Annotated in this window: 120 protein-coding genes and 8 pseudogenes (2 of these 128 only partly in view); 32 read left to right on the forward strand and 96 right to left on the reverse strand. The window is 45.7% G+C overall.

Features of this window, described 5'->3' with window-relative positions:
• Both EWA64_RS01190 and EWA64_RS01195 read left to right on the forward strand, forming a co-directional pair.
• A protein-coding gene (locus EWA64_RS01190; RefSeq protein WP_082796706.1) for an MATE family efflux transporter crosses the window boundary here: on the forward strand, positions 1-1045 show its 3' portion. Its footprint begins 326 nt before the window's first position; only the last 1045 of its 1371 coding nucleotides appear in the window; the start codon falls outside the window, past its left edge; its stop codon occupies positions 1043-1045.
• Between the two features lie 88 nt (positions 1046-1133).
• Complete coding sequence (locus tag EWA64_RS01195) at positions 1134-2129, forward strand: DUF3080 family protein (protein WP_061895400.1); 996 nt, start codon at positions 1134-1136, stop codon at positions 2127-2129.
• A 7-nt stretch (positions 2130-2136) separates the two neighbouring features.
• Here the strand turns inward: EWA64_RS01195 and EWA64_RS01200 are convergent, their stop codons facing one another.
• Together EWA64_RS01200 and EWA64_RS01205 are read right to left on the reverse strand one after the other, a co-directional pair.
• Positions 2137-2982, reverse strand: coding sequence for a DNA ligase (locus EWA64_RS01200; RefSeq protein ID WP_061895401.1), 846 nt, complete (start codon positions 2980-2982; stop codon positions 2137-2139).
• A 171-nt stretch (positions 2983-3153) separates the two neighbouring features.
• On the reverse strand, positions 3154-3543 hold the full coding sequence (locus EWA64_RS01205; RefSeq protein ID WP_061895402.1) for a P-loop nucleotide/nucleoside kinase family protein: 390 nt from the start codon (positions 3541-3543) through the stop codon (positions 3154-3156).
• 236 nt (positions 3544-3779) lie between these two features.
• On the opposite strand from EWA64_RS01205, the gene EWA64_RS01210 reads away from it, so the two are divergent.
• From EWA64_RS01210 to EWA64_RS01220, 3 genes are all read left to right on the forward strand, one after another.
• Positions 3780-4013, forward strand: a complete 234-nt coding sequence (locus tag EWA64_RS01210; RefSeq protein ID WP_061895403.1) for a hypothetical protein — start codon at positions 3780-3782, stop codon at positions 4011-4013.
• A gap of 243 nt (positions 4014-4256) precedes the next feature.
• A complete protein-coding gene (locus tag EWA64_RS01215; RefSeq protein WP_061895404.1) occupies positions 4257-4745 on the forward strand; it encodes a hypothetical protein in 489 nt (162 codons plus the stop codon).
• A 308-nt stretch (positions 4746-5053) separates the two neighbouring features.
• Complete coding sequence (locus EWA64_RS01220) at positions 5054-5764, forward strand: glycerophosphoryl diester phosphodiesterase (RefSeq protein WP_061895405.1); 711 nt, start codon at positions 5054-5056, stop codon at positions 5762-5764.
• Between the two features lie 90 nt (positions 5765-5854).
• Here the strand turns inward: EWA64_RS01220 and EWA64_RS01225 are convergent, their stop codons facing one another.
• Both EWA64_RS01225 and EWA64_RS01230 read right to left on the reverse strand, forming a co-directional pair.
• Complete coding sequence (locus EWA64_RS01225) at positions 5855-6859, reverse strand: LacI family DNA-binding transcriptional regulator (protein ID WP_061895406.1); 1005 nt, start codon at positions 6857-6859, stop codon at positions 5855-5857.
• Positions 6860-6920: 61 nt separating this feature from the next.
• The gene (locus EWA64_RS01230; RefSeq protein WP_061895407.1) at positions 6921-8357 is read right to left on the reverse strand and encodes a 6-phospho-beta-glucosidase; all 1437 of its coding nucleotides are present in this window, start codon (positions 8355-8357) and stop codon (positions 6921-6923) included.
• A gap of 289 nt (positions 8358-8646) precedes the next feature.
• On the opposite strand from EWA64_RS01230, the gene katG reads away from it, so the two are divergent.
• A complete protein-coding gene (katG, locus tag EWA64_RS01235; protein ID WP_061895408.1) occupies positions 8647-10821 on the forward strand; it encodes a catalase/peroxidase HPI in 2175 nt (724 codons plus the stop codon).
• A gap of 67 nt (positions 10822-10888) precedes the next feature.
• Here katG and EWA64_RS01240 read toward each other — a convergent pair whose 3' ends face one another.
• Genes EWA64_RS01240 through EWA64_RS01250 form a run of 3 tightly spaced genes read right to left on the reverse strand, consistent with a single transcriptional unit; the run spans position 10889 to position 12091 of the window.
• The gene (locus tag EWA64_RS01240; RefSeq protein ID WP_061895409.1) at positions 10889-11083 is read right to left on the reverse strand and encodes a tautomerase family protein; all 195 of its coding nucleotides are present in this window, start codon (positions 11081-11083) and stop codon (positions 10889-10891) included.
• 16 nt (positions 11084-11099) lie between these two features.
• Complete coding sequence (locus EWA64_RS01245) at positions 11100-11471, reverse strand: nuclear transport factor 2 family protein (protein ID WP_061895410.1); 372 nt, start codon at positions 11469-11471, stop codon at positions 11100-11102.
• Between the two features lie 2 nt (positions 11472-11473).
• Positions 11474-12091 carry a glutathione S-transferase family protein gene (locus tag EWA64_RS01250; protein WP_061895411.1) on the reverse strand — a complete coding sequence of 206 codons (618 nt, stop codon included), beginning with the start codon at positions 12089-12091 and terminating at the stop codon, positions 11474-11476.
• A 163-nt stretch (positions 12092-12254) separates the two neighbouring features.
• Between EWA64_RS01250 and EWA64_RS01255 the strand changes: the two genes are divergently transcribed.
• Positions 12255-13136 carry a LysR family transcriptional regulator gene (locus EWA64_RS01255; RefSeq protein ID WP_061895412.1) on the forward strand — a complete coding sequence of 294 codons (882 nt, stop codon included), beginning with the start codon at positions 12255-12257 and terminating at the stop codon, positions 13134-13136.
• 47 nt (positions 13137-13183) lie between these two features.
• On the opposite strand, the gene EWA64_RS01260 is transcribed toward EWA64_RS01255, so the two are convergent.
• A complete protein-coding gene (locus EWA64_RS01260) occupies positions 13184-13636 on the reverse strand; it encodes a hypothetical protein (RefSeq protein ID WP_061895413.1) in 453 nt (150 codons plus the stop codon).
• A 427-nt stretch (positions 13637-14063) separates the two neighbouring features.
• Between EWA64_RS01260 and EWA64_RS01265 the strand changes: the two genes are divergently transcribed.
• Together EWA64_RS01265 and EWA64_RS01270 are read left to right on the forward strand one after the other, a co-directional pair.
• Positions 14064-14345 carry a PepSY domain-containing protein gene (locus tag EWA64_RS01265; protein WP_061895414.1) on the forward strand — a complete coding sequence of 94 codons (282 nt, stop codon included), beginning with the start codon at positions 14064-14066 and terminating at the stop codon, positions 14343-14345.
• Positions 14338-14838, forward strand: a complete 501-nt coding sequence (locus EWA64_RS01270) for a cytochrome b/b6 domain-containing protein (protein ID WP_061895415.1) — start codon at positions 14338-14340, stop codon at positions 14836-14838. Before EWA64_RS01265 ends, EWA64_RS01270 begins: the two co-directional genes overlap by 8 nt.
• 82 nt (positions 14839-14920) lie before the next feature.
• On the opposite strand, the gene EWA64_RS01275 is transcribed toward EWA64_RS01270, so the two are convergent.
• The 7 genes and pseudogenes from EWA64_RS01275 to EWA64_RS01305 all read right to left on the reverse strand — a co-directional run bounded on the left by EWA64_RS01275 (position 14921) and on the right by EWA64_RS01305 (position 22666).
• Complete coding sequence (locus tag EWA64_RS01275) at positions 14921-15679, reverse strand: SDR family oxidoreductase (protein ID WP_039427217.1); 759 nt, start codon at positions 15677-15679, stop codon at positions 14921-14923.
• 29 nt (positions 15680-15708) lie between these two features.
• Positions 15709-16614, reverse strand: coding sequence for a 3-hydroxyisobutyrate dehydrogenase (gene mmsB, locus EWA64_RS01280; protein WP_061895416.1), 906 nt, complete (start codon positions 16612-16614; stop codon positions 15709-15711).
• Between the two features lie 40 nt (positions 16615-16654).
• Positions 16655-17679, reverse strand: a pseudogene (locus EWA64_RS01285) (enoyl-CoA hydratase/isomerase family protein).
• Positions 17680-17823: 144 nt separating this feature from the next.
• The gene (locus EWA64_RS01290) at positions 17824-18648 is read right to left on the reverse strand and encodes an enoyl-CoA hydratase (RefSeq protein ID WP_061895418.1); all 825 of its coding nucleotides are present in this window, start codon (positions 18646-18648) and stop codon (positions 17824-17826) included.
• A 36-nt stretch (positions 18649-18684) separates the two neighbouring features.
• Positions 18685-19839 (reverse strand): acyl-CoA dehydrogenase family protein, encoded by a 1155-nt coding sequence (locus EWA64_RS01295; protein WP_039442549.1) that lies wholly within the window; start codon positions 19837-19839, stop codon positions 18685-18687.
• 29 nt (positions 19840-19868) lie between these two features.
• Complete coding sequence (locus EWA64_RS01300) at positions 19869-21362, reverse strand: CoA-acylating methylmalonate-semialdehyde dehydrogenase (protein ID WP_061895419.1); 1494 nt, start codon at positions 21360-21362, stop codon at positions 19869-19871.
• Between the two features lie 89 nt (positions 21363-21451).
• Positions 21452-22666, reverse strand: coding sequence for a thiolase family protein (locus EWA64_RS01305; protein WP_061895420.1), 1215 nt, complete (start codon positions 22664-22666; stop codon positions 21452-21454).
• Positions 22667-22957: 291 nt separating this feature from the next.
• Between EWA64_RS01305 and EWA64_RS01310 the strand changes: the two genes are divergently transcribed.
• The 5 genes from EWA64_RS01310 to EWA64_RS01330 all read left to right on the forward strand — a co-directional run bounded on the left by EWA64_RS01310 (position 22958) and on the right by EWA64_RS01330 (position 27978).
• Entirely contained in the window at positions 22958-23329 is a 372-nt protein-coding gene (locus EWA64_RS01310) for a MerR family transcriptional regulator (protein WP_061895421.1), read from the forward strand.
• 62 nt (positions 23330-23391) lie between these two features.
• On the forward strand, positions 23392-24561 hold the full coding sequence (locus EWA64_RS01315; protein ID WP_061895422.1) for an isovaleryl-CoA dehydrogenase: 1170 nt from the start codon (positions 23392-23394) through the stop codon (positions 24559-24561).
• 14 nt (positions 24562-24575) lie between these two features.
• Entirely contained in the window at positions 24576-26177 is a 1602-nt protein-coding gene (locus EWA64_RS01320) for a carboxyl transferase domain-containing protein (protein WP_061895423.1), read from the forward strand.
• A gap of 32 nt (positions 26178-26209) precedes the next feature.
• Positions 26210-27037, forward strand: coding sequence for an enoyl-CoA hydratase-related protein (locus EWA64_RS01325; RefSeq protein WP_061895424.1), 828 nt, complete (start codon positions 26210-26212; stop codon positions 27035-27037).
• An 8-nt stretch (positions 27038-27045) separates the two neighbouring features.
• Positions 27046-27978, forward strand: a complete 933-nt coding sequence (locus tag EWA64_RS01330) for a hydroxymethylglutaryl-CoA lyase (protein WP_061895425.1) — start codon at positions 27046-27048, stop codon at positions 27976-27978.
• A gap of 10 nt (positions 27979-27988) precedes the next feature.
• Here EWA64_RS01330 and EWA64_RS01335 read toward each other — a convergent pair whose 3' ends face one another.
• Positions 27989-28771, reverse strand: coding sequence for a hypothetical protein (locus tag EWA64_RS01335; protein ID WP_061895426.1), 783 nt, complete (start codon positions 28769-28771; stop codon positions 27989-27991).
• 237 nt (positions 28772-29008) lie between these two features.
• Between EWA64_RS01335 and ahpC the strand changes: the two genes are divergently transcribed.
• Together ahpC and ahpF are read left to right on the forward strand one after the other, a co-directional pair.
• Positions 29009-29566 carry an alkyl hydroperoxide reductase subunit C gene (gene ahpC / locus EWA64_RS01340; RefSeq protein ID WP_061895427.1) on the forward strand — a complete coding sequence of 186 codons (558 nt, stop codon included), beginning with the start codon at positions 29009-29011 and terminating at the stop codon, positions 29564-29566.
• 158 nt (positions 29567-29724) lie between these two features.
• Positions 29725-31293, forward strand: a complete 1569-nt coding sequence (ahpF, locus tag EWA64_RS01345; protein ID WP_061895428.1) for an alkyl hydroperoxide reductase subunit F — start codon at positions 29725-29727, stop codon at positions 31291-31293.
• A 92-nt stretch (positions 31294-31385) separates the two neighbouring features.
• Here the strand turns inward: ahpF and arsJ are convergent, their stop codons facing one another.
• Genes arsJ through EWA64_RS01365 form a run of 4 tightly spaced genes read right to left on the reverse strand, consistent with a single transcriptional unit; the run spans position 31386 to position 34519 of the window.
• Positions 31386-32612 (reverse strand): organoarsenical effux MFS transporter ArsJ, encoded by a 1227-nt coding sequence (gene arsJ / locus EWA64_RS01350; RefSeq protein ID WP_061895447.1) that lies wholly within the window; start codon positions 32610-32612, stop codon positions 31386-31388.
• Positions 32613-32655: 43 nt separating this feature from the next.
• Positions 32656-33150 (reverse strand): cyclin-dependent kinase inhibitor 3 family protein, encoded by a 495-nt coding sequence (locus EWA64_RS01355; RefSeq protein ID WP_061895429.1) that lies wholly within the window; start codon positions 33148-33150, stop codon positions 32656-32658.
• An 11-nt stretch (positions 33151-33161) separates the two neighbouring features.
• Positions 33162-34163 (reverse strand): ArsJ-associated glyceraldehyde-3-phosphate dehydrogenase, encoded by a 1002-nt coding sequence (locus EWA64_RS01360; protein ID WP_061895430.1) that lies wholly within the window; start codon positions 34161-34163, stop codon positions 33162-33164.
• 14 nt (positions 34164-34177) lie between these two features.
• Entirely contained in the window at positions 34178-34519 is a 342-nt protein-coding gene (locus EWA64_RS01365; RefSeq protein WP_061895431.1) for a metalloregulator ArsR/SmtB family transcription factor, read from the reverse strand.
• 238 nt (positions 34520-34757) lie between these two features.
• Between EWA64_RS01365 and EWA64_RS01370 the strand changes: the two genes are divergently transcribed.
• The gene (locus EWA64_RS01370) at positions 34758-35291 is read left to right on the forward strand and encodes a cytochrome b (protein ID WP_061895432.1); all 534 of its coding nucleotides are present in this window, start codon (positions 34758-34760) and stop codon (positions 35289-35291) included.
• A gap of 213 nt (positions 35292-35504) precedes the next feature.
• On the forward strand, positions 35505-37991 hold the full coding sequence (locus tag EWA64_RS01375) for a leucine-rich repeat domain-containing protein (protein ID WP_065860341.1): 2487 nt from the start codon (positions 35505-35507) through the stop codon (positions 37989-37991).
• Positions 37992-38107: 116 nt separating this feature from the next.
• On the opposite strand, the gene EWA64_RS01380 is transcribed toward EWA64_RS01375, so the two are convergent.
• From EWA64_RS01380 to ectA, 4 genes are all read right to left on the reverse strand, one after another.
• Entirely contained in the window at positions 38108-39535 is a 1428-nt protein-coding gene (locus tag EWA64_RS01380) for an aspartate kinase (protein ID WP_061895434.1), read from the reverse strand.
• Between the two features lie 78 nt (positions 39536-39613).
• Entirely contained in the window at positions 39614-40000 is a 387-nt protein-coding gene (locus EWA64_RS01385; RefSeq protein ID WP_061895435.1) for an ectoine synthase, read from the reverse strand.
• A 13-nt stretch (positions 40001-40013) separates the two neighbouring features.
• Positions 40014-41279, reverse strand: coding sequence for a diaminobutyrate--2-oxoglutarate transaminase (gene ectB, locus EWA64_RS01390; RefSeq protein WP_061895436.1), 1266 nt, complete (start codon positions 41277-41279; stop codon positions 40014-40016).
• 24 nt (positions 41280-41303) lie between these two features.
• Positions 41304-41846 carry a diaminobutyrate acetyltransferase gene (ectA, locus tag EWA64_RS01395; RefSeq protein WP_082796123.1) on the reverse strand — a complete coding sequence of 181 codons (543 nt, stop codon included), beginning with the start codon at positions 41844-41846 and terminating at the stop codon, positions 41304-41306.
• A 391-nt stretch (positions 41847-42237) separates the two neighbouring features.
• Here ectA and EWA64_RS01400 point away from each other — a divergent pair, with 391 nt between their 5' ends.
• The gene (locus EWA64_RS01400) at positions 42238-43110 is read left to right on the forward strand and encodes a tetratricopeptide repeat protein (RefSeq protein ID WP_061895437.1); all 873 of its coding nucleotides are present in this window, start codon (positions 42238-42240) and stop codon (positions 43108-43110) included.
• Positions 43111-43158: 48 nt separating this feature from the next.
• Here EWA64_RS01400 and cyoE read toward each other — a convergent pair whose 3' ends face one another.
• The 5 genes from cyoE to cyoA are packed head-to-tail and all read right to left on the reverse strand — an operon-like array spanning position 43159 to position 47863.
• Entirely contained in the window at positions 43159-44025 is an 867-nt protein-coding gene (cyoE, locus tag EWA64_RS01405; RefSeq protein WP_061895438.1) for a heme o synthase, read from the reverse strand.
• 1 nt (position 44026) lies between these two features.
• Complete coding sequence (cyoD, locus tag EWA64_RS01410) at positions 44027-44347, reverse strand: cytochrome o ubiquinol oxidase subunit IV (RefSeq protein WP_039436599.1); 321 nt, start codon at positions 44345-44347, stop codon at positions 44027-44029.
• Positions 44347-44937, reverse strand: a complete 591-nt coding sequence (gene cyoC, locus EWA64_RS01415; RefSeq protein WP_061895439.1) for a cytochrome o ubiquinol oxidase subunit III — start codon at positions 44935-44937, stop codon at positions 44347-44349. Before cyoC ends, cyoD begins: the two co-directional genes overlap by 1 nt.
• Entirely contained in the window at positions 44927-46960 is a 2034-nt protein-coding gene (gene cyoB, locus EWA64_RS01420; protein ID WP_061895440.1) for a cytochrome o ubiquinol oxidase subunit I, read from the reverse strand. The genes cyoC and cyoB overlap by 11 nt, the downstream gene beginning before the upstream one ends.
• 3 nt (positions 46961-46963) lie before the next feature.
• Positions 46964-47863 (reverse strand): ubiquinol oxidase subunit II, encoded by a 900-nt coding sequence (gene cyoA, locus EWA64_RS01425; protein ID WP_082796708.1) that lies wholly within the window; start codon positions 47861-47863, stop codon positions 46964-46966.
• Positions 47864-48629: 766 nt separating this feature from the next.
• On the opposite strand from cyoA, the gene EWA64_RS01430 reads away from it, so the two are divergent.
• Positions 48630-49985: a sensor domain-containing diguanylate cyclase gene (locus EWA64_RS01430; protein ID WP_061895441.1), complete on the forward strand. Its 1356-nt coding sequence runs from the start codon at positions 48630-48632 to the stop codon at positions 49983-49985.
• 96 nt (positions 49986-50081) lie between these two features.
• A complete protein-coding gene (locus EWA64_RS01435; RefSeq protein WP_061895442.1) occupies positions 50082-50816 on the forward strand; it encodes a substrate-binding periplasmic protein in 735 nt (244 codons plus the stop codon).
• Positions 50817-50906: 90 nt separating this feature from the next.
• Here EWA64_RS01435 and EWA64_RS01440 read toward each other — a convergent pair whose 3' ends face one another.
• Complete coding sequence (locus EWA64_RS01440) at positions 50907-51824, reverse strand: EamA family transporter (RefSeq protein WP_061895443.1); 918 nt, start codon at positions 51822-51824, stop codon at positions 50907-50909.
• Between the two features lie 273 nt (positions 51825-52097).
• Here EWA64_RS01440 and rnk point away from each other — a divergent pair, with 273 nt between their 5' ends.
• Positions 52098-52505, forward strand: a complete 408-nt coding sequence (gene rnk, locus EWA64_RS01445) for a nucleoside diphosphate kinase regulator (protein WP_061895444.1) — start codon at positions 52098-52100, stop codon at positions 52503-52505.
• A gap of 157 nt (positions 52506-52662) precedes the next feature.
• On the opposite strand, the pseudogene EWA64_RS01450 reads toward rnk, so the two are convergent.
• The 22 genes and pseudogenes from EWA64_RS01450 to EWA64_RS01555 all read right to left on the reverse strand — a co-directional run.
• A pseudogene (locus EWA64_RS01450) lies at positions 52663-52899 on the reverse strand (transposase); the annotation flags it as partial.
• A 22-nt stretch (positions 52900-52921) separates the two neighbouring features.
• A complete protein-coding gene (locus EWA64_RS01455; RefSeq protein WP_082796709.1) occupies positions 52922-53617 on the reverse strand; it encodes an ISAs1 family transposase in 696 nt (231 codons plus the stop codon).
• Positions 53618-53890: 273 nt separating this feature from the next.
• Positions 53891-55068, reverse strand: a protein-coding gene (locus EWA64_RS01460; RefSeq protein ID WP_139045716.1) for an IS3 family transposase whose coding sequence is annotated in 2 segments (ribosomal slippage) — positions 53891-54801 and positions 54801-55068 — 1179 coding nt in all. Because the reading frame shifts where the segments join, the coding sequence is not laid out codon by codon here.
• Between the two features lie 67 nt (positions 55069-55135).
• Positions 55136-55498: pseudogene (locus EWA64_RS01465) on the reverse strand (helix-turn-helix domain-containing protein); the annotation flags it as partial.
• A gap of 115 nt (positions 55499-55613) precedes the next feature.
• Positions 55614-55859 (reverse strand): annotated as a pseudogene (locus EWA64_RS01470) (putative signal transducing protein); the annotation flags it as partial.
• 224 nt (positions 55860-56083) lie between these two features.
• Positions 56084-56241 (reverse strand): annotated as a pseudogene (locus EWA64_RS01475) (DUF645 family protein).
• A gap of 304 nt (positions 56242-56545) precedes the next feature.
• Complete coding sequence (locus EWA64_RS01480) at positions 56546-56917, reverse strand: hypothetical protein (protein ID WP_025506710.1); 372 nt, start codon at positions 56915-56917, stop codon at positions 56546-56548.
• Positions 56918-57068: 151 nt separating this feature from the next.
• Positions 57069-57782 carry a Fic family protein gene (locus EWA64_RS01485; protein WP_000126165.1) on the reverse strand — a complete coding sequence of 238 codons (714 nt, stop codon included), beginning with the start codon at positions 57780-57782 and terminating at the stop codon, positions 57069-57071.
• 68 nt (positions 57783-57850) lie between these two features.
• A pseudogene (locus EWA64_RS01490) lies at positions 57851-58978 on the reverse strand (ISAs1 family transposase).
• 1748 nt (positions 58979-60726) lie between these two features.
• On the reverse strand, positions 60727-60966 hold the full coding sequence (locus EWA64_RS01495; RefSeq protein WP_061893442.1) for a hypothetical protein: 240 nt from the start codon (positions 60964-60966) through the stop codon (positions 60727-60729).
• A gap of 174 nt (positions 60967-61140) precedes the next feature.
• Positions 61141-61740: an outer membrane beta-barrel protein gene (locus EWA64_RS01500; protein ID WP_033933267.1), complete on the reverse strand. Its 600-nt coding sequence runs from the start codon at positions 61738-61740 to the stop codon at positions 61141-61143.
• A 540-nt stretch (positions 61741-62280) separates the two neighbouring features.
• Positions 62281-63006 carry a hypothetical protein gene (locus EWA64_RS01505; RefSeq protein ID WP_061893657.1) on the reverse strand — a complete coding sequence of 242 codons (726 nt, stop codon included), beginning with the start codon at positions 63004-63006 and terminating at the stop codon, positions 62281-62283.
• Positions 63007-63147: 141 nt separating this feature from the next.
• Complete coding sequence (locus EWA64_RS01510; protein WP_000405023.1) at positions 63148-63573, reverse strand: GNAT family N-acetyltransferase; 426 nt, start codon at positions 63571-63573, stop codon at positions 63148-63150.
• A 133-nt stretch (positions 63574-63706) separates the two neighbouring features.
• Entirely contained in the window at positions 63707-64162 is a 456-nt protein-coding gene (locus EWA64_RS01515; protein ID WP_369435831.1) for a GNAT family N-acetyltransferase, read from the reverse strand.
• 610 nt (positions 64163-64772) lie between these two features.
• Positions 64773-65144 carry a hypothetical protein gene (locus tag EWA64_RS01520; protein WP_025506710.1) on the reverse strand — a complete coding sequence of 124 codons (372 nt, stop codon included), beginning with the start codon at positions 65142-65144 and terminating at the stop codon, positions 64773-64775.
• A gap of 177 nt (positions 65145-65321) precedes the next feature.
• On the reverse strand, positions 65322-65765 hold the full coding sequence (locus EWA64_RS01525) for a hypothetical protein (protein WP_061893796.1): 444 nt from the start codon (positions 65763-65765) through the stop codon (positions 65322-65324).
• A gap of 33 nt (positions 65766-65798) precedes the next feature.
• Positions 65799-66086: pseudogene (locus tag EWA64_RS01530) on the reverse strand (GNAT family N-acetyltransferase); the annotation flags it as partial.
• A 167-nt stretch (positions 66087-66253) separates the two neighbouring features.
• A complete protein-coding gene (locus tag EWA64_RS01535; RefSeq protein ID WP_000098716.1) occupies positions 66254-66517 on the reverse strand; it encodes a Txe/YoeB family addiction module toxin in 264 nt (87 codons plus the stop codon).
• Positions 66510-66764, reverse strand: a complete 255-nt coding sequence (locus EWA64_RS01540; RefSeq protein ID WP_001223794.1) for a type II toxin-antitoxin system Phd/YefM family antitoxin — start codon at positions 66762-66764, stop codon at positions 66510-66512. Before EWA64_RS01540 ends, EWA64_RS01535 begins: the two co-directional genes overlap by 8 nt.
• A 214-nt stretch (positions 66765-66978) precedes the next feature.
• Positions 66979-67302: a DUF4144 domain-containing protein gene (locus EWA64_RS01545; RefSeq protein WP_061893033.1), complete on the reverse strand. Its 324-nt coding sequence runs from the start codon at positions 67300-67302 to the stop codon at positions 66979-66981.
• 603 nt (positions 67303-67905) lie between these two features.
• Positions 67906-68382, reverse strand: a complete 477-nt coding sequence (locus tag EWA64_RS01550) for an NUDIX hydrolase (RefSeq protein WP_061893440.1) — start codon at positions 68380-68382, stop codon at positions 67906-67908.
• Between the two features lie 136 nt (positions 68383-68518).
• Positions 68519-68905, reverse strand: a complete 387-nt coding sequence (locus EWA64_RS01555) for an MmcQ/YjbR family DNA-binding protein (RefSeq protein WP_061893794.1) — start codon at positions 68903-68905, stop codon at positions 68519-68521.
• Positions 68906-69091: 186 nt separating this feature from the next.
• Here EWA64_RS01555 and EWA64_RS01560 point away from each other — a divergent pair.
• Positions 69092-70281 (forward strand): IS3 family transposase gene (locus tag EWA64_RS01560; RefSeq protein WP_439655067.1). Its coding sequence is split into 2 segments (ribosomal slippage): positions 69092-69359 and positions 69359-70281, totalling 1191 coding nucleotides; the frame shifts between segments, so codons are not numbered across the junction.
• A 34-nt stretch (positions 70282-70315) separates the two neighbouring features.
• Here EWA64_RS01560 and EWA64_RS01565 read toward each other — a convergent pair.
• The 3 genes from EWA64_RS01565 to EWA64_RS01580 form a co-directional block, all read right to left on the reverse strand.
• Positions 70316-70768 (reverse strand): hypothetical protein, encoded by a 453-nt coding sequence (locus tag EWA64_RS01565; protein WP_139045639.1) that lies wholly within the window; start codon positions 70766-70768, stop codon positions 70316-70318.
• Positions 70769-70966: 198 nt separating this feature from the next.
• Entirely contained in the window at positions 70967-71149 is a 183-nt protein-coding gene (locus EWA64_RS01570) for a DUF645 family protein (RefSeq protein WP_061893655.1), read from the reverse strand.
• 1233 nt (positions 71150-72382) lie between these two features.
• Positions 72383-72829: a hypothetical protein gene (locus tag EWA64_RS01580; RefSeq protein WP_061893175.1), complete on the reverse strand. Its 447-nt coding sequence runs from the start codon at positions 72827-72829 to the stop codon at positions 72383-72385.
• Positions 72830-74000: 1171 nt separating this feature from the next.
• On the opposite strand from EWA64_RS01580, the gene EWA64_RS01585 reads away from it, so the two are divergent.
• Together EWA64_RS01585 and EWA64_RS01590 are read left to right on the forward strand one after the other, a co-directional pair.
• On the forward strand, positions 74001-74243 hold the full coding sequence (locus EWA64_RS01585; protein WP_000557295.1) for a type II toxin-antitoxin system Phd/YefM family antitoxin: 243 nt from the start codon (positions 74001-74003) through the stop codon (positions 74241-74243).
• 6 nt (positions 74244-74249) lie between these two features.
• Positions 74250-74546: a type II toxin-antitoxin system RelE/ParE family toxin gene (locus EWA64_RS01590; protein ID WP_061895854.1), complete on the forward strand. Its 297-nt coding sequence runs from the start codon at positions 74250-74252 to the stop codon at positions 74544-74546.
• Between the two features lie 407 nt (positions 74547-74953).
• Here EWA64_RS01590 and EWA64_RS01595 read toward each other — a convergent pair whose 3' ends face one another.
• The 8 genes from EWA64_RS01595 to EWA64_RS01635 form a co-directional block, all read right to left on the reverse strand.
• Positions 74954-75448: a GNAT family N-acetyltransferase gene (locus EWA64_RS01595; RefSeq protein WP_031778197.1), complete on the reverse strand. Its 495-nt coding sequence runs from the start codon at positions 75446-75448 to the stop codon at positions 74954-74956.
• A gap of 612 nt (positions 75449-76060) precedes the next feature.
• Positions 76061-76435: a hypothetical protein gene (locus EWA64_RS01600; RefSeq protein WP_061895855.1), complete on the reverse strand. Its 375-nt coding sequence runs from the start codon at positions 76433-76435 to the stop codon at positions 76061-76063.
• A 603-nt stretch (positions 76436-77038) separates the two neighbouring features.
• Entirely contained in the window at positions 77039-77449 is a 411-nt protein-coding gene (locus EWA64_RS01610; protein ID WP_198044051.1) for a hypothetical protein, read from the reverse strand.
• Positions 77450-77599: 150 nt separating this feature from the next.
• Complete coding sequence (locus tag EWA64_RS01615) at positions 77600-77899, reverse strand: antibiotic biosynthesis monooxygenase family protein (RefSeq protein WP_061893034.1); 300 nt, start codon at positions 77897-77899, stop codon at positions 77600-77602.
• A 175-nt stretch (positions 77900-78074) separates the two neighbouring features.
• Positions 78075-79148 carry a GIY-YIG nuclease family protein gene (locus tag EWA64_RS01620; RefSeq protein WP_061893035.1) on the reverse strand — a complete coding sequence of 358 codons (1074 nt, stop codon included), beginning with the start codon at positions 79146-79148 and terminating at the stop codon, positions 78075-78077.
• 280 nt (positions 79149-79428) lie between these two features.
• Positions 79429-80721 (reverse strand): group II intron reverse transcriptase/maturase, encoded by a 1293-nt coding sequence (gene ltrA / locus EWA64_RS01625; RefSeq protein ID WP_061893079.1) that lies wholly within the window; start codon positions 80719-80721, stop codon positions 79429-79431.
• A 624-nt stretch (positions 80722-81345) separates the two neighbouring features.
• Positions 81346-81591, reverse strand: a complete 246-nt coding sequence (gene brnA / locus EWA64_RS01630) for a type II toxin-antitoxin system BrnA family antitoxin (protein ID WP_000643598.1) — start codon at positions 81589-81591, stop codon at positions 81346-81348.
• Entirely contained in the window at positions 81578-81844 is a 267-nt protein-coding gene (locus EWA64_RS01635) for a BrnT family toxin (RefSeq protein ID WP_000589156.1), read from the reverse strand. The genes brnA and EWA64_RS01635 overlap by 14 nt, the downstream gene beginning before the upstream one ends.
• A 234-nt stretch (positions 81845-82078) precedes the next feature.
• On the opposite strand from EWA64_RS01635, the gene EWA64_RS01640 reads away from it, so the two are divergent.
• Together EWA64_RS01640 and EWA64_RS01645 are read left to right on the forward strand one after the other, a co-directional pair.
• On the forward strand, positions 82079-82357 hold the full coding sequence (locus EWA64_RS01640) for a type II toxin-antitoxin system RelB/DinJ family antitoxin (protein ID WP_001258569.1): 279 nt from the start codon (positions 82079-82081) through the stop codon (positions 82355-82357).
• On the forward strand, positions 82350-82619 hold the full coding sequence (locus EWA64_RS01645) for a type II toxin-antitoxin system YafQ family toxin (RefSeq protein WP_000277238.1): 270 nt from the start codon (positions 82350-82352) through the stop codon (positions 82617-82619). The genes EWA64_RS01640 and EWA64_RS01645 overlap by 8 nt, the downstream gene beginning before the upstream one ends.
• A gap of 606 nt (positions 82620-83225) precedes the next feature.
• On the opposite strand, the gene EWA64_RS01655 is transcribed toward EWA64_RS01645, so the two are convergent.
• The 7 genes and pseudogenes from EWA64_RS01655 to EWA64_RS01695 all read right to left on the reverse strand — a co-directional run bounded on the left by EWA64_RS01655 (position 83226) and on the right by EWA64_RS01695 (position 88845).
• Positions 83226-83543: a heavy metal-binding domain-containing protein gene (locus EWA64_RS01655; RefSeq protein WP_000640723.1), complete on the reverse strand. Its 318-nt coding sequence runs from the start codon at positions 83541-83543 to the stop codon at positions 83226-83228.
• Between the two features lie 155 nt (positions 83544-83698).
• Entirely contained in the window at positions 83699-83899 is a 201-nt protein-coding gene (locus tag EWA64_RS01660; protein WP_061893038.1) for a hypothetical protein, read from the reverse strand.
• Between the two features lie 1210 nt (positions 83900-85109).
• Positions 85110-85267, reverse strand: a pseudogene (locus EWA64_RS01665) (DUF645 family protein).
• A gap of 766 nt (positions 85268-86033) precedes the next feature.
• On the reverse strand, positions 86034-86498 hold the full coding sequence (locus EWA64_RS01670; RefSeq protein ID WP_061893793.1) for a hypothetical protein: 465 nt from the start codon (positions 86496-86498) through the stop codon (positions 86034-86036).
• A 135-nt stretch (positions 86499-86633) separates the two neighbouring features.
• The gene (locus EWA64_RS01680) at positions 86634-87188 is read right to left on the reverse strand and encodes a phosphotransferase-like protein (protein ID WP_045597926.1); all 555 of its coding nucleotides are present in this window, start codon (positions 87186-87188) and stop codon (positions 86634-86636) included.
• Positions 87189-87810: 622 nt separating this feature from the next.
• Positions 87811-88266, reverse strand: a complete 456-nt coding sequence (locus EWA64_RS01685) for a GNAT family N-acetyltransferase (RefSeq protein WP_170320345.1) — start codon at positions 88264-88266, stop codon at positions 87811-87813.
• 135 nt (positions 88267-88401) lie between these two features.
• The gene (locus tag EWA64_RS01695) at positions 88402-88845 is read right to left on the reverse strand and encodes a GNAT family N-acetyltransferase (RefSeq protein ID WP_061894911.1); all 444 of its coding nucleotides are present in this window, start codon (positions 88843-88845) and stop codon (positions 88402-88404) included.
• Positions 88846-90492: 1647 nt separating this feature from the next.
• Here EWA64_RS01695 and EWA64_RS01705 point away from each other — a divergent pair.
• Positions 90493-90855 (forward strand): VOC family protein, encoded by a 363-nt coding sequence (locus tag EWA64_RS01705; protein WP_061893659.1) that lies wholly within the window; start codon positions 90493-90495, stop codon positions 90853-90855.
• Between the two features lie 131 nt (positions 90856-90986).
• On the opposite strand, the gene EWA64_RS01715 is transcribed toward EWA64_RS01705, so the two are convergent.
• From EWA64_RS01715 to EWA64_RS01730, 4 genes are all read right to left on the reverse strand, one after another.
• The gene (locus EWA64_RS01715) at positions 90987-91535 is read right to left on the reverse strand and encodes a hypothetical protein (protein WP_061893436.1); all 549 of its coding nucleotides are present in this window, start codon (positions 91533-91535) and stop codon (positions 90987-90989) included.
• Positions 91536-91667: 132 nt separating this feature from the next.
• Positions 91668-92210 (reverse strand): hypothetical protein, encoded by a 543-nt coding sequence (locus EWA64_RS01720; protein WP_061894907.1) that lies wholly within the window; start codon positions 92208-92210, stop codon positions 91668-91670.
• Between the two features lie 617 nt (positions 92211-92827).
• The gene (locus EWA64_RS01725; RefSeq protein WP_045569238.1) at positions 92828-93310 is read right to left on the reverse strand and encodes a putative signal transducing protein; all 483 of its coding nucleotides are present in this window, start codon (positions 93308-93310) and stop codon (positions 92828-92830) included.
• Positions 93311-93475: 165 nt separating this feature from the next.
• The gene (locus EWA64_RS01730) at positions 93476-93790 is read right to left on the reverse strand and encodes a DUF4144 domain-containing protein (protein ID WP_061896162.1); all 315 of its coding nucleotides are present in this window, start codon (positions 93788-93790) and stop codon (positions 93476-93478) included.
• A gap of 388 nt (positions 93791-94178) precedes the next feature.
• Between EWA64_RS01730 and EWA64_RS01735 the strand changes: the two genes are divergently transcribed.
• Positions 94179-95368, forward strand: a protein-coding gene (locus EWA64_RS01735; RefSeq protein ID WP_439655067.1) for an IS3 family transposase whose coding sequence is annotated in 2 segments (ribosomal slippage) — positions 94179-94446 and positions 94446-95368 — 1191 coding nt in all. Because the reading frame shifts where the segments join, the coding sequence is not laid out codon by codon here.
• Positions 95369-95681: 313 nt separating this feature from the next.
• Here EWA64_RS01735 and EWA64_RS01740 read toward each other — a convergent pair.
• The 4 genes from EWA64_RS01740 to EWA64_RS01760 all read right to left on the reverse strand — a co-directional run bounded on the left by EWA64_RS01740 (position 95682) and on the right by EWA64_RS01760 (position 97518).
• On the reverse strand, positions 95682-96215 hold the full coding sequence (locus tag EWA64_RS01740; RefSeq protein WP_000118353.1) for a GNAT family N-acetyltransferase: 534 nt from the start codon (positions 96213-96215) through the stop codon (positions 95682-95684).
• A complete protein-coding gene (locus EWA64_RS01745) occupies positions 96212-96481 on the reverse strand; it encodes a type II toxin-antitoxin system TacA family antitoxin (protein ID WP_061895751.1) in 270 nt (89 codons plus the stop codon). The genes EWA64_RS01740 and EWA64_RS01745 overlap by 4 nt, the downstream gene beginning before the upstream one ends.
• A gap of 220 nt (positions 96482-96701) precedes the next feature.
• Positions 96702-97181: a hypothetical protein gene (locus tag EWA64_RS01755; RefSeq protein WP_039470316.1), complete on the reverse strand. Its 480-nt coding sequence runs from the start codon at positions 97179-97181 to the stop codon at positions 96702-96704.
• Positions 97182-97383: 202 nt separating this feature from the next.
• Positions 97384-97518 (reverse strand): DUF645 family protein, encoded by a 135-nt coding sequence (locus tag EWA64_RS01760; protein WP_439655068.1) that lies wholly within the window; start codon positions 97516-97518, stop codon positions 97384-97386.
• 31 nt (positions 97519-97549) lie between these two features.
• Between EWA64_RS01760 and EWA64_RS01765 the strand changes: the two genes are divergently transcribed.
• Positions 97550-98739 (forward strand): IS3 family transposase gene (locus EWA64_RS01765; RefSeq protein ID WP_439655067.1). Its coding sequence is split into 2 segments (ribosomal slippage): positions 97550-97817 and positions 97817-98739, totalling 1191 coding nucleotides; the frame shifts between segments, so codons are not numbered across the junction.
• An 855-nt stretch (positions 98740-99594) separates the two neighbouring features.
• Here the strand turns inward: EWA64_RS01765 and EWA64_RS01775 are convergent.
• From EWA64_RS01775 to EWA64_RS01840, 12 genes are all read right to left on the reverse strand, one after another.
• Positions 99595-100011 (reverse strand): cytidine deaminase, encoded by a 417-nt coding sequence (locus EWA64_RS01775; protein ID WP_061893608.1) that lies wholly within the window; start codon positions 100009-100011, stop codon positions 99595-99597.
• A gap of 1553 nt (positions 100012-101564) precedes the next feature.
• Positions 101565-101879 carry a hypothetical protein gene (locus EWA64_RS01785; RefSeq protein ID WP_061892973.1) on the reverse strand — a complete coding sequence of 105 codons (315 nt, stop codon included), beginning with the start codon at positions 101877-101879 and terminating at the stop codon, positions 101565-101567.
• 610 nt (positions 101880-102489) lie between these two features.
• Positions 102490-102933, reverse strand: a complete 444-nt coding sequence (locus tag EWA64_RS01790; protein WP_061892972.1) for a hypothetical protein — start codon at positions 102931-102933, stop codon at positions 102490-102492.
• A gap of 153 nt (positions 102934-103086) precedes the next feature.
• On the reverse strand, positions 103087-103620 hold the full coding sequence (locus tag EWA64_RS01795) for a cysteine hydrolase family protein (protein ID WP_061892971.1): 534 nt from the start codon (positions 103618-103620) through the stop codon (positions 103087-103089).
• Between the two features lie 138 nt (positions 103621-103758).
• A complete protein-coding gene (locus tag EWA64_RS01800; protein WP_000071008.1) occupies positions 103759-104073 on the reverse strand; it encodes a helix-turn-helix domain-containing protein in 315 nt (104 codons plus the stop codon).
• Positions 104060-104392 (reverse strand): type II toxin-antitoxin system RelE family toxin, encoded by a 333-nt coding sequence (locus EWA64_RS01805; protein ID WP_061892970.1) that lies wholly within the window; start codon positions 104390-104392, stop codon positions 104060-104062. The genes EWA64_RS01800 and EWA64_RS01805 overlap by 14 nt, the downstream gene beginning before the upstream one ends.
• Before the next feature lie 183 nt (positions 104393-104575).
• On the reverse strand, positions 104576-104905 hold the full coding sequence (locus EWA64_RS01815; RefSeq protein ID WP_061892969.1) for a DUF2314 domain-containing protein: 330 nt from the start codon (positions 104903-104905) through the stop codon (positions 104576-104578).
• A 133-nt stretch (positions 104906-105038) separates the two neighbouring features.
• The gene (locus EWA64_RS01820) at positions 105039-105503 is read right to left on the reverse strand and encodes a hypothetical protein (protein WP_061892968.1); all 465 of its coding nucleotides are present in this window, start codon (positions 105501-105503) and stop codon (positions 105039-105041) included.
• Positions 105504-105638: 135 nt separating this feature from the next.
• Positions 105639-106130 carry a DUF1993 family protein gene (locus tag EWA64_RS01825; protein WP_139045582.1) on the reverse strand — a complete coding sequence of 164 codons (492 nt, stop codon included), beginning with the start codon at positions 106128-106130 and terminating at the stop codon, positions 105639-105641.
• A 138-nt stretch (positions 106131-106268) separates the two neighbouring features.
• Complete coding sequence (locus tag EWA64_RS01830) at positions 106269-106694, reverse strand: GNAT family N-acetyltransferase (RefSeq protein ID WP_061892967.1); 426 nt, start codon at positions 106692-106694, stop codon at positions 106269-106271.
• Between the two features lie 132 nt (positions 106695-106826).
• Positions 106827-107486, reverse strand: coding sequence for a hypothetical protein (locus EWA64_RS01835; protein WP_061892966.1), 660 nt, complete (start codon positions 107484-107486; stop codon positions 106827-106829).
• 147 nt (positions 107487-107633) lie between these two features.
• Positions 107634-108173 (reverse strand): hypothetical protein, encoded by a 540-nt coding sequence (locus tag EWA64_RS01840; protein ID WP_061892965.1) that lies wholly within the window; start codon positions 108171-108173, stop codon positions 107634-107636.
• A 235-nt stretch (positions 108174-108408) separates the two neighbouring features.
• Between EWA64_RS01840 and EWA64_RS01845 the strand changes: the two genes are divergently transcribed.
• A complete protein-coding gene (locus tag EWA64_RS01845) occupies positions 108409-108807 on the forward strand; it encodes a DUF6680 family protein (RefSeq protein ID WP_061892964.1) in 399 nt (132 codons plus the stop codon).
• A 168-nt stretch (positions 108808-108975) separates the two neighbouring features.
• Here the strand turns inward: EWA64_RS01845 and EWA64_RS01850 are convergent, their stop codons facing one another.
• The 6 genes from EWA64_RS01850 to EWA64_RS01885 all read right to left on the reverse strand — a co-directional run bounded on the left by EWA64_RS01850 (position 108976) and on the right by EWA64_RS01885 (position 114396).
• A complete protein-coding gene (locus EWA64_RS01850; protein WP_001020574.1) occupies positions 108976-109554 on the reverse strand; it encodes a DJ-1/PfpI family protein in 579 nt (192 codons plus the stop codon).
• Between the two features lie 135 nt (positions 109555-109689).
• Positions 109690-110049: a VOC family protein gene (locus EWA64_RS01860; RefSeq protein WP_061892963.1), complete on the reverse strand. Its 360-nt coding sequence runs from the start codon at positions 110047-110049 to the stop codon at positions 109690-109692.
• A gap of 695 nt (positions 110050-110744) precedes the next feature.
• The gene (locus EWA64_RS01865) at positions 110745-111233 is read right to left on the reverse strand and encodes an RDD family protein (RefSeq protein ID WP_231967341.1); all 489 of its coding nucleotides are present in this window, start codon (positions 111231-111233) and stop codon (positions 110745-110747) included.
• Positions 111234-111384: 151 nt separating this feature from the next.
• Positions 111385-111858, reverse strand: a complete 474-nt coding sequence (locus EWA64_RS01870) for an HAD family hydrolase (protein ID WP_061893653.1) — start codon at positions 111856-111858, stop codon at positions 111385-111387.
• 1083 nt (positions 111859-112941) lie between these two features.
• The gene (locus EWA64_RS01880; RefSeq protein WP_061893455.1) at positions 112942-113466 is read right to left on the reverse strand and encodes a hypothetical protein; all 525 of its coding nucleotides are present in this window, start codon (positions 113464-113466) and stop codon (positions 112942-112944) included.
• Positions 113467-114024: 558 nt separating this feature from the next.
• Positions 114025-114396: a hypothetical protein gene (locus EWA64_RS01885; RefSeq protein WP_369435806.1), complete on the reverse strand. Its 372-nt coding sequence runs from the start codon at positions 114394-114396 to the stop codon at positions 114025-114027.
• 762 nt (positions 114397-115158) lie between these two features.
• Here EWA64_RS01885 and EWA64_RS01895 point away from each other — a divergent pair.
• Positions 115159-115343, forward strand: the 5' portion of a protein-coding gene (locus EWA64_RS01895) for a YceK/YidQ family lipoprotein (RefSeq protein ID WP_082796279.1). The gene runs 145 nt beyond the window's last position; 185 of the gene's 330 nt are visible here — the first part of the coding sequence; its start codon is at positions 115159-115161; the stop codon falls past the right edge of the window.

Raw genomic sequence — 115343 nt, forward strand, 5'->3', positions numbered from 1 at the left:
GGAACGAATTGTAAGCCTGATGGATGTTGAAGCCGCATTAGCCACCAAAACAGTAGGCTATATCCACGCGGTCATCTTTGCTGTACCTGCTTTTCTGCTGTTTCAAACACTGCGTAGCTTAACCGATGGACTCTCTTTAACTAAGCCCGCGATGGTCATCGGCTTTTTCGGTTTGTTGCTCAATATTCCGCTCAACTGGATGTTTGTCTACGGCAAGCTTGGTGCGCCCGCACTTGGTGGTGTTGGCTGTGGTGTGGCAACGGCGATTGTCTACTGGATCATGTTCTTCATGTTGCTGCTTTATGTGACGACGTCACAAAGGCTAAAGCAGGTGAAGCTATTCCATGTTTGGTATCACCCTAATCTGAGCGCTCAAATCAAACTCTTTAAACTTGGTTTCCCTGTCGCGGCCGCACTATTTTTTGAAGTCACTCTTTTTGCCGTTGTTGCTTTGATGGTGGCACCGCTCGGCTCTGTGGTGGTTGCAGCTCACCAAGTAGCAATCAACTTTTCGTCCCTGCTGTTTATGCTTCCGATGAGTATTGGCGCAGCGACCAGCATTCGAGTTGGTCATAAACTTGGCGAAGCCAGCACTGAAGGCGCAAGAGTGGCTTCCCATGTAGGACTGATGGTTGGACTGTTGACCGCGGTACTCACTGCGACAGCAACCGTGCTACTGCGTGAGCCGATTGCGTTGCTCTATACCGATAACCAAGCGGTGATCCATCTCGCGATGCAACTACTGCTCTTTTCGGCCATCTATCAATGCACAGATGCGATTCAAGTTATTGCAGCAGGAGCGCTTCGTGGTTACAAAGATATGAAGGCCATCTTTAATCGTACGTTTGTTGCGTATTGGCTGCTGGGTTTACCAACGGGTTATGTGCTTGGCATCACCGATTGGATTGTTGAACCAATGGGGGCTCAGGGTTTTTGGATTGGTTTCATCGTCGGCCTCTCAGCGGCCGCGTTAATGTTAGGATTACGTCTGCATTGGTTGCACAAGCAAAGTGACGACATACAGTTGCAACTGGTAGGAAAATAGCTATCTGCTTGGCTATTAACTCCACAATTCAAGCCGGTGAACGCCGGCTTTATACTATCCTAAACATGGGATGTTATTGAGGATGACTATGTTGCGGCGTGCTTGCTTACTCTTATTTCCCCTCTTTTCGCTGACTGCCTGCATCGACAATGGAGGTATTGAAGATCGCTTTGTCACCTATGCAGGACGTCTTGCCAACGTTTTAGAGGCAGATGCGCCAACACCTCCCACCTCCTTTGCCATCACACTCGAGGATAAAAGACAGCTATATAGTGAACTGCCTCGCTTATCTCTCGGTTTACTGGATAGCTATGAATTACGTGATTGTGGCCTTTTTCAGATCGTTGCTGAAAAGAACTCCTCTCTTGGAAAAGTTTGGGATCAGTTCCAAGATTTCGACTATCAACTACGTTTAAGTGATACCCTAAGTCGATGCCTAATGTCTGACTCGCTCTCGGCTCGCTTGAGGGCACAATTGGACGATCTTGCCAAGATCAAACAGGATCACTTGTCCGTCCATTTGCGAAACTTAATTTTGACCAGTGATGCAATGAGAAAACAACTGAGTGGCCATCAGTGGTTGGTAGAGGGACAACAAAGTCAGTGGAGTGAGATTAATAGCGCCTTGTCTATTTTTGCGCAAATAGGCACCGCAATTACGGCGGATGAACCGGTTACTCTGTTGGTCTACCCATACCAAGAAGCATTAGAGAGATCGCCGCTGATTGGCGCTTTGTACTACTCGCTGCAACGCTCAACACGTTGGCTGAATCTCACCACTGATATGCTATCGAAGCATATTTCTTCAATTCACTGCGGTCCTAACCGGGATCAAACTCGTTTTAACTACCTGCGCAACGTTTTTCATGAATACTACATAAAGTCGATTCAAGCATATAATGCCGAACTTGACGCAGCTTACTATCAATTGAATAACCATTTGCCCATCATCATTGCGGCATTTGAAGAGCAAAACTCGGCATATCGGCTCCAAGAAGCTCATCAAGAATTTCGCCAGGCCAATCTAGAACACATTCAGTTTTGGCAGCAACTCTTTCAGCGCTGCCAAAACCCTGTTCAGTAGTCCACACTTATTGAGTAACGCGCTGGCGCAAGTAACGAGCAAACTTAGGAATGCCATTTTGAGTTAGACCGTTATAACGAAATGTAATCGTACTGCCGATCGCTGGTGGCGTTTCGCGTTGCACATCGGTAAACCCACTACCAATATAAAATTCCGTCCCATCCCCCAGTCGAACCAAAATAGCGCCCATTTTACCCATAAGGCGCCCACTGCCGGGTTTATAGCCAATCACCACCGCGTCATCGTCTTGATAACGCTTGAGTTTGAGTAAATCAGAGCTGCGACCTGCTTGATAGCGACTGCTAATTTTACGCAGCATTATTCCCTCACCTTGCTGGTGATCTAGTTCATCTAAGTGTACAAACAGCGCCTGTTCACTTTGTATCGGCATATGTTCAACGTATTGGATATGTTGGACACCCATTGTTCGAACCAAATCAGTAATGTGATGATAACGCTTGCGGTAATCACCTGCTGTATGCGGAGAATCAAAAAGCATAAAGCGAATTTGCTGCCATGCGTGGTCGACCGGGGTGGTATCTAACACAGTTTGCTGCACAAGATGAAAGTGACCTCGCCCAGCCCAAAGCTCACCATCTAATGGATAGTTGGGCAACGCCTGCACAAACCAGGCAGGTGCGTGGATTTTCTTGCCACTGCGAGTTTGGAGCTGTTCCCCTGTCCAATAGGCACGAATGCCATCCAGTTTTTCGCTGTACCAGTACTCATCGATGTTAATTCCGCCTTGGTAGTTTTCGGCTAGCACAATCTTTGTCTCTGGAGGTGGTGAAACACCTTCAGCATGGGTAGCGAAAGTAGCCAACAGGCAAGAAGCTAAGATGGTAAGACGCATCGCGTTAATCCTCGTGAATCATCATTTTCTATGATTCAGATTGGGGGCGAATTGCGCATCTCGGGCAAGCTGAGCACATTACTGTTGCGAGTTTAATAGGGGAATTCCGGCGCTAACAAACATCGTATTTCAGTTACAGATGCGACATAGCACATTAAATCGGAATTGAGTTTAGTCTTGCCAGTTTTTCCGCATTTTCTCTATTGTTTGCACTGACACTTGATGAACGCTAGCGTAATTACCGTTGCAAACCAGAACGTTAAGCGGAATACAGTTTTTTTTGGCGTATCGGCGGTATGGTGCCAGTTCCCAGTGGCGTACAAATGTATTGCTGACAATGACATGCTGCTGATTTTGTAGAAACTCAATGGTACGCGCTAAACACCATTGGTGTGCTTCACTTAGCCTTTGCGGATCGAAATGATACTCTCCGTTTGCATCGACGAAAAACATATCCGTTTCAATGTGTACCGCCTGCTCTTGTCTGGCCAGCTTTTGCGCCAAGGTACTTTTACCTGAACCAGGTAAGCCACGAATTAACGTCAATTTTGCCTTTGTCATTGAAGTAACCTCGCGATGATGCCGCCTTTAAAAAAATAAACCGCTAAGAATTATACACACTTACGACAAGAGTTGGCGTTTTGGTTAAAGCTAATCAATTGAACAGAGTTAAAATAACTTAGAACCATGTCACTTTGGCCTGAAAATTGCCCTAATCGTTTCAGAGGATAAATTCGGCGTACTTCGCCCTTTTTAAACAAAGTTTTGCACCAAATTGAAGCATAGGAGGCACCAGTATGGGCAGTTTTTGGGATAAAAGATGGCAGATCATTGAAGGTGCGGACAGCTTGTATCAGGTGATCCAGCGTTCACATAAACCCGCGACTAAACGAGAGTTGGCGCAGGCGCCGTCTCAGTCGCGCAGCAGTCGACAAGCGGTTCACTATACGCCGCCAGAAATACGCGAACTGGTGGATGAAATCGTCCGCTACTCCTGCGTAAAAACGGAGCGCAATGCTAGTCAAAAATAATCTTTGCTGCTGAGTTTTCACTCATTCACACCAGGAAAATGTGATTTAGGGCGACTCTTTTTACAATTTGTAGCAAGTTGGCTTGTTATTTCCGTCCAAATCCCAATGATCACAGTATGAGTTAACAGACCCTCTCTCATGAGAGGGTTATTCATATTAATTTGATGCACCGCAATGCGAGCCTGCGCCAGTGAATTTTAGTATTACGCTTCCAAACCGAAGCCATTTTCAAAGGTAATTTTTATGTCTGATGCACCAACTACCGTGGAGTATACCGTCGAAACCCTACAACCTGTGGTTGAATCTTCAGGTTCAATATGGGGTTATGTTTTAGGGGGTATTGCTGTGGTTGCCCTGCTTGGTTACGTGGTTTACAAAAAAGCCAATACGCCTTCTTTTGTGATCAAGCAAATGCGTAAGCGCAATCAGAAAGAGATGAAAAAGCAAGGCATCGAAAGTGCTGAAGCGATGATCGATCTTGATCAACTACTTAATGCCGTGGAAGACTATGCGAACGATAAAGGCATGAGCGGAACTCAAATGGTTCAGCTTCTCGCACCACTAAACGACAAAGCAAAAATCAAATCGGCCACGGATCTCTATAGCTCAATGTCTTACATTGCCAAAAGTATCGATAACATAGCGCTGGCAAAAACGTTGGGAAATAAAGCCAAACAAGTGCGTTCTAGTTCTGCGCTGATGGCTGGCCTACTCAAACGTGCTGGTGTGTAATTCGCAAACACTCTGCAACTTATACGTTCTACTTTGGGGTTTGTCTTTTTTAGGCAGACCCCTTTGCTTATTTCGCTTACCTATTCATTAAGTCTTTACTGTTTGAGCAAATTGGCTTGAACGCAAAAATATTACGCTTCGCTTGAAGACAAAAGACCACAAGGGCGATATGCTGCGTTTTATGAGAGTGAACTGTCTGAAATGCAATGGATTTTTGTGCTTTGAGTCACACTAGTGGCGTTTCTGCTGTGACAGTGTCGCCAAGTTATCCATACCCGCTTTTTGGTATGATTTTTTAAGGAAAAACAATGCCTCCAATGATTGTCGGCCACCGTGGTGTGGCAGGTTCTTATCCAGAAAATACGCGGGCAAGTGTGCAAGCCGCGATTGATCTTGGTCTCAGTTGGGTTGAAATTGACGTTCAGCCAACCAAAGATGGTGTGTTGGTGGTTTGCCACGACCACACCATCGACCGTTGTAGCAACGGCAAAGGCCGCGTCGATGAGCACACGCTGGAAGAATTACAAGATTTAGACTTTGGCGGTTGGTTTGACCCCAAGTTCAATGATGAACCGATCATGACATTGGAATCGCTGCTAAAAATGGCGGCTGAGTATGATTTGGGCTTAAACATTGAAGTGAAAGTCGATCGCCACGAATTGAGTGGTATCGTACGCAACCTTAAAGAGTTGCTTGATGATAGCCCACTTACTACCGACAAAATCTTGCTCTCTAGCTTTAGCCACGAGGTGATTTTGCAGTTACATAAACACTGCCCGGGTTACCGATTGGCCGTGCTAAGTGAACGTCTGTCGCAGCGCGACAGACAAGTGCTGAAAGAAGTCAACGCGTTCAGTTGCAACTTAAACTATCGCTGGATTACAGAAAAACACATTCTCGACTTGCGCCGTGGCGGATATCAGATCTGGTGTTTTACCCTCAACCAGCCAGATAAGTTTCGTTATTTTGACAAAGTCGATGCGATCTTCTCTGATTTCCCTGAACGCTTTACCTCTTAACGCCTTTTTGCGTTCAAGAGGTTGTTTCAAATAAGTTGTAATAAAAATACCCACCGACTTTGGTGGGTATTTTTGTTCGCTCTCATTGAATCAACCTTGTTTGCTGGTTGATTCTCGAATCACTAATTCGCTTTGGTAAACACGATGCTCGACAGGCACAGTTTCCTTGTTGGCGAGCTTGAGAGCACAAAGTGTCGCATCTTTACTTAAGGTAACGATCGGCAGGCTGACCGTTGATAAACTCGGTATCGCATAAGCGGCTGCAGGCTCATTATCGATACCTATTACCGCGATATCGCTAGGCACTTTTTTCCCGTGATCGTACAGTGCGCGTATTGCGCCTAACGCCATATCATCGTTGCTTGCAAAAACCGCGGTAAACGTTTCATCTGTTTGTAGTAACTCGTTCATCGCGTCATAACCACCAGAGAGCGTATTATTACTCTCAATCACTAAATTGGTGTTAATCTCAATGCCCTTAGCTTGCAGCGCTTTTTGATAGCCATGAAAACGAATTTTGCCCGTTTCACTCTGTAATGGCGACGCAATACAAGCGATCTGTCTGTGTCCAAGGGAGAGTAAATGATCCATCGCCAGTGACGTCACCTGCTGTTGATCGAGGCCAAAGCTGTATAAATGAGAGCTGGTCAAACGTCTATTGAGGATCAATAACGGCCGTTGTATCTGTTGCTGCAAGCTAACCAGTTCATCCTGCGATAAATGGCGACTGTAAAGTAAAACCGCATCGCAGCGCTGGGCGGCTAGGGTTTCAACTGCTTCACGTTCACCTGCTGCACTGTTTTTACTGTTGACCACCAGCAGTTTCTTACCCGCTTTTTGTGTCTCTTGCTCAGCATGGTGCAGGACGCTGCCAAAATAGCTACTTTCAAAGTGAGGAAGTACCAAACCTATCGAGTGCGAGGTATTGGTTGCGAGCGCTTGAGCCAGTGTATTAGGTTGATAGCCAAGCTGACGCATCGCCGCATGCACGGCTTCGCGCGTTTTCGGTTTCACTTGCTCGCTGCCATTGATAACCCGTGACACTGTCGCCTTAGAAACGCCTGCCAGTGCACACACATCTGTTATGGTTGCCATATTTTCCTCACTAAAAGAGGCGCTATTGCGCCTCTGTATAACATCTCGCTCAAAACGGCGATTAAATCTCATTGCCATTGGTGGCGATCACATTTTGATACCAGTAGAAGCTTTTCTTCTTCGAACGGGCAAATGTACCACTTCCATCATCATGTTTGTCAACATAGATGAAGCCATAACGCTTTTTGTATTCGCCAGTGGTAAAGGATACGCAGTCAATACAGCCCCAAGGAGTATAACCCATCACATCAACGCCATCATGATTAATCGCCTGCTTCACGGCTTCAATGTGCGCCGCTAAGTAATTGATGCGATAGTCATCTTGGACTGAGCCGTCTTCTTCAACGGTGTCGTAGGCACCTAAGCCATTTTCGACGATAAAAATCGGCTTTTGGTAACGCTCATACAGCTCAGAAAGCGCATAACGCAGGCCATCTGGATCAATCTGCCATCCCCAATCGGACGCAGGAAGATACGGATTTAAGCGGCTAGTTTCAAACAAAGAGGTGGTTTCGCCCTCTTGCTCTGGCGCGGCAGAGACTATGTTGGTCATGTAGTAGCTGATGGCAAGATAATCCGCGCAGCCTTGGCGCAGGATCTGCTCATCACCATCTTGCATCACAACTTCAATCCCCTTGCGCTGCCACTCTTTACGCAGATAACTGGGGTAATAGCCACGAACCTGTACATCACTGAACAGATATTTCTCACGCATTAACTCTTGTGCCAACAACACATCTTCCGGACGTGAGGTGGCAGGATACAGCGGCATCATGTGGATCATGCTGCCAATTTTAAAATCCGGATTGATCTCGTGCCCCAGTTTCACCACTAATGCACTGGCAATAAATTGGTGATGTAGCACTTGGTACATCGCTTGTTCTGGGTGGTCTTGCTCAGCGTAAAGCATGCCTGAGTTACAATAACCAAAGATCGGCAGCTTCCAGTTGCGTTGGTTATTGATCTCATTAAAGGTGATCCAGTATTTCACCTTATGTTGGTAACGGGTCATAACCACTTGCGCAAATTTAGTGAAGTGATCAATCAAGTCGCGGTTGAGCCAACTGCCATACTGCTTCACCAAGTGCAGCGGCATTTCAAAGTGTGACAACGTAATGACAGGTTCAATCTTATGCTTTAACAGCTCATCAAACAGATCATCATAAAACTGTAAACCTGCTTCATTGGGCTCGGCTTCATCGCCATTTGGGAAAATCCGTGTCCACGCAATAGACGTGCGGAAACACTTAAAACCCATCTCAGCAAACAGCGCGATATCTTCTTTGTAGTGGTGATAGAAATCGACCGCTTGATGGTTTGGGTAAAATTCGCCTTCCATAACCCCATCGGTAATACGACGTGGCACTTCGTGCGCACCGCGAGTCAGCACATCAACAATACTCACGCCTTTACCACCTTGATCCCAACCGCCTTCTACTTGATGCGCCGCTACCGCACCACCCCATAAAAAATCGTTAGGAAAAATAGACTTAGCCATAGATGACCTCTCTCTCAAAATTGGTAATTCATTGTTAGCCAGTTCAAACTGCTGACACTATAACTTAAACTTTCTTACAATGTAACCGGTTTCTGTAACTGGTTACATTTATAAATAACCATAACGAGATGATGGTCAATGTTACCTATCACAAGTATCGGTATTTCTAATTAGTTTTAGCTGCATTCTATGTCTAGACTCTAACCGTCAACACAGTATCTCAACTCATTCGAATACAAGCTGATTTTCTGCTTTCGAGTGATCATACAATTAGGCAAGGAGCAATATAATGCATAACGATCAAACAGGTTCTAGTGGCCAATGCCCTGTGATGCACGGCGGTGCAACGTCAACAGGCACCTCTAATATGGACTGGTGGCCTAAAGCGCTAAACTTAGACATCCTTCATCAGCATGACAGCAAAACCAATCCACTTGGTGCTGATTTCAACTATCGCGAAGAGCTGAAAAAGCTTGATGTAGAAGCGCTAAAGCGCGATCTGAAAGCGTTAATGACCAACAGCCAAGAATGGTGGCCGGCCGACTGGGGACACTACGGCGGTTTGATGATTCGTATGGCATGGCACTCTGCGGGCACTTACCGTATTGCCGATGGTCGCGGCGGAGGCGGTACCGGTAATCAACGTTTTGCCCCACTGAATTCATGGCCAGATAACGCCAACTTGGACAAAGCACGCCGTTTGCTGTGGCCTATCAAACAAAAGTACGGTAACAAAATCAGCTGGGCGGATTTGATGATCCTTGCTGGTAACATGGCTTATGAATCGATGGGCCTCAAAACCTTTGGTTTTGCCTTTGGCCGCGAAGATATCTGGCATCCAGAAAAAGACACTTACTGGGGTTCTGAAAAAGAGTGGCTGGCGCCGTCAGGTGGTGAAAATAGCCGCTACTCCGGCCAGCGCGATCTTGAAAATCCACTCGCGGCTGTCATGATGGGGCTTATTTACGTCAACCCTGAAGGTGTAGATGGAAACCCAGATCCACTCAAAACCGCGCACGACATGCGTGTCACCTTCGCTCGCATGGCGATGAATGATGAAGAGACAGTCGCATTAACAGCTGGCGGTCATACCGTGGGTAAAGCGCACGGTAATGGTAACGCTGCCAACCTTGGCCCTGATCCTGAAGGCGCTGAACTGCACGAACAAGGCTTGGGTTGGAATAATCATACCAGCCGTGGTGTTGGTCGAAACACCGTCACCAGTGGTATCGAAGGTGCATGGACCACTCACCCAACCAAATGGGATAACGGTTTCTTCTACCTACTGTTCACTTACGAGTGGCAACTAGCGAAGAGCCCAGCCGGCGCATGGCAATGGGAACCTGTCAACATCAAAGAGGAAGACAAGCCAGTTGATGTGGAAGACCCAAGTATTCGCTACAACCCAATGATGACCGATGCCGATATGGCTCTGAAAGTGGACCCTGAATATCGCAAGATTTCAGAGCGCTTCTACCAAGATCCCGCTTACTTCTCAGAAGTGTTTGCACGAGCTTGGTTTAAGCTCACTCACCGCGATATGGGACCGAAAGCGCGCTACTTTGGCCCAGATGTTCCGGCAGAAGAGTTGATCTGGCAAGACCCTGTTCCAGCAGGTCGTAAAGACTATGATGTCAATGCGGTCAAAGCAAAAATCGCGGCGAGCGGTCTAAGCATCAGTGAAATGGTCAGCACCGCTTGGGATAGCGCTCGTACTTTCCGTGGTTCCGATAAACGTGGTGGTGCCAACGGAGCGCGTATTCGCCTCGCTCCACAAAAAGATTGGCAAGGTAACGAGCCTGCGCGTCTTGGCAAAGTGCTGGCGGTATTAGAGAAAATTGCCGCTGAATTCGGCATCAGCATTGCTGATACGATTGTTCTAGCCGGTAACGTAGGTATCGAACAAGCGGCCAAATCCGCGGGCGTGAATGTGACCGTACCGTTCGCACCGGGACGCGGCGATGCGACAATCGAACAAACCGATGTTGAGTCCTTTGAAGTGCTTGAGCCTCTCGCGGATGGTTTCCGTAACTGGCAGAAAAAGCATTATGTGGTCACACCGGAAGAAATGTTGCTCGACAAAGCGCAACTGCTGCGCCTCACCGCTCCAGAAATGACGGTGCTAATTGGTGGCATGCGTGTGCTCGGCACCAACTACGGCGGCAGCCAACACGGTGTGTTTACTGACCGCGTGGGTGCGTTGACCAACGATTTCTTCGTTAACCTCACCGACATGAGTTACACCTGGAAACCTACCGGTCGCAACTCTTACGAGATTGTTGAACGTAAGAGCGGCAAAGTGAAGTGGACAGCCACTCGTGTTGATCTGGTGTTTGGCTCTAACTCCATCCTACGTGCTTATGCCGAAGTGTACGCACAGGACGACAACAAAGAGAAATTCGTCAAAGACTTTGTTGCCGCATGGACCAAAGTAATGAACGCCGATCGATTTGATCTTTGCTAAGATAGACCTTTGTGTCACAGTCCCCCTCTACGTGAGGGGGATTTTATTTTTTTAACAATACAACAATCTAGCGCCTCAACTCCGTCACCTGCTCAAAGCCAATTCCCCAGTTGTCTGTATTGACTTCATCAATAACCACGAAGGTCTTTTCCGGTTCCTTGTTTAGTATATCGACCATCAATTGGGTACACCCCTTGATGATTGCTTGCTTCTGCGCTTTGGTCACACCCTCGTTAGTGACTTTGACATTAATATAAGGCATCGCAGTTTCTCCTTATCTAAACCGACACGTCGGTGTACATTTTACTGACAATAGACCAGCGTCCTTCTTCCTTAAGAAGTCCCAAAAAATCAATATAGTTAAAGCGATAAAGCGGACAATACACCTTCACCATTGCTTGATCTTTCACAATATCGATAGACTCAATTTCAAATCGAAAGGCAAGGCCTAGCTTTTCTGGGCTTTGTCTTTCCGCTACATCGGAGAGCCACTGAGCAATACTGCGCCTGTTATTTGGAGCTTTAAGGTAAACGTCCGAATGGAAAATACGGCCAAGCAAGGCAACATCTCCCCGATGCAATCCATCAAAGTAATGTTTGATGATTGCCACTATTTGCTGGTGATCATCATTATCAACAGGTGTAGCCATCGTTAGTCCTCATTGTGCTCTGATTCGATACGTTGCGCTTCAATCGTACGCTGAAAACTCGGCATCACATGCACGGATTCAATCATTTGACGAGAACGAATCCCTATCCTGATATCAACGGGAAAATAGTCACCCCAGGTCGCATACACCGCGAGCAGAATATCCGCCGCACTGGGGGAATCTCCACCGAGATACATTTTGGTTTGCAAGTTATTTTCCACATAGTCCCACAAAGCCGATATCGCATCCGCCGCCTTATTCAGAGTCGATTGTTTAACGACCTCATCGTCGATATTTGCAGCGATAAAAAACAGGCGGCTGTATGCGGGATGCATAGTGGCATTCGCGAACATTAGGTTCTGAATCGCCTCTTGACGTTCAAAACCTTGGGTTGGCAACAAAGAATTTTGATGCTTAGCCAACAAATAAAGAATAATCGCCGCGCCTTCCGTTAGCGTGCGTTCGCCATCGACCAAAACGGGAACCGCTTTAACTGGCGTTATTTCTGAAAAATCGCTGAGGTGCGCTCGGTCGACAATTTTTACCTCTTGTCCTAACTCAAACAAAATTACCTGCGTAGCGATGGCACACGTGCCAGGGGAATAATAGAGTGTGTACATAACGTTCTCCTTAACTAGAAAGTGGTTATCACCGATGGTTAGCCATTGGCCAGTTCTGAGTGACGTGTTCATGCTAGCCTAGAGTTTTGTCTTCATATATACATACAATGTGGATAGACTGTTCTCAAAATGAAAACAATGATACTCAAAAAGGAATGCTAGGATGGATAAACTACGCGCTATCGAACTCTTTGTCCGTTTAGCCAACTTGGGCAGTTTTACCAAAGTTGCAGAGCAAACAGGCACATCCAAATCCATGATAAGCAAAGAAATTTCTCGTTTGGAAGCCGATATCGGAGCTCGATTACTTCACCGTTCTACCCGTAATGTTCAGTTAACGCCTGTTGGCGAAGGCTATTTGCAGCGTGCAAAAGAGATTTTGGAAAAGCTTGCTGACGCAGACAATTTTGCTCAGGACTTACAGCAAAACCTGCGTGGAAAGCTGAAAATAAATGCTCCAATGGCATTGGGAATCACTGATTTATCCAGTTTGTTTGCCGACTTTATGCTTGCCCATCCCGACATTGATCTCGATATTCACCTTGGTGATGAGCAGCTAGACCTGGTTGAGCACGGTTTTGATTTGGGTTTTCGAGCATCAAGCCAGCCAATTGATCTCCATTATGTTGGCAAACCACTCACCCAATTCAGCTATAAGGTGTGTGCTTCTCCAGGTTATCTTGCCAGTCATCCGAAAATTCTGATACCTAGAGATCTGACAGAGCACAACTGCTTCGTCTACAGCTACTTTCAAAGCAAAAACGTGTGGCCGATAGAAGATGGTGTAAGCATCAGCGGTCGACTGAAAGTAAACAGCACACTGTTCATGATGGAGTCAATCAAGAGAGGGTTAGGGATTGGTTTCATCCCAGATTTTGTCGCGCAAGACGCGATTACCAAAGGTGAAGTGGTCGAAATTCTCGCAGAGTCGAGCAAGCCTCAATTAACGTTGTACGCGCTCTACCCTGCGAGGCATCATGTTCCTGCTAAGCTGGTTTTATGTATCGAATTCTTACAGAAGTGGTTTACAGACAAAGCAACATAAACCGTTACTTCATCACGTTATTCCAACCATTGGCAAGTATAAGAAACTTACTGGCCGCTTAACTGATTGTTACAGACATCTGAATTCCAAGGCCCGATAGTTGAGATCTTTCTTTCATCTTTATAATGATACTTTACTCCAACTCCGCTTTCTCTTATGAAGGTTTGCCAATTATCAGTACTAGTACACAATCTTTTTAAAGCCCGACGTTCAGCTCCCGAGCGAATAAATTCCGTATCTGGGTGAGCTTTTATAGTTACATCAATCAGAGATTGGGACTCATCAAAATAGTAAGAAACCTCGTGATTACTACCCTGTGTAAAGTCATCGCTTTTTAGATACTCAGTGACATCATCTGAAAGTTTTTTGGCTACATATACATATTCTTGATCTGGTGCACCTAAACTCTGACAACCGATAATAGGTAGAGCGAAAAGCAATCCAACTTTCCTAATTTTTTTTATTTTCATTTTTTCCCTATGAAATTCCTGATAAGCCATACATTAACAACATCTAAATTACATCAATCCAGTGTAAAAAATGTCGCCACGGAACTTAACGAAATGAATAATAAAATGCATGTATAATTTTCAAAACTTTGAGGTTTGCATCAAAATAACATTAAAAATTTAATATCAATAACCAATAACGTTGTTATTCGAAATTAATTCGCACGGATGACGTTATTTTATGGAGATCGATACGATTTAAAATAGCCATATTTATTCTGATGCTTTTACATAATTCCGTCCCCCCTATCAAGGGGCGCTGCCAATCAATGTCGTGGCTGTTTTACAGCAACCACTGAGCTTTTTGTCAGCACACTTTTTATTGCTCTAGAGCTTTTTCTATACTTTAAATTTTAAGCAACTCTTAAGTTTTGCTCCGTACGATTCATCCTGTAGACACCCAAACAAGGACTGAATCATGAAAAAAACACTTCTACTGGCAACGACAGCACTTCTTTCACTCGGCAGCGCATTCAGCGCGTTGGCGGATCCACAGTGTACAAAAGAGCCGGAGTCTCAATGGATTAACTTTGAGCAAGCCAAAACTCAGGTTGAAGAAATGGGTTACAAAATCAAAGTCTTTAAGAAAACCAAGACCAGTTGCTACGAGCTTTATGGCTATAACAAAGAGAACAAACGCGTAGAGATCTACTTTAATCCAACCGACATGAGCAAAGTGAAGGAAGAGCTAGATGACTAACACGTTCAAATGGGACTGGGTTGTGCGAGCAACCCATTGGATGGTCGCACTGCTTTTCTTTGCCAATTTCTTTGCTTTAGAAGAGGGAAGCGATCTGCATAAGTGGGCGGGATATCTAATCCTGCTCAGTGTCGGTATCCGGCTACTTTGGGGGCTAGTGGCGCAATCACCAGCGCGATTGAGCCGTTTTCTCCCTTCCCCATCAGCAGCGGTGTTACACCTGAAAGAGGTGCTGAGTGAACGGCAAGATAACCACCTTGGTCACAATCCTGCGGGCGCGGTGATGATCTGGCTATTGTGGGGATTGATCATCGCAACGGCAGTGAGCGGCTGGTTAATGGGTAGTGATATGTTTTGGGGTGAAGAGTGGTTGGAAGAGACGCATGAAGTATTCGCCAATCTCACTTTCATCGCCGTTGCTGTACATCTCTCCGCGGTAATTCTAATGAGTAAATGGAACCGGAAAAATTATATTCAGTCCATGTTGCCCTAGGAGTAAAAAGTCAGTGCACTGGCGTGAAACAAGAGCAGCAAAGCCCAAACTCGGCAGGCTTTGCTGATCAACAGTGAGAGCGCTACATGCGGATGCCACCATCAACCTCCAGCACTCGGCCAGTGATGTAGTCGTTTTCTAAAATGAACTTGACCGTGTGCGCGATTTCGCTCGCTTCGCCCATGCGTCCGACAGGGATCATTTTTTCCAAACGGGCGATGGCTTCCGGCTTCATTTGATCTGCCATGGCGGTATGAATCACTCCGGGCGCAATTGCCGCTGCGCGGATGCCATAGCGCGCCAACTCTTTTGCCCAAGTGGTGGCCAGCGTCGCAACGGCGGCTTTTGACGCCGAATAGTTGCTTTGGCCGATATTTCCTGCGCGCGAAACACTGGAAATATTAATAATCACCCCTTTGCGATCGGTTTCGATCATCTTCACCGCCGCTTCTCGACCACAGAGAAAAGTGCCTGTCAAATTGACGTTGATCACCGAATTAAACTGCTCAAGCGACATTTTGCTGACTTGCCCGTCACTCACTTTGACCAGCATGCCATCACGCAAAATGCCAGCGTTGTTCACTAAGCCATCTAGCTGACCAAAATCACGCACAATATCGTCAAACGCTTGCTCAACTTCGGCTTCATCGGTCACATTCATTTTGTAGATCAAAGCCTTGGTACCCAGCATATGGCACTGCTCTTGAGTGTGGCGCAGCCCTTCTTCATTGAGATCAAGCAGCGCCAATTCCGCCCCTGCATGCGCTAGCGTCACCGCCATCATCTGCCCAAGCCCCTGCCCTGCGCCCGTTATCGCAATCACACTCTCTTTTAAGTTCATCTTTCCTCTCCTGTGTTGATTGAGGCGCATCAGCGCGTTTGTTTGGCGTAAAACTGAAACAGACTGGAGAAATCCAACTCGCTGTTACCAGCAGCATTATGAAAAGCGAATAGGTTGCGCGCCAAAGCGCCCATTGGCACGGAGGAGTGACTTTGAGAGGCGGCATCCAGTCCCAAACCAAGATCTTTCACCATCAAGCGACAGGTAAAGCCGGGTTGGTACTGCTTGCTCGCGGGCGCGTTTTCCATCACGCCGGGGCATGGATTGTAGAGCTCTAACGCCCAGTTGCGCCCGGAGCTTTGCAGCATGATGTTGGACAGCACCTTAGGATCGAGGCCGTTATCTATTCCCAAACTCAGCGCTTCACAAGTTCCAGACATCAAAATACCCAGCATCAGGTTGTTACAGATTTTTGCCATTTGCCCATCGCCTGCACCGCCAGCGTGAAAGATGTTTTTGCCCATGTGCTGAAGAATGGTTTGCGCCTTGTCAAACGCCGCTTGCGTACCACCAACGATGAAGGTGAGCGTCCCCGCCTGCGCGCCTGCCACGCCGCCAGAAACTGGCGCGTCGACAAATTCCAGCCCCTGCTTTTGCGCCTCGGCGGCCACCGTTTTTGCCGATTGGGGATCGATAGTAGAGGAGTCAATCAGCAGCGTTTTTGGCGCAAGCAAAGTGAGCAGCCCAGCATTGCCTTGATGGTCACCCAGATAAACCGCGCGAACGTGCTCGCCAGCAGGCAACATGGTGATCACCGTGTCTACACCCTGCACGGCTTGCTCAATAGACTCGCACGCGGTTGCGCCCAGTTTAGCCAGTTTTGCCATCGCCGCTTGATTGAGGTCGAACACGCGCAGCATGCAACCCGCTTTGATTAAGTTCGCCGCCATCGGCGAGCCCATATTGCCAAGACCAATAAATGCCACTTGGTTCATGTGACTCCTCCTAACTCTTTATGGTTGATTGTTCACAGGCTCAAAGGCCATGTTTGCCTAAATTGACCAACGGGTGTGCCTGCTCAGGCCACAGTGAAGTAAACAAAGCGTCAATCACGCTGCTGTCGACATCGGCGACATTGTTGAACAGCCAGTTTGGCTGACCGTCTTTATCGATTAGCCTCGCTCGCACCCCTTCCCGAAATTCACCAAGTAAGCCACATTGCACTGAGACGCCAAGCTCCAAACGGAAACAGTCGGCTAATGACAGCTCGCTGTAGCGCGTCATCTGTCGGTGACAAATGTGCGCGCTAATGGCACTGCCCTCTGCCAAGTTCTGCTTGGCGCGATCAAGCCATGGGCTGGAAGGTAACGTCATGACAGCTTGCACCACGCTTTGCAGCTGGTCTTGTAGGCAGGCCTGTTGAATTGCATCAAAATGCGGCATCAATTGTTGCACTGGTCGCTGGTCATCAGCCTGCTGAGCAAGATTTTCCAGTAGCTCGGTGACCACATCGTAATGATCTTCGGCAGTAGGCCAAGAGGCATGCTGCAACTGTTCCAGCAGGCCATCACGCTCTTTGGCCAGCAGCAGATGATCGGCAAAGTGGATAGACAACGCGTCACTGGCATTGACCATCACTCCCGTCAAACCGAGAAACAGCCCGATGCCCGGATCAAGACGGTTGAGAAACCATGTCGCACCGACATCCGGGTAAAGCCCGATGCTGATTTCCGGCATCGCCAAACGCGACTCTGGCGTCACCACTTTGTGGCTGGTGCCCATGAAAAGCCCCATGCCCCCCCCATGACAATGCCTCGTCCCCAACCGATGATCGGCTTAGTGTAGGTGTGAATCAGATAGTCGCAGCGATACTCCAAGGTGAAATAGTCTGTGAGAAAACGCGAAATGGACGCCTTCGGCTCACTTTCCATCACTTGGTACATGGCGCGCACATCGCCGCCTGCACAAAACGCTTTCTCACCCGCGCCTTCGAGAAACACGCACACGATGCTGTCGTCTTCATGCCAGCGTTCTAGCTGTTGGTTCAGTTGCTCCAACATAGGGTAAGTCAGGGCATTGAGCGATGCGGTATTGTCGAGCGTTGCGATGGCGATTTTGTAATCACCTTCACTGCAAGGTCGCTCGGTAAAAATAACTTGGCCTGTCATAGTGCCTCCTTGGGTTTACACACTCCCCAGCGCAACTCAGCGGTTTTTCCATACAGGTGGACGCTTTTGCAAAAATGCCTGCACGCCTTCGGTCTGATCTTCAGTATCGAACAGATCAAGAAAGTATTCGCGCTCTTTAATCAGCCCCTGAGCCAGCGGGGCAAAACGCGTTTGCTGGATGAGTTTTTTGCACGCGGCCACGGAAGAGGGCGACTGATTGGCGACCGATTCAGCCATGGCAATCGCACAGTTGAGCGCTTCACCTTTAGCAACCACCTCTTCGACTAAACCAATCTGTTGCGCTTTGGCAGCGCTGAGCTGTTCGCCGCACAAAATCACCCGCTTGGCCCACCCTTCGCCCACCAAAGCGGTCAGATTTTGCGTGCCGCCCGCGCAGGGCAGCAGACCCACCTTGGCTTCAGGCAGTGCCATCACCGCTTGCTCTTCAGCAATACGAATGTCACAGGCGAGCGCCGCTTCAAGGCCACCGCCCATGGCGTATCCGTTGATGGCCGCAATCGACACACCACGAAATGCCGACAAGGTTTCAAACGCCTGCCCAAACAGGCGCGCCATTTTCAGCGCGCGCGCTTTATCGCCATCGGCAAACAGCTTGAGATCCGCGCCAGCCGAGAAAAACTTCTCCCCTTTTCCCGTTAGCACTAAGGCATACACTTCATTATTGAGGTTGAGTGACTGCACAAGGGTTTTGAGCTGCTGCAAACTTTGTTCGGTCCAAGTATTGGCAGGCGGATTGTTCATCGTCACCACCGCCACATGGTGATGGAGATGAAAACCAATCGCCGCTTCTGTCGCGGTATCCGGTGCAGCCGATTGAGGTGAATATTTATCAGAAGTCATCACAATTCCTTAGCAAAATGAGTTGAGGTTAATCGCTTACAGAAGCTCCGCACCTTCATGCAAAAGCCGACGGGCAATAATTAACCGCATGATTTCATTGGTTCCTTCGAGAATTTGGTGCACCCGAACATCGCGAAAATGGCGCTCCAGCGGATACTCTTTGATGTAACCGTAGCCACCGTAGAGTTGCAGCGCTGCGTCGCACACCTGAAAACCGACATCCGTCGCAAAGCGTTTCGCCATCGCGCAGTAAGCCGTGGCCTCTGCATCGTGACGATCAAGTTTACTTGCCGCATAGCGCACCAGTTGACGCGCCGCAACCAGCTCAGTTGCCATGTCCGCGAGCTTAAATTGCAGCCCCTGAAATTGCGCCAGATTTTTGCCAAACTGCTTGCGCTCTTGCAGGTATTGCGTTGCTTGATTGAGCGCTTGCTGCGCCGTACCCAGTGAACAGGTGGCGATGTTGATGCGACCACCATCTAGCCCTTTCATCGCAAAAGTAAAACCTTGCCCTTCTTCGCCAAGCAGCGCGGTGAGCGGCACTTTGACCTGATCAAAAGTGACTGAGCGGGTCGGCTGGCTGTTCCAGCCCATTTTCGGCTCTCTGCGCCCGTAGCTGATCCCTTCTGCGTTGGCTGGAATGACAAACGCAGAGATGCCTTTGGCACCCGCTTCGCCTGTGCGCGCCATCACCACCAACACATCGGTGTCGCCAGCGCCTGAGATAAACGCTTTGCTCCCGCTCAACAGATAGTGATCGCCGTGCTTTTGCGCGCTCGTGGTGAGCGATGCCGCATCCGATCCGGCATTCGGTTCGGTGAGACAGTAAGAGCCCAGCCATTCCCCCGTGACCAACTTGGGGCAAAACTGCGTTTTGGCTTCATCACTGGCAAAACTGGCCACCATCCAAGTCACCATGTTGTGGATGGTCATAAAGGCAGTGGTCGAGGTGCACCCCATCGCCAACTGCTCGAAAATGATCGAAGCATCAAGGCGACTCAAACCGAGCCCGCCCTGTTCTTCAGGGGTATACAGTGACAAAAAGCCAAGTTCCCCTGCCTCGCGCAGCACCTCTTTAGGGAAGATGTGTTCTTCATCCCACTTAGCCGCCATCGGGGCTAAACGTGCTTTAGCAAATTCACTCGCCGTGTCGGCAAACGCGCGTTGTTCTTCATTCAGTTCAAAATCCATAGCGAACTCCCAGTTTGACAGGCTAAGGGTTATCTCAAGTTGATGGTCAGATTCGGACCAGTTGGAATGTCGTCATCGAACCAACGCGCGGTGACGGTTTTGGTTTCGGTGAAAAAGCGCACCGCCTGTTTGCCGTAAGCGTGCAGATCGCCGTAGAAACTGCCTCGCCAACCAGTAAAGGAGAAGAAGGGCAAAGGCACCGGGATTGGTACGTTGATCCCCACTTGCCCCACCTGAATCTCATGCTGAAATTTGCGCGCCGCCGCACCATTGGCGGTGAAAATCGAAGTGCCGTTGCCGTAAGGGTTGCGGTTGATAAGCTCGATCGCCTCTTCGAGCGAGTCGGCTTCAAGGCAGACCAACACGGGGCCGAAAATCTCTTCGCGATAAATGCTCATCTCGGTATTCACGCCGCTAAACAGCGTCGGGCCAACCCAGTTGCCATTTGGCAAACCGGCAACTTGGCAGTGACGCCCATCCAGCTCACACACGGCACCTTGGTCGATGCCCTCTTGGATCAGGCGATGCACCCGATCTTTCGCTTGGAGGCTGATCAGCGGTCCATAAGCGGCATTGCTGTCGTTCCACGCGCCGGGCTGAACGCGGCTCATCGCCGCTTTTAGCTCAGGAAGCCACGCTTTCGCCCCGCCCACCAGCACAGCGACCGAAATCGCCATGCAGCGCTGACCGGCCGCGCCGACCGAAGCTCCGACTAAGTTATTAATCACTTGATCTTTGTTGGCATCTGGCATCACCACCATATGGTTTTTCGCCCCAGCAAACGCTTGTACCCGTTTAAAATGCTGCGTGCCTTGCTGATAAATGTACTGCGCCACCTTCACCGAACCGACAAAAGAGATGGTTTTGATCTCTGGATGTTGCAGCAGGAAATCGACCTGCGCTTTTCGCCCGTGTACGATTTGCAAAACGCCTTTCGGTGCGCCAGCCTGCGCAAACAGCTCGGCCAAACGCATGGCGGTGAGCGGCACTTGCTCGGAGGGTTTAAGGACAAACGTGTTGCCAGCGGCAATCGCCAGCGGGAACATCCACAGCGGGATCATGGCCGGAAAGTTAAACGGGGTAATGCCGCAACACACACCGAGCGGTTGGATCATAGAGTAGGTGTCGATGTCGGTCGCAACGTTTTCTACCATTTCGCCCATCATATTGCTGGCAATATTGGCCGCCTGCTCCACCACTTCGATGCCGCGCCACACATCGCCTTTCGCGTCAGCCAGTGTTTTGCCTGTCTCTAGAGACAGGGTCTGCGCCAGCGAATCATGATGTTCTTTGAGCAGATGTTGATAACGCAGCATCAGACGAGCGCGCTCAGGCAGCGCGACGTGTTTCCAAGTTTGAAAAGCCTCTGCAGCACTGGCAACCGCTTGCTGCATCTCTTCGTCGCTGGCGCAAGGCAGCGAGGCGATCACCTCATTGGTCGCAGGATTAGTGACCTCTAACCATTCGGTGGTGGCCGACTGACGAAATTCGCCATCAATCAATAAAGGAACCGGGTTTAGCATAACGTTGTCCTTGTCAGTGTTAGGCGCTGCACGCGAGTAATGGCTTTATCGTCCAGCGCATTCAGTTTCACGATGTGGGTGATTGCTCTTTAGGGTAATGGGATCTCAATGCCGATAGCGGTCGCTTCACCGCCGCCGATGCACAGTGAAGCGACACCACGCATCACTTTGGGTTGGGTGCGGTCACCATCGACGCCGAGCGCTTGCAACTGGCGCAAACTGTGGATCAACGTGACCAGAATACGCGCCCCGCTGGCACCGATCGGATGCCCTAAAGCGCACGCTCCGCCTTTGACGTTGACTTTTTCCATCTCCAAGCCAAGTTGTTTGACGGCGATTTGCGTCACTACGGCGAACGCTTCGTTGATCTCCCACAAATCCACTTCGTCGCTCGACCAATCGAGTTTAGAGAGCAGTTGCTCGATGGCGTAAACCGGCGCCAAAGTAAATTCGGCTGGTTTTCTCGCATGGGTGCTGTGGCCGCGAAGAATGGCGAGTGGCTCTAAGCCTTGTGAGCGGGCCGACTCTTCATCCATCAAAAGCAGCGCAGCGGCGCCATCTGCAATGGCGCTGGCGTTAGCGGCCGTAACACTGCCGCCTTCGGCAAAGGCGGGTTTGAGCAATGGGATTTTTTCAAGTGTGATTGAACGTGGATGCTCGTCGTAATCCAGCAGCTCGCCATTTTTGCCAAAGGCGAGCGGCGTCATCTCCGCGACAAACAGTTGTTGCTCTTGCGCTTCCCAAGCACGCTTGGCCGAGAGCGCCGCCCATTCATCCATCTGCTGACGGGTAAATTGCAGCTTGTCCGCGATTTGCTGCGCATAAACACCCATCAGATGGCCTTCATAGGCATCTTGCAAACCATCATAAAACATGTGATCGAACGTGGTTTGATGGCCCATACGCATGCCGCTGCGCGCATTGCTCAGTAGATACGGGGCATTGGTCATGCTCTCCATTCCGCCAGCAATGACCGATCGCGCACTGCCCGCTTTGATCAGATCGTGTGCCAGCATCACCGCTTTCATGCCAGAACCGCACACTTTGTTGAGCGTAGTTGCGCCCACCGAAAGCGGTAGCCCGGCATTAAGCGCCGCTTGACGGGCAGGCGCTTGTCCGCAGCCTGCGGGCAGCACACAACCCATCAACACTTCATCGACTTTTTCAATTGCTTTGCTGGTGGCGCTCAGTGCTGCTTTGATCGCAAAGCCGCCCAGCTGAGGAGCAGAATACTCTTTGAGTGCGCCTTGGAACCGCCCTTGCGGGGTTCGTTTGGCCGACACTATCCATATGGCTTTTTCCATGTCTCGTTCTCTTTTAACGAAAGTGGTGACCACAAATTGATAGCGATGCGGGTACAACTGAATACGGCGACGGACGGGCAATGCCCTGTCTGGTCATTTCAACCCGGCGATTTTTCGCCCTGTGGTTTCTTGACGTTTACGTAAGCATAGCACTAACATTTACGTAAACGTAAAGAAACAAAATAACAACAACGATAAATTTTCACCTGAACTGTAACAGGTGATTGACAGTACCGTCGTTCCTCATCGCTGAAAGTCGGACAGCTACAACCAACCGTTGGAGGAGACCAGGTGGAAACTTTTAAGATCAGTGATCTCGCGAAAGAGTTCGAGATTACCACCAGAAGTATTCGCTTTTACGAAGATATGGGATTAATACAGCCAGAGCGCCGAGGCACTGTGCGCGTTTACTCACGCCGGGACAAGATTCGTTTGAAATTGATCCTGCGCGGCAAACGTTTGGGTTTCTCTCTGGCGGAGATTCGCGAATTGTTTGAGCTTTACGATGCTCAACAAGGCGAAACACAGTTGGTGAAAATGCTCAACATCATCGATGACAAGAAGGCGCTATTGCAGCGCCAACTTGACGACATCGGCGTGGTGATGGGTGAACTGGAGGCGGCAAAAGAGCGCTGTGAACTGGCGCTCAAAGGCGCTCGCTGACGCATTTTTACCTTTCGTTCCCCTCTCCTGCACCACTCAAAACAGGAGAACACGGAGGTGTTATGAACAGCCAGTATCAGATGCTCAACTTTGGGCTTGGTGAAACATTACAACTACTGCGTGAGCAGGTCAGCGCATTTGCCAGCGAGCATATCGCGCCGATCGCCGCGCAAATTGATAAGGAAAACCAATTTCCTAATCACCTGTGGCCATTGTTTGGCGAGATGGGTTTACTGGGCGTCACGGTGGATGAAAGCGATGGCGGCGCGCAAATGGGTTATCTCGCCCACGTGATCGCGATGGAAGAGATCAGCCGCTCCTCGGCCTCGGTTGCCTTGAGTTACGGCGCGCACTCCAATTTGTGCGTCAACCAGCTGTTTCGTAATGGCACAACCGAGCAGCGCAAAAAGTATCTGCCCAAATTGCTCGATGGCTCTTGGGTGGGCGCGCTGGCAATGAGTGAACCCAATGCCGGCTCGGATGTGGTCAGCATGCAGCTGAAAGCGGAGCACCATGGCGACCATTTTGTGCTCAACGGCAGCAAAATGTGGATCACCAATGGCCCGGACGCCAACGTTGTCATCGTCTACGCCAAAACTGACCCCAGCGCCAAATCCCGTGGCATCACCGCGTTTATTGTCGAGCGTGATTTCCCCGGTTTTCACCATGCGCAAAAGCTCGACAAACTCGGCATGCGCGGCTCCAACACCTGCGAGCTGGTGTTTGAAAACTGCCGCGTTCCGGCTGAGAACGTGCTGGGCAAAATCAACCGCGGCGTTGAAGTGCTGATGAGCGGGCTTGACTATGAACGGGTGGTGCTCGCGGCTGGGCCGCTCGGCATTATGCAAGCCTGTCTCGATCTGGTTTTGCCCTACGTGCACGATCGCAAACAGTTTGGTCAGGCGATTGGCGAGTTCCAGTTGGTCCAAGGCAAAGTCGCCGACATGTACACCCGCTGCAACGCGGCGCGCGCTTATGTCTATACCGTGGCGGCGGCGTGCGATCGCGGAGAAGTGACACGCAAAGATTCCGCAGGCGCTATTTTGTACGCCGCCGAACTCGCCACGCAGATGGCACTGGACGCGATTCAACTGCTCGGAGGCAACGGCTACATCAACGAATTCCCGGCAGGTCGTTTGCTGCGCGATGCCAAGCTCTACGAAATTGGCGCGGGAACTTCCGAGATCCGCCGTATTCTGATTGGCCGTGAGCTGTTTGCAGAATCGCGCTAAAGAGGCAAGAAACAATGGCAGTCATTACAAGCAAAACCAAACTCGAATCGGATTTGTACCAAGCGAACTTTGCCCGCATGAGCGAACTGGTGGACCAGCTGCTCACTCACCGAGAAGCATTGAAACTCGGCGCGGGAGAAAAAGCCATCGAACGCCAGAGGCAAAAAGGCAAGCTTCCGGTCCGCGAACGCGTACAACGCCTACTCGATGCAGACTCAACTTTTCTCGAAATCGGCCAGTTTGCCGCGTGGCAAGTGTACGACGAAGCCATCCCCTGCGCAGGTGTTGTCGCTGGGATTGGCAAAATTCACGGCATCGATTGCATGGTGATCGCCAACGATTCGGCGGTTAAAGGCGGTACTTATTATCCTTTAACCGTGAAAAAGCACCTGCGCGCGCAGCAAATTGCCGAGCGCTGCCAGCTTCCTTGCGTCTATCTGGTCGACTCTGGCGGGGCAAATCTGCCCCATCAGGCGGAAGTGTTTCCTGATCGCGAGCATTTTGGCCGCATTTTTTATCATCAGGCGCGCATGTCGGCAAAAGGCATCCCGCAGATAGCCGTGGTGATGGGGCTGTGTACCGCAGGCGGCGCGTACATTCCGGCGATGGCGGATGTGGCGATCATCGTCAAACAGCAAGGAACCATTTTTCTCGCTGGCCCGCCGCTGGTGAAAGCCGCGACTGGTGAAGTCGTCACTGATGAAGAGCTGGGCGGCGCGGATGTGCACTGTAAAAAGTCTGGCGTGGCCGATTACTATGCACAGGACGATGCGCACGCGCTGGCGCTGGCGCGTCAAGCAATTGCCAGCGCCAATCAGTCTCCTTCTCCGCTGAATCACGATGTCTTGCCGCCACGTTACGATGCCAAAGAGATGTACGGTATCGTTAACGCCGACCTGCGATTATCATTCGATGTGCGCGAAATCATCGCCCGCTTGGTGGACGATTCAGCGTTTGATGAGTTTAAAGCGCTGTATGGCAGCTCACTGGTGTGCGGTTTTGCCCAACTTCACGGCCATCGCATTGGCATTGTTGCCAACAACGGCATTCTGTTTTCCGAATCGGCGCAAAAGGGGGCGCACTTTATTGAGCTCTGTGCTAAACGCAAGATCCCGCTGCTGTTTTTGCAAAACGTCACTGGATTTATGGTGGGGAAAAAAGTCGAAGCGGAAGGCATTGCCAAGCACGGCGCCAAGCTGGTAATGGCAGTCGCCTGTGCCGATGTACCGAAGTTCACCGTGATCATTGGCGGCTCCTACGGCGCGGGCAACTACGGCATGTGCGGGCGAGCTTACGATCCGACCATGATGTGGATGTGGCCGAATGCGCGTATTTCCGTGATGGGCGGCGAACAGGCGGCGGGGGTACTGACGCAGGTGCGGCGTGAAGTCAAAGCACGTCAGCAGGAAACTTGGCCCGATGAGGAAGCCAAAGCGTTTCGCGATTCGATTGTCGAGTTGTACGACACCCAAGGCAGCCCCTACTACGCCAGCGCAAGATTATGGGACGACGGCATTTTGGATCCGGTCGAAACCCGCGATGTACTGGGCCATGCGCTGAGCGCTGCGCTGCGCGCGCCCATCCCTGAAAGTGAGTTTGGTATCTTTCGCATGTAAGCGAGCCATGGATCTCGACCAAGGAGGCAAAGATGAACGAGCGCCAACACGATGTGCTGTGTAACGTATCCGCTCAAGGCGTGGCAACCCTCACGCTCAACCGAGTCGAGAAACACAACGCTTTCGATGGGGTGATGATCGCCCATTTGCTTGTCGAGCTTGAACGCTTAAGCGCTGATCCGTCGGTGCGTGTATTAGTTCTGCAAGCCAACGGTCAGCATTTTTCCGCAGGTGCCGATCTGTTGTGGATGGGTTCAATGGCTGGGCAGTCGAAAGAGCACAACTATCAAGACGCGTCCGAGCTCGCGCGACTGATGCAAACGCTCGATAGCTTCCCCCATCCCACCATTGCGCTGGTGCATGGCAGCGCTTTTGGCGGCGCACTCGGGCTCATTTGCTGCTGCGATATCGCCATCGCCACCCAAGATGCACGCTTTTGCCTCAGCGAAGTCAAGCTTGGCCTGATCCCTGCCACCATTGGACCTTATGTATGCCGTGCCATCGGCCAGCGTCAAGCAAGGCGCTATATGCTGAGTGCGGAAACCCTTGACGCGGCCAACGCACTGCGTTTGGGGCTGCTGCATCAGGTCGTGGGTTCGCAGCCATATGCGCTGCACGAGGTACTGGATGAGCTGTTGCATCGCTTGCTGCACAATGGACCAAACGCGTTGACTCAGGCCAAACGCTTGTGTCAGCAGTGCGATAACCAGTCCATCACTCCTGAACTGATTGAACACACCATCGCCTTGATAGCCCAGATCCGCGTATCGCCAGAAGGCCAAGAAGGACTTAACGCCTTTTTCAGCAAGCGCGCGCCTGCTTGGGTGCCAAAAGATTGGCCAGCGAAAGACACCCCGTGAGGTAGCCTATGAACCGTTTGTTAGCAAAATCGGTCAAGATTGTCGAAGTCGGCGCACGTGATGGCTTGCAAAATGAAGCTCGCCTCAGTACCGAGAGTAAGATCGCGCTGATAGATCAACTGTCTCGCACCGGCCTTAAGCAGATCGAAGCGGGCGCGTTTGTCTCGGCCAAATGGGTACCGCAAATGGCTGACTCGGCAGAAGTATTGGCCAAAATTGAACGCCGTACAGGAGTGGTTTATTCGGCGCTGACGCCCAACCTGCAAGGCTTTGAGCAGGCACTCGCCAGCGGCGCTGATCAAGTGGCGATTTTCACTTCCGCATCACAAGGTTTTTGCCAGCGCAACATCAACTGTTCCATTGCTGAAAGCCTCAAACGCTTCGAGCCTTTGATGCAGGCAGCAAAAGCGCATCATATTCCGGTGCGAGGCTATCTCTCTTGCGTCGCTGACTGCCCTTATGACGGCGCGACCCAACCCGAACAGGTCGCCAGCGTCGCGGCGGATTTACTCGCCCTGGGCTGCTATGAGATTTCCCTTGGCGATACCATTGGCACTGGCACGCCGCTGCGCATTGCGCGCATGTTAGACGCGGTAAAAAAAGAAGTCTCTGTGGCACAACTGGCAGTGCATTTCCACGATACGTGGGGACAGGCACTGGCAAACTTGTATCAGGCGCTCACCATGGGCGTTGCCACCATCGACAGCAGTGTGGCAGGCCTTGGCGGCTGCCCGTATGCCAAAGGGGCAGCAGGCAACGTGGCGACCGAAGATGTGCTTTACCTCTGTCAAGGGCTCGGCATCGAGACTGGCGTCGATCTACCCGCGGTTGCTGAAGCCGGTTGGCAAATCTGCCAAGCACTTGGACGCCTTCCGACCTCCAAAGTCGCGTTAGCGTTAGCCAGTCAACGCATGAATCGCGCAGCCAAGCCCCAGCAATAAGTGACGCCTATCAAACCATCTTCGGCAACTTAAGATAGGCCAGCACGGCTTGGTCTCGAAACTGCAAGTCTTGAGAGCGATCTTGATACTCGATGCACATTTGCTCGCTATCTCCCGCGTCCGTAAGCAAAGGGTCAAGCTCGGCATTGGCGTGGCTCAACCATTTTTGCGCAATCGACTGAGGCAGCGTCGGCAGTTGTTGCAGTATCTGTTTGGAAGCAGAAAACTGGCTGTTCATCGCCACGGCAATCATGTCGTCGTTAGCGGCAGCGAGCCAACTGGCACCACTCTCTTTACTCACACACACTAAAGGAAAGAAGGGAGCTAACGCAGGAAAGAGAGTGTTCTTATACACATCAACCTGCCAATATTTTTCTGCTACTTCGATAAATTTCTCAAACGAGCGGATGGGATGAAAATCAGCCTCACTGAGGCGCACAATCTCGACGCGAGGCTTGTTGGGGTTGACGGTATCGTTGGAAACATCAATGTACCACTCCCCGAGCACCAAGGCATTTTGAAAGTACTCATCCCGCAGAGAGCCCCATACCGGCACTAACTTCTCGCCATTGTTCAACGCCTCACGCAGTGGCTGCAATACCTCATCGTGCTTGGTCTGCAAGTGCACTAAAAGCATCTGATAGACCAGATCGCGGATCTCTTTGCAACGCCCAAGCGGATAGGGTTTACCCGCAAAGTGGGGGTATTTCGGCAAAAGGGTTAAATCGGCTTCAATTCTGATCTTGGCTAAGGCACTGCAAATTAGGGGAATCTGTTCGGCTTGCAACTGCATATTGATTTCCTTATCTCTCAAAAGCATATCGTTAGGCTTTATCCTAAAGCATCCGAGCCTACAAAGGTCATATTGATGCCCTTTGCCTATCAAACTGTGACAACCATTGGCTTTTTCCTATAGAAAGAGCCTATCAATAGAATAGCCACAAGCGATTTTCCAAAACGGCGTTCGGATGGGAATATACATCCCGAAGACAAAACATTCCAAACCAATAACTTAAAGGAAACTCGCAACATGATTAATACTAAAATCAAACCATTTAGCGCAACCGCATTCAAACAAGGTGAGTTCGTTGAGATCACTGAACAAGACGTTCTGGGCAAATGGGCAGTATTTTTCTTCTATCCAGCGGACTTCACTTTCGTATGTCCAACGGAACTTGGCGACCTAGCGGATCACTACGCAGAACTTCAATCACGTGGCGTTGAAGTGTACTCAGTATCGACTGACACGCACTTTACTCACAAAGCATGGCACGACAGCTCTGACACTATCGGCAAAATCAACTACTACATGGTTGGCGACCAAACTGGCAACATCACCAACAACTTCGGTGTGATGCGTGAAGGCCAAGGTCTGGCAGACCGTGCAACCTTCCTGATTGACCCAGAAGGCGTTATCCAGGCAATGGAAATCACCGCAGAAGGTATCGGCCGTGACGCAGAAGACCTGATGCGTAAAGTGAAAGCCGCACAGTACGTTGCTTCTCACCCGGGCGAAGTATGTCCAGCGAAATGGAAAGAAGGCGAGCAGACTCTGGCTCCTTCACTAGACCTCGTTGGCAAAATCTAACCAAGCCTGACCAGTAATCTTTTGATTAAGACAATCTTGGATTACTAATGTGTTCGAGAGCGAACTGGGTGTTTTACTTGACGACCTAAATGCCCGGTCCGCTCTCCCCCTTTTATCCAGAGTGACCACTCTCATAATTAATAAAAAAGGTATTTCGTATGCTAGACCAAGCGATCAAGCAACAACTCTCACAGTATCTAACCAACTTAAAAGAACAAGTCCGTTTAGTGGTCAGCCTAGATGAAAGCAAAGGCTCACAAGACATTTTGGCGCTGGCCAATGAAATCGCTGAACTTAGCCCACTGATTAGCGTAGAACGTGACGATGCCGCGAGCGATCGCAAACCAGTCATGACCGTGACTAATCCAACCAAAGGCACACATCTGCGTTTTGCTGGTGTACCGATGGGCCATGAATTTACTTCTCTGGTTCTGGCGCTGCTGCACTCTGGCGGTCACCCTATCAAACTGGAGCAAGAAACGATTGAGCAAATCGCCAAACTCGGCAAAAAGCTCGACGTCGAAGTGTTCATTTCTCTCTCTTGCCAAAACTGTCCTGACGTGGTGCAAGCGTTCAACATGATGGCGGCTATTAACCCGGACATCCGCGCCACCATGATTGACGGCGCGCTGTTCCAAGATGAAGTGAAAAATCGTGACATCATGGCTGTGCCAAGTGTGTTCATTAACGGTGAACTGTTTGGTCAAGGCCGTATGACGCTGACTGAAATCCTCAACAAGCTGGATGACGGCGCGGCAGAAAAAGCAGCCGCAAGCCTGAGCGAAAAAGCCCCATACGATGTACTTGTTGTTGGTGGTGGCCCTGCAGGTGCAGCGGCAGCGATTTACGCAGCACGTAAAGGCATTCGCACCGGCATCGTGGCGCAGCGTTTGGGTGGTCAGGTGATGGACACCATGGCGATCGAAAACTTCATCTCGGTGAAACACACGGAAGGTCCAAAGCTGGCGGCGAATTTGGGTGAACACCTGAAAGAGTACGGCGTGGACATCATCACTGAGCAGCAAGCTGAGAAGCTGATGGGTGCTGAGTTCACCGCAGATGGCAAGATCCATGTGAACCTGCAAAGCGGCGCGACACTGAAAAGTAATAGTGTCATCTTAAGCCCGGGGGCTCGCTGGCGTGAAATGAACGTTCCTGGCGAACAAGAATACCGCAACAAAGGTGTGGCGTACTGCCCGCACTGTGACGGCCCACTGTTCAAAGGCAAGAAAACCGCGGTTATCGGTGGTGGTAACTCAGGTATCGAAGCGGCAATCGACCTGGCGGGTATCGTCGAACACGTGACCGTACTGGAATTTGCTGACGTACTGCGCGCAGACCAAGTACTGATTAACAAAGCGAATTCAATGCCAAACATCGACATCATCACCATGGCTCAAACCACCGAAGTGGTGGGTGATGGTACTCGTGTGACTGGCTTGAAATACAAAGACCGCCACACGGATGAAATTAAGCAGCTTGAGCTGTCTGGTATCTTTGTGCAAATCGGCTTGGTGCCTAACACCGAATGGCTGAAAGATTCCGCGGTTGAACTCTCTGCCCGTGGCGAGATTGAAATCGGCAGCCGCGGTGAAACGAGCATGGATGGTGTGTTTGCTGCGGGGGATGCAACCACAGTCCCTTACAAACAGATCATCATTGCGATGGGTGAAGGTGCGAAAGCAAGCTTAGGCGCGTTTGACTACCTCATCCGTAAACAAAGCTAAATCGTTCTTTATTGAACACAGTCCTTTATGATCAAAAGGTGTCGATCGCTCGACACCTTTTTTATTTCTTTCAATAGTTTGCCTTTTGACACTTATTGCGTCACAGCGCGCTGCTGAGATTTCGGCAAGCCAAACGAAATCACCGTGGTGAGCACTAAAGACGCCAGTGAAACCCATAAGCACGCCGCCATCCCCCAGCTTTGAAACACCCAGCCAGAGAGTATCGTACCAATCAAACGCCCCATTGCGTTGGCCATGTAGTAAAAGCCCACATCCAGCGACACACCGTCATCTTTGGCGTAGCTGACAATCAAGTAAGAGTGCAGCGCCGAGTTAATCGCAAATACCGCGCCAAACACCATCAAGCCGACGACAATCACCAATTGCGGATGCCAGCTGCTTTGCACGCCCAAAGCCACGGCGAAGGTGACCAGTGACAGCAGCGCCGCCCAGCCAATGGCAGAGTGTCCATCGGGCGCTTTGCCCGCCCCTTTTACTCCGGTAATGCGCGGCGCGATGCCTTGAATGACGCCATAGCCGATCACCCATAACGCAAGAAAGCCACCGACTGCGCTGTGATCCCAACCAAACACACTGCCAAGATAAATCGGCAAGGCAATGACAAACCACACGTCGCGAGCGCCAAACAGAAAGAGCCTTGCCGCAGAGAGAATGTTGACGCTAGAGGATTTGGAGAAAATCTCGGAAAATTTTGGCTTATTTTTCGCTTTGCCCATCTCCGCTTTGAGGCTCAGCACGCTGCCGATAAACACCAGCGTCAATACGCTTGCCATCGCTAGCACTGCGTATTGAAAGCCAATCAGCGAGAGCAAAGCGCCGCCCAAGAAAAAGCCGCCGCCCTTGAGCGCATTTTTCGAGCCTGTCAGGATCGCAATCCACTTATACAAAGCCCCTTGGGCATTCTCAGGCACAAAAGTCTTAATTGCACTTTTGGCGCTCATTTTGTTGAGATCTTTGGCGATCCCAGACAGCGCCTGCGCCGCCATAACCCAAGGAATGGTCAGCCACGCCGAAGGCACCGCGAGCATCAACAACGCGACTATTTGCAGCGCAAGTCCAATGTTCATGGTGCGATTGAGCCCGAGCCTAGCCCCTAACCAGCCGCCAACCAAGTTGGTCACTACGCCGAAAAATTCATAAAAAAGGAACAACGAGGCAATGGCCAGTGAGGAGTAACCGAGATCGTAGAAATAGAGCACCACCAGCATGCGCAGTGCACCATCGGTGACGGTGAAATTCCAGTAGTTGAATGTCACCAACATGTATTGGCGAACATGATGATTTAACTGAGAAAACATGTTTTTCACTCTGAGAAAAAGAGCGGCCAATGCCGCTCATTCATTATGCTTTGACGACGCTTGAGATGTACTCTACCTGCACCGCTTTGGTAAAGGCCCCCGGTCTGAGCGCCTGCACTTTACTGATGATCGCTTCTAAGGACCATCCTTGCTCTAGCAGCAGATGCGCGGCCAAAAGCCCGGTTCGCCCCGAACCACCCATGCAGTGCAGGGCCACTTTTTCGCCCTTTTTCAGCGCGTCATGCAGTTGCGGAGCGATACTTTGCCATTGCTGCTCAAACTCTGCTTCCGGCGCACAATCGTCCTCGATCGGCGCGTGAAACCATTGCATGCCTGCTTGCTCTGCTTCACAAGGCAAAGCCTCAACGCCTTTTTCCGCCATTTCGTGCTGGTTAATCGCCGTGACAATCGCCGTCACGCCTTGTGCTTTGAGCTGTGAAAGGGAGTCTGCCAGCGAGGTCCCTTTAGTTCCTGGGCAAGGCGTTAAAATCAGCGCCGCGCCGCCTTCGAGCGGCAGTTCCCATGTTGGATGTGTCATTTCTGCTCTCCTTACGCCAAACCGACTTTGCGCACGAGCTCCGCAGTGCGAGTGGCGTAGCCCATTTCATTGTCGTACCACGCGTAGATTTTCACCATGCGCTTACCGACAACCATGGTCGACAACGCATCAACGATGGTTGAGCGCTGGTCACCCCGATAGTCAATCGACACCAAAGGACGCTCTTCAAAGCCCAAAATGCCCTGAAGTTCGTTTTGTGACGCGGCTTTAAGTAGTGCATTGACCTCTTCGGCGGTGGTGTCACGTTTCACATCAAAAATGATGTCGGTCAGCGACGCATTCGCCAGTGGAACACGCACTGCGTGACCATTAATTTTGTCTTTTAGATCAGGGAAAATTTCCACAATCGCGGTCGCCGAACCCGTGGTCGTTGGGATCAGGCTCATGCCACAGGCGCGAGCACGGCGCAGATCTTTGTGCGGCGCATCCAAAATGGTTTGCGTGTTGGTTAAATCATGAATGGTGGTAAACGAAGACTGCTCGATGCCCAAGCTCTCGTGAATCACCTTCACCACCGGCGCGATGCAGTTGGTCGTGCACGACGCGGCGGTAACAATGCGGTGCTTGTCTGGGTCGAAAATATGGTCGTTTACACCGACCACGATATTGGCGATGCCCTCTTCTTTTACCGGAGCCGAAACCACCACACGTTTCACGCCTTGCGCGAGGTATTGGTTGAGAAATTCACTCTTACGATGTTTTCCTGTCGCTTCAATCACGACATCACAGCCAGACCAATCGACCGCTTCAATCAATTTTTGCTGCGAGGTCTTGATCACTTTGCCATTAATGACGATCTGTTCACCTTCATGACTTACCGCATGGTGCCAGCGGCCCTGTACTGAATCAAATTCCAGCAGATGCGCTAAGGTTGCGGCATCCCCCGCGACATCGTTGATCTGCACAAACTCAACTTCTGGCCAGTCGAACGCCGCGCGCAATGCCAAACGACCGATACGACCAAATCCATTAATTCCGACTTTTATAGACATGCTTTTTTCCTTAATTAAACACAGCACTGTGGGCGATCAACCATCGCCGCCAGCCGCTCAATATCTTGCTGGTATTCTTGCTTTAAGCACTTGGATTCCACCAAGCCCTGAATCTGCTTTCTCATCCAACCGGGTAGATCTTCCGCTAAACGGTAAAATACCCACTGCCCTTGACGAAGATCGGTCACAATGCCACTTGAGCGCAGCAGCGCTAAGTGACGCGATACCTTTGGCTGACTCTCACCAAGCGCTTGAGTCAACTCAGCGACACACACTCGCTGCTCACGAGCGATCATCAGCAAGCAGCGCACGCGCGTTTCATCGGCCAACAGTTTAAAGAATTGATGAGGTAACATGATTATCTCCATATGTGGATATGCGTATATATTATTTTTTATCGCCACTGGGTCAATAGCAATTGGCAATCGTCATAAATAATTCATATCCCAAGTTCGCTCGTGCGTTTAAAAACCGTCTTAACCTCAAACGCTTGCTCAAACTTTGTGCAGACGATCGCTTTTAAGACACAACAAGATTCATATACTTGTTTTATCTTTACTTTTAACTACAAACAGCAACATAGGGAAATGGATGATGAGCAATAATAAAAGCTACTCAAAACTGTCGGTTGCACTGCACTGGATAATTGCCTTAGCGTTTATCACCGTGTTTGCCGTCGGTGCGTATATGTCTGACTTACCTCGCGGGCCGGAAAAAGGCGAAATTGTGGCGTTACACAAATCCTTCGGCGTGCTGGTGCTGATGTTGGCAATCGCTCGCATCGTGTGGCGCGTCAAAGAAGGGGCGATTTCCCCTGTCGCACCGATGCCCGCATGGCAAGAGAAAGCCGCAAAAGCCGTCCATGGTTTACTACTATTAGCCACTTTAGCCATGCCTATTTCTGGTGTGGTGATGAATATTGGGGCAGGACGGGCGCTCGAGGTATTTGGTTTCACCTTAGTGACTGCCAGTGAAAAAACGCCATGGATGCAAGAAGTTGGCTCAGTGATTCACCACACCGCGCCGCCGATTATCATCGCGATACTGCTGGTGCACATACTGGCGGTATTAAAACATCAATGGGTGGATAAAGACGCGACCATGGCTCGCATGCTTGGTCGTGGCTAACATCAAACACCTTCCTCAAGCGAGCCATCGGGCTCGCTTTTTTTGCTCATTTTAACGTCAACCAATACTTTGCACTTGCGGCAGTTAATGCTCATAACTTGAACTCACTTCACACAAACCAGCCAAAGCAATCGATTACATATTAACCCCATCAATATGGTGATGGTTTTATATACGGAAATTACTTTTATAAAAACATCAAGCGAGAAAGTCATGCTGAAAAAAACCTTACTGGCGGCAACCGTCAGCGTACTGAGCGCCTGTGGTGGTGACTCGGGCGGATCTGCCGATACACCTGCTACACCACAAAACCGCCCACCGTCAGTTGAGCTGGGCCAAGATATCACCACCGAACCTTTACTACCGATCGAATTGCTGGCTCAACACAGTGATCCTGATGGCGATGTACTGACATTCCAATGGCAGCAAATTGAAGGCCCTACTCTCAACCTTCAAGGCATCGACAGTGAACAACTTACCTTTGAGACACCTCAAGTGGTGGTTGATACCCGTTATGCCTTCCGATTAACCGTCACCGATCCGAAAGGGCAACAAGCAACCGACACCGTTGCCGTCACGGTCAAATATCAACCCGATAACAGTCAAAACCAAGCGCCTGTCCTTTATCTTGAAAAACCTTTTGCGGTGCAAGAAGGAGCCCAAGAAGTACGCTTACACGCCAGTGCTACCGATAGCGATGGCAGCATAGCCAATATCTATTGGCAGCAACTGAGTGGACCAACAGTCACACTGTCAGACCCAACCTCATTTAATCCCACCTTTGCGGTTCCCGACGTCGATAAAGACGAGCTCATTCAGTTTGATGTCAAAGTCACCGACAATCTTGGCGCCAGCGCCAAATCTGGTCAGGTGATTACGGTGCACGCCAACAACGGCAACCAAAGACCCGTCGTTTCACTTGGTGACAACCAAACGGTCCAAGAAGGCACCCCATTGACAGTAACGGCCAACGCGAGTGACAGCGACGGTACAATTACAGAGTACAGCTGGGCGCAATTATCAGGACCAGAGGCAAGCCTGAGCAACGAAGATAGCGCTGAAGCTCAACTGACTGTCCCCGCGTATCAGCCCGGGGCTGCCAATAAAATCCGCATTTCAGTGCAGGTGGTTGATGATCAACACGGGCGCAGTGTGAGTTCGGTAGATCTCACCATTGTGCCCAAAGATGGCAGCTTCTCTTCGATCCGCTATCGTGACCCAGAAATGCAACGCTGTGTCGAAAACCTGCGAGATCATCATCACTGGAGCGCAGTCACCGACGTGGTGACTCTTGAGTGCCCTATCAGGTATGAAATCAGTACCACAATGGATCTCGCCGCTTTTCCGAATCTTCGTAATATGATCATCCGCTCACCGAAACTCAGCGATTTCAATGCCAACTACACCCCTGATATTGAGCAACTTACCCTGTATCTCAGTGCGTTGAGTCATGTCGACCTGAAACCGCTGGCCGACTTACAAAGCTTGAGAATAGAAAAACTCGCACAGTTGCAAAGCCTTGATCTGTCTTACAGCAGCGCACTGACTGATTTAGACATTCGTGAATCAAAACTACCTGCGCTCGACTTAACCGCCACAACCGCGTTGGAAGCGGTCGCAATTCGCTCCACGGAATTGGCCACGCTGCAATTGGCTGACATGCCTTCTTTGCAGCGTTTAATCTTGACGCAGAACCAGTTATCTGAGCTCAATTTGACTAAAATGCCAGCTCTGATTGCGTTGGCCGTCAATGGTAACCAGCTCGCTGCACTTGATATGTCCGAGCTCACCGCGCTGACGACCTTCTCCGCATCCGATAACCAACTCACTGCCCTTACTTTTGCTGAGGGGATTCCGCTGAAAATGCTCATCTTGGATAAAAACCCAATCAGCACGTTAAATCTGCGTCCTTTTGTAGAGCTGGAACAACTATGGGCCAGTGACACCAAGCTGAAAGCGCTCGATTTCAGCCACAACGAGAAACTGACAACCTTGCTAATGGAAAAGGTGCCAAGTTTGACTCAGCTTACTGGTGATGTAACGCAGTTGCACAGTTTGGATATCAGTTACAGTGGCGTGACCAGTGTGGATTTTGCCGCGCTGAACAATCTAGAAATACTGGGAGCATCCGGCATGAGTCTCAAGCAGTTTGATGCGAGTAAGCACCCTAAGTTGCAACAATTGATGTTGGCAGACAACCAATTGTCGACGCTGGATATCTCCGCTAACCCTGATCTGGTCGTGCTTGATGTACAAGGGAACCAGCTCAAAACGCTGGATCTGACTCACAACCCTCAAACCTTTGAGCTGACCGCAAACGACAACCAGTTAGGAAGCGTGACATTGCCAGAAGGCAGCCGACTCACTTACCTCTCTTTAGCTAATAATCAGTTGCAAAGTGTGGATGTGGTTAAGGCGATTAACGTGTTTGAAGTGGAACTAAACAATAACCCCTTGACCAGCCTAGATATTGGTGAGCTGCTCCAGCTAAGAGAGCTGGATATCTCCAACACGCCGATCAGCGATTTTGAGTTGGCAGTATCAAGCGGCTTCTGGTGTTTGGTGGCTGAAAACCATCAGTTCAGCATCGCGATGCAAGAGAAAGTAGCGGAGTTTGCTGCGCAATCTGGGCATCTGTTTTCCACGCTGCCCCGCGGAGATCTAAACGTAGCCAGTTTTTGCCACCAGCAGTCACAGTAAACGTGCTTTACGGCTGAAACACATTGACCATGCACCATCAAATAAGGGAGGCTTGCGATAGGCAAGCCTCCCTTATTTTACTAGCACAATCTGGATGAACCTTGTGGCTAGGCGGCTTATGCCACCTGTTCGGTTTTGATTGGCGCGGCCATTTTCGTTTCAAAAAACGTCTCATGCAGGGCACAGATCGCTTTGCGATACTCTTTGTCACTGACCACAAACTGCACATTGACGTTGCGCATGGACGAGTGCAGTGCTGCTGGCGTCACGCCGTTACTCATTAAGCAGCTCACCCCTTTGGCCAGCGTTTTATTGGTATCCATTTGCGAACCTATGGCGGAAATCAACGCCACCATACGCCCTTTTGTCGACGCTTTGGGGTAGCGCTTTTCCGCTTTGTACAGCACTTGGTTAAGATTTTCTGCACTGCCACCCAGATAATAGGTGATTGAGTTAGCGTTCATCTCTTTACCAATCAAACTCACTCGTGCCTCGGAGATGATTTCCATCAACTCATAACTGACATTATCCACCTGACCGACCATGGTTTGGTCAAAAAGATGCAGAGCAAATACCTTCTCTTTACCTGCAATGATCTCCACTTTCTCCGTTTGTGGTACGTAGTCTGCCGAGATCAGCGTGCCCGGATGTTCAGGTTCAAAAGTGTTTTTGATCTGCAGTTCAATGCCACTTTCACGCAGACCCGCCGCCGCATTAGGGTGGATCGCTTCCATCCCCAAATTCGCCAGTTGATCGGCAACATCATAGTTGGTGTGGCCAATGGGTAACACTTTGCCCGGACCTACCACACGCGGATCGGCGGAGCTCAAATGGTACTCTTTGTGAATCACCGCCAGATCAGCATTGGTGAGTGAGGCAATACGGCTAAAGGTCATCTCGCTATAACCGCGATCGTAGGTGCTCATCAACCCTTCTTTACAGTACGCGTAGCCCGTGACGATTGGCAGCTCTTGTGTCAGGTCGATGCTGGCAAACGCCGTGTTGATCGTCTCATCCAAAGATTTGGGTTCTTCGGTATTCCAGCCCGAGAGATCGACAAAACGCGCGTTGATGCCGACGCTTTTTAACTTGAGCGCAGTATTAAACGCGCTATGCGCTTCACCAATTGAGGCGAGAAACTCGCGAATTTGCGGCAAATAGTGGCGCAAAGAAAACTGCCCATACTGGCAGGTTTCTAAAATATTGGTAATGCAGTTACGCGCTTCAGCGATGCGCGAACGGATAAATTTGTCAGCACGCAGTCGATTCATCGGATCGGCAAAGATGTTTTCATTCATCAGCAGCATGCGCTGCTCCACTTCACACAGCGACTCCTGCCACTCGTCGTTGCGCTTGGCAATGTGTTGGTAAACGCCCGGTTTGGCGGTTTTTTTGCCTTCGAGGAGCGCATCAGTCATGCCGCCGTAAGCCGAAACGACAAACACACGATGGTAAGGATTGGCGGGGCGCAGGATGATGTTGTCTAACACAGCGTCAAACGCTGTCATTGAAGTACCGCCGATTTTTTCTACGGTATAAATCATGAAGATTCCTTGGTTAGTTACTAACGTGGGGAGAGGGAGAAGAAGTGGAACAGCAAGGCGCTCCACTTCAAGGTTGAATCAGTCAACCAGCGGATAGACGCCGTGCTCGTCGTGCACCTCTGCGCCAGTGATTGGCGGATTAAACACACACGCCATCACCATCTCTTTGTCTTTGTAGGCGCGCAGGAAATGTTCGTCATGCTGATCGAGGATGTACAAGGTGCCGGGTTTGATTGGATAGGTCTTGCCACCCACCACTTCGATCTCGCCTTCACCTCTGATGCAGTACACCGATTCAAGGTGGTTTTTGTAGTGGATATGGGTTTCGCTATCTTGATAAATCGTGGTGATATGGAACGAAAAACCCATATTGTCGTCTTTAAGTAGCATGCGCACACTTTCCCAGTTTTGTGCGACCACACGACGTTCGCTGTTTTGGCACTCTTCTAGCGTTCTTACAATCATTGTTCTTCCTTAGTTAACCGACGTTTTTAAAATGGCTGGCTGCGACGGATTCGACCGCCTGTTCGAAGATCTCTAGCCCTTGTTTGAGCTCGCTTTCGGTGATGGTCAGAGGTGAGAAAAACTTCACCACTTCATCATTTGGCCCGGCGGTTTCAATCACCATTCTTTTCTCAAAGCAGTCGGCAGCAATGGCTCTGGCAACTTCACCGTTTTGGCACTCAATACCACTCATCATGCCTCGCCCTTTTTGGCGTACGAACAGTTCCGGAAAACGCTGCACCGTCCGAGTGACAACGTCACTCACTTGCTGGGCACATTGCTGAATGTGACGGCTAAAGTCATCATTCGACCAGTAGATTTCCAGCGCGCTGGTCGCGGTGACGAAGGCGTGGTTATTACCGCGAAACGTGCCGTTGTGTTCACCGGGTTTCCAAACATCAAGCTCTGGTTTGAGCAGCAGCACCGCCATCGGTAAACCATAACCGCTGAGCGATTTCGACAGCGTCACCATATCGGGCACGATGCCCGCTGGTTCAAAGCTGAAAAACGTCCCTGTGCGACCACAACCGGCTTGAATGTCATCGACAATCAGCAAAATATCGTGGCGCTTACAGAGCGCACTAAGGCGTTTAAGCCAAGAGGTCGACGCGGCGTTTAAGCCCCCTTCCCCCTGCACGGTTTCTAACAGCACTGCCGCTGGTTTATCCATACCCGCAGAGTTGTCACCGAGCATGGTTTCAAACAGCGCCAGCCCGTCGACACCCGCATAGCCTTCAAACGGAATACGAGTGATGTTAGGCAAAGTCATGCCCGCGCCTTGGCGATGGTGCTGGTTACCTGTCGCCGCCAGCGCTCCTGCGCTACAGCCGTGAAAACCATTGGTGAAAGCCACCACATTGCTTCTGCCTTTCACTTTACGCGCCAGTTTTAGCGCCGCTTCCACCGCGTTGGTCCCCGTTGGACCTGTAAACTGCATTTTGTAGTTAAGCGATCTAGGTTGCAGAATTATGCGTTGGAAGGTGTCCAAAAAGGTGGCTTTGGCACTGGAGTGCATGTCTAACCCGTGGGTTAAGCCGTCCATTTCAATGTATTCGAGTAGCGCTTGTTTTAGCACAGGGTTGTTGTGGCCGTAGTTGAGAGATCCTGCACCGGCAAGGAAATCTAAGTAGCGCTCTCCATTTTCCGTTTCCAGCCAACACCCTTTAGCTTTGTGAAAGACCACCGGAAAGTGGTTTGAATATGAACGAACGTTGGATTCTTGCTGAGTAAAAATATCCATGTTGAGACCGTTTTTGATTCCTATTTATTGAGGAGTGTCTAGCGGAATACGATAGAGGTATTCCGTATCGTGTTTGCCTTTAAAATGGGCGTCTTCATCGAGAAAAGTAGTTACTTTGCCTCGTTTGCCGTGCTGCTCATCCAGCTTTTCAAACAGCGCCCAAGAGGCTTGATTTTGTTCGGTAATGGTGGTTTCGACCGCTCGAACCTGTTTAAGCTGCTGGCGATTGAGTAGCTTGTCGAGCATGCGAAATGCCAAGCCCTTACCGCGATAGCGAGGCGCCACCGCAACTTGCCAAACGAACAGTACGTCAGGCTCTTCCGGTTTCTGATAGCCGGAGATAAAACCCGCGACATCGCCTTGGTGTTCGGCAACGATGCAGGTTTGGCGAAAGTGGGTCGATTGCAGAAAATTGCAGTAGGATGAGTTCATATCCAGTGGCGGACAATCGGCGATCAAACTGTAGATCGCATCGCCATCGGTCACTTTCGGTTGTCTAAAGGTCCATTTATTGGCTGAGTGTTGTGCAATTTCAGGGTACATCACCCAGGGAGCAGAAGTAATCATATGCAGATACATTTCCATCGAGCTCTAATTAAAATTCCTATTTATTATGGCCATTATCGGCGGTTAAAAAGCAAATAAATGGCCTTTTCATCGCCAAAAACGTGATTATTATCACATAAAATAACCCATAAACGCAAACTAAATAATTAGAACACAAAACTTTAATCTAACAACAAAACGCTCATTAAGAGATGAGGGAAGATTCTCTAATTGGCTTGATTACTCAGAAAAATCCTTTATACCTTAACGTTAAACACCTCATTTCGTGACCTTGATCACACTTAACAGGATGGTTGTCCGTTTTTAAAATAATTCGTACTCTAAATTTATTATCCTAATCAGAAGGGGCCACTCTCAGAAAACAATCAAGACAAAACAATTGGATATCGATATGCGAATTTTACTCACTCTGATCGCGCTGATGAGCTTGCTCGTGCCAGCCATCGCAGAAGAGCAAAGCTATTCACAAAGCGAACTGCTCGACCGACCACTGATGGAAAGGTACATACTGGATGAACTCAAAGCGCTGCGCCAAGACCAGCAGGATTTGGAAAGACGCCTAACGGTACAGATCACCGATCGCGAGCTGTCGGTGGCGGATAAATCACTCAACTATGCCAACGTCACGGTCACCTACTTTTTCTACATTATCGCCGGGGTTGCGTCGCTGATCGCTTTTGTCGGTTGGCAATCGCTGCGTGAATTCAAGCACAACACCAAAGAGATGGCCGACAAGCGTTTGGAAACCATTGCAGAAAAATACGAAAAGAAGTTCATCGCGCTTGAACGAGATTTGAAGCGCAAAACTCGCATCATCAGCGAAAACAACCGAGAAATTGAGATCATCAACGAGATCCACAATTTATGGCTGCGCGCACAAAGCATGCCTACCGCAGAGCAAAGAATCGATGTGTACGATGAAATTCTTGCCATTCGCCCGGGCGATTTGGAAGCGTTAACTTATAAAGCCGACGCTGCGATGGAGATCAGAGAATACAACTGGGCACTGAGCCTATGTAATCGCGTGCTGGAGATGGACAACACCAACGGCCCGGCGCTCTACCAACGTGCTTGTGCCTATTCGCGATTGGGGGTAGAAGAGCAAGCGATTGAAGATCTGCAACGTGCGATTGACGCCAGCCCTTCCATCCGCGATTTGATCAACAACGAGCCCGATTTAGAAAGCTTGCAGGGCAATCCGCATTTCGACCGTCTGTTGAGTCGCAATAGTGAGAGAATGACGCAAGAAGGTAACTTGGAATAAAGCAATGGGCGCAGCGGAACACGCTGCGCCCCTGTAAAAGCAGAAAGTTTAGATCGAGAGCGGCAACAGCTCCATGCCTAACACACCGCTGATGCTCATCACTACCAGCAGCGAAATTTTAAACACCGAGCGCGCCCAGCTTTCGTAATTCTGCTGCGTCACAGGTTTAAAGGTGACAAGAAGCCAATAGCCACTAACCAACGACGCCACGGCCAGATACTCATACCCCGCACTGCCAAGAGCAAACAAGGCGAGCGCAACAACGGCAAACGCCACCACATACGCTTTCATGTGGCGCTGCGCTTTTTCAATCCCGTCAATCACAGGCAATACCGGAATGCCCGCTTGGCGATAGTCGTTTAAACGGAACATGGCGATAGCGTAGGAGTGCGGCATTTGCCACAGGCTGAACAAGACAAACAGCAGTACGGCTTCAATATCAATGTAGTTGGTCACGGCTAAATAGCCGACCAGTGGCGGTACGGCACCAGAGATGCTGCCCACCAGCGTGCCGTACACTGAGGTGCGTTTGTAGATCATGGTGTAGAAAAAGACGTAAAACACGTAGCCAAGCAGCACGATCACCGTCGAGAGTGGGTTGACCAAGGTATACAAGGTGGCGGTCCCCGCCAGCAGCATCACCAAAGCGTAGACAAACGCGTGGTCGCTGTTGACTTTACCCAACACTAAGTCGCGCTTCGCAGTACGCGCCATTTTGACATCGATATCGCGATCAAAAATATTGTTGATCACGCAGCCAGAGGCAATCACCAGCGCTACGCCAAATAAGGTTGGCCCCATCAGTCCCCAGTTTGCGCCTTCCGTTTTTGCAGCGAGGAAAAACCCCGCTGCAACGGAAATCAGATTACCGAAAATGATGCCTGGCTTAGTAATAGACAGGTAACTTTTCAGCATCTCACACCTTTAACATCATGTTTTGATGCAAGTGCCACATGATCCACAGAGAGCCTGCGACCAGAATAAGCACCACAATCGCACTGAACACTAGGGAGACCATGTTCCAGCGGCCATCTTCACTTTTCACTTCCATGTGTAGGAAGTAGGCAAAGTGAACGACGATCTGCACCACAGCACAGCCAAGGAGCACAGCGTAGGTTACCGCTTGTGGCAGGCTTTGTGACCACGCAAAGTAGAAAGGGATCACGGTTAGAACCAGTGCAAACACAAACCCTTTTACGTAATCGCGCGCACCTGTATCTGCATGTTGATTGCTCATTACATTACTCCTAACAGGTAAACGATGGTGAAGACACAGATCCAGACGATGTCGAGGAAGTGCCAGAACAAGCTCAAGCATTGGAAACGCGTTTCCATCATGGCATTGAGACCTTTAGTGCTCAGTTGGTGGTAGCACACCGCCAGCCAGATCAAACCAAAGCTCACGTGCAGACCATGTGTGCCCACCAACGTGAAGAAAGCAGAGAGGAACGCGCTGCGCTGCGGGCCAAACCCTGCTGCAATCAGGTGATGAAACTCGTAGATCTCCATGGCAATAAAGCCCAAGCCGAGCAAGAAAGTGATGGCGAGCCAACGCTTCATCGTCGTCACATCGCGACGTTTCATCGCAATCATGCCAAAACCAAAGGTGATACTGCTCAGCAGTAGTAACATGGTTTCGGTGAAAACGAACGGCAATTCAAAAATATCTTTGCCGATCGGCCCGCCCGCATTGGCAGAAACCAACACGGCGTAAGTGGCAAACAGAGTGGCAAACAGAATGCAGTCACTCATCAGGTAGATCCAGAAACCGAATAGCTTGTTGCCACCGGTATCGTGGTGATCGTGAGTGTGAGCATCAGCGTGCATAGGTCACCTCCATCTCATCTTTCTTCTCTGGCGCGTTGTGAGCCTGCTTCGCTTGTGCCCATTTTGCACGTCGCTCAGCTTCAATCGCTTTGATTTCGTCCACTTGCACGTAGTAATCCACGTCGTCGTTGTAGCTATGTCTGATACAGGTGATCACAATGCCGACCAAGCTTGCCGCCGCCAGCCACCAGATGTACCAGATCATCGCAAAGCCAAAGGCCATTGCCCACGCGGAAACATACATCCCCGTTGGGGTATTTTTCGGCATGTGGATTGGCTCATACTCGACCTCGTTCATTGGATCAAACTCACCACGCTGCTTCTGATACCAGAAAGCATCAATCTCGTCGCCTTTCGGCAAAATGGCGAAGTTATAGAATGGCGGTGGAGAAGAGGTTGACCACTCCAGCGTACGTGCATCCCACGGGTCGCCAGTCAGGTCAAGGTTCTGCTTGCGATCGCGAACGCTGACAAAAATCTGCACGAACTGGCACAAAACGCCCAGCGCGATCACCGCCGTACCTGCTGCGGCAATCGCCAGCAGAGGGAAGAACTCAGGGTTAAGATCTTGGCTGATACGACGCGTCATGCCCATAAAGCCGAGCGCATACAGCGGCAAGAAGGCCATACAGAAGCCGATAATCCAGCAGTAGAATGCACGCTTGCCCCACGCTTCGTTGAGCGTGAAACCGGTCGCTTTCGGGAACCAGTACGTTATCGCAGCGAAACAGCCAAACACCACCCCGCCGATGATCACGTTATGGAAATGCGCAATCAAAAATACCGAGTTGTGCAGCACGAAATCAGCGCCCGGTACAGACATCAATACGCCAGTCATACCACCAATGGTAAAGGTGATCAAAAAGCCCACGGTCCAAAGCATTGGCGTGGTGAATTTGATGCGGCCTTTGTACATGGTGAACAGCCAGTTAAAGATTTTCACCCCAGTCGGGATGGAAATGATCATGGTAGCGATACCAAAGAAGGCGTTTACGTTTGCGCCAGAACCCATGGTAAAGAAGTGATGCAACCAAACCACGAAAGCCAGCACAGTAATCACAATCGTTGCCCACACCAAAGAGGTGTAACCAAACAGTTTCTTACGCGCAAATGTCGCGGTCACTTCCGAGAACACGCCGAAGACTGGCAGCACAAGGATGTACACTTCTGGGTGGCCCCAAGCCCAAATCAGGTTGACATACATCATCATGTTGCCGCCCATGTCATTGGTGAAGAAGTGCATGCCGAGGTAGCGATCCAACGTCAGCAGCGCGATCGTCACGGTCAGGATCGGGAACGAAATGATGATCAAAATATTAGAGCAGAGAGAAGCCCAAGTGAACACAGGCATCTTCATCATCGGCATGGATGGCGCACGCATCCGCAAAATGGTGACAAAGAAGTTCACCCCAGAGAGCGTCGTTCCCACACCGGAAATTTGCAGCGCCCAAATCCAGTAGTCGACCCCGACGCCTGGGCTGGCATCAATACCAGACAGCGGCGGATACGCCAGCCAACCCGTACGGCCAAACTCACCGAGACCAAGCGACAAGTTGGTCAGCACCACCCCAACCATAAACAGCCAAAAGCTCAAGTTGTTTAGGTATGGGAAAGCAACGTCACGGGCACCAATCTGCAGTGGAACAATGATGTTCATCAGACCAATCACCAGCGGCATGGCAACAAAGAAAATCATAATCACACCGTGTGCGGTGAAGATCTGATCGTAGTGGTGCTGCGGTAAGTAGCCCGCCTCGCCTGCCGAGGAAAGCAGTTGTTGGCTACGCATCATTACCGCATCGGCAAAACCGCGTAGTAGCATCACCATCGCAACGGCAATGTACATAAAGCCCAGTTTTTTGTGATCTACCGAGGTAAACCATTCATTCCATAAATATTGCCATTTGCCTGCTTTGGTGACGAAAGCCACCACTGCAAGACCCGCCAGGGCAACCACGGCCAACGTAATCATGATGATAGGTTCATGATACGGAATCGATTCAAGCGTTAATCTACCAAACATGGGTTATCCTTCATCTTCGACCAGACAAGCCGCATCAAAGCTCGCGTTCATTGAGCCCGGATACTGAGTCACCACGTTGGCGAACAGTTCGGGGACGACAGTGGAGAAGTACTTCACTGGTGCATCAATAGTTGGCTGCGCCAACGCCTTGTATGCAGGCAGATCCGGCAATTGTTCAGGGCTCGATTTCACTTGGTTAACCCAAGCATCAAAGCTCGCCTGATCGGCCGTTGCGGTCGCGGTAAACTTCATGTGCGAGAACCCTTCACCGCTGTAGCTCGCGGCAACACCATCAAAATCGCCATCATGATTGGCAATCAAGTGCAGGCGCGTCACCATACCTGGCATCGCGTAAATCTGGCTGCCCAAACTTGGAATGAAGAAGGAGTTCATAATGTTGTCTGAGGTGAGCTTAAACTCGATAGGCACATCTTTAGGAAACACAACATGATTGGTCGTCGCGATATGCTGCTCTGGGTAGATAAACAGCCACTGCCAATCCAAGGAGACCACTTCGATGGTCATCGGTTTGACATCGCTGACCAGCGGTTTTGAGGGCTCCAAATCATGGGTAGAACGCCAAGTGATGGTGGCAAGCACCGCGATGATGATGATAGGGATCGTCCATACCACCACCTCAATTTTGGTCGAGTGAGACCATTCAGGTGCATACTCTTCTTCCGTATTCGCTGCACGGTATTTAAAGGAGAAGTAGATAGTCATTAGGATCACGGGGATAACCACAATGAGCATCAACAACAGAGCTGTAATGATCAACTCTTTTTCCTGTACACCAATAGCGCCTTTCGGATTGAGCAAAGCATAATCGCATCCGCAGAGCATGAGCGCGACAATAGCAAGCCCAGCCCTCGGCAAGATGCGTATATATCTTGAGGCTTTCATTTACTTTCTCGATGTCTTGATGACCTTTATTGGCCACACTTGTGCGTTACAAGCTAGGTGCAATAAGGTCGTTATAGTCATTAGAATTTTATTTTTGTTGAGCATATGCATCGCCGCATGCAATTGGGTCACAATCTGCAACACGAAAACAAAAACACTATTTTTCATGTGGTCAAATTGTTACACAACGCAATACTTTGTTACATTCGCGCAATTATGCTTGTATCAAAAATGAAGCTCACCCTCTGATTGCGAAAACTTACATTTCACAAATAGTATTTTAAACGCTAAAAACATTACTTTTTAGAAGGGAATATTTCATCACCGAACAGATTTGCTTGCAAACAAGAAATTCACCTGATGAATTTATTACTAGCGCGATATTGAAAATAAAAATCCCCTGTCGAAAATAAGATATTTCCCTCTTTTAGAAAAATAGGAAAACATTCTTCTTTCATTGCTAATAAAATAGAAACAACCAAAAAGAAATAAGTTGAAACCTCATCAATACTATTTAATAATTAATTTTCATGATTTTTAAATAGATTAATATTTTTATAATCAAATAGGATAAAGCCATTCGATTCGTTATCTTCTATGCATGGCTGATCTACCCAACTTTTACTATTAGTGATCATTGTCACTAACTTTAAATATCAATTGTTCTTTGAGCTAAGATACCTTGCTGAAAAATTTACGCATTTTAGCAAACTAAACTATACTCAACACATTTGAATCGTCGCGACGAGAGAAAGGACAAGCAAGCATGATAAGACTGGTTGATCGCAGCTTTGTTTCCACAAGATCTGTGTTATCCGTTATTTCTTGGCTATTTTTCATGCTCGCTGTCGCTATCATTGGCAGCCTCTATTACATCCTGATTTCTTTGGATGACATGTCTTCATCTGAGTTCAAACAACGCGTTTCGCTAGCATTAAACGTAGAAAAAAAGCATCATCAAGATATATTGAGCGAATATACTTATTGGGATGAAGCCTATTTTAAAATATTTCACGAAAACGACGAAGAATGGATAAGAATCAATACTGGTAGCTTTTTAATTAATAGCTATGATCTAGCTTTTAGCTTGGCATTTGAAAAAAGGCTCAATAAGTCACTGTTAGTCAATAATGAAAATAGTCAAGCATTAACCGTTGATGAGATTATGAACGATGATTTTAATCAACTCAGTGACACAAACTATCCAAATGAAGAAGAAAAAAAGCTCACCAGCGGCTACATCACGATCAATAACGATCTCTATCTGATCGTTGTTGGCCCCTTTATTGATGAATCCAATTACCAACCACGGCAAAATGGTTTTCTGGCCATTGGAATTAAGATGGATAACGACTACATCTTACATTTAGCCAAGAAATACAATTTGGGTCATCTTCATGTTGTGCCAACCACGTACGTTGTCGGCAAAAATGAAGAAAGCATGACGCTGCTTTCACCAACGGGCACGCCAGTGGCGAAGATCCTTTGGGCACCGAATTTGCCCAGCACCACCGTACTGCCAAATATTACACTGGTCATTATTCTCTTTTCACTGGTGGCAGTTGTTGTGACCCGTTTCATCCTCTTGGCAGAAGAAAAAAACCGCAGCGCCTATGAGAATAAAATTTATCTCGAAGCCACACGAGATAGCCTGACCAATGTGAGTAATCGCCGTCATTTTATGGAGCAAGCTGGCAAAGAGTTTGCCTCCGCTCGTAAGAACAATGAACGCTTTTTCGTCCTAGTTTTAGACCTCGACCATTTTAAGGCCATCAACGACACCTTTGGCCACAAAATTGGCGACAAAGCGCTGATTCATTTTGTTCGCTTGTGCGATCAATACTTATCCGAAAGAGACATTTTTTGCCGCATCGGCGGCGAAGAGTTTGCTCTCGTACTCTCTCGTTATAATCGCAGCCACGCTATGTATAAAGCTTATGCCATCCGCAAAGCAGTGATGGAAAATCCTCTATTGGAAAAACATCACACGATTCAAATGACCGTCAGTATTGGCGTGGCTGAATGCTCCTCGCAAACAACACTCGACGAACTGTTGGAAGCAGCAGATAAAGCCATGTATCAGGCCAAACACGCTGGTAGAAACCAAGTAATCCAACTTTAACAATAAGCTTTTAAGAAATCGAAAAGTGACCAGCAAGCGTTTGATTCTTGTGTCGCTTTAACTATGCTCAAAGAAACCCTGACAGAGGAAAATCGCATGACACTATTAAAACAGGCATTGATTTCACTGGCCCTTATTTTTTCTCCATTGCTCAAAGCCGATGTACTTACTCTCACCTCACTTGAGTGGCCGCCCTACTCCTCACCACAGCTAAAACAGAAAGGTGCTTCGATTGCGGTCGTTAGCGCTGCGCTTAAAGAGATGGGGCATGAACTGAAAGTCGAGTTCTATCCGTGGGAACGAGCGGTTCATTTGGCTAAAAACGACGCTCGCTACGCAGGCTACTTTCCTGAATATCTTTTTGAATCCAGCGACTTGCTTTTTTCTGATTCCATCGGCCTTGGCCCTCTAGGCTTTGCTGAAAATAAAGCGAAGCCAGTACAATGGTCTGCTTTGGCCGACCTCAAGTCGTATACCATCGGCGTGGTACGCGGTTATGTGAACACCGATGAACTCGATCAAATGATCGCCAACGGCACGTTGAAATCCGAAGCAGTAAACAGTGATAGCCAAAACCTAACTAAGTTAGGGCACAAGCGTATTCCACTGGCCGTCATCGACAGTAACGTTTTCCAATATTTGCTCGACAACACGCCTGCTTTACAACCTTTCAAAGCCGATTTGCAGATGAACCCGAAACTGCTTGTCGAGAAATCTCTCCACGTTGCGTTTACTAATAACCAAGATGGCCAACGTTGGCAGGAGATTCTAAATCAAGGGCTAAAACGCATCGACGTCGACAAAATCATGGCGGATTATTTGGCTAACTAATCCGAATAAAGACAAAAAAATCAGCTCTTCAAATTTTCGCTTGAAGAGCTGAGAGCAAAACTGGATCGGAAAACAACTTTTCTCTTTTGGCTATTTCTCCGCCGTCGCCGCTTTTTGCGTGGCTCTGGCGCAGAACCATTGTTGCCCGAACACATTAATCACCAGACCAAGCGCAATCACCACAACACCGAGTATTTGGAACACGCTGAGGTTTTCATCCAATAATACCCACGCACTAAGCAAACCAAATACCGGAACCAAGAGTGAAAGCGGAGCAACCATGGCGGTTGGATAGCGACTTAACAAGTTGCTCCAGCCACCATAACCAACGATGGTTGCGAGCAACGAAAGGTAAACAATCGACAGCACATTGTGCCACTCAATATGCACCAATGAATCGACAATCTGCGACGGCCCTTCCACCACAAAAGAAGCGATAAAAAATGCAACGGTTGGCACCAAAGCACTCCAAACGATCAGAGACATTGTCGGTACCACGTAACGTTGCATGATCACCTTGTTGGTAATGTTACCCAGCGCCCAGCACGTCGCGGCCCCCAAAATCAGCACCAAGGTAAACTGCGTGACAGAAGCACTGCCTTGCTCTTGAGCCGCCGCCAGTAAATAAATACCAATACCAGCAATGCTCACCGCAATAACATTGTGTAGGCGAACGCGCTCTTTAAGCAGCAATACACCAAAAAGCAAGGTGATAAAAGCTTGTGCTTGTAATAGCAGCGATGCTAACCCCGCCGCAAGTCCCACATTCAACGCCCAAAAAAGCAGCGCAAATTGCCCAAAGCTGATGGTCAGCCCATAAGCGCACAGCCATTTTAGCGGCAGCTTAGGGCGTGGAATAAACAAGATCGCCGGGAAAACCACCAAAGCGAATCGTAAACCTGCCAAGAGTAGCGGCGGCATGCCTTGCAACCCCACTTTGATCACCACAAAATTCACGCCCCACACCATCACAATAGTTAAGGCCAATAATCGGTCACGAAAAGACATGTTTATCCTTATGTAAAATGCGGTGTCTGAAAGTAGAACGCGAATCTCACCAGTCGGTAAAAAACCTTGCGCTCAAGCAACTAATAGGACAGATTGCCCTATTTACAATTGGATAACAAGTCATCAAGCCGTTGTACAGAGATAGAAAACAAAACACATATCGATTACAATGGTACGGCTTGTTTGTGTTACTCACATGAAGTGACAAAATTACCTGTATTTCCTATGCCGCCCTAATTTTATTGGGGCGGCATTTCATTTAGGAGCAAATCAATGACAAACAAACCTTCGATCATCGTATCCACACTCGATATGGACCGTATTAGCACATTACTGGAAAAGGCAACCCAATGGTCTGCAGAGCTAGAGAAATTGGAAGATGAGCTCGACCGAGCAACCGTAATGACTTCCAGTGACATGCCAAGCAACGTGGTTACCATGAATTCCACAGTCTGCTTTAAATTTGTTGGCAGCGATAACAGTATGGAAAAAACGCTAGTTTACCCTGATCAAGTTCGCAGTAGTGAAGACATCTCGATCTTTGCCCCTGTAGGAAGTGCCCTGCTTGGATTGTCTGTCGGCCAACAGCTAACCTGGCCAATGCCGAGTGGACAAGAAAAAACCATCGAAATCATCGATGTTGTTTATCAGCCTGAACGTGCCGGTGATTTTCACCTCTAAACGTTAGGCTGTCTGGTGCAAAGAACAGCCGCTTTGCACCAGGAGAGCATATCGCTCATCTTTCCGTCTCCACATAAAGACCGTCATTAACAAATACCAAACGAATTACCCAAATGGCCTTAGCACTTTCCGCACGGAAACCGCATGAACATCAGCGTCACGTAAGGCTTTCAAGAACCTTACTTAGGTACTTTTCGTCCATTGCGCAGTTCATCCGTTTACGTTTGATACCACCTTTAAACGTGGTTTTGCTCTTTAATAGGTTCAAACATATCTGCCTGATCCTTGCAAAAGCCTCTGCTCGATCGTCCGCTCTAATACGCGAATTGTCCTCACAAAATGCAGTATCAAGTGACCAATGCATGACCTCTACACCCCAGTGAGAACGCACGGCTTGCGCATGAGTTAAATAATTGTTAAGTCCCAAATAACACGTGCTCTCGAAACTCTGTATTTAACGCACATTTCAATTGCCGCCTTTTCAAAGTGCCTTTCATTTCTACTAACTTTATCAAGTTCATGCACATTTGACGTATGCGCAAAAGATTCTCTGCCGCATGCTGATAAGTAATGCGGCTATCATCTTCTCTCATCACACAATCCAGCCACCAATGCATACTCTCTACACCCCAATGACCACGACACAGTTCGCCAAAACTGACTGGCGTCAGTTCCTTCGATGAGATGAAATACCGTATGCCAATACTTCCTGATGATTCATCATTCAATTGCTGGTAAGTCACTGCTATACATAATGTTGTTAAACCTTTCCAATCAACAGCAAAATCACCAAATTCTTGGGTAAATGGGACCGTGATGTATGTCCTTATCACTTTACGACCACGTTTACCTACCTCTTCTTGCTCTACTGCCTGAGACGAATATTCTGCCAGTTTCTCAAAAGAAAAATGAGATTGAAAAAGAGCATGTAAACGGGGCTGATTATCCTTAACGGACATTAAGTAGTCGCCACCTCTAAGAACAATATCTTCCGCTATGGCTCTTTGACATCCCATGGCATCTAGGCTGATAACTCGGTCTTCGACTTGGATTAATTTCAATATCTGGGGAATTAGCGTGAGGTGAGTAGGCCACCGGAACCTCCCCAGCAGCCTCTCGCAGAACCGTACGTGAACCTCTCAGCTCATACGGCTCCCATCAAGTAATACTTCTTGCTGAACCAAATGTCCAGTGAGGAAACAATCTAGGACATTGAGCCGATAGCTTATCAAAGAACGCTACGGTTCGACTTTTGTGACATTTTAGCGATTTGAATTTCCTTCTCGCCCAACGTACTAAAGTCTTGTTGAAATGTCTGAATACCGAGTCTAATTCGCTTCGCCTGAACTTTCCGTAATAGTTTATCTGTATTAGTTCTGTAGTGGTCAACTAAAATTGGCCACGGTTTTAGAATTTTCCCAATACAGTCGTTCAGACTCATTGGGTGTTAGACCACCATTATATTGATGTGGCCTGAGTTGGCTGTAGTAGCCCGTGATGTATCGAGTTGTATGTTCTCTCGCTTCGCTAAAACTCCGATAACCCGACACTGGTATCCATTCTGTCTTTAAGCTTCTGAAGAACCGTTCCATCGGACTGTTGTCCCAGCAATTACCTCGCCTCGATAAGCTTTGCTTGATTTGATAACGCCACAACAGTTGCCGATAAGAACGACGGGTGTAATGACTTCCTTGGTCGCTGTGGAACATCACGCCTTTGGGCTTACCTCGTGATTCAAACGCCATAGAGAGTGCCTTTCCTGTCAACTTGCTATCAGGCGAGACTGACATCGCCCAACCAATTGGCTTTCTCGCGAACAGGTCGATGACAACAGCAAGATACATCCAGCGCAGTCCCGTCCAGACATACGTCACATCACCGACCCAGACTTGGTTGGGGGCGGTAACGGCAAATTGTCGAGACAGATGGTCGGGGATCTCTACGTGCTCTTGTGATGCCTTTCGATATCGGTGCTTCGGTGTTTGACAGCTTACCAGCCCTAATAATTTCATTATCTTAGAAGCTCGATAACGTGTCAGTTTTATACCTTGAGCTGTCACCATGTCGGCAATGCTTCTCGCACCAGCAGAGCCGTTGCTTGCCATATGAATTTCTTTAATAAGACTTTTTAGCTTCACCAACTCTGGAGAAACACGCTTCGGGCGACAACGCCAGTATTTGTAACTGCTGCGGTGGACACTGAACACATGACACAGGGTTGTTACGTTAAAGCTCTGCCTGAGTTTCTCGATTATCGAGAGTTGTTCAGTGAGTCCGACATCAAGAGAGCTGTAGCCTTTTTTAATATTTCATTGTGCTCTTCAAGGCGTGCAAGTTTCTTCTTCAGCTCTCGTATCTCAATTTGCTCTGGTGTCATTGGTGAGGCTTGAGGTGCTACTCCCATTCTTTCTTGCTTGAGCTGTCTTACCCACTTATCCATTGTCGATTTACCCACACCCATGGCTTTTGCGGCTTCAACAACGGTGTAGTTTTGGTCGAGAACAAGTTGCGCTGCTTCGAGTTTGAATTCCGCACTGAAAGTGCGTCTGGTACGCTTGGTCATAGTTTCACCTGTAATCCTATGAGGTGTATCTTAACACCTCTAATCAGGTGGCCAAATTCACTATGCCACTACAATTCACTTCTATTGCCATTAGCTCGGTACTCCAACGTGAACGCTGATATCCCAGACTTTGAGGATTCAGTGCGAGTAAAGCGGTCAATACAGCGGCAATTTGAAGAAATGGAAGCGTCGCGGCTCTGCCTCGAGTTGAGCTTTCCAAGCCATCGATGCCGCATTCCGTGTACCAGTGAATCCAGCGTCCTATAGAAGAGCGGGCTGCAACCAGAATCTTCGAGACTGTGGTAACAGAATGCCCTTGAGAAAGCAGCAATATGGCATTCAAGCGTCGGCAATGGTCTTTATCCTTAGTTTTATGCATCTTTTTAGTGATACGACGTCGTTCAGCGCGGTCAGGTAATGTTAGAATCATGGGAACTCGGTAACGGTTGCGGGTTTGTATGTTTGGCGACTGATCAGATCGCTCAAACGGTACCGAGTTCCCTTCTTTTTTACACACCGGTGATCTACATTTAGGAACAGCTATTTAGCTGAAAATACTCTAAATCCCAGCCATATTCCGAGTAGTGAGTAAGCGGTTTAGAAATATACGGGGCAACGTGAGCAAGTATTTTATTTGCATCTGAGTTATGGATATAGAGATCAATATCTGCAATTTCACGACTACCACCATGAATTGTAGCCGCTAAACCACCGACAATTTGGTATTCGATACTCTCCGATTCCAAAAGACTTTTCAGCCAGTCCAAGGCTACTTTTACTTTCTCGCTCATATACTTCCTTAGCTGATTTTTGCCCTGCGCCATAACGCCCGCCTAAGGGGCTGGCAACGCATGCCACCAAACTCAATCACAACAACCATAACCACCGCGGCTCAATGGGACTGGAAACGCCACGCGTTGACAGTCCCTCTTGAGGCGTTTGTTAGCTTCGTAGCCCATTGTTTGCTAATGACTTTTTAAACAAATTTGCTTGAAATATATTGTACGCAAATGCATCACACATACAACGCCAAAAGCTGTGAAGTTGGCTGCCAAAACTTATAACGATCTAGGCTAAGTTGGCCACGGTTAAGAGTCCGCGACAAAGGAAACTCACTTTCAGCGATGATGCAGCCTTTGTGAAACCAAACTTTCCGTGTGGAGCATCCAACAACATTGAAGCATCGAGGTTTGATGGCTTTCAGCAACTTTCAAGCTGCTGAACATTCAGCACTTTCTACCAAGTCAGCATCTGAAAGACTCGAAAGCCAAGTTGTACAATTTGAACGCTAAAAGCTGATTTTTCAGAACGATTGAGTTTGGATTTTGATGATTCCAGCCTTTGAGAAGCTAACGCCCTGTTAAGGGGTGAGCAACGCAATACCGAAGCCACCGCATAACGCCTTAAACACATAAGCAAACGCATAGTAAAAATGCCATGCGTTGCGAATCCCTCTTGAACAGTTTGTTAGGTGTTTTTATGCCGTTGATTCTCTGACATAAACATCTGAGCGCTCATTAACTTTACCTAAACGGACTAACCTAGAAGCAATAGAGCCTTTTGTCCTTTTATGAGATTTTGATAGTTCATCAATACTTAAACCTGAGTCAAACCCTTTAGACAGCATTTCATCTTCGTCTGACTTCCATGGTTTACCAGCATTCTCGGGTAAATCGGATTTGCGCTTCTCAGCAGCAATTGATGCTTCGAGATTTTGCTTTGCCACACACAAAGCTCGAATTATTTGTGGTTGGTTGAAACAACTTTCATCCGATAAATCTTCACCAGTTTCAGGGTTAACTCCGTCTGATAACGCTGAGATAATTTCTAACGCTTTAATCATTTCCATAATTTTTCCTCTAGCACTAACGCCCTGTAACACCTAACGCCCGCTTAAGGGGCAGCCAACGCTACAACCAACTTTCGGCATAACTTCGTAATCACAAAAACCAACGCATGGTAAAAATGCCGCGCGTTGGCTGTCCCTCTTGAAGCGTTTGTTAGCCGATTTTCAGATCTAGCTTGAAATTACGAATAATTTTTTCATCCAAACAGCTACGTAAAAACTTATTCATTGCTGTCATGTCATTAGAAGAATAGAAGTCGAGCATGAGCGTATTAAACTCTTGCTGACGCTTGGCTTGCACATTAATGATAGGGAAACCGTTAGCTAACAAAATACCGTTCATCATGAACCGGCCTGTACGTTTGTTAACATCCCAAAAAAATTGAGCGCGTGCCATTTGTAAAAATGCAGTAATTGCTTGATCGTAAACATCAGATTCGCTATTCACCTGACTCTCAACTTCAAGCCATTTTTCGTCCAACGCATCTGGAGCAGGAGGCTCATACTCTGAACCCGTAATAGAAACGTAACCAGAGCGAAATTTGCCCCACTCTAACGCTTCTTCTTTGCCAGCGATATTGTGGATTTTTAAGGCGGTTTCTTTATTAAATTGAAACTCACCTTGATCAACTAAGCCAAAAATGAGTTCCCATGCTCGAGCTTGGTTCATTGCCATATTTTGATCACTAATACGATGGCCGCCTACGGTGATCCCATCAAGAATGGTTTGCACCTCAGGTAAAGTCATTGCAACACCCTCGAGGTTAACAGCGTCATAAACCAAAGCTGGTACATCTCTTTTGGCAAGTTGTTTAGCCAACGGTATATTTGGCTTCATATTCCACATGTTATCTGTCAATGCTGTCATGGTGTTCTTCTTCAATGTAAGTAAAACTTGGCTAAGTATACACCACGGAAACCGCATGAACATCACCGTCACGTAAGGCTTTCAAGAACCTTACTTAGGTACTTTTCGTCCATTGCGCAGTTCATCCGTTTACGTTTGATACCACCTTTAAACGTGGTTTCGCTCTTTAATAGGTTCAAACATATCTGCCTGATCCTTGCAAAAGCCTCTGCTCGATCGTCCGCTCTAATACGCGAATTGTCCTCACAAAATGCGCTATCAAGTGACCAATGCATGACCTCTACACCCCAGTGAGAACGAGTCGCTTCAAGTAACGTTTGAGCTTCCAATTCTTTAGAGCATATGTAGTAACGAATACTCACATCTTGCTCTGTTGCTACTGCCGATTCTTGTCGAATTGAAGCCACGATGCCCATTGATTTTAGCCCAGGCCATTCATGTTCAATATCACCCAAAACCGACAAATCGCGATTCACTAAAGCCACTCTCGTTTCTATTCTTCCGTGACTTTTTTCTTGAGTACTATAAGAACTACCGTCGAAGTCTTGAAGCATGTCCATTCAAAAATAATCATCAAAGGCTTGCTCAAGCATTCCCTGATTACCTTTGACCGCCAATAAATAATCCGCTTCTTTATCAAGGATTTTCTGCACTATTTTCTTTTGGCAGCCCATTGCATCAATCGTAATCAAGCAGCCTTTGACATCTAGCAAGTCAAGTAGCTTGGGGATCGCGGTAATCTCGTTACTCTTAGAATCAACCTTCTGTTGCCCAATGCTCATTCCATTTGCTGTAGCAAAAGCGTTCACCATATGGATCGTTCCTTTGCCTTTCGAGCGGTCATAAGAGCCGCGTAATGTTTTACCGTCGATGGCAATAACTTCACCATCCGTCAGTGTATGGCAGTCCTTCATCCAGGCAATGAAGCTTCTTTGCAAAGCTACAGGATTAATCATACCCATCACACGAGACAGCGTATCCGCAGAAGGAATTCCAGCTTCAAAGTGACCATATCTTTTAAGGAAATCTAAGCGAGCATGACCAAAATCGATAATGCCATCCCAGCTATCGTGACCCGACAAAACACCACAAATTGTCAGCAAAATAATGTCTGATAATTTATGTTCTACTTTGCTTTCTTGTCGATAGTCTTTAATGATTTGGAAATGCATAAATGGGTTGATTAACTCGCTCATATTTAGGCTCCTATATTGTCTAGGAGCTATTACAAAACAACAGAAATGATCTTCAAGGTGATCTTAAATTTCATTGGGTTACATATAAAAACTGAGATTAATGAGGCATTGGTAACTCATTCTAAGCATCACCGCAGCCCTTATATATCAACGACCTTCATGCGGTTTCCCTGAGGGAACAAAGAAAAACCATAATCCACTGATTGTTGGTGATTAAACATAACGCCCGATTAAGGGGCTGGCAACGTAACAACAAGAGCCCAAGCTTACCGAAAATGCCACACGTTGACAGTCCCTCTTGAACCGTTTGTTATGTTAATTTTCAACGTTGCTTTCTGAGACAACATCAAAACAGACTCAAACTCTATCGCATAACCACTTGATAATAAATCAAATGCTCACTTCAAGACCAATAGAGTTTCTGATTTTTAACGACTAACGACCAAGAATTTTGATTCAGACTTTCCGTTCAAATCAGGTCATTGCAAACCAGTTTGTGACAACGATTGGGGCAACATCGACGATTCTGAAACGACTTGGCTGACGCAGCAGATTGAAGCGTTTGGTTGAAACTAAATCGTTCTCAGAATTGAAGCCTGCGAACACGGCCAATCAGCTTCAGTTTATACAACTTTTCAGGATTAACCTTTTGACTAATTTATAGATTTTTCAGCATTAACATAACGCCCTGCTAAGGGGTGAGCAATGCACTGCAAAAGCTACCGCACGACAACTTAATCACAAAACTCACCGCATACCAAAAATGCCACGCATTGCGAATCCCGCTTAAGCAGTTTGTTAGCTTAAATTTCAGCACTTTAGATTTACCAAACCCGAGGTTAACCTGATTTGGGAAACCGACAAACCGCATGAGTTTTAAAACCCGAATTGATTCAAACTTTGTGGCCATTTGTTTACTTTGAAACCTGTAAATTTTGATAAATCAATTTCGGAAAACTCAAAGCGAAAGCAAAACTTCCAAAGCGACTTTGCGCAAAACTGACTAACCTCACGCAATCCCAAAACTCAATTGAGGCAACAGCTCAAAACTCGCATTGACAAACAATGCCGATTTGCCGAAAAACCTGAACAAATTGCCAAGGGAAGAAAAAACAGGCTGCAAACAATTGATTTTTATTGTTTTAAGCTAACGCCCTGTTAAGTAGTGAGGCATGCACTACAAAAGCTTCTGCAACACTACGTAATCACTAAAACCGCTGTAAACCAAAAATGCCACGCATGCTGAATCTGCTTGAACAGTTTGTTAGCTTAAATTTCAGCACCTTAGATTTACCAAGCCTGAGATTACACCGATTTGGAAAACCAACAAACCACCTGAACTTTAAAACCCGAAATGAATCAAACTTTGTGACCGTTCATTTACTCTGAAAATCAGTAAATTTTGAAAGCTCGTTTTCGCAAAACTCAAAGCGAAAGAGACACTTCCAAAGCGACTTTGCGGCAAAATGGCTCACCTCGCGCAATCCCAAAACTCAATTGAGGCAACGGCTCAAAACTCGTGTTGGCAAACAATGCTGATTTGCCGAGAAACCAGAACGAATGGCCAAAGGAAGAAGGGAAAAACCACAACCAATTGATTTTACTTGTTTTAAGCTAACGCCGCATTAAGGTGTGAGCAACGCAACCACGAAACTCAACCAGACCACCGTAAACACTAAACCCAACGATGGAATGAAAAATGCCATGCGTTGGGAATCACTCTTAAATGCTTTGTTATGTGCCTGAATTTACGTTGAAAATATAGATTTTTCCATTCGTTCACGTACATCCAAAACATAAGCGGCATTACAGTCTTTGCCTTTACAGTTTGCTGGGTGATCTTCATCTGAACCCCTTTGATTATCTAAGCAAACGGCCAAGACGGGGTGCCCACATGCAAAACAACTAAAAGCTACGTTGTTTCCATGTGTATCGGCATCTAGTGCATCACCATTCTCATCAAACACATCAAAGCCTGTAATTCTCATAATATTCCTATTCGTTACTCCTGACTGGGCACATAACGCCCGCCTAAGGGGCTGACAACGCATACCGCCAAACTCAAACACAACAACCGAAACCACCGCGGCTCAATGGGACTGGAAACGCTACGCGTTGACAGTCCCTCTTGAGGCGTTTGTTATGCCACCGCCACTCCGTACTTAGAAGTAATATCTACCACCAAGATAACCACTGCCAAAACTGATAGTTACGCTGTCAACTTCGACCTGAGCTGAGCGATAGCCAATCATTATGTCCATCGACCTGTTCACTTTAAAACCAAGCTCTATGCCCAATTGATAACCTAACTCGGTTTCAGACTCTGCAATATTGTTTATGGGGGATTTGGCATCGACTTTCACTAAACCAACACCACCAAATGGAGCAAGATAAACATCACCAAATTCATAGTTCACAAATAGCTTCGGTTTAACGTTAACAAACACCCCACTACCCGAAACATCTAGAATATTTGAATAATTCACTTTACCAAGCTGACGATATTCAGCCTCTACGTCAATACTAACCTGTTTGTGAGTCGTAAATTCATATCCAGCAGAAAGCCCAAAACCAGACTTACCAAAATCACTATTTTCTTCAAGTGATATGCCACCACTTTCCAACATAATAGTGTTCGCAAATGAAAGCCCCAGACCAATATAAAACTCTCGTTCTGGCTCGTTGATACTCGGTTCCGCACTCGCGTACACATTTTGCGTAAAAACCATACAACTCAAAAACGCCAAATTTGATAATTTCATTTATTTCCTTATAGAAAAGTTAATTGAAGGTGGCATAACGCCCTGCTAAGGGGTGAGCAATGCACTGCAAAAGCTAACGCACACCGCCTTAATCACAAAACTCACAGCATGCTGAAAATGCCACGCATTGCGAATCCCGCTTAAGCAGTTTGTTAGCTTAAATTTCAACACCTTAAATTTACCAAACCTGAGATTAACCTGATTTGGGAAACCGACAAACTGCCTGAATTTTGAAACCCGTATTGGTTCAAACTTTGTAGCCTTCATGCGATTTGAAAACCCGAAATTTTTGATAAAACACTTTCAGAAAACTCAAAGCGAAAGCAAAACTACCAAAGCGACTTTGCGCCAAACTGGCTAACCTCGTGCAGCCCCAAAACCCAATTGAGGCAACAACTCAAAATTCACGTTGGCAAACAATGCTGATTTGCCGAAATAACCTGAACGAACTGCCAAGGGAAGAAAAAACCGGCTGCAAACAATTGATTTTATTGTTTTAAGCTAACGCCCTGCTAAGGGGTGAGCAATGCACGACAAGAGCTACTGCACACCACCTTCATCACGAAACTCACCGCATACTGAAAATGCCACGCATTGCGAATCCCTCTTAAGCAGTTTGTTAGGTTTTTGGGACTCAAAGTACTTAAGCAGTTTTTCTACACTGAATTTAAGCAATAGCCGGTCTATATCAGCAAATTCCCCTTGATGTATGACCATTTCATTTAACTTATAGCCAGAATCTAACTGGACAAGGTACTTTTGGAAATCGATTTGCTTCTTGGTGTCGCTGAAAATTTTCGCTAGCTCGGGTTCATTTATAGTAATTGAGTCTATCTGCCACTTAAAACCTGTTCGTTTGACCACAAATAGATCTGTTACATAGTCGAGGTCATTTGATAACTTTAAAAAACTACTTTTCTCAGTCTGTGATAGGTTTAAGCTAACCTTTATCCCTTGATTATTGGTAAAAGGAAACCAGTAATTTTCTTTTTTAAGATTGATGGAAAAGTTGCCACCGTCACGTAAATCAAATCTTTTCAGCAAGCTAACAGTGAAAACAAACATGTCTTGATCACACTGTGAATCGAAGTTTGGGGCGTTACCAACAACAACCTTAATGCATTCACTTGAGAAATCTTCGTTCTTAAGCTTGATAAATAATTCACCTATAATCTCGTCTGCACGACTGTTTTCACCTGCAACACTCACTAAAAAAAAGAATGACACAACCAATGCTAAAGAAATAACTCCAAATACCTTGTTCATTAACAATCCTTTGAACTAAACCTAACGCCCGCCTAAGGGGCTGGCAACGCATACCACTAAAACCAAACACAACAACTGCAACCACCGCGGCTCAATGGGACTGGAAACGCCACGCGTTGACAGTCCCTCTTGAGGCGTTTGTTAGGTTTGTGCTCCGAAGTTCATGTAGTAATAACCACCCAATTCATCATCCACTTGCGACACAATTTCAAAACCTTGCGACAAATAAAAGTTGAGTGCTTTTTGATTTTGAACCATGCACTTAAGGCTTAAGTTGCCATATTTCATTTTTGCGTCGTTAAGCAGCATCGAGCCTACACCTTGCCCCTGATATTCGGTTGCAACATAGAGATGATGGACAAAATTGTCAGGCTCCCAAATAGAAATGAATCCAACAACATTCCCCAAAACCTCAGACAACCAAATTCGTTCACCTTGACTATCACGATCGAAGTCTTCTAGCCGAAAGCTCTCCGTCTTGAGCCATGGGAAACTATCTCGTCTAGAGTCCAAGTAGAGCTTTCTCAAAGATTCGAGATGACTGGCACTAAACTCATTGATTTCCATGAACAACCTTAAACCTAACGCCGCGTTAAGGGGCGCAGGCACGCAATACAAAAGTGACCGCATAACACCTTAACCACTAAACACAACGCAAATTGAAAATGCCACGCGTGCCAAGTCCCTCTTAAACGCTTTGTTATGCCGTTACTTTTTGCTTTAACTGAACTTCTACCGCTTTTGAACCGTCGGAAAGTATGAAAAAGTCTGAATCAAAACGTTGAACCACATTAAAGCCTAGTGCCTTAAAAACTGCGACATTACCTGTTTGCTCAACACACCAAACCGAGACTGAGTTAATAGACTTAAACTGTGTAACAACGAAATCTACGAGCTTTCTAGCTACACCTTTTTGGCGAAAACTTGGTGCGACTGCTAACGAGCTAAGCTGTAATTCTGAGCCAACCTGTTTAGCTTCAACTACTCCAACTAAAATCTCATCAACATGGAAACCAAAGCAACTCCACTCACTTTTAGCACTGTTTTTATTGCTAACTGCGAGCTCAGTTGGCCTGTAAACTTGACGAAGTTCATCGAAGAAACGCTCTGACAGTTCAACCACCGATTTTTCATTAGCATCAAGCTGCCTTATCATCAATTTCACCTTAGGCATAACGCCCTGCTAAGGGGTGAGCAATGCACTGCAAAAGCTACCGCACACCGCCTTAATCACAAAACTCACCGCATGCTGAAAATGCCACGCATTGCGAATCCCGCTTAAGCAGTTTGTTAGCTTAAATTTCAGCACCTTAGATTTGCTAAGCCCGAGATTAACCTGATTTGGAAAACCGACAAACTACCTGAGCTTTAAAACCCGCATTGACTCAAACTTTGTGACTGTCCATTGACTTTGAAACCTGTAAAGTTTGAGAATTCATTTTCTGAGAACTCAAAGCGAAAGCAAAATTTCCAAAGCGACGTTGCGCCAAACTTACTGACCTCGCGCATTCCCAAAAACCAATTGAGGCAACTGCTCAAAACTCGCATTGATAAACAATGCTGATTTGCCGAAAAACCTGAACGAATGGCCAAAGGAAGAAAAAAAGACCACAACCCATTGATTTTTATTGTTTTAAGCTAACGCCCTGTTAAGTAGTGAGGCATGCACTACTTAAGCTTCCGCAACACTACGTAATCACTAAAACTAACGCAAACCAAAAATGCCACGCGTTGCGAATCCCTCTTGAACAGTTTGTTAGGTGTTTTTATGCCGTTGATTCTCTGACATAAACATCTGAGCGCTCATTAACTTTACCTAAACGGACTAACCTAGAAGCAATAGAGCCTTTTGTCCTTTTATGAGATTTTGATAGTTCATCAATACTTAAACCTGAGTCAAACCCTTTAGACAGCATTTCATCTTCGTCTGACTTCCATGGTTTACCAGCATTCTCGGGTAAATCGGATTTGCGCTTCTCAGCAGCAATTGATGCTTCGAGATTTTGCTTTGCCACACACAAAGCTCGAATTATTTGTGGTTGGTTGAAACAACTTTCATCCGATAAATCTTCACCAGTTTCAGGGTTAACTCCGTCTGATAACGCTGAGATAATTTCTAACGCTTTAATCATTTCCATAATTTTTCCTCTAGCACTAACGCCCTGTAACACCTAACGCCCTGTAACACCTAACGCCCTGCTAAGGGGTGAGCAATGCACTACAAAAGCTACTGTACACCACCTTAATCACGAAACTCACCGCATACTGAAAATGCCACGCATTGCGAATCCCGCTTAAGCAGTTTGTTAGGCTTATTATTTGCCGTTTATCTGCTTCGCAAAATTAGCGTGGAACCTGATTAGCTCGACACCATCTATTGCTTTTATACATGCATTATTTCCCTCTGCAGTGCAGAAAGGTGGATACGCAAATAATAGTTGACCAACCTTTAAATCCAAGTCATTTGGAATGCTCAACCTTTCAATTGGGTCCTCGTCAACCCAAGCCAAAAACTGTTCCCAAGTACAACTAAATTCATCAATATCACCAGTTTCGGCATTCAATTTAACTACCAAATTATCTCGAATAAAAAACTGGTCACCAAAGCAATCCTGAGCAATAGGAAAATCACTTGCTTTAACTTCTCGATATAAGTTGTGGAAAGCCAACTCACCATCTAAAAAAGTATTAACATTTAACAATCGCTCTTGTGCATCATTAGAGCGGATTTGTAGACCGCCTGAATATAATATTTTCATAGTTTCTCGCTCTATAAGCCTAACGCCGCGTTAAGAACCTCGAATTTCAGGCAACAAGTAAATCAAATGAACATAACCGGTATCTGGCTCGGGCGAAAAAGAACGAAACTCTAACTGCCCTGCCAGTTGTCCATCCAACCAAATATGGATGTAAAACCAACCTGCTTCAGATTGCCTTTCTTGGATTCGTTCTCGATAACCAGCTATGAAATCATCAAAACCCGAGTAGGTTTCGAAGCTGCAATAGTAAGCGTCCTTTCGAGCGGCTACGCAAAAATCATAATCTTGCGCCAAATTGATCACTTTAAACTCTACTTTCATCCCTAATCCTAAAGTGAATAGCGCCTAACGCCCGCCTAAGGGGCTGGCAACGCATAACACTAGACTTAAACACAACAACCGTAACCACCGCGGCTCATTGGGACTGGAAACGCCACGCGTTGACAGTCCCTCTTGAGGCGTTTGTTAGCTGCCTTTAGTCAGTTGGTTCAATAATGGTAGCGACACGAAATAACCGTTATTGCATTATCATCAACAGCATAAACCAGTCTATTTGTATCATCGATCCGTCGAGACCAAAAACCAGATAGATTTTCCTTTAGAGGCTCTGGTTTACCAATGCCTTCAAACGGTGAACGCTTAACATCATTGATGATTTTATTGATCCGCTTGAGTGTTTTTTTGTCTTGTGTTTGCCAGTACAAGTAGTCATCCCAGGACTCATCTGTCCATGACAGTAAACGACTACTCATCAATCAGATCTCTTTGGGTAACTTTTCCCGCTTTGAACTGGGCAATGGAACGGTTTAGATGTTCAGCGTTCGCTGGAGAGCGAAGCAAATGTACGGTTTCCATTAGACTATTGTAATAATCCAGCGACATAACCACGGCATCTTCTGAATCACGTCGAGTGATGACGGTTGTATCCGCATCATTCACAACGGCATCCAAGACTGCTTTTAAACTATTCCTAGCTTCTGTAAAAGAAACGATTCTCATAGAACCTCCCACATGTACTGTTTACGGAACAAGTATAGTATTTAGAACTCAACTTGTACAGCTAAAGGAACATATTCGCCAGTAGGCAGCTAACGCCGCGTTAAGGGGCGCAGGCACGCACTACAAAAGTTGCTGCATAACACCTTAACCACTAAACAAACTTCAAGCCGAAAATGCCACGCGTGCCAAGTCCCTCTTTAACGCTTTGTTATGTTTATTTAGCCCAAGATTTCAAACAGTTAAATGCTTCAGCGACTGTTTCAAACTGAATTTTTGTCAAACAGACTTCCGCTAAACAGAACTCATGACGTTGAATCAATCTAGACGCTTCCTCTGCTGAAATCTGGATTGAGTTTCCAATCAAGTTAACTACTGAGCCATCTGAAACAATTGAATAGACAAAACCTTCAGAATCAATGACTCGATCGCTTGGACTAACGATCAAATCCAAACACTCGCAATTCAAATCAGCTTCAGAACCCAAATAAACAAGCTCATCGTCACCATCTAATTTCAGAATACCAGGCCAATTGACCATGAACTTCTCCGATAAACATAACGCCCTGCTAAGGGGTGAGCAATGCACTACGAAAGCAACCGCACACCAACTTAATCACAAAACTCACCGCATGCTGAAAATGCCACGCATTGCGAATCCCTCTTAAGCAGTTTGTTAGCTTAAATTTCAGCACCATAGATTTACCAAACCCGAGACTAACCTGATTTGGAAAACTGGCAAACCACTTGAACTTTGAAACCCGAATTGGCTCAAAATTTGTGACCTTTCATGCGATTTGAAAATCCGAAAATTTTGATAAATCACTTTCGGAAAACCCAAAGCGAATGCAAAACTTCCAAAGCGACTTTGCGCCAATCTGGTTAACCTCGAGCAACCCAAAAACCCAATGGAGGCAACAACTCAAAATTCACGTTGGCAAACAATGCTGATTTGCCGAAATAACCTGAACGAACTGCCAAGGGAAGAAAAAACAGGCTGCAAACAATTGATTTTTATTGTTTTAAGCTAACGCCCAATTAAGTAGCTGACAACGCTACCAATACACTCAAATTGAACACCGAAATCACTTAAGCTGAACCGAACTAAAAATGCCAAGCGTTGACAGTCTGCTTAAATTGCTTGTTATGCTGCGCTCTCATTTAGCTTGATGTACCTTGTTTCAGGCGGTAAATCTAATAAGCCTGAGCATAAAAACCTAGGTCTAATATCGATGTTTGCTAAATCAGTTAATGGGAACCAGCGAAACTCTAAATCTACGTCAGACTCTATACCACGAAAAGCCTCGGTTTTTGGCAACTTCTGTGGAGAACTCAAACGCACCAAAAAGTAATTGGCTAATTCGTGATACTTTTTACCAGAAAATTCAAAAAAGCTTTCAACATACCAAAGGTGTCTTTCAACAACTGAGTCGATAGATAACTCTTCAAGCAGTTCTCTTTTCAATGTATCGTCTGAGTTTTCAAAGAACTCTACTTTACCGCCCGGTAATGCCCAAAAAGGATCGCCTACAAGTCTATGCAACAACACATGATCTTCATCAATTATCACGGCAGCACTACGACAATTAAATCGAGCGTTGCCTTGGTCAAATCTCAACATTTTTACTCCTAGCAGCATAACGCCCGCCTAAGGGGCTGGCAACGCATAACGCTAAACTCAAACACAACAACTGTAACCACCGCGGCTCAATGGGACTGGAAACGCCACGCGTTGACAGTCCCTCTTGAGGCGTTTGTTATGAGGCGGATTCACCGTTTGCTCTTGGCGTAATTCCCAACTCTTTCTGTAACCTTTTACTAAGTCCGAGCACAACAAGACGGTAGGACTCAGACAAGTAATACTTCAACTCTTCGTCTAATACACCTGACGTCTCCGTTTGTTGGATCCACTTCATACCTCGGTTGGCGAAGTAAGGGGCGGGAATATAACCATCGTGCTCACTCAGATAATCAAAGTTCAAATCCGATGTTTTGAAAGTAAAAACTGGTTGCTGATCCTTGCCGATACTGCCAATAGAAAACACTTTTCCAGCCACTTTCCAAACATGAGAGCCACCCCATTGCACTACGTATGTAGTAGCAGGAAAGGAACGACAAAATTGGTTGAACTCATCGTGATTCATCTTTGTTTTCCTATAGCCTCATAACGCCCAATTAAGCGGCTGCTAATACCACGAAACTCCACTAGGCCACCATAAACACTGCCGCTAAACGGAACTAAAAATGCCACAGGTTTGTAGTGGCATAGTGAATTTGGCCACCTGATTAGAGCTGTTATGATTACACCCGTAGCAGCAGTAGGTGACGAAATGGCAAAGAAAAAAGGACCGAATTTTAGCCCTGAGTTCCGTCTGGAAACGGCTCAACTGGTGGTTGATCAAGGCTACTCCCAGAAGGAGGCCGCCCAGGCAATGGGGGTGGGCTATTCCACGATTGGCAAATGGGTCAGTCAACTGCGAGAAGAGCGTTCAGGCAAGTCTCCCAAGGCCTCGCCCATGACCCCAGAGCAGGTTGAAATCCGCGAATTAAAGAAGCGCATTGAACGGCTGGAATTGGAAAAGGAAGTCCTAAAAAAGGCTACAGCTCTGTTGATGTCGGACTCCATGAACACTTCTCGCTAATCGAGAAACTCAACAAGAGCCACCGGGAAAAGTACCCGGTCGTCTGGCTGTGCAAGGTGTTTGATGTCCAGCGCAGCAGCTACAGGTATTGGTTAAGCCGGGATAAGCGGATATGCCCAAAGGCGGTGCGTTTACACAGCACAATCCGGCAAATCCACCGTGAGAGCAATGGCTCCGCCGGGGCAAGAACCATCGCCGATATCGCTACTGCCCGGGGTTTTGCATTAAGCCGCTACCGTGCAGGACGGTTAATGAAGACGCTGGAATTGGTCAGTTGCCAATTGCCGAAGCATGCTTATAAGAAAGCCAATCAGGAGCATGTCGACATCCCGAATCGGTTGAACCGCCAGTTTGACGTGGTGGCACCTAACCAAGTGTGGTGCGGCGATGTGACCTATGTCTGGACAGGTACTCGCTGGGCCTATTTGGCCGTGGTAATGGATTTATTTGCCCGTAAACCCGTGGGCTGGGCGATGTCGCACTCACCGGACAGCGAGTTGACCAAGCAGGCGTTGAACATGGCATTTGAGCAACGAGGCAGGCCTAAAGGCGTGATGTTCCACAGTGACCAGGGCAGTCACTATACCAGTCGCTCCTTCCGGCAATTGCTGTGGCGTTACCAGATAACCCAAAGCCTGAGTCGCCGCGGGAATTGCTGGGACAACAGCCCAATGGAGCGATTTTTCAGGAGTTTGAAAACGGAATGGATACCGGAAACAGGCTATCGGAACTTTGCCGAGGCCAAGCTGGCAATCACCCACTATATCCTGGGGTATTACAGCAACGTCAGGCCACACCATTACAACGGTGGCTTGAGTCCAAACGAGTCAGAGCGAAGATACTGGCTTAACTATAAACCCGTGGCCAGTTTTACTTGACCACTACAGTTAGCAGTCCGACTTTAATTGATTGTTAAGTTTTTGACCATGTGTTTTCATAATGACCAACTCCAAGTCTTAAGCAGTCTGCGAGTTCATCTGGTTTAGTACCACAATAGATCGACTGAACGAGCATGGATTTCGAAAAAACACCGTCAAAAGTGAACTCAAAACCATGCCCGTTCCATGCAGAGCCTACTTGCCGAGCTTGTGAGATCGTACGTCCTTCAAACATTGAAAATGGCGGGTATTTACAAATAATATAGCCTTCCTGTTCAGTCATGTCTGGAAGTTCATTTAGCCGTCTGACTCCCAAATACTCACCACCGACTTCTCCATGAAGAGCATAAACACCTTTGTCTGTGTTTAGATAAACAACATTGAATTCAGGCTCTACTACATTAACAAGTATCGATATTACTAAAGCACCTTCTAGCTCATTTAGTAGCGAACATGCTTGCTTAACGTCTTTTTCGTAATCGTACACCATAAGCTCCCTAAAAACTTAACGCCCGCCTAAGGGGCTGACAACGCATTACCACTAAACTCAAACACAACAACTGCAACCACCGCGGCTCAATAGGACTGGAAACGCCGCGCGTTGACAGTCCCTCTTGAGGCATTTGTTAGCTTCGTAGCCTATTGTTTAACAATGATTTTTAAACACATTTGCTTGAAAGCTATTTTACGCAGAAGCATCACACAAACACACGTCCAACGCCAAAAGCTGTGAAGTTGGCTGCCAAAACTCAAAACGATCAAGGTTAAGTTGGCCACGGTTAAGAGTCCGCGACAAAGAAAACCAGATCACAGCGATGATGCAGCCTTTTATGAAACCAAACTTTCTGTGTGGAACATCCAACAACATTGAAGCTTCGAGGTTTGATGATTTTCAGCGACTTTGAAACCACTGAACTCTCAACACTTTCTACCAAATCAGCATCAGAAAAACTCGAAAGCTAAGTTGTGAAATTTGAATGCTAAAAGCTGATTTTTCAAAGCAATTAAACCCAGATTTTCATGATTTTCGCTTTAAGAAGCTAACGCCCGGTTAAGGGGCAGCCAACGCCATTACCAAGCTTCCGCATAACACTGTAACCACAAAAACCAACGCATGATAAAAATGCCGCGCGTTGGCTGTCCCTCTTGAACCGTTTGTTATGTTTAAGCTTCAATGAGTTACGTTTTACCAAAACCAAGATTAACCCAGCATTGACTCACAAACAAAAGGCAAAACCTAAAAAACTGAATTGACTCATAACTTTTGAAAAGCAGACTTGGGCTTTTAACATTTCAAGCTTTGACAAGAAACTTAAAACAGATTTCTGATTGAGCCAACCGCCCTAACCTCGCGCTTGCCTGAAAATTGATTGAGGCAACTCTCTGAACTTCTAGCGCCAAAGAATAAGTGTCCAGAAAACAGCGCCCACTGAAGCCAACTTGCCGACAAACACAAAACTCACAAGCCAAGGGAGCAAAGAAAAGATGCAACCAACTGATTTTTGGTGATTAAACATAACGCCCTGCTAAGGGGTGAGCAATGCACTGCAAAAGTTACCGCACACCAACTTAACCACAAAACTCACTGCATGCTAAAAATGCCACGCATTGCGAATCCCGCTTAAGCAGTTTGTTAGCTTAAATTTCAGCACCTTAGATTTACCAAGCCTGAGATTACACCGATTTGGAAAACCAACAAATCACCTGAACTTTAAAACCCGAAATGACTCAAACTTTGTGACTGTTCATTTGCTCTGAAAATCAATAAATTTTGAAAGCTCGTTTTCGCAAAATTCAAAGCGAAAGCGACACTTCCAAAGCGACTTTACGGCAAAATGGCTCACCTCGCGCAATCCCAAAACTCAATTGAGGCAACTGCTCAAAACTCGCGTTGGTAAACAATGCTGATTTGCCGAGAAACCTGAACGAATGGCCAGAGGAAGAAAAAACAGGCCGCAAACAATTGATTTTTATTGTTTTAAGCTAACGCCCTGTTAAGGTGTGAGCAACGCAATACCGATGCCGCCGCATACCACCTTAAACACTAAAACCAACGCATAGTAAAAATGCCACGCGTTGCGAATCACTCTTAAACAGTTTGTTAGGCATTTGCCTGAGTGAGCCTAGACCACTCTTGTTTCGTACCCACTGCAAACAAGCTACCTATTAACAAACAGATACCTGAACTTACCAGCCAAAAAGTTAAGGAATTATCTGGAAAGCTTGGCATTAGTGCCGGAAATGAAAATGCTCTCAGGAGAAAAACACCTGTTGTCACTACTAAAATGGAACGTGTAAATGGAAGTTTCTTTATTACGCCCGCCCCCGCCAACGCAAAAGTGCCCCAGATACACAAAACTGCTGCAATTGTAAGCGTGACCAATGTAGGGTACCAAAGTCCTTGATCCGCCATTTGTGCCATCGCTTCTCCAGCCCCGAACATTCGATACCAGTCAGCTCCAAACACAATACATCCCAAATGAGCTAATGCTGCCAAAAAGCAACACGCTGAAGATGCTATGAGACATTTGTTCTCTCGACGATTCATTCATCCTCCTTGATGCCTAACGCCCTGCTAAGGGGTGAGCAATGCATTACTAAAGCTACCGCATACCAACTTAATCACAAAACTCACCGCATGCTGAAAATGCCACGCATTGCGAATCCCGCTTAAGCAGTTTGTTAGCTTAAATTTCAGCACCTTAGATTTGCCAAAGCTGAGATTAACCCGATTTGGGAAACCAACAAACCGCTTGAGTTTTAAAACCCGAATTGGCTCAAACTCTGTGGCCTTTCATGCGATTTGAAAACCCGAAAACTTTGATAACTCACTTTCAGAAAACTCAAAGCGAATGCAAAACTTCCAAAGCGACTTTGCGCCAAACTGGCTAACCTCGTGCAGCCCCAAAACCCAATTGAGGCAACAACTCAAAAGTCACGTTACCAAACAATGCTGATTTGCCGAAATAACCTGAACGAACTGCCAAGGGAAGAAAAAACAGGCTGCAAACAATTGATTTTTATTGTTTTAAGCTAACGCCCTGCTAAGGGGTGAGCAATGCACTGCAAAAGCTACCGCACAATGCTTTAATCACAAAACTCACCGCATGCTAAAAATGCCACGCATTGCGAATCCCACTTAAGCAGTTTGTTAGCTTAAATTTCAGCACCTTAGGTTGACCAAATCCGAGATTAACCTAGTTTGGAAAAACGACAAACCACCTGAGTTTTAAAACCCGAAATGACTCAAACTTTGTGGCCGTTCATTTGCTTTGAAAATCAGTAAATTTTGAAAACTCGTTTTCGCAAAATTCAAAGCGAAAGCGACACTTCCAAAGCGACTTTACGGCAAAATGGCTCACCTCGCGCAATCCCAAAACTCAATTGAGGCAACTGCTCAAAACTCGCGTTGGCAAACAATGCTGATTTGCCGAGAAACCTGAACGAATGGCCTGAGGAAGAAAAAAAAGGCTGCAAACAATTGATTTTCATTGTTTTAAGCTAACGCCCAATTAAGGGGTGAACAACGCTACCACCCAACCTAAGGCATTGTGCCATCAACACAAAAATTGAAGTAGAAGCAAAAACGCCAAGCGTTGGGAATCCCTCTTAAATTGTTTGTTAGTTTACCTTTCGCACAAATCGCACGATTTAATCATATTGACCATTTCATGCGAATAACTATAATCTTACTGTGATTCCAGATTTGGAGAGTAATCATGCACACATTAACAGCAAATGATGCCAAACGTAACTTTGGTGAGTTACTTCTGAGCGCTCAACGTGAGCCAGTGAAAATTAGCAAAAATAGCAAAGATGCCGTAGTTGTTATGTCGATTAAGGACTATGAAGAGCTGGAGGCAATGAAAACTGATTACCTGAGACATTGTTTCGAGTCAGCTAAGCAAGACTTGGCACAAGGCAATGTGGTTGATGGTGAAGACTTTTTAAACGCCTTATAACCCATTATGCAAAAGAATAAATATAAGCTAAGTAAATTAGCACAGACCCATTTACAAAAAATCAAAAACTATACCGTCAACAATTTCTCTGAGATGCAATGGCGAAGCTACAAAGATACCTTACTAACAGGGTTTCAAATGCTTGCTGACAACCCAGCTGTTGGTCGCAGTTGCGATGAGATATACCCAAGTGGTTTTTATTTCCCTGTGGGCAAGCATACCGCTTACTTTACAAAAGAAGATGGCTTCATTTTAGTTATTGCTGTACTCGGTCAATCACAACTTCCGCAGAACCACCTGTAATTAAGATTTCACCCTAGGATTGGATTTAGGGTGATGATCTTCACTGGTAAACTAACGCCCTGCTAAGGGGTGAGCAATGCACTACGAAAGCTACCGCAAACCACCTTAATCACAAAACTCACCGCATGCTGAAAATGCCACGCATTGCGAATCCCGCTTAAGCAGTTTGTTAGCTTAAATTTCAGCACCTCCAAAACTCAATTGAGGCAACAGCTCAAAAATCGCGTTGGTAAACAATGCCGATTTGCCGAGAAACCTGAACGGATTTCCAAGGGAAGAAAAAACAGGCTGCAAACAATTGATTTTTATTGTTTTAAGCTAACGCCGCATTAAGGTGTGAGCGGCGCTTGGCTATACTTGAGTGAAGCGAAACTGCCAAGCGTTGCGAATCACTCTTGAATGCTTTGTTATGTGCGTGCTAAACGGTAGCGCCTTACAATGCCCTCGGTTTCACTTGTGTAGTTGCCAAGGTACTCACCGCCGCAGTTTTCGATAACCTTTTGAGACGCTGGATTGTCAATTGAACAAGTAACAATAACTGAGTCAGTGACAACATGGTCTCGCACCCAAGCGAGGAGAAATGAGGCTACACCTTTACCACGAACTGACGGTCTAGTTTCGTAGCCAACATGCCCAATGACATTTTCTACGTTGGCATTAGTACCTTTACGAACTCGAATAGCGCCTAAGATTTCAGAGTCAGATACGCAATAATAAGTTGTGCTTGGTAAATAACCGTTTGGTAATTCAGAAGTTGCTTTAGAACGTTCAACCAAACTTGATAAATAAGCTTCAGGATCTTGCTCAACGCCGGAATATTTAGGGATACCGGACTCCAAACATTCTTTCGCGTAACTCGCTAATATCGGAGCTAAATCTAGACTCGCTTTTACTACTTCCATGTCAACTATCCTCAAAAGCACATAACGCCCTGTTAAGTAGTGAGGCATGCACTACAAAAGCTTCTGCAACACTACGTAATCACTAAAACCGCTGCAAACCAAAAATGCCACGCATGCCGAATCTGCTTGAACAGTTTGTTAGCTTAAATTTCAGCACCTTAGATTTACTAAGCCCGAGATTAACCTGATTTGGAAAACCGGCAAACTACTTGAGTTTTGAAACCCGAATTGGCTCAAACTTTGTGACCTTTCATGCGATTTGAAAAACCGAAAATTTTGAGAAATCACTTTCGGAAAACTCAAAGCGAAAGCAAAACTTCCAAAGCGACTTTGCGCCAAACTTGCTAACCTCGCGCAAGCCCAAAACTCAATTGAGGCAACAGCTTGAAATTCACGTTAACAAACAATACTGACTTGCCGAGAAGCCTGAACCAACTGCCAAGGGAAGAAAGAAAAAACCACAACCCATTGATTTTTATTGCTTTAAGCTAACGCCCTGTTAAGTAGTGAGGCATGCTATACAAAAGCTTCTGCAATACGCCGTAATCACAAAACCCACTGCAAACCAAAAATGCCACGCATGCCGAATCTGCTTGAACAGTTTGTTATAACTCAAACCCAAATTGGCAGCTGATAGATTTTTCCATTTAGATCCACAACTACCGCTTCGACGTACACCTGATGGTTATCAGCACGATAAGCCGATATATAAAATTCTTCGAAGCATTCGATAGGTAAACTGTGAGATTCGCACAACTTAGGTAGCCACTTGCGATAAGCGAGAACCGTCTTACGTACTCTAGGCGTTAGCTTAAACAGCTCTTCATCTTTAGTCGGAATCCAACTAATTCTCACTAAATCACCTGCCTTAAGATTAGCTAGTTTGAAGATATCATCACGGACAAACCCACCATCGATGTAATTTTCGCCACTAAAAAATGATAGGGTAAAGTTCTTAGCCACACCTTTGATATTCTTCAGTTTCACAATTTCCCCTTGAGTTATAACGCCCTGCTAAGGGGTGAGCAATGCACTGCAAAAGCTACCGCACACCAACTTAATCACAAAACTCACCGCATGCTAAAAATGCCACGCATTGCGAATCCCGCTTAAGCAGTTTGTTAGCTTAAATTTCAGCACCTTAGATTAACCAAACCCAAGATTAACCTCATTTGGGAAGCCGGAAAACTGCCTAAGTTTTAAAACCCGAATTGACTCAAACTTTGTTGCATTTTGTGCTCTTTGAAAATCAGTAAATTTTGATAGCTCACTTTAGGAAAACTCACAGCGAAAGCAAAACTTTCAAAGCAACTTTGCACCAAGTTGGCTAACCTCGCTCAATCCCAAAACGCCATTGAGGCAACCGCTAAAAAATCGCGTTGGCAAACAATACTGATTTGCCGATAAACTTGAGCGAATTGCCAATGGAAGAAAGAACAAGCAGCAAACAATTGATTTTTTATTGTTTTAAGCTAACGCTGCGTTAAGGGGTGAGTGCCGCCTAAACCAAGTTTCCGCAGACCACTTTCACCACCAAAAGCACCGCATACCAAAAATGCCACGCGGCATGAATCCCGCTTAAACGCCTTGTTAGGCATTTTTTCTTGCAAAACCACGAATAATATCGAGTTTGTTAGCGGGCGCATTAGGGGCTAAAAAGTCAGGGATCGTTTCTTTTGTTCTTTTGGGACGTCTCAGAAATTCGATTGGCCACTCAGTTATCCGCTCTTCCTTTACATGAATGTACTTACCTTGCTCAGGCTCATCAATGTATTCTCTCTGAAGAATTAAAGCCAATGGCGACTCTGCTCCAGACTCTTGGCTACAAAAGTCTAATGCACCCTCGGCATTGTCGAAAACATAATAATAGTCATCACCAGATTCATCGTGAAACCAAACTCGATACTCTAAAACTGCATCCCATACATAGCCTCCGCCTGCTTTTGAAAGAGCGGAGTACTCGCCTACCATACTTGGATCTAATACTTCTGGGTATTTCATCATTTCTCCATCAGATGCCTAACGCCGCGTTAAGGGGCGCAGGCACGCAATACAAAAGTTACCGCATGACAACTTAACCACTAAACCCAACGCAAGCCAAAAATGCCACGCGTGCCAAGTCCCTCTTTAACGCTTTGTTATGTGCCGGGGTCATGATTTGGTCCGATCTTCTATTTCATCGAATGACTCAACCGAAATTCGTTCAGCGATTTCACGCATTTTCTGCATTTTTTCAGGATTACTATTTTCCCAAAACAACTCCCAATCTTGTCGAGAGCGCCACTTAGCAATCGTTAGTACCTTTTCTGGTTTCTCAAAGGAGTTAAGCATAAAACTGCCAAGAGCACCTTCGACTGTATGATGAATAGAGTCAGTTGTAGAACGCCAGACTTTTTGAAATTCATCCATTTTATCAATAGGCACTCGCCACTCATATATTACTCTAAACATATGATTTCCTTGTAAGACAACTAGCTTAGATGATGAAAACTATTAGGCACATAACGCCCAATTAAGGTGTGAAGCACGCTACCACGACACTCAAATTAGACGCCGTAATCACTAAATTTGACTCAAACCCAAAATGCCAAGCGTGCTGAATCACTCTTAAATTGTTTGTTATAGTTCATGTTTTAGATAAGTTATTATTGATTATGGCATAAACTTCATTTATCCACTGGTTACGACATGCAGATGCGTACGCACCTTTATTTTCTTTTCTAAACAATGATTTTGATTCATACCTCCGAGCCACATCAAGAATTAACTCTTTAGTCCATCTTTTTGTAGACATCGGCTTCTGTCTCACCATATGGGAGCAAACTTCATCAGCCCACCCGTTACGACACGCCACCACATAAGCAGAGTTATTGCCTTTTTCGAACTCTTTCCTTGTTTGATACTTTAGAGCTTCGTTTTTCACATTTTCAAATGACCAAATTACTTTTTTAGGCATATGATTTGTTACTTCATCAATCCAACCTTTTTTACAAGCTATACGATATGCACTTGAAGCTCCTCGTTTAAAGTCAATTCTTGTTTTATACTTTCGAGCTTCAAGTTGTATTCTTTCGTAATCCCACGGCTCTCGACCACCAAGCGCTCCAAGAGCACCGTCGCTATTTAGAACTTCAAAACCTTTTTCCATATAAACTTGAACAAAATGAGCTTCAAGCTTTGCAGCTTCTTTTGCTGGCACATAATCAGTTAATTGCACATATTCTGTATCAGCATATTTGACTAGCATAGCCGTTGAGCGACTATGTCCATTTTTATGTTCCACCATTCTTTTTGTGAAAGAAAATGTTAACCCAATATAAGCTTGGTTTTTTTCTATACTATGAATAACATAAATACAGCGATTAGCTCTGTCGCCAATACTCTCCATATGTGTACATATATCATCCATGATTTTTTCTCTAAGAGCTATACCATAAGCAGTTGGAGCATTGTTCTCAAAGTCAACTCTACTCGAATATTTCGTTGCTTTAGCTTTTACACGCTCAACACTCCAGTAGCCTTTGGGCTTGCGTGTATCTTCAATATGCTGGTACATATCTGATAACCAACCGTTTTTTTGAGCTGCCCCATAAGCACTTTTATTACCCGTACCATATTGAAATTCACTTCTTGTTTTACACTGTTTGGCAACTGCCAAACAATTCTCATAATTCCAATAACCTTTAGGTGTATAGCTCATGTGAGAACAAATTTCACTCAACCAACCATTTCTTCGCGCTGCCGAGTATGCGCCTCCTGACTTAGCTTTGAATTCACTAGGCTTAGTATACTTTTGAGCTTCTTCTTTGACTCTTTCAAGAGTCCAGTAAACCTTTGTAATAAAACACTCCTTAGGGCTTCAAGTACGATCGCTGATGTACTATAACGCCGCATTAAGGGGCGAACAACGCACAAAAGCACTCAATGCATAGCAAATTCATCACAATCGAGTAGGAGGAGGCCTCACGGCCTCCATCCTCTCACACCACCGTACAAGCGTGGGTCGCATACGGCGGTTCCGAATATACCTTTAGTGACTCATACCCATCTCTCAATGAGTACAATCCCCTCTCCTTGAACCATTTGATTGGCATGGCGTGATTCAACTGGGGCGAGAGGGCTAAGTGCCACCACCCTTTATCTGACATCGCCAGCTTCCACGCATTTCGCTCTGTTACACCTTGGCGTTGTAACCATGTCGCTATGCTGTATCTGCGTTTGCGCTGTTTCAGGCGGTAGCATCTCAACCGACGCCGTATCCATTCGTCCAAGCGCTGCATCGCACTTTGACCTAGGGCGAGCTTGAAGTAGTGCTGCCAACCTCGTAGGTATTGGGTTAACTCGGTGATGATTACCGACAACTCTCGACCTCGATTTCGCTTCGTTATTTTCCGCACTCGCTGCTTCATTTGAGCTTGTGCCGGTTTTGATATCAGGAGAGTTCCGTCTATCTTGAAGCTATGACTTAGGTAGGCTCGCTCCGTCACTCTTGTTGCTGCACTTTTCTCTCGATTTACCGTGAGCTTTAGCTTCTGCTCCAAGAACTCCGTTATCGACTCTTTGACTCGATGGGCGGCTTCCTCACTACGAACGTAGATTTGGCAGTCATCTGCATATCGACAGAACTTATGCCCTCTTCGCTCTAACTCTTTGTCCAGTTCATCTAATACGATATTGGAAAGTAACGGAGATAATGGCCCACCCTGTGGTGTTCCTCGTTGTCTTCGCTCTACTAACCCATCTCGCATTAAGCCTGCCTGTAGATAGGACCTGATGAGCTTTAATACTCGTTTATCACTAATGTCCTTAGATAATCTGCGCATCAGCCTATCATGGTTCACCGTGTCGAAGTATTTGGCTAGATCGATATCCACTACATAACCCCGCCCTTCTCTGATATAGCGGCTTGCTGCCGCAAGCGCATGATGCGCACTGCGGTTCGGCCTGAACCCGTAGCTGCTGTTGGAGAACCTCGGCTCATAGATGTCTGACAGTACTGATGTGATCGCCTGTTGGACTATCCTATCCAGTACCGTGGGGATACCTAATTGCCTGACGCCACCATTCGGCTTGGGGATTTCTACACCCAGAACAGGTTGAGGTTGGTAGCTTCCGTCCAGAAGACTCTGGCGGAGCGCTTGCCCATTTGAAGCTTGCCGAAGTTTAGAAATGGTCGCTGTGATGTCGAGTCTGTCGACACCTGCGCACCCCTTGTTCTTCTTCACGCGTCGAAGGGCATGGTTCAAATTCGCTGAGGAGCTGATTTGTTCCATCAGCGCAGTGGGGGTCACCAAGACTCGTCCTCCTTTCTACGCCGATCATGCTTGTCATTCTTCGTGACCATGAGCTTTACTTGCGGTATTGCCCATTGGGACGTAGAGATGATTTTCATCTTGCTATGACTCCACATGATTGAGTGTCTAGTGACTGCTTCTTGATATATTCAGTTCAGGCCTTCCTTTGAGTTGTACTTCCTCAAAGTACTATGCCTTCTGCTGACTTCTCATTGCCCATCACACAACATCACTGCTGTATTAGTCTCATCTGAGACAGGCAATGAGATCTCCCGAGGTAAGACGTTGCTCTTTCCCTTGGTCATGCCTGATTTACCTATACACACTTCCCGTCGAGGCATTGGGCTATTCTATCTATTGCTAGGTTACCCAAGTTGTACAGGCCTACTATCAGGTTTCTGTTCGTCACAACCAAGTTTTGCCGTTTGCTTCCTTCAGGTTTCACCTCACGGTGAACACCCTTGCATAGGCTAACGGTTCTCGCTCGACTGAGCCCGTAGAGGACTTTCACCTCCTAGATCAACGCCATGCTCGGCGCACAAAACAAACGCATGGCAAAAATGCCACGCGTTGTGAGTCCCTCTTAAATGCTTTGTTAGCCGTTTATCTCACACTTGAATGATGAGACACGCTCTCTAACCTTTCTGCCAGCCAAATTTTAATGATTGATTGACGTGTTACACCAATACGACTCGCTTCTCTGTCCAAGGACTCAAGCATCCAGGCTGGAAAATCTACATTGACTCGTTTTTGCTTATGCATCGGTCTTTTAGCTTGCGATAGATCCAAGTCCATTACGATATCATCGTCGTCACTTTCAAACTTGGCATCAAATTCATGCGCTTTCATAAAGGCTTACCTCCGCTTTCCGTGAACGCCGAACTGAGATGATCCTGATATTCGTACCTCGGTAGGTAATTACTCCTGACCAATGCTTACCGTTTAGTAAGCCGACAACCAAATATCTGGGCTCATCACTCGTGTTAGCAGGGATCTCGATAAGATCTGAATCATTCCACAACCCTTGAGCTGTATGAAAATCAATACCGTGCTTTTCGAGATTACTTCTGCTTTTGTTTTCATCAAATTCAAATTTAATCATGAGTAAAAACTACACCCTTTTTACTCATTAGGCAAACTTTGTTTATTGATGACGGCTAACGCCCGGTTAAGGGGCAGCCAACGCCACTGACAACTTAACGCATAACACCGTAAACCACAAAGACCAACGCATAGTAAAAATGCCGCGCGTTGGCTGTCCCTCTTGAACCGTTTGTTATGTGCACATATACTTTGTCTAACTATGTAATACATTGTATGCACAAAGGTACTATTTATGAGAACAGAAATGCTGAGCACGCGCATTGACCACGACACGAAAATTGCGTTCACAAACGTCTGCGATGAGATGGGTCTAAGTACATCACAGGCCATAAAGTTATTTGCAAAAGCGGTTATTAATCATGGTGGAATCCCTTTTGAGCTGCGAGTTCCACAGCCTAATGAGGTTACTGCATCTGCAATTCAAGAGCTCGTTGAAGGAAAAGGACATAAAGCTGAATCCGTTGAAGCTATGCTGAATGAGCTTACTGAAGGCAAAGTTAAGCATGTATAAACTCGAATACTCCACACAGTTTAAGAAAGATTTCAAAAAGATAACTAAGATGCCGATTTCAGACATCATTGAAGTCGGCAATGTTATTTCTAAGCTGCAACGCGGCGAAAAGCTTGAACCCAAGAATGTTGACCATCCGTTAACTGGAAATTGGGTTGGATTTCGAGACTGCCACATTAAACCCGACCTAGTGTTAATCTATCGAGTTTTTAACGATCAACTACAACTAGCGCGCATTGGTTCACATAGTGATTTATTCTAATGAGTCAATTGGGCACATAACGCCGCGTTAAGGGGTGAGTGCCGCATAAACTAGCTTTCCGCAGACCATTTTAACCACAAAAATCACCGCATACCAAAAATGCCACGCGGCACGAATCCCGCTTAAACGCTTTGTTATGCTTAAGCTTCAACGCCCACATTTTTACCAAAACCAAGATTAACTCGACTAGGATTAGCTAACAAAAAGCAAAACCTAAAAAGCTGAAATAACTCATGATTTTTGAAAATCAGACTTTGAAATTTGGCGGCTAAAACTCAAAAAACCTAAGATCAAATTGCTGATTGAGCCAACCGCCCTAACCTCGCGCTTGCCCGAAAATTGATTGAGGCAACGCTCTGAATTTCCAGCGCCAAAGAACAAGTGTCCGGAAAACAGCGCCCACTGAAGCCAACTTGCCGACAAACTCAAAACTAACCAGCCGATGGAACAAAGAAAAAACATAAACCACCGATTTTTAGTGATTAAGCATAACGCCCAATTAAGGTGTGAGGCACGCAATACCAATGCTTCCGCATACCACCTGAATCACTAAAGCCCATGTATAGCAAAAATGCCACGCGTGCCGAATCACTCTTAAATTGCTTGTTATGTTCGGAGTTTAACTGCCGTACCAAACACTAGGATTTCTGATGCGCCATCAGTAACTGAGCTAGTTGTAAAACGAATTCCCACTATTGCATCGGCATTTAACTTTACTGCATCTTCGATTAATCGTTCTACCGCTATGTTTCTGGCTTCCATCAACATCTCGGTATAACCTTTAAGCTCGCCACCCACAATACCTTTTAAGCCAGCCATGATATCGCGACCTATATGTTTAGACTGGACCACATTCCCATTAACAATACCCAGAACTGCTTCTATTTCCTTGCCAGGAATAGTTTCCGTTGTCGTGTAAATCATAATTTCTCCCTAGAACATAACGCCCGCTTAAGGGGCAGACAACGCTACTACTAACCTGCCGCATAACATGCGTAATCACAAAAACCAACGCACAGCAAACATGCCGCGCGTTGGCTGTCCCTCTTGAAGCGTTTGTTATGTTTGGGGTTAAACGTCTACTGAAACTTGCTTATCATCTCTTTCGATAATCTATCACTTTCTTGTATTAGTTTTTGATGGCGTTTCATTAACGCAACAAAATTAGGATTACTTTCATCAGCACAGCCAGCCAGAGCTTGGTTAGCAGTTAAAGACGCTATCTGTTCTAATTGTTTGTTAATCTGAGTAATTAAAGCTGTATATTCTTCAAAGCCCATTTATTTCACCTTGTTTATAACATTTAAAGCACTAGTACAAATTTATAGCACAGTAATCAACAAAATCAATTTTAAATCAGATAGATAAATAGAGTACTATCGTTGTTTATAGGACCATCTAAAACATAACGCCCTGTTAAGTAGTGAGGCATGCACTACGAAAGCTTCCGCAACACTACGTCATCACTAAAACCAACGCAAACCAAAAATGCCACGCATGCCGAATCTGCTTGAACAGTTTGTTATGCCCGTGCCTTTTGTTTGCTACGATTTTGAATCCTGCTTGCCTTGGAAAAAGCTCAAATTTTTGGGTATATAAAACTGACAAGCCTGCCTATCTGCTGTAGTTGCCTGTTCCAAAGCTCCGCATAAATCCTTGTCATTCTCTTTTGTTCGAGTGAATTGCTTACATTTCCCGCAACGTTCCATTGAAGCCAGTTCCAAGTTATTTCAATTTAAACTCGACAATAACGTTGTTAGAAACCTTGCAATTTGATTAAGCCCAAATTTAACGAAAATTGTTAATTATTGAGTAAATTACGACAGGGGCATAACGCCCTGTTAAGTAGTGAGGCATGCACTACGAAAGCTTCCGCAACACTACGTAATCACTAAAACCAACGCAAATCAAAAATGCCACGTATGCCGAATCTGCTTGAACAGTTTGTTAGCTTAAATTTCAGCATCTTAGATTTACTAAGCCCGAGATTAACCTGATTTCGGAAGCCGCAAACTGCCTAAGTTTTGAAACCCGAATTGACTCAAACTTTGTGGCCGTTCATTTGCTTTAAAAACCAGTAAATTCTGAAAACTCGTTTTCGCAAAACTCAAAGCGAAAGCGACACTTCCAAAACGACTTTGCACCAAACTTGCTAACATCGGTTAAGCCCAAAAACTCAATTGAGGCAGCAACTCAAAACTCGCGCTGGCAAACAATGCTGATTTGCCGAGAAACCGAAACGAGCTGCCAAGGGAAGAAAAAACAGGCTGCAAACAATTGGTTTTTATTGTTTTAAGCTAACGCCCGCCTAAGGGGCTGGCAACGCATGCCACCAAACTCAATCACAACAACCATAACCACCGCGGCTCAATGGGACTGGAAACGCCACGCGTTGACAGTCCCTCTTGAGGCGTTTGTTAGCTTCGTAGCCCATTGTTTGCTAATGACTTTTTAAACAAATTTGCTTGAAATATATTGTACGCAAATGCATCACACATACAACGCCAAAAGCTGTGAAGTTGGCTGCCAAAACTTATAACGATCTAGGCTAAGTTGGCCACGGTTAAGAGTCCGCGACAAAGGAAACTCACTTTCAGCGATGATGCAGCCTTTGTGAAACCAAACTTTCCGTGTGGAGCATCCAACAACATTGAAGCATCGAGGTTTGATGGCTTTCAGCAACTTTCAAGCTGCTGAACATTCAGCACTTTCTACCAAGTCAGCATCTGAAAGACTCGAAAGCCAAGTTGTACAATTTGAACGCTAAAAGCTGATTTTTCAGAACGATTGAGTTTGGATTTTGATGATTCCAGCCTTTGAGAAGCTAACGCCGCGTTAAGGGGCGCAGGCACGCAATACAAAAGCTACCGCATAGTGCCGTAACCACTAAACCCAACGCAAACTGAAAATGCCACGCGTGCCAAGTCCCTCTTTAACGCTTTGTTATGCTTAAGCTTCAATGGCTTACGTTTTACCCAAACCAAGATTAACTCAGCTTTGATTCACAAACAAAAACCAAAACATAGAAAACAGAAATGACTCATAATTTTGAAAATCAGACTTTGAACTTTGGCTGTCAAAACTCAAAAACCTAAGATCAAATTGCTGATTGAGCCAACCGCCCTAACCTCGCGTTTGCCCGAAAATTGACTGAGGCAATTCTCCGAGTTTCCAGCGCCAAAGAATAGGTGTCCGGAAAACAGCGCCCAATAAAGCCAACTTGCCGACAAACTCGAAACCAACCAGCCGAGGGAGCAAAGAAAAACCATAAACCACTGCTTTAAAATGATTAAGCATAACGCCGCGTTAAGGGGTGCCGGCACGCACTACAAAAGCTACCGCACAGCGACTTAATCACTGAACCCAACGCAAACCGAAAATGCCACGCGTGCCAAATCCCACTTTAACGCTTTGTTATGAGTGTGTTACCTCGCCAACATGCTTAACTACTTGATAGTAAAGTAAGCCTAGCCAAGCTATAAAAGGTAAAGTGTCCTCGGCTGAACTTACCCGTGCATCATTTTTAGTAGCAACCGACATATAGTAAGCTGACAAAAAAAGAAGCATCGGTATTAATAGAGCACAGAACCTAACTGTAACGACAAAGCTAATACTAAAAAATCGTCCCAGGAAGTCAGTACCATTGTCAGCCCCATTTGATCTATAAGCCAAGAATGTGCCCAATACTGGGATCAAAAAATAAGATAGAGAATTGATGGTATCCCATATATTTCTCGACCCAACAGGGGTTCTTAGAGCAATTTCAAAACACAACGAAGTAAAGATAAACGTTAGGAACATATATATAAATCTATCTTTTTCAGTCAACCTTCCAACTTTAATATCTTTTTTTAAACCTTCGATGTTCCAGATATACATTTTTCCTCCTAAACTCATAACGCCGCGTTAAGGGGTGAATGCCGCCTAAACCAACTTTCCGCAGACCACCTTCACCACCAAAACTAACCGCATGCCAAAAATGCCACGCGGCATGAATCCCACTTGAACGCCTTGTTATGTTTCATTTTTCGGGTGCGATGATACTTTATACTTTTGGGTCATTACCCTGATAACTTCTTCAGCAACTGACACCGAATCACGTTGTGTCATATCTAGTAGAATATCGTAAGGTAGGTGCTTTGGTGAGGTCTCATATCCATGTTTTACTTCAACCAATGTACGATCTTCACGTTCATTAGCACGTTGCTCTAAACACTCCCAGTCAGCGGTCAAACCAACATAGAAAACACGGAAATCATTTAAGTAGCCTAGTAATTCATTCGCTCGACGATCCGTTGATACAACGTTATCAAAAATCACTTTATTTCCGCAGTCTACTAAACTTTTTACGCACGAAAATGTACCAGCCAATAACGCATTGCGGTCAAAAGTATCCCATTTATTTTCATAATTACACCCATCTAGAATCGCCTGAGGCAAGGTATAAACGATGGTGTCAATTGAGAAATTGAGCCAGACTTCGTGAGATAGTTGCTTTTGTAATTCTTTCGCTAACTGCGTTTTGCCAACGCATGATGGACCATCAATTACAATTAGCTGATATGCCATTTGTGAATCCTTTCTATATTAGTGAGCTCTGAAACATAACGCCCTGCTAAGGGGTGAGCGATGCACTGCAAAAGCTACCGCACGCCGCTTTAATCACAAAACTCACCGCATGCTGAAAATCCCACGCATTGCGAATCCCACTTAAGCAGTTTGTTAGCTTAAATTTCAGCACTTTAAGATTTACCAAGCCCAAGATTAACCTGATTTGGAAAACCAACAAACCACTTGAGTTTTGAAAACCGAATTTATTCAAACTTTGTGACTGTTCATTTGCTTTGAAAACCATAAATTTTGATAACACATGTTCACAAAACTCAAAGCGAAAGCAAAACTTCCAAAGCGACTTTGCACCAAACTGACCGACCTCGCGCATTCCCAAAACTCAATTGAGGCAGCAGCTAGAAATTCACGCTGGCAAACAATGCTGATTTGACGAAAAACCTGAACGAATTACCAAGGGAAGAAAGAAAAAAACACAAACAACTGATTTTTAATGTTTTAAGCTAACGCCGCGTTAAGGGGCGCAGGCACGCAATACAAAAGTTGCTGCATAACACCTTAACCACTAAAAAAACTGCAAACCAAAAATGCCACGCGTGCCAAGTCCCTCTTTAACGCTTTGTTATGCCGCTACATTTTGTTTTAACTGAACTTCTACCGCTTTTGAACCGTCGGAAAGTATGAAGAAGTCTGAATCAAAACGTTGAACTACATCAAAGCCTAGCGCCTTAAATACAGCGACATTACCTGTTTGCTCAACACACCAAACTGAGACTGAGTCAATACGCTTAAACTGTGTAACAACGAAATCGACGAGCTTTCTCGCTACACCTTTTTGGCGAAAACTTGGTGCGACTGCTAACGAACTAAGCTGTAATTCTGAGCCAACCTGTCTAGCTTCAACTATTCCAATTAAAACCTGATCAACATGGAAACCAAAACAACTCCACTCACTTTTAGCATTGTTTTTATTGCTAACTGCGAGCTCGGTTGGCCTGTAAACTTGACGCAGTTCGTCGAAGCAACGCTCTGACAGTTCAACCACTGATTTTTCATTTGCATCAAGCTGCTTAATCATCAATTTCACCTTAGGCATAACGCTGCGTTAAGGGGTGAATGCCGTATAAACCAAGCTTCCGCAGACCACTTTCACCACCAAAACTCACTGCAAACCAAAAATGCCACGCGGCATGAATCCCTCTTAAACGCCTTGTTATGAGCACGAAGCCAAACGCTCCATAAACACAAAATTTTCGTTTTCAGATGTAACTGAAAAACCATGACGACCATACAAATTAGCAACTCGACTACCTTGTAAATAACACAGTTCTATACGTTTATTTTCTTTTGAAGCTATCGCAATACACTGTTTTAGGATGCTTGAGCCAATACCTTTACCATGAAATTCTGGAAGCAAGAAAAATCGGCCAAAGTATAGGCTGTCACCTTTGTTTTGAAGGAGATAACTACCTGCACGCTTTCCATCAATTTCTATGATTGTTGGTTTTGCCTCGTTCCACTCTGCCAAATGCAACTTCCATTGCAAGCTTTCATCCCAACCGAACACTGACTTTATTGCATCAAACTCTGCTAATTTCTTTAATTCAAAGAGAAACTCATAGTCGTCAACTGTAGCTTCTCGCTCTTTATAAAACATTACTACTGAACCATTTTATTGGGGTGCTCATAACGCCCGGTTAAGGGGCAGCCAACGCCATTACCATGCTTCCGCATAACACCGTAACCACAAAACCAACGCATAGTGAAAATGCCACGCGTTGGCTGTCCCTCTTGAACCGTTTGTTATGTTTAAGCTTCAATGACTTACGTTTTACCAAAACCAAGATTAACTCGGTTTTGACTGACAAACAAAAGCCAAGACCTGAAAAACTGAAACGACTCATAGATTTGAAAAACAGACTTTGAATTTCGGTAATTCAAGCCCCAAAACCTGTGATCAAAATATTGATTGAGCCAGCCGAACCAACCTCGCGCCTACTCGAAAATCGACTGAGGCAACTCTCTGAATTTCCAGCGTCAAAGAATAGATGTCCGGTAAACAGCGCTCACAAGTGCCAACTTGCCGACAAACGCGAAACCGAAACCAATCAGCCGAGGGAACAAAGAAAAACCATAATCCACTGATTTTTGGTGATTAAACATAACGCCCTGCTAAGGGGTGAGCAATGCACTGCAAAAGCTAACGCGCACCGCCTTAATCACAAAACTCACCGCATGCTAAAAATGCCACGCATTGCGAATCCCGCTTAAGCAGTTTGTTAGCTTAAATTTCAGCACCTTAAATTTACCAAACCTGAGATTAACCTGATTTGGGAAACCGACAAACTGCCTGAATTTTGAAACCCGTATTGGTTCAAACTTTGTGGCGTTTCATGCGATTTGAAAACCCGAAATTTTTGATAAAACACTTTCAGAAAACTCAAAGCGAAAGCAAAACTACCAAAGCGACTTTGCGCCAAACTGGCTAACCTCGTGCAGCCCCAAAACCCAATTGAGGCAACAACTCAAAATTCACGTTGCCAAACAATGCTGATTTGCCGAGAAACCTGAACGAACTGCCAAGGGAAGAAAAAAACAGGCTGCAAACAATTGATTTTTATTGTTTTAAGCTAACGCCCTGCTAAGGGGTGAGCAATGCACTGCAAAAGCTACCGCACGCCAACTCAATCACAAAACTCACCGCATGCTGAAAATGCCACGCATTGCGAATCCCGCTTAAGCAGTTTGTTAGCTTAAATTTCAGCACCTTAGATTTACTAAGCCCGAGATTAACCTGATTTGGGAAGCCGGCAAACTGCCTAAGTTTTAAAACCCGAAATGACTCAAACTTTGTGGCCGTTCACTTGCTTTGAAACCAGTAGATTTTTGAGAATTCATCTTCGGAGAACTCAAAGCGAAAGCAAAACTTCCAAAGCGACTTTGCGCCAAACTGGCTAACCTCGCGCAAGCCCAAAACTCAATTGAGGCAACAGCTCAAAAATCGCGTTGGTAAACAATGCCGATTTGCCGAGAAACCTGAACGGATTTCCAAGGGAAGAAAAAACAGGCTGCAAACAATTGATTTTCATTGTTTTAAGCTAACGCCGCGTTAAGGGGTGAATGCCGCATAAACCAACCTTCCGCAGACCACTTTCACCACCAAAACCAACCGCATACCAAAAATGCCACGCGGCATGAATCCCTCTTAAACGCCTTGTTATGTGTGTGTTCTACACGCTACTGACAATTTCTGACTCGAGAAAAGTATAGAGTAATCGCCACATTGAACCGTAAGGGATATACCATGATTACTATTGATTCTATCGTGCTTTACGTCGAGAGCATTCAAACAAGCCAAGAGTTTTACGAAAAGATTCTACCCTGCAAGGCTAAGGTGCTTTCACCTACTTTTGTTTCATTTAAATTGCCAGATGGCCCACTATTAGAACTTAAACAACTTGCTCACTGCAATCCGAGTTCAAGCATTACTGGCGGCGGCACAGAAATTTCAATTTTGATTAAAAACCGAGATGCTCTGCATTGCTTGTTCCAAGACTGGAGTAATAAAGGTATTCAGTTCCTGTTGGATCCAATCGAGCAAATTTACGGCATAACATTTGTTGCGATTGATCCTGACAACCATAGAATTCGCGTATTTGCCGAGTAAACACATAACGCCCAGTTAAGGGGTGAAGCACGCAATACCAATGTAACCGCATGGCACGTCAACACCGAAATAATCGCATGCTAAAAATGCCACGCGTGCTGAATCCCACTTAAACTGTTTGTTATGTGAATTCAACCACTTGCCGGCTTTAAGTAAAACACCTTAACACCTTCACCTTGATTTTCAGTGGTAATTTCACACCCTTTAATTAATTCGCCTATTTCCGTACGGTTTGACATGTTTCCAAACCCATCATCGATGTATAAGTTTACATCATATGGATTGATTACTAGTTTATATGAAACACCTACCTCTGGTATAAAGGAAAAAATAGGCTGAGAATATCGTATGGTCACTCTGTTTGCATCATAGTAAGAAACATAATCTAAAGGTAATGACAAATAAACCTTCGAATCTGATTTAACTCTTGTTTTCACCACTTCATCTTTAAAATACAGCGGGCCATCTGACTTAGAAACAAACCCTATTAACTTTGCACTATCATAACTACACAACTCATCAGTATGAAAATACACGGGTTTATTAACAGCAATCTTAACTTCTGTATCAATCGTCACATCTGAATATGATTCACCATTTAGTGGCAAGTACTCAGGCTTGGGTAACTCGCATCCCACCAAGCCTATCATTGGAAGAAATAAAGCTATCTTTTTAAACATCTAATACCCTTTTTGAAAATATCACATAACGCTTTGTTAAGGGGCGCAGCAACGCAACACGTAATTTCCGCATAGCTCCTTAAACACAAAACTCAACGCAAACTAACAATGCCACGCGTTGCAAGTCCCTCTTTAACAATTTGTTATCTGCCTTTCTACATTGCTTATTTCTTGTTCTATTGAAGCTTTTATTGAACCTAAAGCCATGCGTTCACTTTCTGAAACAAGAAACTTAACAAGTTTTGTTGAGAAATCAATTAACTCGACCAACTCTATTCTAGTAAAGAAGTAGTGTGATGGTTGCTGGTGAATAAAAGTGTTTCTAACCTGCTGTAGCCTTTCTATAGTTGCAATCGGAAAATCATTTGGATCTATTGTTTTACTACCGATATAAATAGCAAACCTAGGATCTAGTAGCTTTTTGTAAAGCCATTGTATCGTGTCTAAATCACCATAATCCTTGTCATAAGTTTCTTTTTTTCTTACCAACTTCGAATCTACTACCATTAAACATAAGCACATAGCAGTTTGAACAGCATTATGCGCTGAAATCATAGCCCATTTGAAAAAATAGTGATTGCCATCTTGTATTTTTTCTAATGAAATCGATAAGTTTATCAAAGTTGTCAATAAATCTTCATCTAAGCTAAAAACAACATTTTTTTCGTAGCTCATATTTTCCTCAATTGTTAAGGAATGGCAGATAACGCCCTGCTAAGGGGTGAGCAATGCACTACAAAAGCTACCGCACACCGCCTTAATCACAAAACCCACCGCATGCTAAAAATGCCACGCATTGCGAATCCCGCTTAAGCAGTTTGTTAGCTTAAATTTCAGCACCTTAGATTTACTAAGCCCAAGATTAACCTGATTTAGGAAACAGGCAAACCTCCTGCGTTTTAAAACCCGAAATGACTCAAACTTTGTGGCATTTCATACGTTTTGAAAACCCGGAAAATTTCGATAAATCATTTTCGGAAGAATCAAAGCGAAAGCAGAACTTCCAAAGCGACTTTGCGCTAAATTTGCTAACCTCGCGCAATCCCAAAACTCAATTGAGGCAACTGCTCGAAACTCGCGTTGGCAAACAATGCTGATTTGCCGAAAAACCTGAACGAATGGCCAGAGAAAGAAAAAACAGGCTGCAAACAATTGATTTTTATTGTTTTAAGCTAACGCCCAATTAAGGGGTGAGCAACGCTACCACCTTACCTAACGCATTGTACCGTAAACACTAAATTTCAAGTAGATACAAAAATGCCAAGCGTTGGGAATCCCTCTTAAATTGTTTGTTATGGCGCTGAACTTGAAGCTAGTTGTTGAATGTCAATTAGGTCTACTTCCCTACCCAATATCCGCTTGTACTCTACCAATTGGTGGACTGGGATAACCTGTAATTCGATGCCTTGATAGCTTTTGGCAACTGACTTTGAAAAGTCGATTTCCAGTTGGTGCCACGAACCGTCCAACGATGACTGGATTTTTGTATTGAGAGCCAAGCCTATTTCAATTTTTTGATTTTGATAGACTAGCTGAAAATACTCTAAATCCCAGCCATATTCCGAGTAGTGAGTAAGCGGTTTAGAAATATACGGGGCAACGTGAGCAAGTATTTTATTTGCATCTGAGTTATGGATATAGAGATCAATATCTGCAATTTCACGACTACCACCATGAATTGTAGCCGCTAAACCACCGACAATTTGGTATTCGATACTCTCCGATTCCAAAAGACTTTTCAGCCAGTCCAAGGCTACTTTTACTTTCTCGCTCATATACTTCCTTAGCTGATTTTTGCCCTGCGCCATAACGCCGCGTTAAGGGGCGCAGGCACGCAATACAAAAGCTACCGCACAGTGCCGTAACCACTAAACCCAACGCAAACTGAAAATGCCACGCGTGCCAAGTCCCTCTTTAACGCTTTGTTATGTTTATTTAGCCTAAGATTTCAAACAGTTAAATGCATCAGCGACTGTTTCAAACTGAATTTTTGTCAAACAGACTTCCGCTAAACAAAACTCATGACGTTGAATCAATCTAGACGCTTCCTCTGCTGAAATCTGGATTGAGTTTCCAATCAAGTTAACTGCTGAGCCATCTGAAACTATTGAATAGACGAAACCTTCAGAATCAATGACTCGATCGCTTGGACCAACGATCAAATCCACACACTCGCAATTCAAATCAGCTTCAGAACCCAAATAAACAAGCTCATCGTCACCATCTAATTTCAGAATACAAGGCCAATTGACCATGAACTTCTCCGATAAACATAACGCCCTGCTAAGGGGTGAGCAATGCACTGCAAAAGTTACCGCACACCGACTTAATCACAAAACTTACCGCATGCCAAAAATGCCACGCATTGCGAATCCCGCTTAAGCAGTTTGTTAGCTTAAATTTCAACACCTTAGATTTACCAAACCTAAGATTAACTTGATTTGAAAAGCCGGAAAACCACTTGAGTTTTGAAACCCGCATTGACTCAAACTTTGTGGCCTTTCATGCGATTTGAAAACCCGAAAATTTTGATAGATCACCTTCAGAAAACTCAAAGCGAAAGGAATACTGTAGTGGCATAGTGAATTTGGCCACCTGATTAGAGCTGTTATGATTACACCCGTAGCAGCAGTAGGTGACGAAATGGCAAAGAAAAAAGGACCGAATTTTAGCCCTGAGTTCCGTCTGGAAACGGCTCAACTGGTGGTTGATCAAGGCTACTCCCAGAAGGAGGCCGCCCAGGCAATGGGGGTGGGCTATTCCACGATTGGCAAATGGGTCAGTCAACTGCGAGAAGAGCGTTCAGGCAAGTCTCCCAAGGCCTCGCCCATGACCCCAGAGCAGGTTGAAATCCGCGAATTAAAGAAGCGCATTGAACGGCTGGAATTGGAAAAGGAAGTCCTAAAAAAGGCTACAGCTCTGTTGATGTCGGACTCCATGAACACTTCTCGCTAATCGAGAAACTCAACAAGAGCCACCGGGAAAAGTACCCGGTCGTCTGGCTGTGCAAGGTGTTTGATGTCCAGCGCAGCAGCTACAGGTATTGGTTAAGCCGGGATAAGCGGATATGCCCAAAGGCGGTGCGTTTACACAGCACAATCCGGCAAATCCACCGTGAGAGCAATGGCTCCGCCGGGGCAAGAACCATCGCCGATATCGCTACTGCCCGGGGTTTTGCATTAAGCCGCTACCGTGCAGGACGGTTAATGAAGACGCTGGAATTGGTCAGTTGCCAATTGCCGAAGCATGCTTATAAGAAAGCCAATCAGGAGCATGTCGACATCCCGAATCGGTTGAACCGCCAGTTTGACGTGGTGGCACCTAACCAAGTGTGGTGCGGCGATGTGACCTATGTCTGGACAGGTACTCGCTGGGCCTATTTGGCCGTGGTAATGGATTTATTTGCCCGTAAACCCGTGGGCTGGGCGATGTCGCACTCACCGGACAGCGAGTTGACCAAGCAGGCGTTGAACATGGCATTTGAGCAACGAGGCAGGCCTAAAGGCGTGATGTTCCACAGTGACCAGGGCAGTCACTATACCAGTCGCTCCTTCCGGCAATTGCTGTGGCGTTACCAGATAACCCAAAGCCTGAGTCGCCGCGGGAATTGCTGGGACAACAGCCCAATGGAGCGATTTTTCAGGAGTTTGAAAACGGAATGGATACCGGAAACAGGCTATCGGAACTTTGCCGAGGCCAAGCTGGCAATCACCCACTATATCCTGGGGTATTACAGCAACGTCAGGCCACACCATTACAACGGTGGCTTGAGTCCAAACGAGTCAGAGCGAAGATACTGGCTTAACTATAAACCCGTGGCCAGTTTTACTTGACCACTACATACTACCAAAGCGACTTTGCGACAAACTGGCTAACCTCGCACAATCCCAAAACTCAATTGAGGCAACAGCTCAAAACTCGCGTTGTCAAATAATGCGGATTTGCCGAAAAACCTGAACGAATTGCCAAAGGAAGAAATGAAAAACCACAACCAATTGATTTTTATTGTTTTAAGCTAACGCCCGCTTAAGGGGCAGCCAACGCTACTACCAACTTTCCGCATAACAACGTAATCACAACAACCAACGCATAGTAAAAATGCCGCGCGTTGGCTGTCCCTCTTGAAGCGTTTGTTATATTCGTAGCCTATTGATTAAAAAGTTGTTCTACCGTTTTCATCGGTAAGAACATACGAATACGCTCATTATGTTCGCACAATACTTCAAAGCCGAACTTCGTATAGAACGCTTGAGCGGAATCTGTCAGACAATCCACAACTATTGCGTATGCCCTCATGTGATGATTCACTTCCCACAAGTACTTCAGCGCACGGATTAGACTGACCTTTCCAAGTCCAGAACCGTGAAATTCTTTGTGCACAGCTAACTGAGCCAACAGAAAAACAGGGATTGGATACCTCGGTAGTTTCTTTGCTAATTGTGTCGGTAATGTTTCTCGGCTGATTGAGCTCGGTGCAACACTATAAAAGGCACAAATAGCGAATTTTTGATTTAACAGTGGTTGAGCACTAGGTAAAACCATTGTTCGGCTAATACCTGCTTGCATGTGCTTTGCAGCTTGAGTTTTGATAAATGTGTTTAGCTCTTGCTCACCACAGTCAAATGAGTCGCGGTCATGCTTTGATTTACTAAGTTCTACAAACTCTTTGCCCCAACTCACTTGATACCGCTCTTCTCTGTAAATTTAACAGCTTCAAGCAAAGCTTGATTCGGTGCTTTTACTTTATTACACGCAGCCATAAACTCGTCAAAAACACTGTCTTTAACCGTAATACTTTCATGCTCCTCAATAACATGAGTCGCATCTTCGTCCATAAGTCTCACCACATATTCAGTGAGACTTTTTAAACCAAGTAAAGCCGATGCCTTTTCGGCTTTTGCCTTGATCTCTTCATCAAGGCGGATATCCAAACGTGCCGTTGCCATAACCCCTCCTGCGTACGGATACATTCCGTCAGTTGATCGATTATAGGCCAAACTTAAAGCACATTCAATTCGTACGGAAAGTTTACGGGGCGAGGGAGAATATAACGCTGCGTTAAGGGGTGAATGCCGCATAAACCAAGCTTCCGCAGACCACTTTCACCACCAGAACTCACTGCAAACCAAAAATGCCACGCGGCATGAATCCCGCTTAAACGCCTTGTTATAAAACTTTTTGAGACTTAACCAAAATTGACGCAGCTTCTACTAAATAAATTAAATGCATAAACAACATTACATACTGCATTTTCACGCTATTGTCTCGCCATGTTTTTCCCTCTGAAACCCAACTAAAACATGACAATGCCATTTGTTCATTAAACTCTAACTTATCTGACTGTGAAAATGACTTATAGATTGCGTTAATTTCATTTTTACTTAACTTTTGGCTCACTCGATGAGCGAAGCTATTTCTAATACTGCCTAGACATTTTAGCGGTGGTAATAATTTTTTAGGTAGTCCTAAAGAAACGGCAAGGTGAATAGCTGAGTAATAATCAAGATTCATTGCTTTCAATGGTTGGCTATCAACTACGCGGTGATCTATAAATTCATAAATCAAGTTCTCCATATAAATATGGCTCTTTATTACTCTCCCAATGTCATCTTCATTGAGTAAAATTTCTTTCAAGTTGTTTGACATTGCAAAAACCCTTCTGTTTTATAACGCCCGCCTAAGGGGCTGGCAACGCATTACCACTAAACTCAAACACAACAACCGTAACCACCGCGGCTCAATGGGACTGGAAACGCCACGCGTTGACAGTCCCTCTTGAGGCGTTTGTTAGTTTCGCAGCATATTGTTTAACAATAATTTTTTTAAACACATTTTCTTGAAAGCTATTTTACGCAAAGGTATTGAGCAAACACACGTCCAACGCCAAAAGCTGTGACGTTGGCTGCCAAAACTCAAAGCGATCAAGGTTAAGTTGGCCACTGTAGTGGCATAGTGAATTTGGCCACCTGATTAGAGCTGTTATGATTACACCCGTAGCAGCAGTAGGTGACGAAATGGCAAAGAAAAAAGGACCGAATTTTAGCCCTGAGTTCCGTCTGGAAACGGCTCAACTGGTGGTTGATCAAGGCTACTCCCAGAAGGAGGCCGCCCAGGCAATGGGGGTGGGCTATTCCACGATTGGCAAATGGGTCAGTCAACTGCGAGAAGAGCGTTCAGGCAAGTCTCCCAAGGCCTCGCCCATGACCCCAGAGCAGGTTGAAATCCGCGAATTAAAGAAGCGCATTGAACGGCTGGAATTGGAAAAGGAAGTCCTAAAAAAGGCTACAGCTCTGTTGATGTCGGACTCCATGAACACTTCTCGCTAATCGAGAAACTCAACAAGAGCCACCGGGAAAAGTACCCGGTCGTCTGGCTGTGCAAGGTGTTTGATGTCCAGCGCAGCAGCTACAGGTATTGGTTAAGCCGGGATAAGCGGATATGCCCAAAGGCGGTGCGTTTACACAGCACAATCCGGCAAATCCACCGTGAGAGCAATGGCTCCGCCGGGGCAAGAACCATCGCCGATATCGCTACTGCCCGGGGTTTTGCATTAAGCCGCTACCGTGCAGGACGGTTAATGAAGACGCTGGAATTGGTCAGTTGCCAATTGCCGAAGCATGCTTATAAGAAAGCCAATCAGGAGCATGTCGACATCCCGAATCGGTTGAACCGCCAGTTTGACGTGGTGGCACCTAACCAAGTGTGGTGCGGCGATGTGACCTATGTCTGGACAGGTACTCGCTGGGCCTATTTGGCCGTGGTAATGGATTTATTTGCCCGTAAACCCGTGGGCTGGGCGATGTCGCACTCACCGGACAGCGAGTTGACCAAGCAGGCGTTGAACATGGCATTTGAGCAACGAGGCAGGCCTAAAGGCGTGATGTTCCACAGTGACCAGGGCAGTCACTATACCAGTCGCTCCTTCCGGCAATTGCTGTGGCGTTACCAGATAACCCAAAGCCTGAGTCGCCGCGGGAATTGCTGGGACAACAGCCCAATGGAGCGATTTTTCAGGAGTTTGAAAACGGAATGGATACCGGAAACAGGCTATCGGAACTTTGCCGAGGCCAAGCTGGCAATCACCCACTATATCCTGGGGTATTACAGCAACGTCAGGCCACACCATTACAACGGTGGCTTGAGTCCAAACGAGTCAGAGCGAAGATACTGGCTTAACTATAAACCCGTGGCCAGTTTTACTTGACCACTACACTTACCGAATTTCCAACAAAGAAAGCGCGATTTCAGCGACAATGCTGCCTTTTGTGAAATCAAGTTGACCGTGCTGAACATCCACAACGTTGAAGCATCGAATTTTTTTGGCTTTCAGCGACTTTGAAACTGCTGAACTTTCAACGCTTTTTACCAAATCAGCATCAAAAAAACTCAAAAGCCTAATTGTGCGACTTGAACACTTAAGGCTGATTTTTCATAGCCTTGTGCTTGAATTTTTGATGATTTTTCCTGAGAGAAACTAACGCCCTGCTAAGGGGTGAGCAATGCACTACAAAAGCTACCGCACACCAACTTAATCACGAAACTCACCGCATGCTAAAAATGCCACGCATTGCGAATCCCGCTTAAGCAGTTTGTTAGCTTAAATTTCAGCACCTTAGATTTACTAAGCCCGAGATTAACCTGATTTGGAAAACCAACAAACCACTTGAGTTTTGAAACCCGAATTGGCTCAAACTTTGTGACCTTTCATGCGATTTGAAAAACCGAAAATTTTGAGAAATCACTTTCAGAAAACTCAAAGCGAATGCAAAACCTCCAAAGCGGCTTTGCGCCAAACTTGCTAACCTCGCGCAATCCAAAAATTCAATTGAGGCAACTGCTCAAAACTCGCGTTGGCAAACAATGCGATTTGCCGAGAAACCTGAACGAACTGCCAAGGGAAGAAAAAACAGGCTACAACCAATTGATTTTTATTGTTTTAAGCTAACGCCCTGTTAAGGGGTGAGCAACGCAATGCCGATGCCGCCGCATACCACCTTAAACACTAAAACCAACGCATAGTGAAAATGCCACGCGTTGCGAATCCCTCTTAAACAGTTTGTTATAGCGCTTTGCCGTTTACAAGTGACCAGTGATGAGGCATTAATTCTCGTATAGTTTTGAAAACTAATGCATTCTCTGGAGTCGTAATTGCTGCTTTGACATCCCCACCCCAGTAGACAAGGCGCTCTTGGCAAACTCCGCATGGTGACAAGATTAGAAATTCATCGTTCTCGTTCTCGTTCTCACGACACAGACATAATGAGTGGGTCACTCGCTCATTGAGTTTGTGAGCCTCTAAATACGCTCCCACTTCCATGCATAGTGAAAGAGCATCGTTTTTAGTATCAGGAGCAATGCTTGTTAATATTTTTCCTGACTCTGTTCTAACAGCCGCAGCACCACCCCAACCAGAAGGGTATCGCATATTTACTAGTTCTATTGCTGCTTGATAAAGCTCTTTTTCGATATTATCCATGACCATCCATATTCAATTTTATCGAGCGCTATAACGCCCTGTTAATTAGTGAGGCATGCCCTACGAAAGCTTCCGCAACACTACGTAATCACTAAAACCAACGCAAACCAAAAATGCCACGCATGCCGAATCTGCTTGAACAGTTTGTTAGCTTAAATTTCAGCATCTTAGATTAACCAAATCCGAGATTAACCTGATTTGGGAAGCCGGCAAACTGTCTAAGTTTTAAAACCCAAAATGACTCAAACTTTGTGGCCGTTCATGCGCTTTGAAAACCAGTAAATTTTGAGAATTCATTTTCGGAAAACTCAAAGCGAAAGTAAAACTGCCAAAGCGACTTTGCGCCAAATTTGCTAACCTCGCGCAATCCCAAAACTCAATTGAGGCAACAGCTCGAAACTCGCGTTGGCAAACAATGCTGATTTGCCGAGAAACCGAGACGAGCTGCCAAGGGAAGAAAAAACAGGATGCAAACAATTGATTTTCATTGTTTTAAGCTAACGCCGCGTTAAGGGGCGCAGGCACGCAATACAAAAGCTACCGCACAGTGCCGTAACCACTAAACCCAACGCAAACTGAAAATGCCACGCGTGCCAAGTCCCTCTTTAACGCTTTGTTATGCTTAAGCTTCAATGGCTTACGTTTTACCCAAACCAAGATTAACTCAGCTTTGATGCACAAACAAAGCCCAAAAAACCAAAAGCTGAATTGACTCATGATTTTGAAAATCAGACTTTGAACTTTGGCAGCTAAAACGAAAAAACCTAAGATCAATTTTCTGATTGAACCAACCACCCTAACCTCGCGCTTGCCCGAAAATTGACTGAGGCAACACTCAGAATGTTTAGCGCCAAAGAATAAGTGTCCAGAAGACCGCGCCCACTGAAGCTAACTTGCCGACAAACTCGAAACCAACCAGCCGAGGGAGCAAAGAAAAACCATAAACCACTGTTTTAAAATGATTAAGCATAACGCCCTGCTAAGGGGTGAGCAATGCACTGCAAAAGCTACCGCACACCGCCTGAATCACAAAACTCACCGCATGCTGAAAATGCCACGCATTGCGAATCCCGCTTAAGCAGTTTGTTAGCTTAAATTTCAGCACCTTAGATTTGCTAAGCCCGAGATTAACCTGATTTGGAAAACCGACAAACTACCTGAGCTTTAAAACCCGTATTGACTCAAACTTTGTGACTGTCCATTGACTTTGAAACCTGTAAATTCTGAGAATTCATTTTCTGAGAACTCAAAGCGAAAGCAAAATTTCCAAAGCGACGTTGCACCAAACTTACCAACCTCGCGCAGCCCCAAAACTCAATTGAGGCAACAGCTCGAAACTCGCGTTGGCAAAAAATGCTGGTTTGCCGAGAAACCGAAACGAGCTGCCAAGGGAAGAAAAAACAGGCTGCAAACAATTGATTTTTATTGTTTTAAGCTAACGCCGCGTTAAGGGGTGAATGCCGCATAAGCCAACTTTCTGCAAACCACTTTCACCACCAAAACCACCGCATACCAAAAATGCCACGCGGCATGAATCCCTCTTAAACGCTTTGTTATAAGGCGGGCTCAAGGACAATATCGTGACCATCAACGTCAATTAGTCCAAAGTCACCTTCCAAAGAAAGAGAGCCTTGCAAATAAGATATTCCTTCAACTTCACCCAATGTTGGTATGTCATTTAAAGTCGTCTTGCTTGCGGATAACTGCATACCCTTAAAACGGACAGTTATCGCTTTACCTTGCTTATTACTGACTAATAGCTTGACCTTCTGGTCAGACTCTAGAAGGAATAGCATTTCGATATAGGTATCATCAAAACTCTGATTAAGTGAGAGTAAATCTGAGTCAATTAGGCAATTTAGTTCCATATTCCTTCAAGCCTTATAACGCCCTGCTAAGGGGTGAGCAATGCACTACAAAAGCTACCGCACACCGCCTTAATCACAAAACTCACCGCATGCTGAAAATGCCACGCATTGCGAATCCCACTTAAGCAGTTTGTTAGCTTAAATTTCAGCACCTTAGATTTACTAAGCCCGAGATTAACCTGATTTGGAAAACCAACAAACCACTTGAGTTTTGAAACCCGAATTGGCTCAAACCTTGTGACCTTTCATACGATTTGAAAAACCGAAAATTTTGAGAAATCACTTTCAGAAAACTCAAAGCGAATGCAAAACTTCCAAAGCGACTTTGCGCCAAGCTTCCTAACCTCGTGCAATCCCAAAATTCAATTGAGGCAACAACCCAAAACTCGCTTTGACAACCAATGCTGATTTGCCGAAAAACCTGAACGAATGGCCAAAGGAAGAAAGAAAAGACCACAACCAATTGATTTTAATTGTTTTAAGCTAACGCCCAATTAAGGGGTGAACAACGCTACACCCAAAACTAAAACATTGTGCCATAAACACTAAATTTGAAGCAGAAGCAAAAATGCCAAGCGTTGTGAATCCCTCTTAAATTGCTTGTTAGCTATTATTTTTCAGACATTATTACGGATAGCTTATCTTCATCTAAATGCTTCTCTAAGCCTGCCATACCTGCTGTAACTTCTGGACTAGCAAACATTTCCTGACCTGCAACTTGACCTAGAACTTGAAAACTACTTTGAAACGCCATCGCGCCTTCATAAGCAATAGCATTTTTAGTTTGTTCCAAGCAAGACTCTGTCGTCAGACGCATGAAAAGATGAGCAACATTTTTGTTTGCTTCGTCCATTTGCGCTGGAGTTATTGAAGAGATTGTTTTCACCGCTGGATGTGCCGAAGCTGCAGAAAACATCCATTTAACAAGTTCTACTCTGTCCGCCTTAGTTGTGGAACTCACCAAGCATTTTGCCAACTCGTCCGAGTAAACTCCCGCCAATGCATTACTAGAAACCATAAGAGTCAGCAACGACCCCATAAAGACTTTCTTCATTTTCAAATATTCCTTGTAAACCAATAATAGCTAACGCCCTGTTAAGTAGTGAGGCATGCACTACAAAAGTTTCCGCAACACTACGTAATCACTAAAACCAATGCAAACCAAAAATGCCACGCATGCCGAATCTACTTGAACAGTTTGTTAGCCTTATGAGGTCAAGTTTTCTGTCGATACCACAGCAATCTTTACACCAAAGCTAGATATACTCGGTAAGGTCGCATTGTGATGCGCTCGAATTTGTTCACCTGACAAATGCGATTTGTTTTGAGTTGTATGAGCATCTGATATTAGCTCCACTGAATAGCCCAATCCAGCCGCTCGACGCACGGTTGTATCGACGCAGAACTCTGTTGCGTAACCGCAAACGTAAAGATGCTCAATGCTGAGCTCTTGCAGTAGAGACTCCAAGTTGGTGCGTAAAAATGAATCTGGTGTTGTTTTACGAACAAAATGGTCATCACTTTCAACGTGTAATGATGACTGCAGTTTCCAACCTTCACTACCATGTTCGATTGGTGTACCCGTTTGTTCATGCTGAATAAAGATGACAGGGATATCTTTTTGGCGTGCCCAATCTGTGATTGTATTGATACGAGTTAATACCTCATTTCTTTCAAACGGTTGAGGTGTTGGGTCGAACAAAATACTTTGCACATCAATAACAAGAACTGCTGATTTCATAAAGTTTCCTTTTAATAAGGCTAACGCCCGCTTAAGGGGCAGCCAACGCTACTACTGACTCTCCGCATAACTCAGTAACCACGAAAACCAACGCATAGTAAAAATGCCATGCGTTGGCTGTCCCTCTTGAAGCGTTTGTTATAGCTCAGCTATGTGTGACAACGTTTCTGGATGACGCTGTACTAACTTTAAAAGAGTGACCGCTTGACCATTTGGCACGCTACGACCTTGTTCCCAGTTTTCTAATGTGCGTGAAGACGTATGAAGTAACCGAGCGAAAACTCCGCGGGACATATTAAACTGCTCGCGAATACTCACGATTTCATCCGGTGAGATGTTCAACTCTCCCACGTCATTCACATGATGTGTTTTCAGCGTAAGCTTACCTTCTGAATGCTGTTTAGCCTCAACAAGAGCTGAGCTTAACTCTGCAAATAAATCACGATTGCTCATTGCGCCAAACCTCCATAAAAGCCATTAGTTGTTTCCTTTGATTTGCATTCAAATCGGACATTTCATTTTTGCCGTAAATGGTTAGCAAATAGAAACGCCTCTTTTCATCGAGAAAGTAATAGATAATCCGTGAACCACCACGCTTTCCCTTACCTTTACTCGCAACTCGAATTTTTCGCAAACCGCCAGTACCTTGAATCACATCACCCAGTTTGGGATTTAGCATTAGCTCTGCTTGAAAGAGCCTATACTCCTCATCACTGAGATACTCATCTCGGTACTTTTCAAAAATTGTTGATTCGACAAATACACTTTTCATACAGAAAGTGTACGCACCAAGCGTACAGATGGCAAGAACTAGTTCAGATAAGAGCTATAACGCTGCGTTAAGGGGTGAATGCCGCATAAACCAAGTTTCCGCAGAGCACTTTCACCACAAAAACCAACCGCATACCAAAAATGCCACGCGGCATGAATCCCGCTTAAACGCCTTGTTATGTGTTTATTCTTCGTAGATATCAATAATATGCTCAGGACCAAATACGACATCATCACCGTATTTAAGTAATACGTTCCCATATGGATCGTTGTCCAATGTACCTACATATAAACCTTTCTCTAGTCCTTTGACTTCCACCCACATTCGTTCAATGAAAGCCCCTTCTTCAGAGTCAGGTTCAAGCATATTGAAGATAAGCTTAACAATAGATCCTAACTTAATTGAAGATCTAGCATCAGAACTAGGAATCCAAAACGTGTCAGGGTATTCTTTGTTAAGTAGCTCTCCATCCTCAAGAAAGTAACCATCTTTCTCATGTGTTGCTAGTTCCACACTTCCTCCTACACATAACGCCGCGTTAAGGGGTGCAGGCACGCACTACAAAAGCTACCGCACAGCGACTTAATCACTGAACCCAACGCAAACCGAAAATGCCACGCGTGCCAAATCCCACTTTAACGCTTTGTTATGAGTGTGTTACCTCGCCAACATGCTTAACTACTTGATAGTAAAGTAAGCCTAGCCAAGCTATAAAAGGTAAAGTGTCCTCGGCTGAACTTACCAGTGCATCATTTTCAGTAGCAACCGACATATAGTAAGCTGACAAAAAAAGAAGCATCGGTATTAATAGAGCACAGAACCTAACTGTAACGACAAAGCTAATACTAAAAAATCGTCCCAGGAAGTCAGTACCATTGTCAGCCCCATTTGATCTATAAGCCAAGAATGTGCCCAATACTGGGATCAAAAAATAAGATAGAGAATTGATGGTATCCCATATATTTCTCGACCCAACAGGGGTTCTTAAAGCAATTTCTAAACACAACGAAGTAAAGATAAACGTTAGGAACATATATATAAATCTATCTTTTTCAGTCAACCTTCCAACTTTAATATCTTTTTTTAAACCTTCGATGTTCCAGATATACATTTTTCCTCCTAAACTCATAACGCCGCGTTAAGGGGCGCAGGCAAGCAATACAAAAGTAACCGCATAACACCTTAACCACTAAACACAAGGCAAATTGAAAATGCCACGCGTGCCAAGTCCCTCTTTAACGCTTTGTTAGGGCTCGAACTTAAAACCGACTGGATAACTATGCCAACCATCAAAGTCCCCTTTACTTAAAGGAACACCATTTTTCCTAGCGATTGCATAGACCATGCTTACATGAAACATGTAGTTAGGAATTATATACTCAAAGATAAAACGACTTTGAGGAAGTTTAACTTCTGAGAAACCAGCACTATCTGATAAGACTTTCAAGTCATCAAACTCAAGTACTTCTGGTAACGACTCAAGATAAACGTTTACCTGGTCCAACAACCGACAGACAGAGTCTTTACCCGATGCTGCCAGTTCAAAGGAACGTACATTGACAGAGACAAGCGGGCAATATCCCCTCAACAGAAAGTTAGCTGCAACTTGTGCGTTCAATTCAAGAGAAAACATTCCTTCTGACAGTATGTCTAGGAAAAAACTGTCTGGGGTTTTATCAACGATAATTCTTAGCTGACGTAAGTAACTAAGAAACAACTTCTTTGTCGAAATACTCACATTACTCTCCTAGAGCCCTAACGCCCGCCTAAGGGGCTGGCAACGCATAACAACCAAACTCAAACACAACAACCGTAACCACCGCGGCTCAATGGGACTGGAAACGCCACGCGTTGACAGTCCCTCTTGAGGCGTTTGTTAGGTTTGTGCGCCGAAGCTCATATAGTAGTAACCACCCAATTCATCGTCCACTTGCGACACAATTTCAAAACCTTGTGACGAATAAAAGTTAAGTGCTTTCTGATTTTGAACCATGCACTTAAGACTTAAGTTGCCATATTTCGCTTTTGCGCCGTTAAGTAGCATCGAGCCCACACCTTGCCCCTGATATTCAGTTGCAACATAGAGATGATGGACAAAATTGTCAGGCTCCCAAATGGATATGAAGCCGGCAATATTACCTAAAACCTCAGACAACCAAATTCGTTCACCTTGAGTATCGCGATCGAAGTCTTCTAGCCGAAAACTATCCGTCTTGAGCCATGGGAAACTATCTCGTCTAGAGTCCAAGTAGAGCTTTCTCAACGATTCAAGATTACAGGCACTAAACTCTTTGATTTCCATGAACAACCTTAAACCTAACGCCCTGTTAAGGTGTGAGCAGCGCAATACCAATGCCGCCGCATACCACCTTAATCACTTAAACCAACGCATGATGACAATGCCACGCGTTGCGAATCACTCTTAAACAGTTTGTTAGGGCAATTTGAACCCCTTGCGCTTTTGAGATATTTTTTTCGAAAGCTCTAAGATGCCTATTTTGTCTCGCAAAGCATCAATTACAATACGAGCTGTAATTGCTCCTAAATAAACTCCAGAAACGATGCCTGTGATTAAAGGTGATAAGTTGAATATTGCTTCAGAACCCAATGCTTTAACATATGCCAAGTAGATCATGATGATAGCTGGAACAATACCAAGTTTATCAACAATTCCAACAAGGAAACCTACCCTTGATTCTAAATACCTAATGCGATCCTCAAATAGAACCTTAACACAGTCTATGCTGTCACCGCCGAAGGTTGAAATTTCTTCCGCGACTATATAGTCCGACCGATATCTTTCATTTATATTTTTTAAAGTTTCTTTTGTTGCACCCACGAAGAAGCGAACTGTAGAAATGAATGAGGACAATGAATACAGTACAAGAAATGCAAAAAAAGCAAACAACGATATGTAAGAAGTGGTAGCGTCACCTAACAGAGCTGCAATCAAAGCAATAACTAAAGATACAACTCCCGCCAGAAATGAGAGTGATTCCATTTTATTGGCAATAAAAAAGTTCTTAACATCGTTTAGTGCACTCTCTTTCGATATAAAGCACTCAATGATCGAGCCAATATCATCACTGTTCAAAATATACTCCTATTGCCCTAACGCCGCGTTAAGTGGTGAACAACGCGACCACCTAACCTAAACCATTGTGTCGTAAACACTAAAACCGATTAAAACTAAAAATGCCAAGCGTTGTGAATCCGTCTTAAACGCCTTGTTAGCAGTATTCTATCCACGTATATATCCATTCCAAACGCGCTGAAAATCCTTATTAATTGACTCAATTTTTGAAAGATCATCCGCAAGTAACTTGCTGCCTTTGTACTCAATTAGATAGCTTATTGATTCTTTAGCCCAAGCAGCATCCGTATACATGCTCATAAAGTTTGTGTCTAAATTTTTCTGTTCACCTGAACTACTGAGACGCTCATTGAAGCCCGAAACATGTCCATGAATTTGATTTACAATTTTCCGTTGCTCAGGACTTAAAAAAGTACAAATGTCTTTGTAGTAATTATCATAAATTGGGCGAACGACTGGATGCGGGGAAACTGATGATTGACGAGTTTTTAGCAAATTTATTAACCCTGCTTCACATTTACTCATTGATTCATTTAAGTGATCAGATATGTCACCTAACTCGTTATAAAAAGCCTTTAGTAACACCCTACGCTTCCAATAGGACTTTAAAAGCTCAGCTCCCTGACCTAAGAACCAACCAAGAAACACCGCTAACAGTGTTATTTCAACTTTTGATAAAGTTTCCAATTTTCCTCCTATACTGCTAACGCCCGCTTAAGTGGTGAGCAACGCAATGCAATGTTTCCGCAAACCACCTAAATCACTAGAATCAACGCATGGTGAAAATGCCACGCGTTGCGAATCCGTCTTAAAGCGTTTGTTAGGGCGCATTGCTAAAATGCCACCCCTGACTTTCGTGCTTGGTTATAGCACAATCCAATAGTAAAATATCACATGTAACCATCTGGTAATACGGGGAAATATGGAAAACTCTATTGTTATAGCAACTATCATTGCATCACTACTATCGGGACTAATTGGCGTACTAATATCATTCGTATTTTATAGCCGTCTTGAAAGGCGAAAACTAAAAGTTGATACCGCTAGAAGACTCATTGGTAATCGATTTAACATATCGTCGTCAGACTTCCAGCAAGCGATGAACGAAATATTCATAGTTTTCGCTGATTCAAAGGAGGTAATAACAGCAATGGATGCATTTTGGCAGGTTGCATGTACACCAATGAATCAAAAGAGTCCTCAATTAGCTAATGACAAACTCATCGCACTGCTAAAAGCAGTTTGTAAAGATGTCAACATTGCTCATAAAGATCTAAATGACGCATATTATCTAAGATATTTTTCTGTCCCCCACAATTAGTTTCGCCATTTTTGTGCTCGGTGAGTATGCTGAGCACAAATAAGCGCCATAACGCCCGCCTAAGGGGCTGACAACGCATACCACTAAACTCAATCACAACAACCGTAACCACCGCGGCTCAATGGGACTGGAAACGCCACGCGTTGACAGTCCCTCTTGAGGCGTTTGTTATGTGCATTTTTGCCAGTTGTACTCCATTTGATGAGCAACCAATTCAGCATGGCTTTGACTATGAAACTTTGATACCAAGAACAAACTCATATCAATGCCCGCAGATATACCACCCGACGTTGTGTACTTGCTTGCTGTTATCCAACGTTTATCTTCCACAACGACTAAGTCAGGAAACCGTTGTTTCAACTCAGGAATATCCTCCCAGTGAGTCGTAACAGCAAGTCCTTTCAGCAAACCGGCATTAGCTAATATGAATGCTCCGGTACAAACTGATGCAATATGTTTAGCATGCTTATCCACTGATGCAACCCAATGAAGCACATTGGACTTATTCATTTCGTTCCTATGGACACCGCCAACAACGATTAATAGGTCAATTTGAGGGTGATTCTGAAACGAATAGTCGGGTAAAACAGTAAAACCACCTCTGGCTTTCACTGGTTCCAAGGTTTCTGAGACTAAAAATACATTCCAACTTCCAGCACCTAATCGTTTAGCTGTACTGAAAACTTCGAAAGGTCCTGAAAAGTCGAGAACTTCGGCCTCATCGTAAATATAGATACCAATGTTCATTACTGCCTCCATGCACATAACGCCGCGTTAAGGGGTGAGTGCCGCATAAACCAAGTTTCCGCATACCACTTTCACCACCAAAACTCACCGCAAACCAAAAATGCCACGCGGCATGAATCCCACTTTAACGCTTTGTTATGCGCGTGCTTCAGACCAAACAGCAAATTCATTACCACTTGGCTCCACAAAATGAAAACGACAACCTCCAGGAAATTCAAAAATTGGACGGATGATTTCACCGCCATTTTTCACAACTTTATCCAATGTTGCTTCAATGTCTGAACTATAGAAAACTAAAAGTGCACCACCACTTTCCGTCCGACTAGAACGCTCAGATTTGAAAAAACCACCATCTAAACCTTCATTTGAAAAAGCTGCGTATTCAGGCCCATAGCCAACAAATTCCCAGCCAAAAACCTTTGAAAAGAACGCTTTCGTTGACTCTAAGTCTTTCGCTGCAAACTCTACATAATTGAGTTTTTCATGCTGATTCATTGTTAACTCCTGTCATTTTTCCAATTAGCGCATAACGCCCAATTAAGTAGCCCGAAACGCCCTGGCTCACCTTCCGCATAGCAACGTAAACACAAAACCCGACGCAAACCAAAAGTGCCACGCGTTGAGGGTCTGCTTGAATTGTTTGTTATGCGAATTCACCGACCAAGCCAAACTGGGCAGATGAAGATTACCTTACACACGAAAAACCACAAACAAACCAAGTACTTTTTGTGATTCACCAAACAGCCGAAATCACTATGTTACAGACCAACTTCCAACAAGTGACTAATGGTGAATTTCGGCTAGTGACTAAGCTTTTGTTTCGAGAAACTCAACGCGGCGGCAGACCAGCGAAGAAGAACTACCGATAAACTTGCCCCTGCCACACTTTACGCCAGTCAAACTCGCCACGGCCAAATACTGAATACCAATGAGGCAACCCACGAAATTTGGCATATTTTAAGGCCTGAGTGATTCAAGAATTTAGGCCGACAATGCTAAATTACCGACACCGAAAACCGACTGCCAAAGAGAGCGAGAAAGAGAGATATAGAAGATTTTTTTGCCCAGTCGCATAACGCCCTGCTAAGGGGTGAGCAATGCACTGCTAAAGCTACCGCACACCACCTTAATCACGAAACCCACAGCATGCCGAAAATGCCACGCATTGCGAATCCCTCTTAAGCAGTTTGTTAGCTATTTTTTACAACAATCGTATTCGCAGCTAAATCACCTATTCTCTGACGCTTTCTAGAAAGAATAAAAATAGCATCAATTAATCCTATTAATGGATTGAGAATATTTCGAATAAAAGACTGCCATAGGGAACAGTATTCACCAGATTCTTTATCAATTACCGACATCCCTAGCATTAATTTTCCGACACTTTGACCTCGTGGTAATGCGTCTGAAAAAATCAAATAGATTGCTGAAACCAAAATTGATATAAAATCAGTTTGCTCCCTAGATGAGCCCATTTCATTTAACAGAAACATTAACAATAACAATAATAACCAAGAAATTATCAGATCTAAGAACTGACCACAATAACGCCTTCCTGGACTTGCCAAGGGTTTATTTAACCTGCTCTGTTCTGGGCTAACATATTTGGTACACTCAATAATTTCAGAAGACTCACAAACATCTAAGTCAATATCGCTGAATTTGGGTTCTATTCTCACTTCGATGAAGCTCCATGTTTTTATTAAAATAGCTAACGCCGCGTTAAGTAGTGAGCAACGTGACCACTGAACCTAAACTATTGTGCCATAAACACTTAAGCTGAATAAAACCAAAAATGCCACGCGTTGCGAATCTGTCTTAAACGCTTTGTTATGTGCAAAGTTCCGACAAACGCCTGATTTCTTGAACTTCGAGACTTCCCTGACCTACCTTACCCATAGGATTAAACCAGATAGCTTGGATGCCGGCTGTAACTGCTGGCTCAATATCTTTGTCGTAAGAGTCACCAACCATAACCACCGATTTTGGCTCAACGTTTAGAGTTTCGATAATTCGATTAAAGAAGTCCGGAGCACCTTTGCCAATACCAAGGTTAGCTTTGCAAAAGTAGCCTGAGATAAAAGCAGATAAACCTACTCGGTCGAAAGCCAATTTTATATCACTTTCTGTTGAGTCAGCGGCATTAGTAGCGACATAGATTTGATGTTGTTTCGACAGTGCTTCTAGGGTTTGCAGCGCACCGTTTACAGCTTGGATATTTTCCCAATCACACATTTTCCCTCTTTGAGCTGGGAAATCGATCATTAGCGTATCACCCCAATCGAATAAGTACACTTTGGTCATTTTGCCTCCTTGCACATAACGCCCTGCTAAGGGGTGAGCAATGCACTACGAAAGCTACCGCACACCGACTTAATCACGAAAACCGCCGCATGCTAAAAATGCCACGCATTGCGAATCCCTCTTAAGCAGTTTGTTAGCTTAAATTTCAGCACCTTAAGATTTACTAAACCTGAGACTAACCCGATTTAGGAAACTGGCAAACCACCTGCGTTTTAAAACCCGAATTGACTCAAACTTTGTGGCCTTTCGTGCGATTTGAAAACCCGAAAATTTTGATAGATCACTTTCGGGAAACTCAAAGCAAAAGCAAAACTGCCAAAGCGACTTTGAGCCAAGCTTGCTAACCTCGCGCAATCCCAAAACTCCATTGAGGCAACGGCTAAAAACTCGCGTTGGCAAACAATGCTGATTTGCCGACAAACCTGAACGAATTGCCAATGGAAGAAAGAAAAAACCATAAACAACTGATTTTTAATGTTTTAAGCTAACGCTGCGTTAAGGGGTGAGTGCCGCCTAAACCAACTTTCCGCAGACCACTTTCACCACCAAAATTCACCGCATACCCAAAATGCCACGCGGCATGAATCCCACTTAAACGCCTTGTTATGCTTAAGCTTCAATGGGTTACGTTTTACTAAAAACAAGATTAACTCAGCTTTGATTTACAAACAAAAGCCAAAACGTAGAAAACCGAAATAAATCATAGTTTTAACAATCAGACTTCGGATTTTGGCAAAACTGGCTTGGAGTTTAAAAACCTAGAAATGGATTTCTGATTGAGCCAGCCGCCCTACCCGCGTAGTTGTTCAAGAATTAATTGAGGCAACTCTCAGAATTTTTAGCGCCCAAGAATGGATGTCCAGAAAATAGCGCCCACAAAAGCCGACTTGCCGACAAACACCAAACTGACAAGCTGAGGGAACAAAGAAAAACCATAACCCACTGATTTTACTTGATTAAGCATAACGCCCAATTAAGGGGTGAGCAACGCCTACCACCCAACCTAAAGCAGTGTACCGTAACCACTAAATTTGAAGTAGAAGCAAAAATGCCAAGCGTTGGGAATCCCTCTTAAATTGTTTGTTAGCTTTCATTTTTTGATTGTTCAATTAAGTCACTTCTCCACTCTGACACTAAGTCGGAAAGTGTTTTGTAGCCATACTCTGAGTCAATAAACCCTTGAATTTCATTAATCAGAAACTCACAGTCCATTGAGAATGCAGTTAGAACACGTGTGGTGTAATTTTCAGGCCAAGTATCGCTCCACTCATCTCGATGCTTGAAGTAATTAGCTGCACAATTAACCAGCTCTATTAACGAATAACCCTGAACTTTTACACGATGAGTCTCATACGCTTTCTCTTTGGTTAATTTATTAAGCCCCAGACTAACTCGGATCTCGTTAATATCCCGCAAGCTACCAACACAATAAGCTTGCGCTGAAACAAGCAAAGAGCCATAAAGAACTTCACCGTACTCATTCATCCACAATCCATCAAACCAAGGTTCAGTGCGGTTTCTCTCGAACAACTTTGCGATACCAGCTTGGATCGTTTTCTCTACATCGACTAGCGGACCAAGGCCATAGTCAGCCTCTAAAATGTTCATATTACTCCTGAAAGCTAACGCCCTGCTAAGGGGTGAGCAATGCACTACAAAAGCTACCGCACACCGCCTTAACCACAAAACCCGCCGCATGATAAAAATGCCACGCATTGCGAATCCCGCTTAAGCAGTTTGTTAGCTTAAATTTCAGCACCTTAGATTTACTAAGCCCGAGATTAACCTGATTTGGAAAACCGACAAACTACCTGAGCTTTAAAACCCGCATTGACTCAAACTTTGTGACCGTTCATTTGCTTTGAAACCAGTAAATTTTGAGAATTCATTTTCGGAGAACTCAAAGCGAACACAAAACTTCCAAAGCAACTTTGCGCCAACCTGGCTAACCTCGAGCAACCCAAAAACTCAATTGAGGCAACAGCTCGAAACTCGCGTTGGCAAAAAATGCTGATTTGCCGAGAAACCGAAACGAGCTGCCAAGGGAAGAAAAAACAGGCTGCAAACAACTGATTTTTATTGTTTTAAGCTAACGCCCTGCTAAGGGGTGAGCAATGCACTACCAAAGCCACCGCACACCGCCTTAATCACAAAACTCACCGCATGCTAAAAATGCCACGCATTGCGAATCCCACTTAAGCAGTTTGTTAGCTTAAATTTCAGCACCTTAAGATTTACCAAAATCAAGGTTAACCTGACTTGGAAAACCAGCAAAACACTTGAGTTTGAAAACCCGAATTGACTCAAACTTTGTAGCCATTCATTTGCTTTGGAAACCAGTAAATTTTGAGAATTCACTTCCGGAAAACTCAAAGCGAAATCAAAACTTCCAAAGCGACTTTGCGCCAAACTGGCTAACCTCTCGCAATCCAAAAATTCAATTGAGGCAACCGCTAAAAACTCGCGTTGGTAAACAATGCCGATTTGCCGAGAAACCTGAACAAATTGCCAAGGGAAGAAAGAACAAGCAGCAAACAATTGATTTTTATTGTTTTAAGCTAACGCCCTGCTAAGGGGTGAGCAATACACTACAAAAGCTACCGCACACCGACTTAATCACAAAACTCACCGCATGCTAAAAATGCCACGCATTGCGAATCCCGCTTAAGCAGTTTGTTAGCTTAAATTTCAGCACCTTAGATTTACTAAGCCCAAGATTAACCTGATTTAGGAAACTGGCAAACCACCTGCGTTTTAAAACCCGAAATGACTCAAACTTTGTGGCATTTCATACGTTTTGAAACCCCAAAAATTTTGATAAATCATTTTTGAAGGACTCAGAGCGAAAGCAAAACTTCCAAAACGACTTTGCGTCAAACTTACTAACCTCGCGCAATCCCAAAATTCAATTGAGGCAACAGCTCGAAACTCGCGTTGGCAAAAAATGCTGATTTGCCGAGAAACCGAAACGAGCTGCCAAGGGAAGAAATAACAGGCTGCAAACAATTGATTTTTATTGTTTTAAGCTAACGCTGCGTTAAGGGGTGAATGCCGCCTAAACCAAATTCCCGCAGACCACTTTCACCACAAAAACCAACCGCATACTAAAAATGCCACGCGGCATGAATCCCGCTTAAACGCCTTGTTATGTGTTTGCTAACTCTATGAAAATTAGTGTTTCTTTGTCAACTGCACATTTTTTGATTTAAAAAAGATCAATTATTAGAAAACAATCAACATTAGCTATAAAGTTAGCTCAAAATCATTGATTAATAAAACGTTAGCTAAGGTCTAGGTAAAATGAAATTCAGTTTTTTTAAACATTCAAAAATAGCACTATCAATACTACTTATTGCTTTAACGTCAGGCTGTTCATCCATGGCGGCACATGGACAAGGGGGTTATGGCAAACCATTTTCCGGAACGGCATTGTCAGTCGTCCGTCTGCCTTGCTTCTTTCGGGGAACCGCTGTTGACTACGCATT

Origin of the sequence: Vibrio cidicii, from assembly GCF_009665415.1 — a bacterium.
GTDB lineage: Bacteria > Pseudomonadota > Gammaproteobacteria > Enterobacterales > Vibrionaceae > Vibrio > Vibrio cidicii.

Bases quoted from the DNA above. Each gene is read 5' to 3' on its own strand.
- EWA64_RS01555 (WP_061893794.1), bottom strand. From the start codon at position 68,905: ATGAATCACGATGAGTTCAACCAATTTTGTCGTTCCTTTCCTGCTACT.
- ahpC (WP_061895427.1), top strand. From the start codon at position 29,009: ATGATTAATACTAAAATCAAACCATTTAGCGCAACCGCATTCAAACAA.
- cyoD (WP_039436599.1), bottom strand. From the start codon at position 44,347: ATGAGCAATCAACATGCAGATACAGGTGCGCGCGATTACGTAAAAGGG.
- EWA64_RS01535 (WP_000098716.1), bottom strand. From the start codon at position 66,517: ATGAGTAGTCGTTTACTGTCATGGACAGATGAGTCCTGGGATGACTAC.
- EWA64_RS01655 (WP_000640723.1), bottom strand. From the start codon at position 83,543: ATGATTTACACGACAACGGAAACTATTCCTGGCAAGGAAATAGAAGCA.
- arsJ (WP_061895447.1), bottom strand. From the start codon at position 32,612: ATGTTTTCTCAGTTAAATCATCATGTTCGCCAATACATGTTGGTGACA.
- EWA64_RS01430 (WP_061895441.1), top strand. From the start codon at position 48,630: ATGATAAGACTGGTTGATCGCAGCTTTGTTTCCACAAGATCTGTGTTA.
- EWA64_RS01260 (WP_061895413.1), bottom strand. From the start codon at position 13,636: ATGGCTTATCAGGAATTTCATAGGGAAAAAATGAAAATAAAAAAAATT.
- EWA64_RS01210 (WP_061895403.1), top strand. From the start codon at position 3,780: ATGGGCAGTTTTTGGGATAAAAGATGGCAGATCATTGAAGGTGCGGAC.
- EWA64_RS01595 (WP_031778197.1), bottom strand. From the start codon at position 75,448: ATGGAAGTAGTAAAAGCGAGTCTAGATTTAGCTCCGATATTAGCGAGT.
- EWA64_RS01515 (WP_369435831.1), bottom strand. From the start codon at position 64,162: ATGATAAGGCAGCTTGATGCTAATGAAAAATCGGTGGTTGAACTGTCA.
- EWA64_RS01400 (WP_061895437.1), top strand. From the start codon at position 42,238: ATGCGAATTTTACTCACTCTGATCGCGCTGATGAGCTTGCTCGTGCCA.
- EWA64_RS01540 (WP_001223794.1), bottom strand. From the start codon at position 66,764: ATGAGAATCGTTTCTTTTACAGAAGCTAGGAATAGTTTAAAAGCAGTC.
- EWA64_RS01385 (WP_061895435.1), bottom strand. From the start codon at position 40,000: ATGATTGTAAGAACGCTAGAAGAGTGCCAAAACAGCGAACGTCGTGTG.
- EWA64_RS01680 (WP_045597926.1), bottom strand. From the start codon at position 87,188: ATGGCATATCAGCTAATTGTAATTGATGGTCCATCATGCGTTGGCAAA.
- EWA64_RS01590 (WP_061895854.1), top strand. From the start codon at position 74,250: ATGCAAAAGAATAAATATAAGCTAAGTAAATTAGCACAGACCCATTTA.
- EWA64_RS01800 (WP_000071008.1), bottom strand. From the start codon at position 104,073: ATGAGCAATCGTGATTTATTTGCAGAGTTAAGCTCAGCTCTTGTTGAG.
- EWA64_RS01290 (WP_061895418.1), bottom strand. From the start codon at position 18,648: ATGACTTCTGATAAATATTCACCTCAATCGGCTGCACCGGATACCGCG.
- ectA (WP_082796123.1), bottom strand. From the start codon at position 41,846: ATGATTACTTCTGCTCCCTGGGTGATGTACCCTGAAATTGCACAACAC.
- EWA64_RS01255 (WP_061895412.1), top strand. From the start codon at position 12,255: ATGGATAAACTACGCGCTATCGAACTCTTTGTCCGTTTAGCCAACTTG.
- EWA64_RS01495 (WP_061893442.1), bottom strand. From the start codon at position 60,966: ATGAGAATTACAGGCTTTGATGTGTTTGATGAGAATGGTGATGCACTA.
- EWA64_RS01505 (WP_061893657.1), bottom strand. From the start codon at position 63,006: ATGAACAAGGTATTTGGAGTTATTTCTTTAGCATTGGTTGTGTCATTC.
- EWA64_RS01880 (WP_061893455.1), bottom strand. From the start codon at position 113,466: ATGAACATTTTAGAGGCTGACTATGGCCTTGGTCCGCTAGTCGATGTA.
- EWA64_RS01685 (WP_170320345.1), bottom strand. From the start codon at position 88,266: ATGATTAAGCAGCTTGATGCAAATGAAAAATCAGTGGTTGAACTGTCA.
- cyoC (WP_061895439.1), bottom strand. From the start codon at position 44,937: ATGCACGCTGATGCTCACACTCACGATCACCACGATACCGGTGGCAAC.
- EWA64_RS01325 (WP_061895424.1), top strand. From the start codon at position 26,210: ATGAACGAGCGCCAACACGATGTGCTGTGTAACGTATCCGCTCAAGGC.
- EWA64_RS01790 (WP_061892972.1), bottom strand. From the start codon at position 102,933: ATGAAGAAAGTCTTTATGGGGTCGTTGCTGACTCTTATGGTTTCTAGT.
- EWA64_RS01695 (WP_061894911.1), bottom strand. From the start codon at position 88,845: ATGTTTTATAAAGAGCGAGAAGCTACAGTTGACGACTATGAGTTTCTC.
- EWA64_RS01295 (WP_039442549.1), bottom strand. From the start codon at position 19,839: ATGGATTTTGAACTGAATGAAGAACAACGCGCGTTTGCCGACACGGCG.
- EWA64_RS01830 (WP_061892967.1), bottom strand. From the start codon at position 106,694: ATGGAAATCAAAGAGTTTAGTGCCTGTAATCTTGAATCGTTGAGAAAG.
- EWA64_RS01795 (WP_061892971.1), bottom strand. From the start codon at position 103,620: ATGAAATCAGCAGTTCTTGTTATTGATGTGCAAAGTATTTTGTTCGAC.
- EWA64_RS01785 (WP_061892973.1), bottom strand. From the start codon at position 101,879: ATGGAACTAAATTGCCTAATTGACTCAGATTTACTCTCACTTAATCAG.
- EWA64_RS01300 (WP_061895419.1), bottom strand. From the start codon at position 21,362: ATGCTAAACCCGGTTCCTTTATTGATTGATGGCGAATTTCGTCAGTCG.
- EWA64_RS01275 (WP_039427217.1), bottom strand. From the start codon at position 15,679: ATGAACTTAAAAGAGAGTGTGATTGCGATAACGGGCGCAGGGCAGGGG.
- EWA64_RS01440 (WP_061895443.1), bottom strand. From the start codon at position 51,824: ATGTCTTTTCGTGACCGATTATTGGCCTTAACTATTGTGATGGTGTGG.
- EWA64_RS01860 (WP_061892963.1), bottom strand. From the start codon at position 110,049: ATGAATCAGCATGAAAAACTCAATTATGTAGAGTTTGCAGCGAAAGAC.
- EWA64_RS01330 (WP_061895425.1), top strand. From the start codon at position 27,046: ATGAACCGTTTGTTAGCAAAATCGGTCAAGATTGTCGAAGTCGGCGCA.
- EWA64_RS01205 (WP_061895402.1), bottom strand. From the start codon at position 3,543: ATGACAAAGGCAAAATTGACGTTAATTCGTGGCTTACCTGGTTCAGGT.
- cyoA (WP_082796708.1), bottom strand. From the start codon at position 47,863: ATGAAAGCCTCAAGATATATACGCATCTTGCCGAGGGCTGGGCTTGCT.
- EWA64_RS01315 (WP_061895422.1), top strand. From the start codon at position 23,392: ATGAACAGCCAGTATCAGATGCTCAACTTTGGGCTTGGTGAAACATTA.
- mmsB (WP_061895416.1), bottom strand. From the start codon at position 16,614: ATGAACCAAGTGGCATTTATTGGTCTTGGCAATATGGGCTCGCCGATG.
- EWA64_RS01265 (WP_061895414.1), top strand. From the start codon at position 14,064: ATGAAAAAAACACTTCTACTGGCAACGACAGCACTTCTTTCACTCGGC.
- EWA64_RS01200 (WP_061895401.1), bottom strand. From the start codon at position 2,982: ATGCGTCTTACCATCTTAGCTTCTTGCCTGTTGGCTACTTTCGCTACC.
- EWA64_RS01850 (WP_001020574.1), bottom strand. From the start codon at position 109,554: ATGAACATTGGTATCTATATTTACGATGAGGCCGAAGTTCTCGACTTT.
- EWA64_RS01380 (WP_061895434.1), bottom strand. From the start codon at position 39,535: ATGATTTATACCGTAGAAAAAATCGGCGGTACTTCAATGACAGCGTTT.
- EWA64_RS01365 (WP_061895431.1), bottom strand. From the start codon at position 34,519: ATGTTACCTCATCAATTCTTTAAACTGTTGGCCGATGAAACGCGCGTG.
- rnk (WP_061895444.1), top strand. From the start codon at position 52,098: ATGACAAACAAACCTTCGATCATCGTATCCACACTCGATATGGACCGT.
- EWA64_RS01230 (WP_061895407.1), bottom strand. From the start codon at position 8,357: ATGGCTAAGTCTATTTTTCCTAACGATTTTTTATGGGGTGGTGCGGTA.
- EWA64_RS01245 (WP_061895410.1), bottom strand. From the start codon at position 11,471: ATGGCTACACCTGTTGATAATGATGATCACCAGCAAATAGTGGCAATC.
- EWA64_RS01480 (WP_025506710.1), bottom strand. From the start codon at position 56,917: ATGGAAATGATTAAAGCGTTAGAAATTATCTCAGCGTTATCAGACGGA.
- EWA64_RS01725 (WP_045569238.1), bottom strand. From the start codon at position 93,310: ATGAGCGAGAAAGTAAAAGTAGCCTTGGACTGGCTGAAAAGTCTTTTG.
- ahpF (WP_061895428.1), top strand. From the start codon at position 29,725: ATGCTAGACCAAGCGATCAAGCAACAACTCTCACAGTATCTAACCAAC.
- EWA64_RS01615 (WP_061893034.1), bottom strand. From the start codon at position 77,899: ATGTTTAGAGTAATATATGAGTGGCGAGTGCCTATTGATAAAATGGAT.
- EWA64_RS01355 (WP_061895429.1), bottom strand. From the start codon at position 33,150: ATGACACATCCAACATGGGAACTGCCGCTCGAAGGCGGCGCGGCGCTG.
- EWA64_RS01550 (WP_061893440.1), bottom strand. From the start codon at position 68,382: ATGTTGAGATTTGACCAAGGCAACGCTCGATTTAATTGTCGTAGTGCT.
- EWA64_RS01520 (WP_025506710.1), bottom strand. From the start codon at position 65,144: ATGGAAATGATTAAAGCGTTAGAAATTATCTCAGCGTTATCAGACGGA.
- EWA64_RS01580 (WP_061893175.1), bottom strand. From the start codon at position 72,829: ATGAATCGTCGAGAGAACAAATGTCTCATAGCATCTTCAGCGTGTTGC.
- EWA64_RS01635 (WP_000589156.1), bottom strand. From the start codon at position 81,844: ATGATTAAATTTGAATTTGATGAAAACAAAAGCAGAAGTAATCTCGAA.
- EWA64_RS01775 (WP_061893608.1), bottom strand. From the start codon at position 100,011: ATGGATAATATCGAAAAAGAGCTTTATCAAGCAGCAATAGAACTAGTA.
- EWA64_RS01485 (WP_000126165.1), bottom strand. From the start codon at position 57,782: ATGACAGCATTGACAGATAACATGTGGAATATGAAGCCAAATATACCG.
- EWA64_RS01845 (WP_061892964.1), top strand. From the start codon at position 108,409: ATGGAAAACTCTATTGTTATAGCAACTATCATTGCATCACTACTATCG.
- EWA64_RS01670 (WP_061893793.1), bottom strand. From the start codon at position 86,498: ATGTATATCTGGAACATCGAAGGTTTAAAAAAAGATATTAAAGTTGGA.
- EWA64_RS01250 (WP_061895411.1), bottom strand. From the start codon at position 12,091: ATGTACACACTCTATTATTCCCCTGGCACGTGTGCCATCGCTACGCAG.
- EWA64_RS01320 (WP_061895423.1), top strand. From the start codon at position 24,576: ATGGCAGTCATTACAAGCAAAACCAAACTCGAATCGGATTTGTACCAA.
- brnA (WP_000643598.1), bottom strand. From the start codon at position 81,591: ATGAAAGCGCATGAATTTGATGCCAAGTTTGAAAGTGACGACGATGAT.
- EWA64_RS01620 (WP_061893035.1), bottom strand. From the start codon at position 79,148: ATGAGCTATACACCTAAAGGTTATTGGAATTATGAGAATTGTTTGGCA.
- EWA64_RS01545 (WP_061893033.1), bottom strand. From the start codon at position 67,302: ATGGTCAATTGGCCTGGTATTCTGAAATTAGATGGTGACGATGAGCTT.
- ectB (WP_061895436.1), bottom strand. From the start codon at position 41,279: ATGGATATTTTTACTCAGCAAGAATCCAACGTTCGTTCATATTCAAAC.
- EWA64_RS01805 (WP_061892970.1), bottom strand. From the start codon at position 104,392: ATGAAAAGTGTATTTGTCGAATCAACAATTTTTGAAAAGTACCGAGAT.
- EWA64_RS01820 (WP_061892968.1), bottom strand. From the start codon at position 105,503: ATGTATATCTGGAACATCGAAGGTTTAAAAAAAGATATTAAAGTTGGA.
- EWA64_RS01525 (WP_061893796.1), bottom strand. From the start codon at position 65,765: ATGAAAATATTATATTCAGGCGGTCTACAAATCCGCTCTAATGATGCA.
- EWA64_RS01375 (WP_065860341.1), top strand. From the start codon at position 35,505: ATGCTGAAAAAAACCTTACTGGCGGCAACCGTCAGCGTACTGAGCGCC.
- EWA64_RS01660 (WP_061893038.1), bottom strand. From the start codon at position 83,899: ATGGGCTTTGAAGAATATACAGCTTTAATTACTCAGATTAACAAACAA.
- EWA64_RS01755 (WP_039470316.1), bottom strand. From the start codon at position 97,181: ATGTCAAACAACTTGAAAGAAATTTTACTCAATGAAGATGACATTGGG.
- EWA64_RS01585 (WP_000557295.1), top strand. From the start codon at position 74,001: ATGCACACATTAACAGCAAATGATGCCAAACGTAACTTTGGTGAGTTA.
- EWA64_RS01640 (WP_001258569.1), top strand. From the start codon at position 82,079: ATGAGAACAGAAATGCTGAGCACGCGCATTGACCACGACACGAAAATT.
- cyoB (WP_061895440.1), bottom strand. From the start codon at position 46,960: ATGTTTGGTAGATTAACGCTTGAATCGATTCCGTATCATGAACCTATC.
- EWA64_RS01745 (WP_061895751.1), bottom strand. From the start codon at position 96,481: ATGGCAACGGCACGTTTGGATATCCGCCTTGATGAAGAGATCAAGGCA.
- EWA64_RS01305 (WP_061895420.1), bottom strand. From the start codon at position 22,666: ATGGAAAAAGCCATATGGATAGTGTCGGCCAAACGAACCCCGCAAGGG.
- EWA64_RS01220 (WP_061895405.1), top strand. From the start codon at position 5,054: ATGCCTCCAATGATTGTCGGCCACCGTGGTGTGGCAGGTTCTTATCCA.
- EWA64_RS01730 (WP_061896162.1), bottom strand. From the start codon at position 93,790: ATGGTCAATTGGCCTTGTATTCTGAAATTAGATGGTGACGATGAGCTT.
- EWA64_RS01705 (WP_061893659.1), top strand. From the start codon at position 90,493: ATGATTACTATTGATTCTATCGTGCTTTACGTCGAGAGCATTCAAACA.
- ltrA (WP_061893079.1), bottom strand. From the start codon at position 80,721: ATGGAACAAATCAGCTCCTCAGCGAATTTGAACCATGCCCTTCGACGC.
- EWA64_RS01360 (WP_061895430.1), bottom strand. From the start codon at position 34,163: ATGTCTATAAAAGTCGGAATTAATGGATTTGGTCGTATCGGTCGTTTG.
- EWA64_RS01370 (WP_061895432.1), top strand. From the start codon at position 34,758: ATGAGCAATAATAAAAGCTACTCAAAACTGTCGGTTGCACTGCACTGG.
- EWA64_RS01225 (WP_061895406.1), bottom strand. From the start codon at position 6,859: ATGGCAACCATAACAGATGTGTGTGCACTGGCAGGCGTTTCTAAGGCG.
- EWA64_RS01195 (WP_061895400.1), top strand. From the start codon at position 1,134: ATGTTGCGGCGTGCTTGCTTACTCTTATTTCCCCTCTTTTCGCTGACT.
- EWA64_RS01510 (WP_000405023.1), bottom strand. From the start codon at position 63,573: ATGGAAATCAATGAGTTTAGTGCCAGTCATCTCGAATCTTTGAGAAAG.
- EWA64_RS01870 (WP_061893653.1), bottom strand. From the start codon at position 111,858: ATGACCAAAGTGTACTTATTCGATTGGGGTGATACGCTAATGATCGAT.
- EWA64_RS01215 (WP_061895404.1), top strand. From the start codon at position 4,257: ATGTCTGATGCACCAACTACCGTGGAGTATACCGTCGAAACCCTACAA.
- EWA64_RS01435 (WP_061895442.1), top strand. From the start codon at position 50,082: ATGACACTATTAAAACAGGCATTGATTTCACTGGCCCTTATTTTTTCT.
- katG (WP_061895408.1), top strand. From the start codon at position 8,647: ATGCATAACGATCAAACAGGTTCTAGTGGCCAATGCCCTGTGATGCAC.
- EWA64_RS01715 (WP_061893436.1), bottom strand. From the start codon at position 91,535: ATGTTTAAAAAGATAGCTTTATTTCTTCCAATGATAGGCTTGGTGGGA.
- EWA64_RS01270 (WP_061895415.1), top strand. From the start codon at position 14,338: ATGACTAACACGTTCAAATGGGACTGGGTTGTGCGAGCAACCCATTGG.
- cyoE (WP_061895438.1), bottom strand. From the start codon at position 44,025: ATGCTGAAAAGTTACCTGTCTATTACTAAGCCAGGCATCATTTTCGGT.
- EWA64_RS01720 (WP_061894907.1), bottom strand. From the start codon at position 92,210: ATGAGCTACGAAAAAAATGTTGTTTTTAGCTTAGATGAAGATTTATTG.
- EWA64_RS01570 (WP_061893655.1), bottom strand. From the start codon at position 71,149: ATGTTGTTGGATGTTCCACACAGAAAGTTTGGTTTCATAAAAGGCTGC.
- EWA64_RS01240 (WP_061895409.1), bottom strand. From the start codon at position 11,083: ATGCCTTATATTAATGTCAAAGTCACTAACGAGGGTGTGACCAAAGCG.
- EWA64_RS01500 (WP_033933267.1), bottom strand. From the start codon at position 61,740: ATGAAATTATCAAATTTGGCGTTTTTGAGTTGTATGGTTTTTACGCAA.
- EWA64_RS01335 (WP_061895426.1), bottom strand. From the start codon at position 28,771: ATGCAGTTGCAAGCCGAACAGATTCCCCTAATTTGCAGTGCCTTAGCC.
- EWA64_RS01610 (WP_198044051.1), bottom strand. From the start codon at position 77,449: ATGAAATACCCAGAAGTATTAGATCCAAGTATGGTAGGCGAGTACTCC.
- EWA64_RS01645 (WP_000277238.1), top strand. From the start codon at position 82,350: ATGTATAAACTCGAATACTCCACACAGTTTAAGAAAGATTTCAAAAAG.